This window comes from Azospirillum sp. FG154 (assembly GCF_057809575.1).
The window spans coordinates 55714-168712 of sequence record NZ_JBMDKF010000011.1; the positions used below are offsets into that span (position 1 = coordinate 55714).

A 112999-nucleotide genomic window follows, 5' to 3' on the forward strand; every position below is an offset into this window, starting at 1 on the left:
TGGCCCGCGCGTTGGCGGACGCGTTTTAGAAACCCATGCGCCGAGGCAGCCACAACGCCAGCTCCGGCCAGATCACCACGGCGATCGTCACCATCAGCATGGTGATGAGCGGCCAGATCACCCAGCGGACCGTGCTTTCCATCGTGCAGCCGGTCATCCGGCAGGCGACCATCAGATTGACCGCCATCGGCGGGGTGAATTGCCCCACCGCGATCATCAGCGTCAGGACCACGCCGAACCAGGTCAGATCCCAATGATAGGCGGTGGCGATGGGAATCAGCAGCGGCAGCAGGATGATGAAGATCGAAATGCCGTCCAGGAAGGTGCCGACGACGACCAGCATCAGGATCAGCAAAGCCATCACGCCGTTTTCGCCGATGCCCAGATTCAAAATGCCCTGGGTGATCGGGTCAATCACCGACAAGGTGCTGAGCGCCCAGCCGAAGACGCTGGCCAGGGCGATGACCGTCAGAATGATGGCGGAGATTTCCGCCGCGTCGACCAGCATGGTGTAGAGGTCGCGCAGCTTGATCGTCCGGTAGATCACCATGCCCAACAACAGGCCGTAAGCGACGGCGATCACCGCCGCCTCGGTCGGGGTGAAGATGCCGAAACGCAGGCCCCCCAGAATCAGCACCTTGGCGAACAGACCAAGCGCGGCGTCCCACAGGCTGCTCCAAAAAGGTGGGCGCGGCTCGTGCGACAGCTCCGCGCCCAGATTGTGCTTGCGGGCCAGCCACAGGGTGGGAACGATCAGGGCCAGACCGGCCAGCGTGCCGGGGATGATGCCCGCCGCGAACATCGAGGTGGTCGGCGCGGCGGGAACCAGCACGCTGTAGATGATGAGCGCCACCGACGGCGGAATCAGGATGTCGGTGGCCGAGGCGGCGGCGATGGTGCTGGCGATGAAGGGGCGGGGATAACCGGCGCGGATCATGCTGGGGGCCATCACGCCGCAGACCGCCGCCGCGATGGCTGGCCCGGAGCCGGAAATGCCGCCCATCATCATGGTGACGACCACGGCGATGACCGCCAGCGACCCCCGGCCGTTGCCGATGATCGAGGTGGCGAAGCGCACCAGCTTTTGCGCCACGCCGGATCGGTCGAAGATGGTTCCCGCCAGCACGAACATCGGGATGGTCAGCAGCGGGTATTTGGCGATGCCGGTGTAAACGCTGGTCGGCACCGAAATGATGCCGAGATGCGCGGTGGCGATGGTCGCCGTTCCCGCCAGCCCCAGGGCGGCGGCGATGGGAACGCCCAACAGCAGCATGACCAGGAAGGAGCCGAAAAGCAGTGCGGTAATCACGCCTCGCCCTCCAGCTTTTCAACGCCCCGGTGGATGCGGATGATCCGCCCGACGGCGCGGGCCAGCACGGCGACCGACAGAACCGGCAAACAGATCGTGTAGATCCATTGCGGCAGACCCAGGGCGGGGGACGTCACCTCGAACCGATAATCGTCCCAGGTGCTCCAGGCGCCGTAGACCACCAGCAATCCGTACATCACGACCATGCACAGCATGGCGAAGATTTCCGCCCGCCGCCGGTTGGTGGGCGACAGCTTGTCCGTCAGGAAGGTGATGCGGATGTGGCGGTCCTTCACCACCGCCGCCGACGCGCCGAGGAAGGTCAACACCACCATCAGGGCGATGGAGTATTCTTCCGTGAAGGCGAAAGAGATGTCGGTCAGATAGCGCATGACCACGTTGGCGAAGGTGATGAGCGCCACAAGCGCCATGGTCGCGGCGACCAGCGTCTCTTCGATGGTCAGAGGGACGCGCGGTTTTGGCGTCGGCCTTACGACGGTGGGGTCATGATCGCTCATCGTGCCAATTTCCTGCTGGTGAGGGCGGGATTATTCCCAGCGCCGCCGGTTTTTGGCAAGAAACTATCGGACCGACGAACGGTTCGGCGGCGGCGTTTCCGCGATGGCAGCCATGCCGCCGCCTTCGTCGGCGTCCTGGTCGGGTCCGTCGGTCGGCAGGGTCAGGGTGAAGCGGCTGCCGACGCCCAGTTGGCTGTCCACCTGGATGGTTCCGCCATGCAGGGTGGCGATGCGGCGCACCATGTTCAGTCCGACGCCGCTGCCCGCCGCGCCGCTGGCGTTGGGCGCGCGGAAAAAGCGGTCGAAGATGTGGGGCAGGGCGTCGGGTGGAACGCCGATCCCTTGATCGGTCACGGCCAGAACGGCCAGCGCGCGGCCATCCTCGGCCTGCTCGGTCCAGGCGCGCAGATCCACCCAACCACCGGGCGGAGAGTATTTCAGGGCGTTGCCCAAAAGATTGTGGACGCACAACTCCAACAAGGCCGCGTCGCCGACCAACCGCGCCGGGCAATCGGTCAGGTCCAGCGTGATCGGCTGGTCGCCCGCGTCGTCGTTGGGCGCGGCGTCGGCGACGGCGCGCAACAGAGCGGGCCAGTCAATCCGCTCCATGCGCAACGTCACAGTGGGGTGTGACAGCCGGTCGTCGGCCAGACAGCTTTCCAAAAGATTGACTTGGCGGCGGACCGCCTGGCGAATCCGGTCCAGTCGCGGCAGCATCGACGGCGCGTCGCGCTCCGCCTCCATCCGCAGAAGTTGCGCGGCGCTGTCGATGATGGCGAGCGGGGTTTTGAATTCGTGCGCCGCCATCGACAGATAGCTGTTCAACGCGTGCTTGGCCTCCTGCTCCGCCACGAATCGCGCTTCGGCTTCGGCGCGCGCGGAGTCCAGGCGTTGGACCGTCTCCTCCAGCCGGGCCTCAACCCGGCGGCGGTGGGTGACGTCGCGCAGCAGCAGCAGATGGCCGACCGACCGCTCCCCCCCGCTGGACAGGGCGACGCGCGTCGCCTCGAAGGCGCGGCGTCCAGCGCCCTGCCCCAGGCTGACGAGGCGGGCTTGCAAGCCATCGGGGGGAACGTTCCGTTCGGCCAGCGCCGGACCAAGTTCGGGCAGGTCGCTCAACCGCCGTCCGATCAGACCGTTGGGCGCGCTGGCCAGCGCCAAGGCCGCCGGATTGGCCTCCACCACCGTGCCGTCGGCGTCGAGCACCAGAACGGGGTCGGGCACCGCGTCGAGCAGAGCGTGCCGGGCCACCGGCAGCAGCGCGAACAGGCGCCGTCGGGTGATGAGCCAATAAAAGACCGATCCCATCAGCAGGAAGCTGAACGGCGTCGGATCGAAATCGAAGAGAAGGGCGCTGTCGGTGACATAGCCGATGTTCGCCATCCACGGCGCCGCCATCGCCAACAGGAATCCCAGATAATGGCTGCGATAGGCGGGCGCGGCGCGGTGAATGCCGCTGGCGGTGACGACGACGCTCAACACCATGAAGGCGTACAGATAGACCGTGGTGGCGAAGAACCAAAAGCCGTGGCTGTAATCCAACGCCGCGCCCGGTTGATCGCTGATTGGGATGGCGGAGACATACATCAGCCGGTGCAGGTCGTTGGTCATCGCCACGCCCCAGGTCAGCAGGCCCATGCCGATGGGAATCAAGCGCCAACGCGCGGACAACTCCCCATGGATGTAGGACCAGATGAACAGGGTCCAGAAGCTGGGGGCGCCGACGATGCCGATCCAGGCCATCTTGGCCCAGAACTGCTTGTCGTCCGGCGTGACGACCAGGATTTCCAAAGCGGCGGCGGTCGCCCACCAGGACGCCGACAGTTGCATCGCCACGAAATTCACCCGACCGGGGAAGGGCGGCAACCGTCCGCTGCGCCACGCCATCCACAGCGTGACCAGAACCGCGCCCAACAGCAGGGTGGCGGGCGCGCTCAGCATGGATGACAGGGGTGGGCGGACAAGGGACGCTTCCGAAGTGTGGCGTGGAGAAAGCTGCAAACCACCGATAGCATTTTTGACGCGACGGGGGAGCCGCCCCGCGCGCATCCGTCCTATGCGACGCCACACTTCAGAAGCGTCGGCAATCAGGCGTAGGCGTAAGGGCCGCCCCGATCCAGCGCGCGGCGGTAGGCCGGGCGGGCGTGGACGCGCTCCAGCCACGCCGTCAGGGCCGGTCGGCTGGCGTCCAGACCGGCGCGCGACGCGGCGGCTTCCAAGGGGAAGCTCATCTGAATGTCGGCGACGCTGAACTCAGGTCCGGCGAACCAGGAGGACGCGCTGAGATGAGCCTCCAGATAGTCCAAATGCTGGGTCAGGCGCGGACCGACCATGGCGGCGGTCACGGCTCCGGCGATTTTGCGGGCGACCGGGCGCAGGAAAAAGGGCATTGGCGGGCGGCTCATCCGGTCCAGAACCAGCTTCAGCAGCAACAGGGGCATCAAGGAGCCTTCGGCGTAATGCAGCCAGTAGGTACAGGCGCGTCGTTCCGCCGTGGCGGGCGGCGGGCGCAAGCGACCGTCGCCATAGGTCTCGACCAGATATTCCAGAATGGCGCCGGATTCGGCGATGGTCAGGTTGGTTCCGGCCCCGTCATCGTCGGTGATGACCGGCGATTTGCCCAGCGGGTGGATCGCGCGCAGGCTGGCCGGAGCGGCCATCGTCTGCGGATCGCGTTCGTAGCGGACGATGTCATAGGGGACTCGCAGCTCTTCCAGCAGCCAGAGGATTCGCTGGGAGCGCGAGTTGTTCAAATGATGGACGGTTATCATGACGAGGCCCCGACGTCTTGCGGTTGTTGGGCGCTGGCCGGATGGGCCACGCGCCGATTGCACCTATACGTCAAGAAGGCCGCGTCGGTTCACCGCCAAGGAAAATGGCGCCGGAAAACCGGCGCCATGGGGCGGGGACGCAGGGATGGAGAGAGGTCAGGCGCGGCGCAGAGAACCGACGAAATCGCCGACCTGGGCCTGCATCGCGTTGACGCGGCTTTGCAGGGTGTTCATGGCGTCGCGCAGGCGTCCAGTGGCGTCGCCGGTCTGTTCGGCGGCGGAGGTGGTGGCGTTGACGTCGCCCAACAGGGCGCGCACGCCCTGCGCCGCTTCGTTCACGCCGCGTCCGATTTCGCCGGTGGCGGCGTTCTGTTCCTCGACCGCCGCCGCGATGGACGCGCTGATTTCGCTGACGCTGCTGACGACCTTGGCGATTTCGGTGATTTCGCTCGCCGCCGCGCCGGTCGAATCCTGAATGGCGCGGATCTGGCTTTCGATCTCCTCGGTCGCCTTGGCGGTTTGATTGGCCAGGGCCTTGACCTCGCCCGCCACCACGGCGAAACCCTTGCCCGCTTCGCCCGCGCGCGCGGCTTCGATGGTGGCGTTCAGCGCCAACAGATTGGTTTGGCTGGCGATGGAGTTGATGAGCGTCACCACGGCGTTGACCTTGTCCGCCGCCTGGACCAGCCCGGCGACCCGCTCCTCCGCCCGATTGGCGCGCACCGACGCCTCCCCGGCGATCTGTTGGGAGCGCTGGGCCTGGCCGGAAATTTCACGGATCGACGCGGCGAGCTGTTCGACCGCCGCCGCCATGCTGTCCACGCTGCTGTTGACCGACGCGGCGTTTCCGGCGGCGCGCTGGCTGACTTCGCCGTTGCGTTCGGCGGCGGCGCTCAGTTGGCGGGTCGAGTCGCCCATCTGGTTGGCGGTGGCGCAGACCTCCGTCATCACCGAGCTGACCTGACGCTCGAAATTGTCGGCGACCCCGGCGATGGCGGCGCGACGGTCGGTTTCCGCCCGATGGCGCATCCGCTCCTGCTCAGCCTGGAGCTGCTGCTTTTCGATGCCTTGCTCCTTGAAGACCTGCACGGCGGCGGCCATTCGGCCAATCTCGTCGCTGCGCTCTTGCGAAGGCACGACGGTGGCGGTGTCGCCAGCGGCCAGTTGCGACATGGTGGCGGTCAACTGAACGATGGGCTTGGTGGCGCCGCGCACGATCCAGAACAGCACGCCGCAGACGGCGACCAGGGCGAGAAAACCGGCGATGGCCAGCATGGTCGCCCGCTCCAGCGCCTGTTTTTCGGCCCGCGCGGCGGACAGGCGCACCTCGACCGAGCCGAGAACCGCCGTCTTGCCGTCGGCCTTGCGGACCACGTCGGCCTTGCGCACCAGGATCAGCGAGCCGCTGGCCGCCGCGTCGCCGTGGCTGGCGAACACGGCGCCCTTGGGATCGACCACCTTGCTGCTGACATAGTCCGGATCATTGCCAAGCGCGGCGAGCTGCGACGTCGCCGATTCCTTGTCGACGTTCCACAGGGCTTCCGTCAGGCCGCCGGCGATGATGTTCGTGGTGACGTTGGCGCGGTCCTCCAGCGAGGTGCGACCGTCTTCCAGATTGATTTTCGCGGCGCTGACGACGGTGATGAGAGCCATCACGGTGACGATCAGGGCGATTGGCACGACCACGCGCATGGCCAGCGCCCGGGTTACAAACTTCAGCATCCTACTGGCTCCCCTTCTGGTCGGCGCCCCGATTCCCTGCAACCGGGGTGGCGTCATCCTGGCAACGGTGTCAACGGTGCGATCAAGAAAGAATTCCCGTCTGGACGCTGGAGGCAACCAATGCGAGAAATTTCCCCTACTCCCCAGATGGCGGCAATTTTGTGTGCTTTTTCTGTTTTAGTACAGCGTCAGGACTCTTAAACTTTCGTTACGCAAACGACAGTCTATAAGGCTTAACAAGGATTTGCATGCCCAAATTTCATCGGGGAAACCCTGAATGAGCCTTGGGATCGGCGGCGACCCGGTTCCGGGCCGCCGTGGAATTTTGACGGACGTTGCCTGAACGGCGCGGCGGATCTTGCGCAAGGCATGGCCCAGTCCTCACTATGCGCGGCGGGAGTCGCGGCGTGTGGATGTCGGCTTTGCGCAACCAAAGATCGGGATTCTCAGGGTGCGTGACTCAAACGGGTCCCGGCGGACGGCGCGCGGCGGGGCTGAGCCAACAAGCGCCGATGGGAGCCATCGCCGTGACGTCCTTCATCCTCAACCCCGCCGCGCCCAAATGGGCGAGCCTGCCCAGCCATCGGTCCTGGTTGCTGGGTCAAGCGAATGATTTGTTCGCCTTTTTTGAGCGGGCGAGCATCAACCCGCTGGGCGGCTTCCATGATTTGGACCGGCGGGGCCAGCCGACGCCGGTCGGCGCGCCGCCGGGCGGGCGGCCGGGCCGCGCCCTGCATGTGACCACCCGCATGGTCCATTGCTACTCCATCGCCCATCTGCTCGGGCGGCCCGGCGCCGACGCGCTGGTCGATCACGGCATGGCCTTTCTGTGGAACGGCCACCGCGACTCCGTCCATGGCGGGTATTTCTGGGGCGTCGGCTATGACGCGCCGACCGACGACAGCAAGCAGGCCTACGGCCACGCCTTCGTCCTGCTGGCGGCGTCGAGCGCCAAGCTGGCCGGGCATCCCGACGCCGACCGGCTGCTGACCGACGTCTCCACCATCCTCCATGACCGCTTTTGGGAGGAGGAGCACGGCGCGGTGGCGGAGGAGTTCAGCCGCGACTGGCGACCCCTGGACAATTATCGCGGCCAGAACTCCAACATGCATCTGACCGAAGCCCTGATGGCGGCGTTCGAGGCGACCGGGGACGGCAATTATCTGCGGATGGCCGAGCGGATCGCCGATTTGATCGTCCGCCGCCACGCCGCCCAAAACGCGTGGCGGCTGCCGGAGCATTTCACCGAGGATTGGACGCTCGACCGCGATTATTCGGGCAGCCCGATGTTCCGCCCCTACGGCACGACGCCCGGCCATTGGCTGGAATGGGCGCGGCTGCTGTTGCAACTGTGGGAGATGGGCGGACGGCGGATTGATTGGATGCCGGGGGCGGCGGCCAGCCTGTTCCGCCAAGCCGTGGCCGATGGCTGGGACGCGGCGACCGGCGGCTTTTACTACACGTTGGAATGGGACGGCTCGCCCCGCATCCGCGAACGCTACTGGTGGCCCTGCTGCGAGGGCGTCGGCGCGGCGGCCTTCCTCAACGCCATCGACGGCGATCCGTTTTATGAAGACTGGTATCGGCGCGTCTGGAACTTCAGCGCCACCCGCCTGATCGACCGCGAGCATGGCGGCTGGCATCCCCAGCTTGGCGAGGACATGCAACCCACGGTCAACCCGTTCTTCGGCAAGCCCGACCTGTACCACGCGCTGCAAGCCTGCCTGATTCCGCTGGTCCCGACCGCTGGCAGCATCGCCGGCGGGCTGGCGCAGGGCCGGATCAACCTTGGGTGAGGATGGCGCGGGCATGACGGGCGTGTTCAGCAGCGACGGCAAGGGCGGCTTCGTCGGCCCGTTCGGCGTCGGCCCCTTTGGCGGCGGTCTGGACGTGCTGCGCGGGCGCGCCATGCCGTCGCTGTTCGAGGCGCTGGACAAGCAGTCCGAAGGCACGGTGGCGGTGGACCGGAACGCCCGCGTCATCTGGATCAACGCCAAATACGCCAAGATGCTGGGGATCGCCGACCCGGCCCTGGCGATTGGCCGCGAGGTGGAGGAGATCATCCCCAACTCGCAGATGCGGCAGGTCATCACCAGCGGCCAGCCGATCCTCTTGGATCTGATGCTGTTCGGCGCGCAACGGCTGGTGGTGTCACGCTTTCCACTGACCGACGACGGCGGCGCGGTGATCGGCGCCGTCGGCTTCGTCCTCTATGACAGTTTGCACCGGCTGAAACCGCTGTTGGCCGAACTGTCGCGCCTGGAGGCCGAGTTGGCGGCGACCAAGCGGCGCTTGGACGAGCGGCGGCAACCGCGCTACACCCTGCAAAGCTACGTCGGCGACAGCCCGGCCTGTCTGGAGGTCAAGCGCAAGGCCCGTCTGGCCGCCCGCACCGACGCGCCGATCCTGCTGATGGGCGAAACCGGCACCGGCAAGGAGCTGATCGCCCAGGCGATTCATGGGTTGTCGGCGCGCACCGGGCGGCCCTTCGTCGGCGTCAACGTCGCGGCGATTCCCGACACGCTGCTGGAGGCCGAGTTTTTCGGCGCGGTGGCCGGGGCCTACACCGGGGTGGACCGGCGCGGGCGCGAGGGGCGCTTCAAAACCGCCGACGGCGGCACGCTGTTTCTCGATGAAATCGGCGACATGCCTTTGGGCTTGCAGGCCAAGCTTCTGCGCGCCTTGCAGGAGCAGGAGATCGAGCCGCTGGGGTCGGATCGCCCGATCAAGGTCGATGTCCGGGTGATCGCCGCCACCAACGTCGATCTGGAACAGCGGATCATCGACGGGCAGTTCCGCGCCGACCTCTATTACCGGCTGAACGTGCTGCCGATCCGCCTGCCGTCGCTGTCGGAACTGGGCAGCGGGCTGGAGGCCATCGCCGAGTCGGTGTTGCAGGAGATCGCCGCCCGCACCGGCCTGCCCGGACGCGGCCTGACGCCGGACGCGGTCGAGGCGCTGAGCCGCCATCCCTGGCCCGGCAACGTCCGCGAATTGCGCAACGTGCTGGAGCGCGCCTGCCTGTTGACCGACAATCGGCGGCTGACGGTGGAGGATCTGGCCGAAGCCCTGCCGACGGTGCGCCGCGCGGCCAGCGCCGCGCTTCCAGTCCCGGCGGCGGCCCCAATTCCCGCCCCGCCGCCCGAACCCGCCGCGCCGCTGCCCGATTACGACACGGCGTTCGACGCGTTCGAGCGCGACCTGTTGCGGCGGGCGCTGGCGCTGAGCGGCGGCAAGGCGGAGGTCGCCGCCCGTCGCCTGGGCGTGTCGCGCGCCGCCTTTTACAAGAAGATGGCGCGTTTGGGGCTGCGGGCGAAGGGGTGAGGTGGCCCTACATATCCATACAATATCGAATTGAATGGATAATATTGGATTGATTGCGTCCGAATGACGCATTCAATCGCCTTGATGTCTGCATTCAATCGGCGTACAAACAGACCAGACAGCGACGACGGTTTTGCGGTGCGCGCGCCGTCGCGCCAGCCCTTTGGCCCGCCCTGCGGGCGAGGGGGCGCCTGTTCGCCGCGCCGTTCCTCTTTCGACCGAGGCTGTCATGCCGAACCAACCGCCCCCCTCCGGCGGCGTCGCCACCGCTTTGCCGTTTCAGGCCGGGCCGACCACAAGCGATCCGGGGCCGATGTATGTCTCGCGCCGCCGCATCCACCCGAAAGCGGTCAAGGGGCGGTATCGCCGCATCAAGACCTGGTTGGGCGTGGTTCTGCTCGCCCTGTTCGTCCTGCTGCCTTGGCTGCGTTGGGATCGCGGGCCGGGGGCGGCCGATCAGGCGGTTCTGTTCGATTTGGGCGAACAACGCTTCTACATCTTCGCTTTGGAGCTTTGGCCCCAGCACATCTATTACATGACCGGGGTGATGATCCTGGCGGCGATTGGGCTGTTTCTCGCCACCACGGTGGCCGGTCGGGTGTGGTGCGGCTTCACCTGCCCGCAAACGGTCTGGACCGATCTGTATGTCTGGATCGAAAAGCTGACGGAGGGCGACCGGGGCGAGCGCGTCCGGCTCGACCGCCAAGGCTGGACGGCGGACAAGATCGCCCGGAAGCTGGTCAAGCACACGGCGTGGATGCTGGTGGCGCTGGTCACGGGGGCGTCCGGGATCTTCTATCTGGCCGACGCGCCGACCTTGACGGCGGCGCTGTTCCGTTTCGAGGCCCCGGAACTGGCGGTGTGGTCGATCCTGTTCATCGCGGCCAGCACCTACGCCATGGCCGGTTTCATGCGCGAACAGATGTGCCTGTATGTCTGCCCCTGGCCGCGCATCCAGGCGGCGATGATCGACGACGACAGCCGCGTCGTCACCTATCAGGCGTGGCGCGGCGAAGGGCGCGCGCCGCTGCGCAAAAGCCAGACCGAGACGGAGCGCAAGGCGGAGGGGCTGGGTGATTGCATTGATTGCGGCGCCTGCGTCCATGTCTGCCCGACCGGCATCGACATCCGCGACGGCCTGCAAATGGACTGCATCGGCTGCGGCCTGTGCGTGGACGCCTGCAACGACGTGATGATCCGCGTCGGACGGCCCGGCGACCTCATCCTGTTCGACACCGAATCGGCGCAGGCGTCCAAGGCGGTTGGCGCGGCCCCGGCGGCGGCGCGCTTCGTCCGGCCCCGCACCATCGTCTACACGCTGGTCATGGTCGTGGTGGTCGGGTTGATGGTCATCAGCGTGTTGCTGAAGCCCAGCGCCGACATCGCCATCCTGCGCGACCGCGCGCCGCTGTTCGTCCAATTGACCGATGGCCGGGTGCAGAACGCCTACACCGTCAAGATCTCCAACATGACGCGGGAGACGCGGCGTTACCGGCTGACGCTGCAAGGCTTGAGCGGCGCGGCGCTGGCCAGCGCCGGGGACACCGGCGAGCGCGACAGCCTGACCCTGACCGCCCAGCCCAGCAGCGTCGCCACCTACCGGGTGTACGCCCGCGTTCCCGCCGCCGCCCTGTCCGCCGCCTCGCTGCCGGTGACGTTCGATCTGCGGGTCGATGACGACGGCGCCAGCGGCAAAAGCGCGGAGCCGCGCGGCGGCGCCCGGCACGACAGCGTCTTTCTCAGCCCGTAACCCTTCGCAGGTGGAGCGCCTCCCATGACCGACCAATCGCACGCCGATCATCCGCATCCGGGTCTGACGCCGATGAATTGCGGCCTGCGGGGGCGCTGTCCCCGTTGCGGGCAAGGGCGTCTGTTCGACGGCTATCTCACCCTGGCCCCGCGCTGCACGGCCTGCGGGCTGGATTTTTCCTTCGCCGATCCGGCGGACGGCCCGGCCTTTTTCGTGATGTCGATCGTCAGCTTTCCGGTGGTCGGATTCGCCGGTTGGCTGGAGGTGGCGATGGAGCCGCCCTTGTGGGTCCATCTTCTGACCTCGCTGCCGCTGTTGCTGATCGGTTGTCTGGGGTTGTTGCGGCCCCTGAAAGGATGGATTGTCTGCGCGCAATACATCCATAAGGCGGCGGAAGCCGAATTGATCGTCCCGCCGCCGGTCGCCGTCGCGGTCGAGACTTGCGCCGCGCCCGCCGCCTCGGTCAAATGACCGTCATGCAGGTGGAACACGACAAGACGGAACCGACCGACGCGGCGGGCTGGACGCCCCGGCTGGCGCGGGCGGAGACCAACGGCGGGGGCAGGTCCGGCAAGGACAAGCCGGTCTACCTCGCCATCGCCGACGCCATCGCCGATGATGTGCGCGAGGGCCGTTTGTCGCCCGGCCAAAGGCTGCCGCCGCAACGGGCCTTGGCGGCGCGGATCGGCCTGGATTTCACCACCGTCAGCCGCGCCTATGGCGAGGCCCGCCGCCGGGGGCTGGTGGACGCCCATGTCGGGCAGGGAACCTTCGTGCGGGCCGCGTCCCCGCCGCCGCTCCCGGTCGCCGCGCCCGTGATGGAGCGCGGAACGGAACGCGGAACGGAGCGGCCCTTCATCGACATGACGATGAATCAGCCGCCGATTCCCGACCGACCCGCCTTACTCGACCAGTTGCGGCGCGGCGCGGCGGACGCGGTGATGGGGTTGGAGCCGCAAACGCTGCTGCGCTACCCGGACAACGCGGGCACCGACGGCGGCGCGGCGGACAAGGCGGCGGCCCTGCGCTGGCTGGCCCCCCGTCTGCCGGGGGTGACGGCGGAACGCTTGACCCTGTGCCCCGGCACCCAAGGGGCGCTGCTGGCCCTGTTGACCCTGCTGGCCCGCCCCGGCGACGTGGTGTGCGCCGAGGCGCTGACCTACCCCGGTTTCAAGGCGGTGGCCCGCCAGCTTGGCTTGACCGTGATTGGCGCGCCGATGGATGGCGACGGGCTGGACCCTTTGGCGCTGCGCGCGCTGTTCGAGCGCTGCCGCCCGACTCTGCTCTATTGCATGCCGACTCTGCACAACCCGACCACGGCGACCATGCCGTTGGAACGCCGTCTCGCCCTGGTGGCGTTGGCGCGGGAGTTTGGCGTCAGCATCATCGAAGACGACATTTACGGCCCGTTGATCCCCGACGGCCCGCCGCCGCTGGCGGCGCTGGCCCCCGATCGGGTGTTCCATGTCCATGGGTTGGCGAAATGCCTGTCGCCCGCCCTGCGCGTCGCCTATGTCGTCGCGCCCGACGCCCGCCAGGCGCTGCGCGTCACCGGGGCGCTGCGTGCCACCACCCTGATGGCCTCGCCGATCACCAGCGCCATCGCCACCCGCTGGATCGCCGACGGAACGGCGGACCGGCTGCTCGCCGCCCTGCGCGAGGAGGCGGAGGCGCGGCAGGCGCTCGCCGCGAGCCTGCTGCCGCCGGAACGCTTCGCCGCCTGCCCGCAAGGCTTTCATTTGTGGCTGAAGTTGCCGCCAAGCTGGACGCGCGGGGAGTTCGCCACCCATCTGCGCACGCGCGGAATCGCCGCCGTGGTCAGCGACACCTTCGCGGCGGGCGATGCGGCGGGCGGGGATTGGACGCCCGAGGCGTTGCGGATTTGTCTGGGGGCGGCGGCGGATCGCGCCGAATGCCGCTGGGTGCTGTCGGTCATCGCCGACGCGCTGGAGCAAATCCCGGCGTTGGCCGGGGTGATTGTATAAAGGTTATCGTGTGAGGTTCCCCCCCCGCCGCGTTTGGCCTACGGTCTTCATACATGTTGCGGAACGGCAAGATCCTGTTTGGAAAGGAAAAGCCCTTCTCCCCCTGCGGGAGAAGGGTTGGGATGAGGGGTGCGGACGGCTGAAAGCCGTTGGAAATCTGAGTTTCCACCCCCTCACCCCAACCCGCGAACCCATCGGATGCCTTTGGCGTCCTCCGGGATTCGCCCCGCGAGGGGAGAGGGGCTTTCTCATTCAGTCACAAATACCTGTCACGATTGCTAAATGTGTGAGTGTGGTTGCCGCGTTTGGCAGGGGGGAACGATCCTCAAACCGGGCTTGTCAAACAGCGGGTCACTGCGCCGTCCAGCCGCCATCCATCGTCAGGGCCGCGCCGCGCATGTTGCCCGCCGCCTCGGAGCAGAGGAACACCGCCAGCTCGCCCAACTGTTCGGGGGTGACGAAGGATTTGGACGGCTGCTTCTCGCTCAGCAACTCGCGACCGGCCTCCTCCACCGACACGCCCTTGGACTCGGCCAGCGCGTCGATCTGCTTTTGCACCAGCGGGGTCAGCACCCAGCCGGGGCAGATGGCGTTGCAGTTGATGGCGCTTTCCGCCATTTCCAGCGCCGTCACCTTGGTCAGGCCGATGACGCCGTGCTTGGCCGCGACATAGGCCGCCTTGTTGACCGAGGCGACCAGGCCATGGACCGAGGCGATGTTGATGATCCGGCCCCAGCCGCGCGTCTTCATGCCGGGCAGGGCGGCGCGGGTGCCGTGGAACACCGCCGACAGGTTGATGGCGATCACCGCGTCCCACCGTTCCACCGGGAAGGACTCCACCGGGGAGACATGCTGAATCCCGGCGTTGTTGACCAGGATGTCGAGACGCCCGAATTCGGCCTCGGTCGCGGCGACCATCGCCTCGATCTGCTCCGGCTTGGACATGTCGGCGCCGTTGTGATCGACGCGGACGCCGAACTCGTCGGACAGCGAACCGCACAGATCGGCGATGTAGGTGGCGTCGCCGAAGCCGTTCAGCATCAGATCGGCGCCCTGCGCCGCCAGCTTGCGGGCGACGCCCAAGCCGATTCCGCTGGTCGATCCGGTGACGAGGGCGGCTTTGCCGTGCAATTGGGTCATGGTGCTCACCCTTCCAGGGGCATGGGACGAAGGTCCGGCGATAGAATCAGTTCGCAACCCGTGTTGGCAAGCACCTGTTCCACCGTGACGCCCGGCGCCGTCTCTTTCAGCACCAGCCCGGCGTTGGTCGGCTCGATCACGGCCAGATCGGTGACGATCAAATCGACCCGCCGCACCGAGGTCAGCGGCAGGGAGCAGCGCTTGACGATTTTGGATTCGCCCTTGGCGCTGTGCTGCATGGCGACGATCACCCGGCGCGCGCCGGTGACGAGATCCATGGCGCCGCCCATGCCCGGCACCATCTTGCCCGGCACCATCCAGTTGGCCAGATGGCCTTCCTCGTCCACCTGCAAGCCGCCGAGCACGGTGACGTCCAGATGCCCGCCACGGATCAGGCCGAAGGACAGGGCGCTGTCGAAGGACGCCGCGCCCGGCAGGGCGGAAATCGGCGAGCCGCCAGCGTCGGTCAGATCGTGATTGTCGGCCCCGGCCACTGGGCCGGACATGCCGACGATGCCGTTTTCCGATTGGAAGAACACGTTGCGCCCGGCGGGCACATAGCGGGCGACCAGCGTCGGCAGGCCGATGCCCAGGTTGCACAGGTCGCCGTCCATCAGCTCCAGCGCGACGCGCTTGGCGATCAGGGTTTTCTCGTCCATGACTTGCCGTCTCCCTGTCTTCAGCGTTTCGCGTTGGTGACGATGTGATCGACCAGAACCGACGGGGTCATCACCGCGTCGGGCGGGATGCAGCCGACCGGGACGATGTCCTCGGCCTCGGCGATCACGACAGCCCCGGCCAACGCCATGATCGGGTTGAAGTTCCGCGCGGTCAGCGCGTAGGTCAAATTGCCGTAGAGATCGGCCTGTTTGGCGGCGACCAGGGCGAAATCGGCCTTGATCGGCAATTCCAGCAAATAGGTTTTGCCGTCAATCTCCACCGTGCGCTTGCCCTCTTCCACCGAGGTGCCGACGCCGGTCGGCGTCAGCACGCCGCCCAGGCCGACGCCGCCGGAGCGGATGCGTTCGACCAGCGTGCCTTGCGGGACGAGTTCCACCTGGATGTCCCCGGCGATCATCTGTTTCTGGGTTTCCGGGTTCAGGCCGATGTGGCTGGTGACGACCTTGGCCACCAGCTTTTCCACCACCAGCTTGCCCAGCCCGACATTGGGCCGCGCGGTGTCGTTGGCGATGATGGTCAGATTGGATTTGCGCTGGCGGATCAACTCGTCCACCAGCCGGTTGGGACCGCCGACGGCCATGAAGCCGCCGATCAGCAGGGACGCGCCGTCGGGAATGCGGGCGACCGCGTCTTCCAGGGAAATCAGTTTGCTCATGGTCAGACGATCCCGGTCAGGTAATAGACGGCGATGACGACGAACACCGCCAGGGTCTTGATGCAGGTGATGGCGAAGATGTCGCCGTACGATTGCCGGTGGGTCAAGCCGGTAACGCCCAGCAGGGTGATGACGGCCCCATTGTGCGGCAACGTGTCCATGCCGCCGCTGGCCATGGCGGCGACGCGGTGCAGGACTTCCATCGGAATGCCGGTGGCGTTGGCGGCGGCGATGAACTGGTCGGCCATGGCGGCCAGCGCGATGCTCATCCCGCCCGACGCCGATCCGGTGATCCCGGCCAGCGTGGTGACGGTGATGGCTTCATTGACCAGCGGGTTGGGGATGGATTTCAGCGCGTCGGCGATGACCAGGAAGCCGGGCAGGGCGGCGATGACCGCGCCAAAGCCATATTCCGACGCCGTGTTCATCGAGGCGAGCAACGATCCGCCGATGGCGGCCTTGGTGCCCTCGGCGAAGCGCTGGGAAACCGGCTTCCAGGCGAAGGCCAGCACGATCAGGATGCCCGACAGCAACGCGCCTTCCACCGCCCAGATGCCCGCGACCGATCCGACCGCCGTGACCAGCGGCTTGGCGCCCGGCGTCAGGGCCACCGAATGGCTCGTTCCATAAAGGCCGGGGATGGCCAGCGTGAAGATCTTGTTCAACACGCCGACCATGACCAGCGGCGACAGCGCGATCAGGGGATTGGGCAGGTTTTCGGCGGCGACGGCCTCCGGCTCGTTGGTGTGGCCCTCGCCATAACCTTCACCCTTGGCGGCGGCGGAGCGGACGCGCCATTCCAGATAAACAATGCCGACGATCAGGATGAAGATCGCGCCGATGGCGCCGAGCCAGGGAGCGGCGTAGGCGTCGGTCTTGAAGAAGGTGGTCGGGATGATGTTCTGGATCTGCGGGGTGCCGGGCAGGCTGTCCATCGTCACGGTGAAGGCGCCCAGCGCGATCACGCCGGGGATCAGGCGCTTGGGGATGTCGCTCTGGCGGAACATCTCGGCGGCGAAGGGGTAGACGGCGAAGACGACGACGAACAACGACACGCCGCCATAGGTCAGCAGCAGGCAGACCAGGACGATGGAGATCACCGCCCGCTCACGCCCGATCAGCGTGATGACCGCCGACACGATGGATTTGGAGAAGCCCGACAGCTCGATCACCTTGCCGAACACCGCGCCCAGCAGGAAGACCGGGAAATACAGCTTCACGAAGCCGACCATCTTGTCCATGAACAGGCCGGTGAAGACCGGCGGCACGGCGGACGGGTCGGTCAGCAGAACCGCGCCCAGCGCCGCGATCGGCGCGAAAAGGATGACGCTGAAGCCGCGATACGCGACCAGCATCAGGAACGCGAGCGCTCCCAAGCAGATCAAAAAACTCATTTGGCCGTTTCTCCCACGGATTTTGTTGTCGGTGTCGGGGCGGTGTTTGGTCGGCTTTAGCGAATCAACAAACGGCGCAGCCGTTCGACGCCGACCTCGTAGAGGTCGCGGACGAACTGTTCGGTTTTGCTTTCGCTGAGCGTGGTGGCCTGGAAATTGGCGGTCCAGGTCAGCACGGCGTTGCCGTCGCCGGTCGGGTGAACGCGGATCTGCGCCAGCAGGTCGGCCACCGGGTAGGGGCTGTCGAGAATGGTGTAGCTGTAGGCGTCGTCGATCTGGCTGACATGGTCGAGTCGCTGCGTCAGCCGGCTTCCGTCGGTCAACAACAGGCGCCGGTGGGCGCCTTTGTCATGTCCATCCACCGTCAGAGCCACCGCGCCGGGGTACCAGTCGCACAAACGGCCATCCCACCGCACCAGCGGCCACAGGCGGTGGGCCGGGTCGGGCAGCAGAATGTTGGTGGTGACGAACGGCATGGGCGGCGTCTTCGGCGGCGGGGGCGCCCCGGCGGGGCATGCCGCTGTTCATCGCAAGGGTCGTGCCAGCCCCGTCCAGCGATTTGATTCTACATATGATATTGATATCAATGATTTTTCCGCATCTGCGCTTTTCAGGAAAATCTCTTAATCAAGATTAATGACGGATTTTCCGTCTCTGTTTCGATATTAGTCTCTTAAAAGAGATTTGCGGATTCGCGGAAGCCGACGCGGTTCTGACGGGAAAACACCTGGATTAATCCCCGGGCAACGCCTATTTTTAACGTCAGAGCGGGTTGCGCCCGCCAAAGCGTCAGCGCTGGGCGTCGTGTCCGCCGGTTTCATCGCGATGAAACCGAGAAACTGTTGCACCTGTGTCATGGTTGCTGTTAAAGGGCGGCATGATATCGGTTGCTTCCAGCGCCGTCGTTGCCGTTCGGGGGGTGGGCTTCCGCTCGGCGCATCCAAGGAGATGGTCATAGCAAAGCTTTACGATCAGGATCCCGTTCGCGAAGGCCCGCGCCTGAATCGCGAGATCACGGCACGTCAGGTGCGCCTCATCAACGCGGAAGGCGAGATGGTGGGCATTGTCCCGCTTCATCAGGCTTTCACGGTGGCCGCCGACGCCGATCTCGACCTTGTCGAGATCGTCCCGAACGCTGATCCGCCCGTCTGCAAGGTGCTCGATTATGGCAAATTCCGCTTTGAAGAGCAGAAGAAAGCCAACGAGGCCCGTAAGAAGCAGAAGATCGTCGAGATCAAGGAGCTGAAGCTCCGTCCGAACATCGACGACAACGACTACGACGTGAAGATGCGCGCGGCGCGCCGCTTCCTGGAGGAAGGCGACAAGGTCAAGATGACCATGCGCTTCCGGGGCCGTGAAATGGCTCACCAGGACATCGGCATGAACGTGTTGATGCGCGTCCGCGACGAGTTGGAAGCGGCGGCCAAGGTCGAACAGATGCCCCGTCTCGAAGGGCGTCAGATGATTATGGTGCTCGCGCCGCGCTGACCTCAGCCTGGCGCGGACCCGGTCGTGACCGGCGTTGCGCAAAGAAAAAGGCCCATCCCCGTCCGGGGGTGGGCCTTTTCGTTTGAAGGTCGCCACGGCGCGGCCACTGTGTCGCAACCCGGCGTTGACAATTCGCAATGGCGGCGGCCCGAGGGCCTTATAGGCTTTCAACGTGGGCGCCGATGGGCCGGTCAGGCCGTCGCGGCGCGCGTTCCAGGGAGAGCCATCATGAATTTCGACATGCAGACCTACATCGCCCTGGTTGGGGCGGCGAGCGTCATCGTCGTCACCATCGGCGTCTTTGTGTTTTTGCTGACCCGTGGCGGGAAATAAGGCTTCGCCGCGTTTACTTGGTCAGAATCAGTTTGTTGGCCCGCGTCACGCGCAGGCGGTAGCTCTGCCCGGCGTGCTGGATGACGATTTCCCGCCCGCCCGCCATCAGGCCAGCGGATTCCACCACCGGCAGCGACAAGGCAGGACCGGCGGACGGGACGGCGACAGCGTTTTGCAGCATGGGAGCGCTCTCTGTTGGGTGGATAGGGTTGGGTGGACGCGGTGTGTGGGGAGCAGCCTACGAAAGAGCGCACGCGATTGCAAGTCATTCGCAATTGATGCGCGGCAATTGGCCTGCGGCGTCCGCGATCATGGACGCTGCCGGGGACGATCCCCTATCATCCCGCCGCATCATCACAACCCAAACGAGGCGGCGGCGCGATCATGACTTCGGGCAAGCGATACGCTTCGTCCACCGACGTGGCCCGGTTGGCCGGGGTGTCGCAGTCGGCTGTGTCGCGCAGCTTCACACCGGGGGCCAGCGTGTCGGCGGAGACCCGGCGCAAGGTGATGGCGGCGGCGGACGCCCTTGGCTTCCGGCCCAGCATCATTCCCCAGATCATGCTGACCAACCGCTCGGGTCTGGTCGCGGTCATCGTCGGCGGTTTGCGCAACGCCTTTTACGGGGCGGTGCTGGAGCGCTTCGCCACCCGCCTGCGCGACGCCGGGCATCAGGTGCTGCTGGTGCCGGTGGAAAGCGACTATTCGCTCGACACCGTGCTGGAGGAGTTGCGCAGCTACCGCGTGGACGCCATCGTCAGCGGCTTGGCGGTCCTGTCGCAGGAGGTGGCCGACGCGCTGTCGGCCTTCCGCATTCCCATCGTGTCCTGCAACACCAGCGTCACCAGCGATTGGGTGGCCTCGGTCGATTCCGACAACCGGGGGGCCGGGCGGGTCGCCGCCGAATGGCTGCGGCGCTGCGGCGGGACGCGCTTCGCCTTTCTCGCCGGGCCGGAGGAAAGCCCGGCCAGCCGCGACCGGCTCGACGGTTTTCGCGCCGGTCTGGCGGCGCTGGGGCTGGGCGAGCCGCGCGTGGTGATCGGCGACTACAGCTATGAGGGCGGGCGGGCGGCGGCGGCGCGGCTGTTCGCCGAGGCCCCAGCCGACGCGATTTTCTGCGCCAATGATCTGGTGGCGTTGGGGGCGATGGACGCGATCCGCAAGCGTCTGGGCTTGCGGGTTCCCGAAGACGTGATGGTCGTTGGCTATGACGACATCCCATCCGCCGCCTGGGACTCCTACAATTTGACCACCTTTGACCAGGATCCCGAGGGGCTGGTCGTCCAGGCGCTCGATCTTGTGCGGGAGATGGGCGAGAACGGCCCGGCGCGCGGGCGGGTCCGCGTGGTCGAGGCCCGCTTCATCCCGCGCGGCTCCACCCGCAACCCGGCCTCCTGATCGCGAAGCCTGTGCCGCGCCGTCGCGCATCCGGCGCAAGGCTGTTCTGCGCATTGCATAGCTATGCAACGACCCTGAGTTCGGGTTTCATGGTGTTACGCTGCGCCGCAGCATGGTTTGTTCCGTGCGACGCGCTTTCCCGCTCGTCCCATTCGCAAACCGACGTCAGGAGCTTGCCGCATGGTCCCGCTTCCCATCTTGGCCCTTGCCGCCGCGTCTTTCGGCATCGGCACCACGGAATTCGTCATCATGGGGCTGTTGCCCGATGTGGCGCGCAGTTTGGGCGTCACCGTGCCGCAGGCTGGCTATCTGGTGTCGGGCTACGCCATGGGCGTGGTGGTCGGCGCGCCCTTGATGGCGATGGCGACGGCGCGGCTGCCGCGCAAGACGGCGCTGATGGCGTTGATGGCGATCTTCCTGATTGGCAACATCGGTTGCGCGCTGGCCCCCAGCTATTGGCTGCTGATGGCGGCGCGGGTTCTGACCGCCTTCGCCCATGGCGCGTTTTTTGGAATCAGCGCCGTGGTCGCCAGCGATCTGGTGCCGCGCCACCAGCGCACGCAGGCGGTGTCCCTGGTCTTCGCCGGGCTGACCATCGCCAACATTCTGGGCGTGCCGTTGGGAACCGCGCTGGGGCAGGTGACGGGCTGGCGCTCCACCTTCGTGGCGGTGGTGGCCATCGGCGTGGTCGCCGGGTTGGCCATGATCCGCTTCCTGCCGTCGGGCTTGGCGGGATCGGCGGGCGGCTTGACGGCGGAATTCCGCGCGCTGCGTCGCTGGCCGGTGCTGTTGCCGATGCTCATCAGCGTGGTCTCGTCGATCAGCCTGTTCGGCACCTTCACCTACATCGCCCCGCTGCTGGAGCATGTCAGCGGCATGACCCCGCAAGCGGTGACGGGCGCGCTGTTCGTTTTCGGCATTGGCATCACGCTGGGCAATTTCGCCGGTGGCCGTCTGGCCGACAAAAGCGCGCTGGCGACCATCGCCGGAGCCTTCCTTGCCGTGACCGTGGTGATGGTGGCCTTCGCCTTCACCAGCGCGGCCCCGCTTCCGGCGGTTCTGACGGTGGGCGTCTGGGGGTTCGTGTCCTTCGCCGTCGGCGCGCCGCTTCAGCTTTGGGTGGTCGACGCGGCGACCGAGGCGCCGAATCTCGCCTCCACCCTCAACCAAGGGGCGTTCAACCTGGGCAACGCCCTGGGGGCTTGGATTGGCGGGGTCGCGATCAGCGCCGGGGTTGGCTACGCCGAACTGCCCTGGATCAGCGCGGCCATCGCCGTGGTGGCCTTGGGTCTGACGCTCAGCGCGCGGGGCGCCGCCGGGCGGAACCCCGTCCAAACCGACGACGATCTGGTTTGCGACACCCCGACCTGAGCGGCTCCGCTCAACCGGCGCGTCGCATCCCCTGTTCAGCGATGAAATCAAGAAAGCGCGGGTCGGCGGCGTAGGCGATGTTGATCCGCATCGCCAAACCGCCGCCGCCATCGCTCACCCGCTCCGGGAAAAACACCGAACCGGGAGCGAGGAAAATCCCCCGGTCGGCGGCGGCGCGAACCAGGGCGGCCTCCTCCAACCCCTCAGGCAATTGGCCCCAAATGTAGAATCCGCCGGTCGGCGCTGCCGGAACGGCGACGCCGACCCGTTCCAACGCCGCCAACGCCTCGGCGCTCGCCGTTTCGATCCGCGTCTTCAGGCGGCGCACATGGCGCAAATATTGTCCCCCGGCGATCAAGGCGTGGACCAGCCGTTCGACGTAATCGGACGTGCTGACGATGGTCAGCATTTTCAAATCGCACAGGCTGCGGGCCAGCGCGGGCGCGGCGGCGAGGTAGCCGACGCGCAGGCTGGCCGACAGGGTTTTGGAAAACGTCCCGACATAGATCACCCGCTCCAACTGGTCCAAGGCGGCCAGACGGGGCGCGCTGGCGGGCAGGACGTCGGCGAAGGGATCATCCTCGACGATGGTCACGCCATGCTGGGCGGCGATCTGCAACAGCTTGTGCGCCACGGCGATGCTGGTTGAGCCGCCGGTCGGGTTGTGGGCCAGGGATTGGGTGAAGAAGAGTTTGGGTTTCAGCGCGGCGATCTTGGCGGCGAACTCCTCCAGATCAGGGCCGTCCGCCCGCCGCCGCACCCCGGCGACCGTCACCTTGGCCAACGTCAGCTTGCCGAACAGCGGGTAATAGCCGGGGCTGTCCACCAGCGCGCGATCGCCCGGCTCCAGCAGATGGCGGCAAATCAGGTCCAGCGCGTGGTTGGCTCCCTGGGTCAGCAAAATCCGGTCGGGCGGGGCGATGATGGAGCGTTCGGCCAAGGTCAAGGCGATCCGCTCGCGCAAGGGGCCGTAGCCCCACGGGCTGCCATAACCATGGTCAAGCTCGCCGCCGCTTGGCCGCATCAGGCGGGCGTGGCTGCCGACCTCCAACCGCTCCATCCAGCTTGGCGGCGGGCGTCCGTCGCCGACGCGGACGCTGTAATGCCGCTCCAACTGCTCGCGCAGCAGCGAAACATGATCGACCGCGTCGGCCAGATGCGGCGGGCGCGGCTCCTGCCGGGGTTTGGCGGCGCGGGCGACGGTGTAGCCGGACCCTTGTTTGGCCTCCACCCGTCCCATGGCGACCAGCCGATCATAGGCGTCGGCCATGGTGTTCTTCGACACGCCATGCTCGCGCGCGCCTTCCCGAACGGAGCGCAGGCGGTCGCCGGTTTTCAACAGGCCCCGGTCGATCTGGTCGTTGATCTGATCGACGATGTCGCCGACGCGGCTCATGCCGATTGTCCTCACGCTGTCCCATCGCAAACACTGGGACAGTCTGGGGAAGAAACCGGCCAACTGTCCCTTGTGCCGTCCCTTCGTATCACGGACCATCGCGCCAACAAACAAACCTCATCATCCGCCGCCGCGATGGAGACACGCCGCTGTGACCACGACGAAAACCTCCCGCATTCCCGGCTTTCACCGCATGGCCCCGCGCGAACGGCTGGCGGCGGTCGCCGCCTTCGCCGGGTTGGACGCCGACGCCGTCGAACGGCTGGGCGACACCGGCAATCTGGACCCCGCCCTAGCCGACCGGCTGATTGAAAACGTCGTCGGCACGATGAACATCCCGTTGGGCGTCGCCACCAACATGCGGATCGACGGCGAGGACGTGTTGATTCCGATGGCGACGGAGGAATCCTCGGTCGTCGCGGCGGTCTGCAACGCCGGGCGGCAATGCTACGAGACCGGCGGCTTCGCCACCTCCCTGTCGGGCACGGTGATGATCGCCCAAATCCAGGCGGTGAACGTCGCCGACCCGCAGGCCGCCCGCCTGCGCATCCTGGACCAGCGCGCGGCGATCCAGGCGGCGTGCGACGCCTGCGACCCGGTCCTGGTGAGTTTGGGCGGCGGCTTCCGCGACGTCGAGGCGCGCGTGTTGGAGACGGCGGGCGGGGTGATGCTCATCACCCATCTGATCGTCGACACCCGCGACGCCATGGGGGCCAACGCCGTCAACAGCATGGCGGAAAAGCTGGCCCCGAGCATCGAGCGTTGGACCGGCGGGCGGGTCTATCTGCGCATCCTGTCCAATCTGGCGGACCGTCGTCTCGCCCGCGCCCGCGCCGTGTGGCGCTGCGCGGACATTGGCGGAGTCGCGGTGCGCGACGGGATCATCAGCGCCTATCACTTCGCGGCGGCCGACCCCTACCGCGCGGCCACCCACAACAAGGGCGTCATGAATGGGATAAGCGCCGTGGCGCTGGCCACCGGCAACGACACCCGCGCGGTGGAGGCGGGCGCGCACGCCTACGCCGCCCGCAGCGGCTCCTACAGCAGTTTGACGCGGTTCGAGGTGACGGCGGACGGCGATCTGTCCGGCTCCATCGAGTTGCCTATGGCGGTCGGTCTGGTCGGCGGGGCCACCCGGCTGCACCCGACGGCGCAAAGCTGCCTGAAGATTCTGGGCGTCACTTCGGCGGAGCGGCTGGCCCGCATCATCGCGGCGGTCGGTCTGGCGCAAAATTTCTCGGCGCTGAAGGCGCTGGCGACCACCGGCATCCAAAAGGGGCACATGGCCCTGCACGCGCAAAACATCGCGATGATGGCCGGCGCCTTGGGCGACGAGATCGAACGGGTCGCCGCCGCGCTGGTCGCGGGCGGCGTCGTGCGGATCGACGTCGCGCAATCGGTTCTGGCCGATCTGCGGAAAATCTGACCGTGGCGACGCCACGCCGACAACAACAAATGATGCGGAGGACACAATGGCCAAGCGTGGGTTCCTGGGCGGCGCGGCACTCTCTTTGGCGACTCGTTCCCTGATGGGGCTGTGCGCGGCGGGGGTGTTGGCCGGGGCCGCTCCAGCGGCGGCGGAGATCGCGGGCAACCGGATCAAGCTGGGCGTGCTGACCGACATGAGCGGCTTCGCCGCCGATTCCACCGGCACAGGCTCGCTGGTCGCCGCCCAATTGGCGGCGGAGGATTTCGCCAAGGAGCTTCCCGGCGTGACCATCGAGGTCGTGGTCGGCGATCACCAGAACAAGCCGGATCTGGGATCCTCCATCGCCCGCCAATGGCTGGACCAGGATCATGTGAACGTCATCCTCGACGTGCCCTTCTCCTCGGTGGCGCTGGCGGTCAACGAGGTGGCGCGGGGATCGAAGGCGATGATGGTCGCGTCCGGCCCCGGCACCACCGAACTGACCGGGCCGAAATGCTCGCCCAACACCGTCCAATGGACCTACGACACCTGGGCGCTCGCCAACGGCACCGCGCGGGCGGTGGTCGGGCAGGGCGGCAAGAACTGGTATTTCCTGACCGCTGATTACGCCTTTGGCCACGCGCTGGAGCGCGACGCGGGCGCGGTGGTGACAAGCGCCGGGGGAACCGTGCTGGGCAGCGTCCGCCACCCGCCCAACGCGGCGGATTTCTCCTCCTTCCTGTTGCAGGCGCAGGCGAGCCGGGCGCAGATCATCGGGTTGGCCAACGCCGTCGGCGACACCATCAATTCGGTCAAGCAGGCGGTCGAGTTCGGCGTGGTCGGCGGCGGTCAGCAAAAGCTGGCGGCGCTGCTGATGCAGTTGACCGACGTCAACGCCGTCGGCTTGCCCGCCGCGCAGGGGCTGTATCTGACCGAAGCCTTCTATTGGGATCTGACCGATGGCACGCGCGCCTTCGCCGACCGCTTCGCCGCCCGGATGAAGGGGCGCCGCCCGACCGGCAATCAGGCGGGCGTCTACAGCGGCGCGCTGCATTATCTGAAGGCGGTGAAGGCCGCCGGAACCACCGACGCAAGCGTGGTGGCCGGGGCGATGCGCGATTTGCCCATCGACGACGCGCTGTTCGGCAAGGGCGTGGTCCGCGTCGATGGCCGGGCGGTGCACGACATGCATTTCTTCCAGGTCAAAAGCCCGGCGGAGTCCAAGGGGGAGTGGGATTACTACACCCATCTGAAGACCATTCCGGCGGCGGAGGCGTTCCGCCCGCTGGATCAAGGCAACTGTCCGCTCGTCAAAAAATCCTGACGCGTTGAGCTTGAAGCCGACGCGATGGGCCGCGTCGGCTTCGGAGCGACCGCTGTTGACCATCGGGCGAGAGGCTGCGGGTTGCGTCTGGGGGCGCAGCTAACTATAAGGCAAATGGCAACCTTTCCTCGACGGCGCGATGATCGTTTCCTGTCCGAACTGCTCGACGCGCTACACCCTGTCCGAATCGTCGGTCGGGGCGAACGGGCGCAAGGTCAAATGCGCCAAATGCGGCCACATCTGGTGGCAGCGGGCGGTTGAAGACGATCTGTTCGCCGCCGACCTGTCCGACGCGCCGACGGAAATCCGCCCCTCCGTTCCGATGGGACGCGGCGGCAAGGGCGGCAAAAGCGGCGGCAAGGCGGCGGGCAAGAAGGCCAGCGCCCGGCCTGACAAACGCACCATCATCGGCCTGATCGTTCTGGCCGTCGTCGTCGCGGCGATTGGCGGCGGGGCCTATGTCGCCCGTGACGCGGTGGTTCGCTCTTGGCCGCCCGCCGCCCTGCTGTATGAAACCTTGGGTCTGATGGTGGAACCGCCGGGCGCCGGGCTGCAATTGCAGAATGTCCGTTCCGAACAAAAGGTCGAGGGCGGGACGACCAGCTTGATCGTTCAGGGTCAGATCGTGAATGTGTCGGACGTCGAGCGGATGGTGCCGCGTCTGCGCGCGGTGTCCTTGGGGGCCGATCACAAGCCTCTGCAAAGCTGGCTGATGGATCCCTCGGCGGAACGGTTGCAACCGGGCGATTTCGCCACCTTCCGTCACAGCCAGCCCGACCCCGGCCCCGTGACCGAGGTGACGATCACGCTGGACGGCGGATGACGGCGGCGGCGGTCACGCTGACAGACGACGCTCACACCGACAGGAACACCTTGTTCGACGGCAGGCGGTAAGGCCGCTCGGGTTCCGGTTTGGCCTCGCCGATGGCCTTGCCCGAGATGAGGACCGCGCCCGCCGCGACCATCTGGCGGCACACCACGCTGGCGTCGACGTTGGACGCCCACACGTCGAATCCGCCATTCGCCGCCGCCCGCACCGCCTCTTGCACCGCTTGCGCCATTCGTTCGCGGCGCAGGCCAGTGCTGTGCAGGATCGAAGCGTCGAGATGCAGGATGCTGACCCCCAGCGGCTTCAGCCCTGTCAGGCGCGGGTCGGTGACGTCGAGCGTGGTGGCGATCGGGCCGCCAAGCGGCGTCAGTTTGGCGATGATGTGGCGCAACAGGCCGGTGGGAACCTGATCGTCCAAATGCGTCAGCAGGAAACCGATCTGCCCCTTGTCCAGCAGGCGGGCCGCGTCTTCCAACTGGCGTTCCACCTTGTAGGCGCCAATTTCCTGAAACACCGGGATGGCGAGCGGAATCAGCACGGTTCCCAGCTTGCGCCCGATGTCCGGCGACGCGGCGGCGGTCATCACGTCGCGCACCGCCGTGTCAATCAGGTGGCATTGCAGGTCGCACATCATCGGATCGGTGACGCCCCGGATCAACGTCCGGTCTTCGGGAACAAAGACCCCGTCGATCTTGCGGCGCCAATGAATCCGGCTGCCCGTGACCGCTTGGCTGCGGGCGTCCCACAGGGGTTGATAGCTCACGCGGATCGAATCGGCGATGTCGGCGAAGGTTTCCGGCGGTGGCGCGCCGTTTTCGCCGGGGTTGCGCAGGGCGCTGGCGAACAGGCTTTTCAGGGTGCGGGACAATTCCGGGTCGGGGGGCGGATCGTCCGAGTCGGCAAGCCCTCCGGGCGCCGCCAATCCGTTTCCCGCCGCGTCTGCGTTGTCCGCGTTGCTCTTGCCCAGCGCGTGGGTCAGGCGCACCCGCAGCAAGCCGATCCGATCGGCGGCGTCGCCCCGGTCGGTGGTGGCCAACACCAGAAGGCGGGTTCCCGCCCCCAATTCGATCATGACGTCGGATGGGGTGATGGTTTCTTGCAGCACCCGGCCCAGAACGGCGGTGATCTTGTCGCGCGCTGACTTCGACAGGGTGAGGTAGTCGCGGTGAATGTCTTCCGGAGAAATCAGGAAGACGCGGCCCTTCAGCGACGGGGCGGCGATGTCGGCGATGCGTTCCAACGGAGTCGGCGGCGGCGGCTCGGTCACGCTGTCATCAATGTTGTTTTCGCGCTTCAGTCCCTTGAACAGGCGGATGAATTGTTTCTCTTTCAACTCCACCGTCTGTTTGGCGCGGGACAGCCGGGCGTCGATGGTCGCGACAAGAATGCGGTAATCCACCGGTTTGGTCAGGTAGTCATCGGCGCCGATCTCCCGCCCGGCGATCACGTCCTCCTTGTCGCTGAGCGCGGTCAGCAGGATGATCGGCATTTCGGCCAGGGCGGGGTGGTGCTCGCGGATCTCCGCCAACATCTGCAAGCCGTTCATCACCGGCATCGAAATGTCCGACAGCACCAAATCGGGGGGGGATTCTTCGATCCGCGACAACGCCTCCCGCCCGTTCCCGGCGGTCGAAACCTGATGTCCGGCGTGGGTCAGCACGATTTCGAGGTTGTCGCGCAGATCCACCTCATCCTCGACCAGCAGCACATGGGCCATGGCGTCCCCCTCTCTGGCGCTGGTCAGCGCGCCGCAATCTCGTGTGTCGCGCCGTTCAAGGGCAGATGCACGATGAACAGGCTGCCTCGGCCAACCGCGCTGCGCACCTCGATCCGCCCGCCGTGCATGCGGACGAACTGATCGGCCAAATACAAACCAATCCCGGTCCCGGCAATGCCGCTGGAGGTGGAGGCGCGAAAGAACTTGTCGAACAATCGCGGGATCTCGTCCGGTGGAACGCCGACGCCTTCGTCGGCGACGGTGATCTGAATCTCTTGTCCGGTGATCGCCGCTTGCAACAGCACGCGCTCGCGTCCGGGGGAGTATTTGACGGCGTTGCTCAACAGGTTGGTGACGATGTGGTCGAGCATGCGCGGATCGGCCTGAAAATCGGTCGGCAAGCGCCCCGTTTCGATCACGATCTGATGGCCGGTGGTGGCGCTTTGGAGCCGTTCGACAGCGGCGCGCAGCAGGGCGTCGAGATTGATCGGCTGCGGGCGCGCCTCAAGGCCCCCGGCTTCCAGCTTGGAGATGCTGAGCACGCTTTCCATCAACTCGGTCATTCGGCGCACCGAATCGCGGATCATGCCGATGCGTTTGCCGCGTTGCTGCTCGGTGATCTGGTAGGGACCGCCGAGGATTTCACAGGCGCTGTCGATGATCGCCAACGGCGTGCGGAATTCGTGGCTGACCATGGCGACGAACTCGCGCTGCTGCTTGGCGGCGGCGCGTTCCCGTTCCAACGCGTTGCGGGTGACGTCGGCTTGCCGGATCAACTCGCGCTCGGCCTGATGCAGACGATACTGCCGCAATCCGGCGTCCACCGCCTCGATCACGGTTTCCACCGGCGTCGGCTTGCTCAAAAAGCGAAAGACATGGCCCCGATTGACCGCCTGGATGGCGGTGTCCTGGTCGGCGTTGCCGGTCAGCATGATGCGGACGGCGGTCGTGTGGTGTTTTTCGCATTCGGCGAGAAATTGCACGCCGTTCATGCCGGGCATCCGCATGTCGGCGATGATGACGGCGACGCCAGGGTCGTTGGCCAAAATGGCCAAGGCTTCCTGTCCACTCAACGAGGTCAGCAGGGAATAACGGCGGCCCAGATGGCGGCGGTAGCCGGACAGAACGTTGGGGTCGTCATCGACCAGCAGGACTTTTTCGTTTTGCTCGGACATCCGGCCCGCTCTTTTCCCTGAAGTTGGGCAAGCTTTGCAGCTTTTGTGCCGTCTGACCACTGGTGAAAATCAAGGTGGAGCGGCCTGTCAGGGGGGCGATGGCCCGCCAGCGCAGGTTGGCCGTTGCAAAATGCAGCGCAAATTGACAGGGCGTTTCTGTTTGTCCATGGGCATGCTTTCCTCCTCCTTGGCGATCAGGCGATCAGGCGATCAGGCTGTTGGCGGCGGCGATCCATTCCGTCTGATGGGACGCCGCCAGAGGATGAAGCGCCAAACCCGGATCGACGCCGCGCAGCGGGTCGCTCGGGTCGGCCTCAACCAAGGCGTTGGCGATGTGGACGGCCAGCAGCGCGCCGTCGCAACCGATGGCCTGACCAATGTGGGCAAGCGGGGCGTGATGGTAGGCCACCGCCTCGACGATTTTGTCGGGCAGACCCCACAGCCCCAGCAGATAGGCGGCGAATTCCGCATGGGTGGCCCCGGCGCAGCGCCGTTCAATGTCGGCCCGTTCGGCGGCGGGCAAATCGCGCGGGGTTTTGGCGATGGCCTGATAGGCGACCGGACGATTCGCGGCGACAATCAACCAGCCCAAATCATGCAGCAATCCGGCGGTGAAGGCGGCGTCCCGGTCGATTGCGCCGCATCCATTGATCGTGGCGATCTTGCGGGCCAGCGCCGCCACCTGAAAGCTATGGGACCAGAGGGCGGCGCCGTCAAAGGCTGACGGCAAGCGCGCCGGATCGAATTGGGCGATGATCCCGCGTTCCAGCACGACGGCGCGAACAATGTCGTACCCCAGCGCCCGTACCGCCGCCAGCGTCCGCTGGATGGGCGCGCGCGGCGCGAAATAGGCGGAGTTGGCGACGTGCAGGAACTGCGCGGCCACGGGCGGGTCGGCGTCGATGATCGCCACGATGCGGGATTCCGACGGTTCGGCGCGGTCCATCTCGGCGTGCAAGGCCAGATAGGTCCGGGGAAGGGCCGGAAGATTCGGCAAACCGGAGACCAGGGCGCGGGCGTCGGCTGGATCAAGGAAACGGCGCAGCCCCACCGCGCGGGTGATGCGGCTGATGAGCAGATCGCCGGGGCAGGGTTTGCACAGCACGGCGTGGCTGGTGGCGACGATGGCCATCATGTCGTGGGGATCGGCCTCGGCGGTCAGGACGATGCGCAGAACAGCGGGGTGTCGCCGGGCAATTTCGCTCAGCAGGGATCGACCGCTCAGGCCGGGCATGTTGAGATCGGTGACGAGCACGTCGATGGTCTGGCGGTCCAGGATTTCCAACGCCGCTTCGCCGCTGAGCGCGACCGCCACGCGCCAATCAAGGCCGGCCGCGCGTATCAACCGTTGCAGACCGCGCAAGGTCTGCGGTTCGTCATCGACGAAGAGGATCGACAGGGGCATGGCCTAAGCCATCTCTTGAGGTTGACGCTCTGAACGGTCGTTGCCGGGGGCATCCGCGATGGGCAGTTGGACATGAAAGCAGGCGCCCTGCCCAACCGTGCTTTCCACGCCGATTCGCCCGCCGTGACGGCGCACGACGATGCTTTGGCAAATCGACAAGCCTTGTCCGGTTCCTCGACCGGGCGGTTTGGTCGTGAAGAACAGATCGAAGATTTTCTCGCGATTCTCTGGCGGGATGCCGCAGCCGGTGTCGCAAACGCTCAGGATCACGCAATCATCGGCCCGTTTCAGCCCCAGGGTGATGGTTCCCTTGACGCTGTTGTCGGCGCCGGACGCCCGGTTCTTGTCCTCGATCGCGTGGGCGGCGTTGACGATCAAATTCAAGATGACCTGATTGATGCCGCCCGCCTCGCAAAAGACGGCGGGCAGGTCGGGTTCAATGTCATAGACGACGTTGGCGACGTATTTCCACTGGTTGCGGGTCACGGTGGCGGTGGTTTCAAGCGCGCGGGCCAAATCGGTCCAAGCTTTGCGCCCGGTGTCGGGGTGGGAGAATTCTTTGATCGCGCTGACGATCTTGCACACCCGCTCGACCCCTTCCAACCCTTCGGTCAGGGCGGTGGGGATTTCATCGACCAGATACTGGGCGTCGTCGTCCAACCTTCCAACCGCCGCAACCAGACGGTCGCGGATCTCGGCGAAGGAATCCCGCACGAACTTCATGTTGTCGCCGATGTATTGCATCGGGGTGTTGATCTCATGCGCGATGCCGCCCGCCATGGTGCCCAGCGATTCCATCTTCTGGCCGTGCATCACCTCCATCTCAAGCTCACGGTTGCGGCGTTGCATGGTGACGAAGTCAGTCATGTCATGGGCTTCCAGCAACACATAAAGGACATCTCCCCCCGCAGAGCGCACCGGGCGGCACGTCACGGTGAAATGGTGAGAGACGTCGGCGATGTTGGCGAATTGCAAGTCGAGCGAGGTCGCTTCCCCCATGGCCGCCATTTCCACCGCGTCCCGGATGGCGATTCGGGCGGACTCTTCGGTCCCGAACCATAAGCCGTCCCACAGAGGTTCTCCCGTCACTTGCTCGCGCGCCACCCCACGAAAGCTGAGCGCGGCGTGATTGATTTCCACGACGGAACCATCAATCAGAAGAAGCATCACAAAGGTGCCGACGCTGTTGAAGATGGCCTTCACCCGGCGGTCGCTTTCCGCCTTGGCGCGTTCCAGAAGCTCGATGTATTGCAGCCGTTCTTGGGTGGCGGAGGTTTCCGATCCGATGCCGCGATACCCGGCGAACTGGCCGTCGTCGGTGAAGAATGGAACGCCGCTGATGGTGATGTTGCGGGACCGGCCATTCTCGTCCGTGAGATTGTAGGAAAAATCCCGAAACGGCTCACGGGCCTCCAGGATGGCGATATGCTCCGCCAAAGGCGCGCTCTTGGCGCCGCTCCGTCGAAAACCCAGGCAGTCGCGGCCAATCGCGGTTTCCGGACGCAGTCCGGTCGCTTGCGTGACCCCTTCGGTGAAGCGCGTGAAACGCAAATTGGCGTCGCACTCCCACGCCCAATGACGACCGGACGCGCCGATGGCTGCAACCAACAGATCGTACATGTCTGCGCAATCTGAAGCTTGGTCGGCGGTCATTGGAATCCTCCACAAGAAAAACCTGGCGACAGGATCAAAGATTTTACAGCAAGGATTGCAGTGATTGCTCCAGGGACCAAGAACAATTGTGCCGCCATCGTTGGGGGAGTTGCCAAGTTGGGGGCATCCCCAAGGGCGCGGCAGATCAGGATTTTTGTGCGACCTCGTTCCCATCGGGGTCTGTGGAGAAAGACAATTTCGGAGGTCTGGCGTGTTTTTCCAGCCGATCTGCAATAAACAAATCACGAAAAGCAATATTATTTCACGCAAAGAAAGATCTGGAAATTTTGAACGGCTTATTCATTATGCTGCGAACAAACTCAGCAAAGAGATCGCAGAAATGTAACATAAGTTTCACAAAACTGAAACACAGAAGATTCCTTGTTTTCTGATTTGGATTGTCTTTGGCGCGGGGAATGTCGCTATGAGAGTTAAGCTGTCGATCACGGCGCGGCTGATCGCTTTGCAGGCTTTGATGGCGGTTGGGCTGCTCGCGTTGCTGTTGGCCAATCAACTGGCCTTTCAACGAACCGAGCGGGATTTGCTGTCGGCGCGGCGCAGCCAGCAAGACGCGCGGTTGGCGCAAAGCGTTGGGCGGGGAATTCTGGCGCACAAGCAGGCGCTGGACCGTTACGTTCTGGTCCGCACCGCTGACTCTCAAGAGCGGCTCGACGCTCTGCGGAGCCGCGTCGCCGCCGATGTCGCCGCGCTGAACAACGCCGACCTCTCGCCTTCGGTCATGGCCTATCTGGCGACCACCGCGACGATTCGGGAGCGGGCCGAAACATTGGGCGTCACCGAAAATCATGGGCTGCAATTGCGCCTGCGCACCGCTGTGCGCACGGTGGAAAAGCGGTTTGACGAGATCCGGGCCGACTCCATTGGCACGCGGTTGGAGGTGGTCAACCAGATGATGGTGCTGCTGCTGCAAATGCGGCGGCACGAAAAGGATTACATGCTGCGCGGCGAACGCGCCCGTTACATGGGGCAGATCGCCGAACGCCGCAAAGAGATGCAGGAGATCCTGAAGACCGCCCCGCTTCTCGACCGCCTGAAAGAGGAGGTGACGGGGTTGCTGGGGGATTACGTCACCGCCGTCAACGCCTTCGCCGACGGCACGGACGCGTTGGCGGCGGCGCGGGCCGACAGCGACGCCAAGTTCGACGCCGCCGCGACGCGCGCCCTTGCGGCCGAAACCGCCGCCTTCGTCGCCGCCGACCGGGACCGTGACGCGGTGTTGGCGACGCAAGACGAGGTTCACACCCTGTTGATGGCGTCGGTGGTCGGGCTGTTGGCGGCGCTGTCGTTGGGCGGCTATCTGATTGGCCGGTCGATCACCGTTCCGGTGCGGCGTTTGACCACGCTGATGGGGGTGATGGCGCAGGGCGATTACGGCAGCCTCGTGCCCGATCAGGATCGGGGCGACGAGGTCGGGGCGATGGCCCGCGCCGTCGGCGTGTTCCGCGACAATGGTCTGGAAACCCTGCGTCTTCGCGCGTTTCAGGAGGAGGAGCAGGCCAAGGCCGAAGCCGCCAAATTGGCCGCGTTGGAAAGCATGGCGTCCACGGTCGAGGGGGAAAGCCGCACGGCGGTCAACCGGGTGGCCGAACAGACCCGCCGAATGGACGAAAGCGCGGCGGCGATGGCGGTTTCGGCGGCGCATGTCAGCGCCGATTCGCAAAGCGTCGCCGTGGCGGCGGAGCAGGCCCTGAGCAACGCGCAAACCGTCGCCGCCGCCACCGAGCAGTTGAGCGCGTCGATTCGCGAAATCTCGTCGCAGGTCGCCCAAGCCAGCGACGTGTCGCAACGCGCGGCGGAGCAGGGGCGGACGACGCAAGAATCGGTGCGCTCCCTGTCCGCCGCCGTCGAACAGATCGGCGAGGTCGCGGTGCTGATTCAGAGCATCGCCCAACAGACCAATCTGCTGGCGCTCAACGCCACCATCGAAGCCGCGCGGGCGGGGGAGGCGGGGAAGGGGTTCGCCGTGGTGGCGAGCGAGGTCAAAAACCTCGCCAACCAGACGGCGGGCGCCACCAAGGACATTGGCCGACGCATCGCCGAGATCCAGGCGGTGACGATCGGCACGGTGACGGCGGTGGACAACATCGGGCGTTCGATTTCCGAAATTGACCAGGTGTCCGCCGCCATCGCCGCCGCGATGGAGGAGCAATCCTCGGCCACCCAGGAAATCGCCCGCAACGTGCAGGAAACCTCCGTCGCCGTGCAGGAGGTGTCGCGCCGCATCGCCGAGGTTTCGACCGAGGCCGACGCCACCGGACGGCACGCGTCCACCGTTCGCGAGGTTGCGGCCAGCGTGTCGGGCAGCATCGACACGCTGCGCGGCACGTTGGTGCGGGTGGTGCGCACGGCGACCGAGGACGTGGACCGCCGCCGCCAGCCGCGTTTCGCCGTCCAGATCGCCGCCCGGATCGAGGGCGCCGGCGCTTCGCGTTCCGCCCATGCGCTGAATCTGTCGGAAGGCGGGGCCACGCTGAGGCTGGAGTCGACCGAAACGCCGTTGAGCGAAGGGGTGTTGCGTCTGGACGGCGTGCCGCTGGCGTTGCCCTTCGCGACGCTCAGCCAAAATGGGGAGGAGGCGCATGTGCGCTTCCAACTCAGCCCGACGGACGCCGACGCCTACCGCGAGGCGTTTCGCCGCCTGACCGCCGGTCTGTCCCCGATCCGTCGGGCGGCGTGATCGTCAAACGGCAAGGAGGATCAGAACCGCTTCAGCAGCCGGTCGATGTAGTCGCGTTCCGGCTGCGGGCGGCTGTATTGCCCGGAGCGGCGGCGCAACTCGTCGAGGATTTCGCGGGCGCGCTGAAGCTCTGACTGTTCGGGGATCTTGACGTCGTTGGCGTCCTGGGCGCCCATGCCGGATGGGCGACGGCCCAGCGGGTCGCGGCCCCGACCCGGTCGGGGCTGCGGCTGACCAGACTGGCCCGATTGACCCATCATGGCCGGGCCGCCCTGCCCCTGTCGGGCCATCTGGTTGGCCAATTGCTCCGCCATGCTTTGCAGGCCCTGTTGCAGCGCGTCCATGGCCTGGGTTTGCGAGGGCACGGCGGCGGCGGGGGAGCCTTGCTGCAACGCTTGGGCGGCGTCGCGCATGGCGCGTTCGGCGTTGCCCAGCGGGCGGGGGATCTCGCCGCCGGATTGCTCGCCCATCCGGCGCATCAGTTCGCCCAACTGACGGCGCAGCGCCTCCTGCTGTTCGGCCTGTTTTTGCAGCGTCGGGCTGCCGGTCATCTCGCCGGGCTTGCCGCCGGGGCTGTTGCGGCCCGGCTGTTGGCGTCCGCGCGGTCCTTGTTGGCCGGGCTGCTGCGGGGGCTGGTTCAAGGCGTCCTGCGACTGGCGAAAACTCTGGTCGAGAAGTTGTTGCTGCTGCTGGCTGAGGGCTTGCAGCTCCTGCATCATGCGCCAGGAGTCATTTTGGCCGTTCGGCTGGCCCTGCGGGGCCATCGCGCCCGATTGCATGCCTTCCAATATTTTTTGCAACTCCGACAGCATTTGCCGGGCGGCGTCGCGGGAGCCGGTCTGCGCCATCTCCCGCATGCGGTCCAGCATTTGCTGAAGATCGTTGCGGTCGGTCATGCGGTCGGCCAGTTCGGGGGGGATGGTCGGAATCGGCTCGCCGCGTTGCAGCGCTTCCATCATCCGCTGCTCCATGGCGTTCATGAACGCGTCAAGCGCGGCCTGCAACTCGTCCATCAACTGGTTGAGGTCGGCGTCGCTGGCTCCCTTGTCGAGCGCTTCGGACAGGCGACGTTCGGCCTCGCGCAGGTCGCGTTCCGCCAGGGACAGCCCGCCATCCTCGACCCGCAAAGCGGTTTCCCACAACAGCGCTTGCACGGCGGGAACGGCGGCGACGTCAACGCGGTCCAGCATCAACCGGGCGACGGCGGCGCGCAGGGCGAGAAAGGCGACCAGATCATGGGCGTATTGGCTGGGGCGCGCTGAAATCTCAGCCAGCGCGCGGGCGACCTCGGCGCGGGCCGCTTGCGGGCGACGGGTCAGGATCTTCCGCTGTTCGATGATCGCGCGGGCGACGGGATGATGGAAGTCCCGTTCGGGCAGAATGAGGGGCGACTCGTCCGACTGGCCGGTTTGCCCGGCGCCGTCGGTGGCGATCAACCGCACCGCCACCGGCAACCCAGCCCAGGGATGGGCGGTCAGATCGTGAAAGCCGCTGTTGCGCGCCTCTTTCGGATGCAGGCCGGGCAAGGGGAGCGGCAGGTCCAACGGCGCGCCGTCGGCGACGTCGCTGGTCTGGCCATCGGAAATCGGGCGGATGCGGGCCTTCACCTCGACCAGACCGTAATCGTCGCGGGCGGCGTAATCCAGGCGCAGCGCCCCGCGTTCGCCCGCCGTCGGGGGGGTGGCGTGGGCGATCTGCGGCGGCAGGTCGGGGACGACGCGCACCGTCCAGCTTCCCAAAGTCCGCCCGTTCTGAAGCACGGCGATGCGGGTTCCGCCGGTGATCGGGCGCTGAATCTGAAAGGCGGCGGCGTCCACGGTTTCAAAAGGCGTGGCGTGGTTGGCCAATTCCAGAACCGGCGGAGCGTCGCCGCCGCTGACGCGGGCCATCACCAGACTGCCGGTCGGGACCGGCAGGGGCTGTCCCGTCGTGGCGACGTCGCTGTTCCCCGCGCCGGTCTTCAAAAACACCGGCGGCAGGTTGGTGTAATCGGGCGGTGTGATCCAGAGGTCGAGCGCCGGGCCGACGCCGCCGTTTCCACCGTCAAAATGGGGCGACAAAGCGGCCGTCAAACGGGGGCGCCAGTCGCCCCAGCCGACGCCCCCGGCGACCACCAGCAGCAGAATGACCAGGGCGCGCAGGGCAAAGGGGTCGCGCGACGGCACGAGGGAGCGCGGCCACGACACCCGCAAGCGACCGAGAGCGGCGCGGACGCGCTCCTGGTGCAGCCGCCACAGGGCTATGGCCATGGGATCCTCCCCGGCGGGACGGTCGCGCAGGGTGGAGAGCGGGCGGTGCGGCAGGTCGCTGTCGCGCTCCAACCGGCGCAGCGCCTCGGCCTTGCTGGGCAGGGCAAGGCGGCGGAGGCCGCGCGCGGCGGTGACGATGACGGCGCCCAACAAAAGGACAAGCAGGAGCGCGTGCAGCCAGCCCGGCAGGCTGGGCAGCGGGTTGAACAGCGCCAACGCCAGAAAGCCGCCCACAAGGGTCAGCGGCGCCCACAGCGCCGGACCCAGCGCCTCCCACAGCAGGGCGGCCCCAGCTTGCCACAGACGCGCGCGCGGCTCGACCGGCGGGGAGGCGTCGCTGGGGGTGGTCTGGTCCGCCAAGGCGGTCGGCTGGTCGTTCTGCGTCATCCCGGCATTTCTCCAACCCGGCCCACGCGCCGCAATCCGTCGCCCAACGGGCGGCGGCGTGAGGGCGTCGCCAAGGCGATGCTACAGCACATCAGCCCGTCATGGCGACAGTGTGGCGCAAGGCGCGGCGAGGCTGGCGCCAATCACCGAAAAATCAGTCATCCGATCCCGCCGGGGGCGGGCGCGAGGGCGTGGCGTTGCGCCGGGTTTCGCGGTGCAGGATGTAGAGGCCGCTCATCATCACCACGGCGGCGCCCAGCCCCATGGCGGCGGTCGGCACGTCGCCCCACAGCAGCCAACCGAACAGAACGGCGATCAACAACGAGCTGTAGGTCAGCGGCGCGACCACGGCGGCGGGGGCCAGCGAATAGGCCCGCGTCATCAGCAGTTGCGCGCTGCCGCCCAACAGGCCCATGGCGGTCAGCATCGCCCATTCGGTCAGGCTGGGCGTCGTCCAGGAAAAGGGCAGGGCCAGACCCAGCAGAACCGTGGTCAGCAGGGTGAAGTAAAAGACGATGGTGTTGGACGCCTCGGTCTTGCTGAGCTGACGGATGGTAATCATCGCTGTGGCGTTGCAAAAGGCGCCGATCAACGCCACCAAAACGCCGATGTTGAGCAAATCGCCGCTGGGCTTGGCGATGATGAGCACGCCGGAAAATCCGACCAGAACGGCGCTCCAGCGGTGGATGCCGACCTTTTCGTTCAGCATCGGCACCGACAGCGCGGTCAAGAACAGCGGCGCGGCGAAGTTCAAGGCGATGGCGTCGCCCAGCGGCAGCAGATGAAAAGACCAGAACATGGCGATCATGGTCGTCAGCCCAATCAGCGAGCGGGTGAGATGCCCGATGGGGCGCGCCGTTCGCAGCGTGGTTCGGAACCCGCCGCTGAGCTGGATGGCGAGGCAGACCGGGACCAACGCGAACAGGCTGCGGAAGAACGTGACTTCGGTCACGGAGAAGCGGTCCATCAGGAGCTTCGCCAGCACGTTCATGATCGAAAACAGGAACACCGAGCCGAACATCGATGCGATGCCGAGCGGGGTGTTGTCCACCCGGACATGCGGGACGGACGTTGGGCCGGGGGGAGTCACGATCCATCGACCCTACCAAAGCAAAGCCGCCCGCGTCACGGTGTCGCGACGCGGGCGGGCATGTGCGGGCGGAATGGCGGCCCTGCGGCCTTATGGACTTGTGTTTGCTCAGCCTTTCAGAAGGCCGGTGATCTCGGCTTCGGCGCGCAGCCAATGGGCTTGCTCCTGTCCTTCGGGGCGGCCTTCGGCTTCCCAGATTTCATAGGCGCGTTCCTGAACGATCTTGTTCTGCTGACCGCGCAGCAGCCCTTCGGAGATGCTCATGTTGATGCGGGCGAGCGAGACCAGACGCCGCTCTTCAATCGCGCCTTCGGTCGCTTCCATCGTGGTGGAGACGACATACTGCGCCAGATTGCGCAGGTTGGCCTTCACGTCCGGCTCCAGCGTGCAGGCGTCGTTGACCAGAACCGTCTTGATGGCGATCCAGAGCTTCAGATTGTGGTCGAGCGCGGTGCTGACGTTTTCGGGGCCTTCGGCCTCCAACAGCAGGCTGGCGGCGTGGAGCAGGGCGATGCTGTCCTGTTCGACGACGGCGAAGTTGGTGCGCAGAACGACGTCCGCGCCGGTTTCAATCACGGTTTCGACGCCCGCGTTGGCGGGAACGCCGGAGTTGGCGAGAGCTTCGGCGACGGTGGCGGCGGGAGCGGAGGCGGCGGTCTTGCGCTTGGTGGCCATTGGTGTTTCCCCAGGAGCGTTCATTCCACGGTCAATAGAACGAACCATGATTAAGATGTGGTTAAGGAATATGTGCGGCTGACGGTTGCGCTCTGAATCGACTGCGGCATATTCGCCGGAGCGCCCCCTGTTCGGGTCTGTTCATGGTCCGCCGAAAGGCAAACGGTAATAAAAGCCGAACACATTGTTCGGCGCGGTGGCCGAATCGACAGCGTTGCCATCGGTGGCGATTCGGCTGTAGCCAAGACTGAAGCGCGACTTGTTGTCGAAGACGTAACCCAGTTCCAATTGCGAGCGGAACTCCGTCGTGGCGCCCGCGTCGCGTTGGGCGCGCGGCAGATTGGTCGGTCCAAGGCTGGCGCCGAAGCTGGGGGTGAAGATGAACGACCCAAGCGGCACGTCGATGAGAACGCCGCCCATCACCCCACCCGCGCCGCTGGAGCCAGGGCCGCCGCTGGTCAGCGCCCGTCCGCCGCCATCGCCGCCCAGCCCGATCCACGGGCGGATGACCGCATAGGCCTCAACGCCTGGCATCGGCGAGCCGCCAAGGCGCATCTTGTTGTTCAGGCTGGACAGGCGGCTGTCGCTCAGTTTGCGGTCATCGGACTGGGCGTCGAGGGGGGGCAGGCCGTAAGCCAAGTCGCCAAGCGTCCAATGCTCCAGGCGGTTGGACGGCGCGCCCGCCAAGTCCCGGCTGACCGGGGCGGCGCTGGCGGGGGCGAGCAGGACGCAAAACAGGGCCAAAACCATCGCCGCGCCGCCCAGGCAAGCCCAGGGAGGTTGTTTGTTTTGGAAGGCGGACGGACGGTTCACGGGCGGACCTTCCGACGAAGCGGCGCTGCAACCCAGAATGTCGTTGTCCGTCGCCACAATTCAAGCTCGAAAGTGGTAGGGACGAACGGACGGCGAAACTGCTAGTGTGAGCGTCATGGAAACGGACCACGCCGCGCCGCAGCCGCAGGAAGCGATCGCCTTTTTGAACGACTCGCGCAATCACGGCGGGGCCGTCGTGACGCGGGTGGACACCCACGCCGCCTTGGTCTTCCTGGTGGGCGGGCGCGCTTACAAGCTGAAGCGGGCCGTGCGTTATCCCTATTTGGATTACGCGACGGCGGAGAAGCGCCGGGTCGCCTGTCTGGCCGAACTGGCGATCAACCGCCGGGCCGCGCCGTCCCTGTATTTGGGGGTTCAAGCGATCGCGCGTGGGTTGGATGGCGGGTTGCGTCTGGCCCCGCTGTCGGACGGGCGGGAAACCGCGACGGACGCCGGGGGCGAGGCCGTCGATTGGGTGGTGACGATGCGGCGCTTCCCCGACGAGGCGCTGTTCGACCGGATGGCCGAACGACAGGCCTTGACGCCATCCCTCATGCGGGCCTTGGCCGAACGGATCGCCGCCTTTCACGCGGCGGCGGAGCCTCGGCGCGACGGCGGCGGTCTGGCGGGGATGCGCGCGGTGGTCGATGGCAACATCGACGCGCTGCGCAGCTTTCCCGCCTTGTTTCCCGCCGACCGGGTGGCGCGGTTGAGCGAAGGTTCGGCGGCGGCGCTCGACCGGTTGCGGGCTGTGTTGGAGGATCGGCGGCGCGACGGCTTCGTCCGGCATTGCCATGGCGATCTTCATTTGCGCAACATCGTGCTGCTGGACGACGCGCCGACCCTGTTCGACGCCATCGAGTTCGACGAATCGCTGGCCGTCACCGACGTCTTTTACGACCTCGCTTTTCTGCTGATGGATCTGGATCATCGCGGTCTGCGCCCGTTGGGCAACGCCGTTCTGAACCGTTACGTCGAGGAAACCGGCGACGTCGGCGGGGTGGCGACCTTGCCGCTGTTCCTGTCCGCCCGCGCGGCGATCCGGGCGAAGGTGCTGGCGGCGGCGGACGAACTGGCTCCCGACGCGGCGGTTCAAGCCGAAGCCCGCCGGTATCTGGATCACGCCATCGCCGCGTTGGAGCCGCCGCCGCCCCGGCTGGTGGCGGTCGGCGGGTTGTCGGGCAGCGGCAAGTCGCGGCTGGCCCGTGGGGTGGCCCCGGATTTGGGGGGCGCGCCGGGGGCGCTGGTTCTGCGCAGCGACGTTCTGCGCAAACGCCTGTGCGGGGTGGCCGAAACCAACCGTCTGCCGTCGGACGCCTACGGCCCGGATCTCACCGCGCGGGTGTATGGCGGGTTGGCGGAGCGGGCGCGGTTGGCTTTGTCCGCCGGGCAGGCGGTGGTGATCGACGCGGTGTGCGCCCGCCCCGACGAACGGGCGTTGTTCGAGACCGTGGCCGCAGCGGCGGGGGCGCGGTTCGATGGGTTGTGGCTTGACGCGCCGCTCGACCTGCGCGCCCAACGTGTGACCAATCGCCGCAACGACGCCTCCGACGCGACGGCGGATGTGGTGAAACGGCAGGAAAACTACGATTTGGGCGCTCTGCGCTGGACGCGTCTGGACACGGGCAGGGTTGCGTCGGATGTGCTTGCCGAGGCGCTGAAAAGGTTGGCGTAATTTCCCAGACGGGCGGCGCGCCGCTGGCCTTGGTCCTGCGGTCGGCCCAGTCGCCGGTCGTGTCGTCAGCCACGCGCGCGTGTCCGAAGAATGACGGTTGGGGCTGCGTTTGGCCGGTTCCCCGGCAAATCCAACCTCCGCCGTCCGAGAGGGCCGCTCGATCCGGCTTGGGAGGATGCTCATGACGTACAAAACCATTCTGGTTCCGCTTGGCGGCAACGACAACGACGCGGTGGCGATGAAGGCCGCCCTGTCGGTCGCCCGCGACTTCGACGCCCATGTCGTCGGCCTGTTCGTGACGCTCGACCCGCGCGACGCGGTGCCGATGCTGGGCGAAGGCATGTCGGGCGCCATGGTGGATGAAATCATGCGCGCGGCGGAGGGCGAGTCGAACACCCACCGCGCCGCCGCCCGCCGCGTCTTCGACGCCGCCGTGTCGGAGGCGGGCGTCGAACTGCGCGACGCCCCCAACGGGATCGAGGCGCCGTCCGCCGCTTGGCGCGACGTCGTTGGCCGGGTGGAAGACGTCGTGCCGCTGGAAGGCCGTCTGGCCGATCTGATCGTCTTCGCTCAAACCACGCTGGACGCCGACACCCAGGGTTACGCCACCATGGAAACCGCGCTGCTGAGCGCCGGGCGTCCGTTGCTGATCGTGCCGAAGACTCTGCCCGACGGCGTCGGGCGTCATGTGGCCGTCGCCTGGAACGGCAAGATTGAATCGGCGCGCGCCGTGTCCGCCGCCTTGCCCTTCCTGCGCAGCGCCGATCAGGTGATGGTGCTGACCGCTGAAACTTCGGCGACGGAGGCTGCGGCAGGGCGTCGCATTGCCGAATATCTAGCTTGGCAGGGGATCAATCCCGCGCTGACATTGTTGCAGCCCGGATCGAAACCCGTCGGAGAGGCGGTTGTTGAAAAAGCCGTGGAACTGAAAGCCGACCTTCTTGTCATGGGGGGGTACGGGCACAGTCGGATGCGGGAAATGATCCTGGGCGGCGTCACTCGTTACGTGCTCAATCACGCCGGGTTGCCGGTGCTGATGACCCACTGATCGGCGCGCGACGCTCCCGTCGCTTGTTTGGCGGGAGCGCCCTCCCCGACGGTCGATGGTTCCGACGCGACCGGCGTCCGACCGTTCTGGGAGGAACGCGCCATGTTGACGATCATAGACTGCATCGGCTTGAGCGACTTGACCGAGGCTGAGGTCGACGCCATCGCCGAACACGAGCATGTGCCGGAGATCATCGCGGCGGAAATGGGCTGTTGTCTGGCCCATAGCCCCGATGGGACCATGCGGATCGCCGAGATTCTGGCGGACGACATCGCCGACGCCCGCGCCCACGGACATGACCGCCACGCCGAGGAATTGGTGGTGGTTCTGCGCGACTTCGTCGTCGCGCACAGCCCGCAATGAGGTGGGCCGCAATGAGGTGGGACGGCTTCCTCGGTCAAAGGTGAAGACGGGGAAGCCGTCGCCGGTCGGGCCGTTCAGCGCGGGTTCAGGAAAGAGGTTCTAGGGTCCTGTTCCTGTCACGGCGGGGAGGTGATCCCGCCTTTCTGTTCTGATTGTTGGCGCGCGCCCAACGCGACGCGCCATCGCCCAACCTGGAGCCTTCCATGGCGACATCCTCCTACAGCCCGTCGCAAAAGGGGCTGCATTGGCTGATCTTTTTGCTGGTCATCGGTCTCTACGGCATCACCTTCGCCGAGGATCTCTACCCGCGCGGCACTCCAGAGCGCGCGATGGTCTGGTGGCTCCACATCTCCTTCGGGCTTCTGCTGGCTGGGGCCGTCGTGGCGCGCCTTGGCGTGCGCCTGACGCGCGGCGCGCCCAATCTGCCGTCGTCCATGACGGTGCATGAGCAGAGGCTGGCCCAACTCGCCCATCTTGGCCTGTACGCCTTGCTGATCGCCATTCCGGTCATCGGCGTCGTTCTGACATGGCTGCGCGGCGACACGCTGACCTTCTTCGGCCTGTTCACCATCCCGGCCCCCTTCGCGCCGGATCGCGAGCTTGGCCGCACGGTCAAGGAGTTGCACGAGCTTGCCGCCAACCTGATTCTGGCGCTGGCCGGTCTGCACGCGGCGGCGGCGCTGTGGCATCACTATGTACGCCGCGACGACGTGCTGACGCGGATGCTGCCGGGATCCAACGCCGACGCGTGATCCGAGGTTTCGTCCGCGACAACGGCGTGGGCATGATCGTGATGAGGGGCTTGCGGCTTGCGCGCAGGCCCCTTGCCGTGCCAGGAACGAGGCGACGCCCCTTGTCGCGAGGCCTGCCCGATGCCGCCCGTTTCTTCGCCCGCCAGCAAAAGCCCAGCCGCCAAACCCGCCGCCAAGTCATCCTGCGGGTCGCTCGCCGCCTTCTGCCCGTGGGCGGGGGAGGAGGGGGTGCGGGTCTATCTGCGCCCGGTTGGGCTGACGCCGCTGGCCGCTTGGGCCAAGGGCGCGGCGGTGCCGTTGGCGGGCGGGCGTTTTTCCTTCGCGACCGCTGAGTTGATCGTCCGACAGCTCGACCGCCCCGACGGCGCGGATCGGATCGAGCGCGCCTTCGCCCCCCTGTCGGAAATCCTCGCCTGGGGGTGGGAGCGGTCGCGGAGCGTGGCTGAAACGCTGGACCGCCAGCTTGGCGCGCTGACCCGCGCCCGTCCGGCCTTCGCCGGGGTCGATCTGAGCCGACCGCGCCTGATGGGCATCGTCAACGTCACGCCCGACAGCTTTTCCGACGGCGGCGACTTCCTCGACCCCGCCGCCGCCATCGCCCATGGCGAGGCGCTGGTGGCGGCGGGGGCCGACATCCTCGACATCGGCGGCGAATCCACCCGGCCCGGCGCGGCCCCCGTCCCCCCCGATGTGGAGGAGGCGCGCGTCCTGCCGGTGATCCGCCATTTCGCCGCCAAGGGCGTGGCCGTGTCGGTGGACACCCGCCACGCCCGCGTCATGGCGGCGTCCATCGGCGCGGGCGCGCGCCTCATCAACGACGTTGCGGGCCTCGCCGATCCGCTGGCCTTGCCGGTGGTGGCTAAATCGGCCACGCCGGTGGTGCTGATGCACATGCAGGGCGAACCCGGCACCATGCAAAGCGACCCGCAATACCGCGACGCCGCGCTCGACGTGTTCGATTGGCTGGAGGCGCGGGTGGCGGCCTGCGTCGCCGCCGGGGTGGCGCTGGACAAGATCGCGGTCGATCCCGGCATCGGTTTCGGCAAGACGGCGGCGCACAATGTCGATATTTTACGCCACGCCGCGCTGTACCACGCGCTGGGCTGCCCGCTGCTGATCGCGCTGTCGCGCAAGAGCTTCATCGGGCAACTGTCGCGCGGCGAGCCGCCACGGGCGCGGTTGGCCGGGTCGCTGGCCGCTGGTCTCGACTCGCTCAACCAGGGGGCGCAGATGCTGCGCGTCCACGACGTCGCCGAAACCGCGCAAGCCCGCGCCGTGTGGGAAGCCTTGCATCCGGTTTGAGGCGGATCGCCGCGATCCATAAGGGGTTGCCCTGACGCCTTTGTCACGAGGCTTGACCGCAGGGGCGGCGAAGGGCCAAGAAGCAGCGTCATCGCTCCGTCATCGCCGCTTGCGCGGGCTGGCAGGGCGAGGACGTCACGTTTCTTCGCGAGGTTTTTTCCATGACGCGACACCTGTTCGGCACCGATGGCATTCGCGGCACGGCCAACGTCGATCCGATGACCGCCGAAACGGCGTTGCGGGTGGCGATGGCGACGGCGTTGCAGTTCCGTCGGGGCAACCACCGCCACCGGGTGGTGATCGGCAAGGACACGCGCCTGTCCGGCTATATGCTGGAACCAGCCTTGACCGCCGGTTTCATCTCGATGGGCATGGACGTCGTGCTGGTCGGGCCGCTGCCGACCCCGGCGGTGGCCATGCTGACGCGGTCGTTGCGCGCCGACATGGGCGTGGTGATCTCGGCCTCGCACAACCCCTATCAGGACAACGGCATCAAGCTGTTCGGTCCCGACGGCTACAAACTGTCGGACGAGGTGGAGATCGCCATCGAAACCCGGATGGGCCAGCCCTTCGCCCCCGATCTGGCCGGATCGCCCGATTTGGGCCGCGCCAGCCGGATGGAGGACGCGACCGGGCGCTACATCGAATATGTGAAGAACACCTTCCCGCGCGGCCTGCGGTTGGACGGGCTGAAGATCGTCATCGACTGCGCCAACGGCGCCGCCTACCGCGTCGCGCCCAAGGTGCTGTACGAGTTGGGGGCGGAGGTCATTCCGATTGGCGTCAGTCCCGACGGCACCAACATCAACAAGGGCTGCGGCGCCACCGCCACGCAAAGCCTGCAAGAGCAGGTGATTTTCCACGCCGCCGATCTGGGCATCGCGCTCGACGGCGACGCCGACCGCCTGATTATGGTGGACGAGGCCGGGCGCCCGATTGACGGCGACCAGTTGATGACGCTGATCGCGTCGTCCTGGGCGGCGGCGCAGACGCTGCGCGGCGGCGGGGTGGTGGCGACGGTCATGTCGAATCTCGGCATGGAGCGGCACCTCACCGGCCTTGGCCTGCATCTGGCGCGCACGCCGGTCGGCGACCGTTACGTCGTCGAGATGATGCGGGAGCGTGGCTACAACGTCGGCGGCGAGCAATCGGGCCATGTCGTGCTGTCCGATTACTCGACGACCGGCGACGGGTTGATCGCCGCGCTTCAGGTGCTGGCGGTGCTGATCCAGTCGAACGGTCGCCCAGCCAGCGAGCTGTGCCGCGTCTTCGCCCCGGTGCCGCAGAAGCTGACCAACGTGCGCTTTTCCCCCGGCTCCAAGCCGCTGGACGACAAGACGGTGCAAGAGGCCATCCGCGACGGCGAAGCCCGTCTGGCCGACAGCGGGCGTCTGCTGATCCGCAAATCGGGCACTGAACCCTTGATCCGCGTGATGGCCGAGGGCGACGACGAGGCCTTGGTCCTTCAGGTGGTCGCCGACATCGCGGACTCCATCCGGGTCAGCGCCGAAACCTCCGCAGCGGGAGCCGCATGATGAAAGGTCGCGTTCTGATCGTCGCCGGATCGGATTCGGGCGGCGGCGCCGGCATCCAGGCGGACATCAAGACGGTCAGCGCGTTGGGGGCCTACGCCGCCACCGCCATCGCCGCGCTGACGGCGCAGAACACCAAGGGCGTTTTCGGCGTGCTGCCGATCGATCCGGCTTTCGTCGCGCTTCAGATGAAGGTGGTGTTGGAGGACATCGGCGCCGACGCGGTGAAGATCGGCATGTTGGCCAACGCCGCCGTGATCGAAGCGGTGGCGGCGGAGTATGAGGCGCAGGGCGGCAACGTGCCGCTGGTCGTCGATCCGGTGATGATCGCCAAGAGCGGTCATTTTCTGCTGGAGCCGGACGCGGTGTTGACCCTGCGCAAGCGGCTGTTGCCGCTGGCCGCCATCGTCACGCCCAACCTGCCGGAGGCGGAGGCGTTGACCGACGTGCCGATCCGCGATCTGGACGGGATGCGGCAAGCCGCCAAACTGATCCTGACCTTCGGCCCCCGCGCGGTGCTGTTGAAGGGCGGGCATCTGGAGGACGACCGGCTTTATGATCTGCTGTTGAGCGAGGACGGCGAAACGGTGTTCGAGGGCGCGCGGGTTCACACCCCCCACACCCACGGCACCGGCTGCACCCTGGCCTCGGCCATCGCCGCCGGTTTGGCGCAGGGCTTGAACACGCACGATGCGGTCGCCCGCGCCCGCGCCTATGTGGAAACCGCGATCCTGACCGCGCCGGGCTTGGGCCATGGCCACGGCCCGTTGAACCATCTGCACACGGTTCGCGACTTTCCCTGAACCCGACATCCTCTGAAACGCCCGGCGATCAAGACCGGGCGTCTTCAACGCTGTGTTCAGAAGGCGACGGCGGCGCTTGGCGTCGCCCCGATTGCTCCCTGCCGGTCCAGCGCGTCCAGAACGGCGATGACCTCCGCCGAAGCGCGCTCCACCGCCGTCACTTCGTTCAGGGCGCGCGCCATGTCGCCGTCGGCGTAGGCCTTGGCCGCCGCCTTGCCATGATCGTGCACGTCGCGGTGCGGTCCCTCCAAACGGGCGAAATCCGGGCTGTTTCGGTAGGGCAACGAGGCTGGGCCGTAATACCATTTGCCCAACCGGCAATTTTCATGGCTGGCCAATTCGTCGGCCCGCAGGGTTTCCAGCCCGACCAGCATGTCGGCCAGACGTTTTTTCCAAATGACGTGATCGACCTTGGCGATCTTGATGATCTTGCCGGGGATGTCCTGCTCGAACAGCATCTTCAACTGGTTGCCCAACAGGCTTTCGACGCCGCGCGTCGCCTCGACGCTGCGCAGGATCGACGCGCTGTTGGCCGCGCTGCTTTCGGCGATGCGGGCGGTTCCGGCGGCCACCTGGTTCGCGGCGGCGGATTGTTGGGTCAGCACGCTGGCGATGTCCGACATGCGCTGTTCGGTGCGGTCGATGTGATGGCCGATGTCGGCCATGCGCTCGCTGACCGCGCGGATCGCCTCCTGACCACCCTGGACGGCGCGGGTGCCATCCTCCATCGAGGTGATGATGGCGCTCATTTCGGTCTTCAAACCTTCGATGCGCAGGCGGATGTCCTCGGTCGCCCGCGCGGTCTGGTTGGACAGGTTTTTCACCTCGCTGGCGACGACGGCGAAGCCCTTGCCCGCCTCCCCCGCTCTGGCCGCCTCAATCGTGGCGTTCAGCGCCAGCAGGTTGGTCTGTTTGGCGATGGCCTCGATGGTGGAGACGATTTCGGCGATGCGTTCGGAGGCGACGGACAATTCGCCGACGCGCCGCGCGGCGCCCTGCACCGCGTCGGCGATCACCCCCATGCGGTCCACGGCGTCGTTGACGGTGCGCCCGCCGTCCGCCGTCACGCTTTGCGCCTCCGTCGCCAGCGTCGCCACCTCGCGGCTGCGCGCCCAGATTTCCTGAATGCCGGTGACGGTTTCCTCCGTCGCGGCGGCGATGGCCTGGGATTCCTGATCGACGGCGTGCAGTTGGCCGACCATGTGGGCGTTGGCGACGGCGGAATCATTGATGGCGATGGCGGCCTCGACCGTGCGGTCCATCAAGGCGGCGGCCACGCCGTCCATCGCCTTGCTGGTTTGCAGCGAGGTCTGCGATTGGGTGTAGACGGCCAAGGTGCGATCCAGGTCGAAGGACACCGCCCGGATGACCGCCGCCGCCGCCGCGTCCGCCGTGCGGGGGCGCCAGCGCAACGCCTTGCGCACGATGCCGACCAGATCGCTGAGCGCGATTCCGTAAGCGCCGATGTACCAGGAGGGTTCCAACCCGATGCGTTGATGGGCCAGACCGACGGCGTGGCAGCGCGCTTCATGCTCCGCCGATCCGACGTCGCGGAACAGGCGGCGCCAATGGTCGGCCTGGGTGGCCTTCAGACGGTTGAGGTCGCCATGAGCGTCCAGCAGCGTCTTCATGGTCGGCCAGCGCGTCAGATGCGCGTAGAACCGCTCCGACAGGGCGGGAAGCTGCGCGTCGATCAACCGTCCCATGGATTCCAGAAGTGTCCGTTCGTTTTCGGTCAGCCCGAAAAACGCCGCGTCGGCCCGTTGGCCGGTGGTCATGCCGCTCATGCTTCAATCCGCCTGATTTCACGGCGGTCTGCATCATCACTTTGGCGACCGTCGCGTTACAACGATGACATTGATACGACGTTTTCGTAAGCGCGCCAATGCGGGGAAATCGGTATGCAGACATGACGTTGATTGTGGAAGATACGCTCAGCGGCGCAGATCGTTTGTTTCCTTAATGCATAAAATGTTGTTTTTTAAAATGCGAAATACCGCGCCAAAACATCGCCGCAACCAAATTATGCTTCCGCATGCCCTCGAATCGCCTTGGCCAACAGGGGCGCGAGCGGCAGAGCGTTGCTTGGGTGCGGCACTCCGTCGCAAGACAATGGGCGACCGAAGCCTTCGGCTTGGAATCGGTTGGCGACGGTTTGACTGAACAGCGCGTGAACTCCGAACACCCGCAATGACGTCGTGCCCAGCGCGCGCGCCATCCGCCCACAGGAAAAGATGGTTTCGCCGGAACTGATGACGTCATCGACGATCACCGCCGGGCGCCCGGCCAGCGGCGCGTCGGTGGGCAGGGACACGGTGACGTCGCGGTCGCCCCGCCGCTCCTTGCGTCCGACAATCCCGGTCAGATTCAGCGGCCCGGCGATGGCCTCGACCAGCGGCGCGGATTCCTCATCCGGGCCGATGATGACGGCGTCGGCGGGGACGGCGTCCGCGCGCAACCGCTCGACAATCGGCCCGGCCCCGCTCAGCGCCGTCGCTGGACGCCCGACGAACACGGCGTCCAGCGAGGGCGTGCGGTGCAAATGCGGCTCGACGCAGACAAAGCGGTCGAAGCAACGGCCCAGCCAATCGCCGATCACCGTCTGGCTGACCGGCTCCCCCGGCTTGAACACCATGTCTTGGCGCATGTAGGCCATATAGGGGGCGACCAGACACAAATCCGTCGCGCCCTGGCGGCGCAGCACCGACGCGGCGAGCGTCAGCTCCACCAGCTTGTCGTTGGGCTGGTCGAGCGAGCGGTAGACGATGGCCCGCTCCATCGGTTCAGGCAGGCGGACCAGACTTTCCCCGTCGGGAAAACGGTGCAGTTCGGCGATGTGGCAGGGAACGCCCAGCGCCTGGGCCAACGCCTGGGCCTGGGCCGCTGATTCTGGAAACCCGTAAACAGCCGTGTGGGGCGCCATGGCCCGTCTCCCCAACCAATCCGCGTCAAAAGGGGAACAAGCTTGGCGCCGGAGGCGCGGGCGCGTCAATCACCGGGTGGAGGGGCCCAGGGCAATCGGGTGAAGGGTTATAAACCTGTATAGAGGATTTTCCGTCATCCCCGCGAAGGCGGGGATCCAGGCTTTTCGGTCAGATTCTCTCTGCGAACTCTGGATCCCCGCCTTCGCGGGGGTGACGAATTTCCTAATGAAGGAATTTCAAGCCTTCACCCGATTGCCCTGGGAGGGGCTTGGCTTTGCCCCCAAGAACATGATATTGAAAATAAGTCGCATTATTGGCGGGCGCCTTGATTTCCGCCAAAGCTCTGGGGAGCTTTGGGAAATTCCGAGCGTCGCCCACATGGCGGGATGCCGCGTTGCAAAAAAAACAGCGCGGGTCGGGCGATTAATAATGCGAATAAGACTCGTTCGCACTATAGAAGCGTGGGGCGTCGCCCTGACATGTGTGGGGATTTTGCGGCGCGCGGTTTCGGCGCGCGCTTTGGGGGAGTTCAACCGTCATGCCGACATCGCGTCATCGCCCTCGCGCCGCCGCTGCGGCCTTTGCCGGATGGGCCGTTCTGCTGACCGCCGGAGCGGGGGCGGCGCAGGACGGCGCGGCGGTTCCGCCGCCGTCGCCTGCCGCCACCGCCGCTTTGGCCACCTTGCCGCATGATCTGTCGCCGTGGGGCATGTTCCTGGGGGCCAGCCCGGTGGTGCAGGCGGTGATGGTTGGTTTGGCCTTGGCCTCCGTCGCCACCTGGACCATCGCCATCGCCAAAATCATTGAGTTGACTTCGGCCCGGCGCAAGGCGAACGCGGCGTTGGCGATGCTGGAAGACGCGCGCTCCCTGTCGCAGGCGGCGGAGCGGGTCGGCTTCAGCCAGGGGACGGCGGCGGTTCTAGTCCGCGCGGTTCTGGCGGAAACCCATCAATCGGCGGACGCGCCGTCGCGCGACGGGCTGATGGACCGCGCGGCCTCCCGTCTGGAACGGATCGAGGCGGCGGCCGGGCGACGGATGGCGCGCGGCACCGGCATTCTCGCCACCATCGGCTCGACCGGCCCCTTCATCGGGCTGTTCGGCACGGTGTGGGGCATCATGACCAGTTTCATCGGCATTTCCCGCGCCCAGACCACCAATCTGGCGGTCGTCGCGCCGGGCATCGCCGAAGCGCTGCTGGCCACCGCCATCGGGCTGGTGGCGGCGATCCCCGCCGTGGTCGTCTACAACGCGTGCAGCCGGGCGATTGGCGGTCACAAGGCGCAATTGACCGACGCGTCCGCCGCCGTGCTGCGCCTGTTGAGCCGCGACATCGACCGTCGCCTGTTGCCGCGCGGGGCGGCGCTTCCGGCCAACAATTCGGCTGCGGCGGAGTGATCGGCGATGGGCGCGCGTCTGGGATCCGGGGGCGACGACGATCTGGCGGAAACGCACGAGATCAACGTCACCCCCTTCATTGATGTCGTTCTGGTTCTTCTCATCATTTTCATGGTCGCGGCCCCCCTGGCCACGGTGGATGTGCCGGTCGATCTGCCCGCCTCCACCGCGACGCCGACGCCGCGCCCGGACAAACCGCTGTTCCTGTCGATCCAGGCCGACAAGAGTCTGTCCTTGGGCGAGGTCAAGACCACGCGCGAGGGGTTGGCCGCCGCGCTGGACGCGGCCTCTGGCGGCGACAAGGCGGCGCGGGTGTTCCTGCGCGCTGACAAGTCGGTCGATTACGGGGCGTTGACCGAGGTGATGAACAGTCTGCGCGGAGCCGGTTATCTGAAGGTCGGTCTGGTCGGCCTGGAAACGGCCCCCTCGCCATGACGGCGGCGTCTCAGCACAACGATTGGCGGTCCGGCGTTTGGAACGAATCGGTCGAGCGTCCGGTCATCGGCGCTGCCCGCTGGGGCGGCAGCCTCGCGTTGGCTTTGGGCGCGCATGCGGCGGCGGCGCTGGCCATGGTGGCGTGGCATGCGCCGCTGACGCCTTTGGCCGCCGATCCGCCAGCCGTGCTGTTGGAATTGGCGCCGCTTCCGGTCGCGCCGCCGGAATCGATTCCGGTGGCGGAGGTTCCCCCCGCGCCGCCGCCGCCCGAGCCGGTGGTGGAACCGCCGCCAGAGCCGCCGCCGCCCGACCCTGTCGTCGAACCGCCGCCTCCGCCGGACCCTGTCGTGGAGCCGCCCCCGCCGCCGGAACCGCCGCCGCCGGAACCACCGCCAATGGTCGAGCCGGAGGTGGTTTTGCCCAAACCGCCGCCCGATCCGCCCAAACCCAAGCCGGAACCGAAAAAAGAAAGGCCCAAACCCCAGCCGGACAAGCCAAAGCCAGAGAAACCCAAGCCGCCGCGCCCGGTGGCGGCGGCGCAGCCGACCCAGCCGACGGCTCCGCCGGTCGCCGCTCCGGCTCCCGTGGCGGCCGCTCCGGCGCCATCGACGGCGCCCTCGCGGGTTTCCCCATCCTGGCAAGGGCGGGTGTTGAGCCATTTGGAGCGGTACAAGCGTTACCCGCGCGCGGCGCAAGCCCGCCGTCAGGAAGGCGTGGCGCAGGTGCGCTTCACCATCGACCGCGAAGGGCGGGTTTTGGCCGTGAAGCTCGACCGCAGCGCCGGGCATGAGTTGCTGGACGAGGAGACGTTGGAGATGGTGCGCCGGGCCTCTCCCCTGCCGCCGCCGCCCGACGAAATGACGCAGGAGCGTATTGAACTGGTTGTTCCGGTTCAATTTTTCCTGAAATAGCCGGGATCGCGTCCTGATGGTGACGGCTTCAGCGCCCGCGTCGTGTCCGACGCGGGCGCCGTCTTTTTAAGCGAATAAGAATTATTCGCATTTATAACTTGCTTCGCAGTCGAAGTGATTTTAAGAAGCAATCGCATATGACCTTTTGCTTCGCTTGGGGGGATTTTCCGTGTCACCGTCCACCGCCGTTCTGATGTCCATGAGAGTGTCCCGGCCCATCGCCACGTCGCCAGCGCTGGGGGCGGCGCTTGGCTTGGCCTTGAGCTGCACCGCCTTGCAACCGGCTTCGGCCCAGACGGCGACTCCGTCGGCGGGCGAACAGCAACTGCCCGCCATCGCGGTGGAGGGCGCCAAGCCTCAGGGCGACTACAAGGCCGACCGCGCGTCGTCGCCGAAGCTGACCGAGCCGCTGCTCGACACCCCGCAATCGATCACGGTGATCCCGCGCGAGGTGATGGACGACCGGGGGGCGACCACGCTGCGCGACGTGTTGCGCACGGTGCCGGGCATCACCCTGTCGGCGGGCGAGGGCGGCGGGCCGCAGGGCGACAATCTGAAGATCCGGGGCTTCGCCGCCAACACCGATCTGTTCATCGACGGCATGCGCGACCAGGGCCAATACAGCCGCGACAACTTCAATCTGGAGCAGGTCGAGGTCATCAAGGGCGCGTCGGCCACCGCGTCGGGCCGGGGATCGACCGGCGGCGCCGTCAACCTCGTCACCAAGACGGCGGGCAAGGAGGCGATCACCGCCGGGTCGGTGTCGCTGGGAACCGACCGGACCAAGCGCGTCACCGCCGACGTCAACCGCTCCCTGACCGACTATGGCGTCGACGCGGCGGTGCGGTTGAACGTGATGGGGCACGCCTCGGGCGTCGCCGGACGGGATGTCGTGGAGAACAACCGCTGGGGCTTCGCCCCGTCGGTGACGTTTGGCCTGAGCGGCCCGACCAAGTTGACGCTGAGCTACATGCATCTGGTCGAGGACAACATCCCCGACTATGGCATTCCGGTTTTGAGCGGCACGTCGCTGCCCAACGTGAGGCGGGAAAACTATTACGGCTTCAAGGATCTGAACGCCGAAAACACCCGCACCGACATCGGCACGGCCCGGTTGGAGCATGAATTCAACGACGTCGTCAGCGTGCGCAACACCCTGCGCGCGTCGCAGACCAAGCGTTATTCCAACGTGTCGGTGCCGCGCAACGCCTCCACCCTCACCAACACGATGACCCGGACGCCGACGGCGCGCGACACGACGTTGAAAAGCCTGGACAACCAGACCGACGTCACCTTGAAATTCTCCACCGGCGGGCTGAAGCACTCGCTGGTGACGGGCGTCGAGTTGGCGGCGGAAAGCTACGACAACCAGCCCTACAGCTTCACCGCCGCGACGACCAGCCTGTCGGATCCCAACCCCTTCGCCATCTATCGCGGCACGCGCACGCTGGGCGCCAAGAGCGAGACCAAGAGCGCCACGGCGGCGCTCTACGTCATGGACACGGTGAAGATCGGCGAACAGTGGGAAATCGCGGGCGGCCTGCGTTATGACCGCTTCCACACCGACACCAAGATCGCCGCGACGGCGACCGCCGCCGCGCTGAACCCGACCCGCACCGACAATCTGCTGAGCTGGCGCGGGGCCATCGTCTACAAGCCGGTTCCCAACGCCAGCCTCTACGCCAGCGCGTCCACCGCCTACAACCCGTCGGCGGAGGGCTTGGCCCTGACGGCGGCGAACGGAACCACCCCGCCGGAAAAGAACCTGACCTACGAGGTCGGGGCCAAGTGGGACGTGTTGGGCGACGCGCTGTCGCTGACCGGCGCGGTGTTCCGCACCGAAAAGACCGACGCGCGCGAAACCCTGCCCGGCGGCACGGTTCAGGTGTTGAACGGCCTGCGCCGCGTCGATGGGTTCGAGTTGGGCGTCGCCGGTCATCTGACCAGCAAGTGGCAGGTCTTCGGCGGCTACACCTATCAGACCAGCGAGATCGTCGAGACCTTCACCGCCGCCAACAAGGGCAAGGAACTGGCCAGCACGCCCAAGCACACGGTCAGCCTGTGGTCCACCTATGAGCTGCCGTGGAATCTGAAGGTCGGCGGCGGCGTGCAGTATGTCGCCGACCGTTATTGGACCGACGCCAATCTGGGCAAGATCCCGAATTACGCGGTGTTCGACGCCATGGCCGCCTACGCGATCCGTCCGGGCGTGGAGTTGCAGGTCAACATCTACAACCTGACCGACAAATTCTACATCGAACGGGTGCACGCGGGCGGGGGGCACGCGGTCCCGGGCGCCGGGCGCACCGCGCTGCTCACCACCAACGTGAAGTTCTAAAGCCAAAAGTCTGTTCGGCGGCCTGGTGGGCCGAACTGCGACGTCGGGGCCGCTCTGCGGCAATGGAGCGGTCCCGGCGCTTTTTCCATCCGTTCCCGCGCCAAGGTCAGGAGACGCGCATGCTGCTGCACATTCCCAACGTTCTGACGGGCGATCAGGTCGCCGAGGCGCGCCGCGTCCTGGACGGGGCCGATTGGGTGGACGGCGCCGTCACCGCCGGTCATCAATCGGCCAAGACCAAAGACAACATGCAGATCCCGGAGCAGCATCCGGCGGCCCGCCAATTGGGGGACGTCATTCTGGCGGCGCTGGAACGCAACCCGCTGTTCATGGCGGCGGCTCTGCCGTTGAAGGTGTTTCCGCCGCTGTTCAACCGCTACGCCGGGGGGCAGAGCTTCGGCGTTCATGTGGACAACGCCATCCGTCAGATTCCCGGCACGCCGCATCGGGTGCGCACCGATTTGTCGGCCACCCTGTTTTTCACCGACCCCGACGAGTATGACGGCGGCGAACTGACCGTCGAGGACACCTACGGCGTCCACATGGTCAAGCTTCCGGCGGGCGACATGGTGCTCTACCCGTCCACCAGTCTGCATCAGGTGCGTCCGGTGACGCGGGGGGCGCGGGTCTGCTCCTTTTTCTGGATGCAGAGCATGGTACGCGACGACGGGCGGCGGACCATGCTGTTCGACCTCGACACCGCCATTCAAAAGATCAACGGCGATCTGCCCGACCATGCCGGGGTCGTGCAGTTGACCGGGCTTTACCACAATTTGCTCCGCCACTGGGCCGACACCTGAGCGTCGTCGTCTCCGCAGCCGTTTGAAAAAGGCAACGCATCATGGCCATCACCGCCGCCAAGCCGCAGCGTCAACGCCTGTGGTTCCGCACGCTTCAGAACATCCATCTGTGGACCGGGCTGATTTTGTGCCTGCCGCTCGTCATGCTGGGAATCACCGGCTCGATCCTGGTGCTGGAGGACGAGTTGCGGGATCTGACCGGCGACCGTCCAACCTATGTGTTGGAAGCGGGCGCGGCCAAGCCGATCTCGGCGATCCTGGCGGCGGCCAAAGGGGCGGCCCCCGCCGGAACGCAACCGGGATTCGTGACGCTGCCGGACGAGCCGGGCAAGCCCGTCACCGTCCGCCTGACCGCCGCCCGCCCGCCGGGGGGCGAGCGTGGCGCGCCGCAAGCCGCGCCGCAGGGGCCGATGGGCGCGCTGTTGATCGACCCGGCGTCGCTGGCGGTCGTCGGGTCGCAAACGCCGGGCGACGGCTTTTTGCGCACGGTCCACATGCTGCACGCCAATTTTCTCATCCGCGACCGCAGCGGGCGCGAGATCATCGGCTGGCTCGGCGTGGCGATGCTGGCGCTGGGCGTCAGCGGCCTCATCATCTGGTGGCCACGTCCGGGGCGCTGGAAGGCGGCGTTCACGGTCAAGGCGGGCGCGCGCGGCGTTCGGTTGCACCGCGATTTGCACGGCGCCGTCGGCGTCTGGTCGCTGGTCATTTTCATGGTTGTGAGCTTTTCGGGCGTCTATCTGGCCTTCCCGCAGACCCTGGGCGACGGGGTGTCGGCGATTTTCCCAGCCCGCGACCTGCGCGCCCAAGTGACGGTGGAGCCGGTCAAGGGAGCCAAACCGTTGGACGTCGATCAGGTCGTCGAACTGGCGGTCAACGCCTTGCCGGGCGCGACCCTGCGGTCGGTGTCGCCGCCCGCTCGGCCCAACCAGGCCTATCGGGTCGGTTTGGCCCCCGCCGGGCACAGCCACGGCGCGCCGATGGCCACCGTCTTCGTTGACCCCTGGGCCGCCCGCGTCGTCGAGATCCGCGATCCGGCCCGCTACAGCCTGGGCGAAACCATGCTGGCGTGGCAACGTCCGCTGCACGCGGGCGAGGGGCTGGGCGCGCTGTGGAAGTGGCTGGTCTTCCTGTCGGGCGTGCTGCCGCCGCTGTTCGCCGTCACCGGCACGGCGATGTGGTGGCTGAAGCGCAAGGCGCGCAAGGCCAAGGACGCCGAACGCGCGGCGGCGCTGGCGGGCGCGGCGGCGGCGGAGTGACGGACTCCGCCCTCAGTCCGGCAGGGCGAAGCTGGCGACCATCGGCGCGTGGTAGCTTTCCGGCGACCGGACGTTGACAGGATGAAACACCTCGTCGCTCAGCGCTTCGTTGTGGATGGCGACGTCGCGGAACCACCCGGCCAGCCGGGGCGACACCAGCAGATGGTCCAGCATCACTGGCGCCCCGGCGTGCAGCACGGAAAAGCGGCGGTCGGGCGGGATCACCCGTTCCAGCGGCGACAGGACGCGCCCGGCCAACGCCGGATTGCCGGTGGACTCCAGGTCGGCGCACAGGATGCGCAACGGGGTGTGCTCCATGCCCGCGTTGCAGTCGCCCGCCACCATCACCAGCGCGTTGGGGTCGGCGTCGAACAGCCGATCCACCGCCAGCCGGGTTTCCAGCGCCTGCCCCGCCCGTTTCAGGGCGGCCAGATAATAGCCCTCGGCCCAGCCCTCCGCCGTTTTCCAGACGAAGGCCCCGGCCTTTTGCCCGGGCACCGGAGCGGCCAGCGGCGCGCGCAGATGCAGGTTGAAAATGTGCAAGAGCGGTCCTCCGGGCAGCGCGATGGCGGTTTGAAGCGCCGGGCGGTCCCATGACGCCTCCACCGCGTCGGTCCTTGGCGGAACGGCGGTGGCGAGGCGGACGCGCGGCGGCGGAACCAGATCATGGCGCAGCAGGCGCGTCGCCGTGATCGGCCAGCGGCTGACCAGCACCGGGTTGTGCCGGTCGGCGGGCGACGACCCATCGCCCGCCGTGACGTGGAACCCGGCGTAGCGGGTGCCGTCGAGCAAACGGGACAGGGCGCGGAGGACGCGCGGCTCTTTCTTGATCGGGTGTTGGGCGTCAACCTCCTGCAAACACAGGATGTCGGCGGACAACCGTTCCAATTGGGGACGCAAAGCGGCGATGCGGGCGGCGAAGGGCGGATCGCTGACGTCGTCGTCCAGACTTTCCAGGTTGAAGGTGGCGATGCGGAACAGGGTCTCGGCCATGGCGCAACCTGGGTCAGAACAGTTTGGGTCAGAACAGTTCGACGTCCCCCTCGATCTTGGTGGTGCGCAACCGTTCGATGAACGAGGATTCGCTGCGGGCGATGTCGCCGAGCGTCTCGTCGCCGATCAAACGCCGTTGGGTCCGTCCAGTGGTCGGGAAGAAGCGGATGGCGCGCGGGCTGGACCCGCCGACGTCCCAGCTTACCGTCGGAATGCCTTCGGTGGCGAGATACTCCATGACGAATTCGACGTTGCGCTGGCCGATGTTGGACGTGCGCAGGGTGGCGACGTTGACGTTGGCCCCGCCGAAGACCTTGGCGCGCAACCGGTCGCGGCGCCCGGTGACGGCCAACAGCCGGTTGATGAGTTGCTCCATCGCCGCGCTGCCATAGCGCGACGAGAGCGACGTCGTGTCCAGGCCCGCGTCGGGCAACAGAAAATGATTCATCCCGCCAATCGCGGCCACCGGGTCATAGACGCAGGCGGCGACGCAGGATCCCAGCGTGGTCGTGATGATGACGTCCGGGCTGTCGCTGACCACGCAACCACCGACCACGATGTTGACCATCTCCGCGCCCAAACGCTGGTCGTGATAACGGTTGGCGGCGACGTCCTGCCGTTCCAGGGTGCGCTTCGATGGGGTGTGGAAGGATCGTGCCGTGCGCAGCGGATCGGGCGGCATCGCGTCGGAGGCTCCTCGGTCGGGGCGGTCGAAAACCTTAGATAGGTGTTTTTGTTATTTTTGGTAGTGTGCGTCGTGCTGAAATTTTTGCCAATTCAGTGTTTCCCCTAGAGGATTGACGGTCTCGCGCGGCCTGTCGTCCGCAGGCTGCGGTCAGAAACGCCCGATCCAATCGGTCAGAAGGTCGTTTTGCAGCGCGCGGGCGCGGACGGCCCAGGCGCGGGCTTCGGCGGGCGGTTCCGTCACCCGTCGGTCGAGCGCGGCGTCCAGCGCCCGGCGGCGTTCGGCGTCGGTGATGAACAGCGCGAAGCCCAAGGTCTGGCCGCTGGCCGTGCGCAGGGCGCCAGCCAAGCCCTTGACGAAGGACAAGGTGCCGGTTTTGGCGTGAACGCCGGGCGGCAGCGCCTTGCCGTCCTCTTCCCCCGGCAGCAAGCTCCACAGGGGTGGACCGCCCAGCCGCAGCAGGGCGGCCATCTGCCGGGGCGTCGCTTGCGAGCCGGTGCCAAGCCCGGAATGGTTGGCCAGCCGCAAGCCTCGCCAATCGGCGGGTTTGGCGTTCGCTCCCGCCTCCGCGTCGCTTTGCCGGGTGAGCAGGGTTTGCAGCAGCAACGCCGATTGGCCCAGCCGGTCGATGGTGGGGTCGATCCGGCGGGCGACCGCCAGCCCGATCATCTCAGCCGACAGATTGTTGGAATAGCGCAGCAACGCGCGCGCCAACGCGGTCAGCGGCTGGCTGTCCAGCGTGGCGACGACCCGCGCGCCACCCGCCGCTTTGTCCGGGGGAACGTGTCCCGGCTGTGGGGCGGGCAGGCTGACGCCCGCGTCGGCGGCCAGACGGCGGAACAGCGACGCGGCGGCCAGACCGGGCCGGGCCACCGGCAACCACAGCCGCCCATCGCCGTTCGGCTTTTGCGGCAGGAGCCAGCGGTCGGGACCGTTGGGCAGGGGTGGGATGGCGCCGTTGGGCGCAAGGCTGACCGTGGCGCTGTCCAGCGGCGCGCGTCCGCTGTCGGACACCGACCACAGTCCGGCCGTGACGACGCCGCTGGCCCCGCGCGTCCAGGCCAGTTGCGCGCGGTTGAAATTGACCGCCAACGTTCCGACCCCGGTGTTGTAAGGCGCGGCCCAGGGTTGGCCGGAGTCGATTTCCGACAATTCCGGTCCATGGCCAGCATCGTACAAGAAACGCCCCGTCACCCGGGTGATCGCCGACGCTTGCAGCCCGGCGACCAGTTGGGTCAGCCCCTCGCTGGACAGAGACGGGTCGCCGCCGCCCTCCAGAATCAGGTCGCCGCGCAGCACGCCGTTCTGAATCGGGCCGATGGCGTGCAGACGGGTGGTGAAACGGTGATCGGGGCCCAGCACGTTCAGGGCGGCGGCCACCGTCGGCAGTTTGGCGACCGAGGCCGGAATGAACGGGCGATCCGCCTGCCGTTCCTCGACCACCGCGCCGGTGTCGAGTCTGAACAACACGTAACCGACCGACCCGGTTTGGAAACCTTGGCGTGCAATGGCGTCGTCCGGCGCCGCTGCGGCGGCGCTTCCCAGACCGATCAGGACGATCAGGACGCTGACGATCCGTCGGACCACAGGGCGGGAGCGGGAGAACGACGTCGCGTCCATCAGGGTTTTCCATAGTTCGGGCGCAGGTGGACGGCAAGGCGTGTTGTTCCGTCGATTGCCATGTCATAGAGTTCTTTTGAAGAAAATGCGCTGGAGATCCCTGGCGTGGACGTAGCCGGACAAAGACCGGCTGGGGGGCGGGATGGCGATGTCGAATCGGCGCAATGTGCGCTTTGAGGTGGTGGTCGAGCAAGGGGGCAAACCCAACATCGACGGCGTTTTCGACGATGAAAAAGCGGCGACGGAACGCGCCGGCTATCTTCTGCGCCTTGCCAAATTTCCGGTGGTCCGCGTCGTCAAGGTGAACGGCGTTGGCAAGGAAGAAACGATCTTCCAAAAATCATCGGCGGGCGGCAGCAAGCTGACCACCATTTCAACCATCAACGAGGCCAACCTCTGCGTCGACGTTCTTCAGATTTTTTCCTTTGAAAGCCGGATGACGCTGCTGCGCTTGCTGCGTGGTTATTGGGACGATCAAGGGGTCATTCCGACGGAACAGCTTCATCGCTATTTCCCCTTGCGGTATTTCGAGCGTGAGGCGCTGCTGTTCAACCCGGCGATCACGCGGTTGGCGGCGCTCCAGGCGCCGATGCTGGGGATCAAACCCACCGAGCGTTACGACCAGATCATGCGGATGTTCACCGCGCTGAAGGAGTTGGCGCAGCAGTCCGACAGCTTGGCCCCTTACGATCAGGCGCTGGCGCGCGGCGGGATCAGCGGCTTGCTGGCGGCGTCCATCGACCGCCCGGTTGAGGAGCGTGACCGCATCATCACCCACGCTTTCGGATCCATGCTGGAGCCGCACCGCGAGTGGGGGGCGAAGCTTCAGGCGACGCTGCGTCTGCACCAGGAGGGCGACGCCGAAAACACCCGGCTGGTCGATGAGTTCCTGGCCGAAATCGTCGATGGGCGGGAACCGATCCGCGCCCTGATTGGCTATTCCCCGGATTTGGCCTCGGCGCTCATGGCGTTGCAGGCGACCTTGCGCGGCGATCTCGACGACCGTCTGCCCAACACCGACGCGTTGCTGGCCCTGTCCAACGCGGTTGGCGGCGGCGGGTTCCGCAATGTGCAAGAGGCGCTGCTGAACCGGCTGCGCGGGGGGATCGAGGGGTTGACGCCGTTGACCCGCACCGGGGCGGGCAGCGACGCCAAGGCGTTTCAGGCCATCGTCGACGGCATGATCGTCTTCGATGGTTTCATGGGCGGCCCCGCCATGGCGGAGGCGCTGACCAAACGCGGCAAGGTGGCCTTGGGGGTGGGCGGCATGGATTTGCCGTTCGAGGACACGGTGTTGCGGTTGAGCAGCCGTTTGGGCAGCGCGGCGGCCCGGTTGGGCTTTCTTTTGGATCTCGCCACCAGCGATTTCGGGCGGCGCAAGGTCAGTTTCCTGATTCAGCGGGTGGCCGAGGAGTTCAATCAGGTCAAGTCGGCGGCGGAATTGGCCGCCCCCGGCGTGCCGTTGTCGGAGGTGCGGGATGGGCTGGGCCGTCGGCTGCGCGCCGCCGGGATTCCGCGCGCGCTGGCCGATGGGTTGATCGCCAAGATCGCGACCATCCCCGACGAACAGCGGATGCTGACCATCACGCCGGAGCCGCGCCAGATGGAGACCATCGACGTTCGCGGCGCGCCCCGGGCCGCGCCTCGGATCATCGTGACCCATCAGGGCAAGGCGATCACGTTGCCCGATCAGGGGGCCGAGGTCGTCATCGGGCGGGCGGCGGAATGCGGGATCATCCTGGATCACGCGTCGGCCTCGCGCCGCCATGTGGCGATCCGTTTGCGGGATGGCGGGTGCGAGGTGGAGGATCTGAGCCGCAACGGCACCCGGCTGATGCTGGGCAACGGAGAAAGCCGCCTGCTGAAGCAGGGGGAAATCATCCCCCTGTCGGGGCGGGGGGAAATCATCATCGGCTCGCTCGATCTGGGCGAGCGTCCCGCCCGCATCGGGTGGGAGGTCAAGGCGGCGCGCTGAACAGCGAGTCGTCCACCATCTGGGTTTCCACGCTCCAACCAACGCCGCGCGCCGCGATCGCCGCGATGGTGTCGGGCAACACGCGGCGGTCGAACAGGGACCAGTCGTCGGGCGTTCCGGCGTCGGCGCGCAGCGTGTCGTCAATGGCCTGAACAGCGACCGGCAGGCCGGGCGTCACGGTGACGGCGAACTGGTCGAGCGGCATCGACAACCCAACGCCGGCGGCCTTGATGAAGGCCTCTTTCCGGGTCCAGCCCAGCAGGAAGCCTTCGTTGCGCTGCTCCGGCGGCAAGGCGTGCAGGGCGGCGCATTCGGTCGGGTGGAAAAAGCGGTCGGAAATCCCGTCGGCGCTTTCGATGTCGCGCAGCCGCTCGATGTCCACGCCGATTCGCCCCTCGGCGGCGACGGCGATGGCGACGGAATCCTCGCTGTCGGCCAGATTGAAGGCGGGGCCGCCGCCGACCAGCGACGGTTTGCCGTGCGATCCATAATCAAAGCGCAACGCGCCGGGAGCCTGCCCGGTGCAGCGGCCCAGCAAAACCCGCAACAGTCCGCGCCGCAGGATGAAGCGGTTGGTCAGCCGCTCCATGGTGAAGCGCTCGGCCCGGTCGATTTCATCGTGGGTCAGCAGGGCGCGCAGCTCGGGCAACCGCCCGCTCAAGGCCCGCAGATCGGCGAACCAGACCCGAATGACCCCCGCCGGTAAACCATAGCCATCGTCATGCATGCGAAGCGTTCCTCCCTTGGAAATTACCGCCATGGTTCCCGGCGCGGTTTGGGGTATCATGCCGCCCTCTTGTTTTGCCGGATTCGGAACACATGGTTGACACCGCCCTGCTCGCCCCGCACCTGACCAACGTCCTGAAGGACGCCTTCATCCCGGAGCTTCCCAATCATTACCGTGGGAAGGTGCGGGAAAACTACGATCTTTCCGATGGGCGACGGATTCTCATCACCACGGATCGGTTGTCGGCCTTCGACCGCATTCTGACGGCGCTGCCGTTCAAGGGCCAGGTGCTGACCCAGACCGCCCGTTTCTGGTTCGAGGCGACCAAGGACATCTGCGCCAACCACGTCCTGGAATACCCCGACCCCAACGTCGTGGTGGCGAAACGGTTGACCATCATGCCGGTGGAGATCGTCGTCCGCGACTATATGGCGGGAACCACCGGCACGTCGATCTGGTCGATGTACAAGAAGGGCCGTCGCGAGATGTACGGCCACCACTTCCCCGACGGGATGCGGGAAAACCAGCGTCTGGCCACGCCGATCATCACGCCGACGACCAAGGCCTTCGACGCGGGCCATGACGAGGAGCTGACGGCCGCCGAAATCGTCGGGCAAAAGCTGCTGACCCGCGCCCAATGGGACGAGGTGTCGGACAAGGCGCTGGCCCTGTTCGCGCGCGGTCGCGCCATGGCCGCCGAACGCGGCTTGATCCTGGTGGACACCAAATACGAGTTCGGCTTTGACGAGGCGGGCGACATCCTGCTGGCCGACGAAATCCACACGCCCGACAGCTCGCGCTATTGGTTCGCGGGCAGCTATCCGGAGCGATTCGCGGCGGGCGAACGCCCGGAAAGCTTCGACAAGGATTTCGTGCGCAGTTGGGTGACGGCGCGCTGCGACCCCTACACCCAGGACATCCCGGAGATCCCCGGCGACGTCGTGCTGCAAGCCGCGCGCGTCTACATTGAGGCGGGTGAGACCATCACCGGCCAGCCTTTCGTCGTTCCGGCCCAGGCGATTCCGGTGCTTGACCGCATCCGGGCCAATCTGGCGCCCTATTTCGGCAAGTAAGCGTCTTTCGTTCCGGCGCGGCGGCGGGGCGACCCGCCGCCGTTCGTCTTCACGCAACAGGGGTTGGTCCATGTCGTTGTCGGTCGCCATTCTCGACGATTACCAGTCCATCGCCCGCGATCTGGCCGATTGGTCGCGTTTGCCGCCGGGCAGCGCGTTGACGGTGTTCAACCAGCCCTTCGCCGATCTCGATTCGGCGGCGGCGGCGCTGGCGCCTTTCGACGTACTGGTCATCATGCGGGAACGCACGCCCTTCCCAGCGGCGCTGATCGACCGTTTGCCCGCCCTGAAGCTGCTGGTGACGACCGGCGCGCGCAACAACGCCATCGACCTGAACGCCTGCGCGGCGCGCGGGATTCCGGTGAGCGGCACCGGCATGGTCGGCACGCCGACCGCCGAACTGACCTGGGGGCTGATTCTGGCCCTGGCCAAGCGGATCACGGTGGAGGAGCGCGCCCTGCGCGCGGGCCAGTGGCAAACCGGGCTGACCGATGGTTTGGCCGGGCGGCGGCTGGGGCTGGTCGGGCTGGGCAAGCTTGGAACCCAGGTGGCGCGGGTCGGGCAGGCCTTCGGCATGGAGGTCGCCGCCTGGAGTCCCAATCTGACCGACGAGCGGGCGGCGGCGGCGGGCGTGGCCCGACTCGACAAGGCCGACCTCTTCGCCTCCTCCGACGTGGTCAGCGTCCATCTGGTGCTGAGCGAACGGACCCAAGGCGTGGTCGGCGCGGAGGAGTTCGCGGCGATGAAGCCGACCGGCCTGTTCGTCAACACCTCCCGCGCCGGGCTGGTGGACGAGGCGGCCTTGATGGCCGCGCTGCGCGAGGGGCGAATCGGCGGGGCGGGCATCGACGTCTTCCCGGTGGAGCCGCTGCCCGCCGACAGCCCATGGCGGGATCTTCCCAACACGGTCCTCACCCCCCATCTGGGCTATGTGACGCGGCAGAATTACGCGGTGTTCTACCGCGACGCCCTGGAGGACATCCTGGCGTGGCAGGCGGGGGCGCCGATCCGGCTTCTGTCCGCGCGCTGAAGCGAGACGGAGGAGGGCGGCTTTGAGGATCGGGGCAGGGACGGGCGCGCGGTTCTGCGGCCCGCCGGGGGTGCTGATTGGTTTGTCGGTGGTCGCCGGGCTGTTGGCCGCCTTTCTGATTTTGACCGGCGAAGTGCTGGAGGGCGACACGCTGGTCTTTGACCGAACCGTGCTGCTGGCCCTGCGCAGCGCCGCCGATCCCAACCAACCCGCCGGACCCTGGTGGGTGGAGCGTATGGCCCGCGACCTGACCGCGTTGGGCAGCGTGACGGTTCTGTCCCTGGCCAGTCTTGCGGCGTTGGGGGGCTTCGCGTTGACGCGTCGTTGGGCGGCGGCGATTCTGCTGCTGTTGTCGGCGGGCGGCGGGCTGGCGATGAGTTCGGCCTTAAAACATCTGATTGGCCGGGCGCGGCCTGATCTGGTGCCGCACGGCGACGTGGTGCTGACCGCCAGCTTTCCCAGCGGCCACGCCATGCTGTCGGCGGTGGTCGGTCTGACCTTGGGCGCGTTGGTGGCGCAAAGCGTCGAGGGAAAACGGCTGAAATTCTACATCATGACGGTGGTCGTGCTGCTCAGCCTGATGATCGGAGCGAGCCGGGTCTATCTGGGGGTGCATTGGCCAACCGATGTGTTGGCGGGCTGGTCGGTGGGGGCCGCTTGGGCGGCGTTGTGCTGGACGCTGGTCGAAGCGTTGCGGCGGCGGGGGGCGGCGTGCGCGTGACATGCCGGTTATGCGACGGCGTGGCGCAGAGTTGGGTTGAACCGGCGGCGGCGCTTGTCAATAGTGGCAGCCTTTCCGCAACCGACGCAGCCCATTGATGGCCGACCATTCCCTGGACCGCGACACTTTGGACGCCATCGGCGTGTTGGCCCGCGCGGTTGACCACGAGCGGATTCCCGGCGTGCCGGAATTCCGTCTGCTGTCGAACGCGCTGCGCCGCGCCATCGATTATCAGGCTGAAGAGGAGTTGGGCGAAGCCGCCCGTCTGTTTCAGGCGATGGACTCGGATTGCCGCGCCCGCATCGTTGAGCGGGCGACGATCGAGGCGCGGGCGCAGGCCAACCGATCCAACGCGGCAGCGATGGAGATTCCACCGCTGCCGGTGGCGACCGGACGCCCGATTCTCAGCGCGCCGCGTTCGGCGGGATCCAGCTTTCTGTCGGCCTTGAACGGCCTGCGGCCTGGCAAGCGGAAGGACAGCAGCCGCAGCGCGGCCAAGGATCGGCTGCGGGCGGCGGTGGACACGCAACGGGCGTTGCCGGACTCCGGTTTTGACGCCAGACCTGACCCGACCTGTGATACGGGTCTTCATCCGGGCGATCCGTTGCCGCGCTCGACCTGATCGTCTGGTTTGGACGCGGGCCTGTTTTTGTTGGGAGCCGTTTTTGGGAGACATCATGACCACTGCCGCCAGTTTCGCCGTCGGCGCCCGCGTCACCGTTCACAACAGCCAGTCCGGCCCGCAGAGCGTCGCGGTGGTGGAGCGCTTCACCCATGACAAACGGTGCATGGTGTTGTCGGACGGCACGGAATGGCGGGCCGACGGGCGGCGGCAATGGGGCTTTCGCGGCAGCTATTACAAGGGGCCGGTGGTCCTGCCGTTTGAGCCGGGTGACGACGTCTATGTCGGCAAGCGCCGCTCCATCGGAGCGTTGCGCAAATTCACCGATGGTCTGACGATGGAGTCAGAGATTTCCGGCGAGGCGCTGCGCCGCATTCTCGACGTGGTGGAGCGGGAGGTCGCGGCCCTGCCGAAGCCGACCGCGATTTCGTCGGACGCCAATCCGGATCAAGCCGAAGGGTAAATCACACTGTCACCGACACCAGACCGCCCGAATAAGAGCCGCCGCCGCCACCGCTGACCGCAGCCGGGGCGGTGGATGCTCCGACTCCGCTGTCGCCGCTTGGGCTGGAACCGGCGGCGGCGAAGGAGGAGGTCGCGCTGGATGTTCCGCTGGCTCCGAACGAGGCGAAGGACACGCCCAACGACGCGGGCGCGGTTCCGGCGTTCGTGGTCCCGGTGGTGGAGGGCGATCCGGCAGCCGCCGATTTGGCGGATGTGGCGCTGGCGTTCGTCGATCCTTCCCCGCTGGCCGCGTCGGTCGATCCACCCAGGCGGCTGGCCGTGCGGCGATACTCTTCAACCACGCGCCGCGAGGGGATTTGGTCCTCTGTGGCCCCGGTCTCGACGTTGCGGAACAGCAGAACGGCGACCCGCGCGCCCTGGTCGTAGTTGATGTAAGGGCTGATGTACCCACCGACCACAGCCGACGAGCTTTTCTTGTCGACCGTGGGCGTGCCTGCGGACGACTCGAGCGACGCACTGGCGGCGGCGCCAGCCTCGGGAATCGAAGAGACTGTCGGGCGATTCACCGCTGCGTTGGAAACAGAACGGATTTCCATCGGTGCCTCCCCGCCTTGCCGTCGTCGCTGGTTGACCGATTCCGCGCGCGGGCGATCCGGCCCGCGCGGCGTTCGGTCCGGGCGATCAGACGGAAATGTTCAAATTTTGCCCGCGAGTCGGCGTGGTGTTGCCGCTCGACGTGCTTTGCGCGCTGGCCTGCGCCGCTTGATCGCGGCGGGTCCGTTCGGCCTGGTCCTCTTGCGCGGTTTCCGCCGGAGCGGTGGACCGCTGCGCGGCGGTCGGCCCGCTGCTGAGCGGCGTGGTGTAGGGCTGCTGATAGCTGCCAAACCCGCCGATGCTGCTGACGCCCATGATTGGCTCCTCCGGTCGCTTGAGCGCGACCCTGACTTCCTTAGATAGGCAAATTTTGCCTCAAGGGGAGGGGAATAGCCACTGAAATCGACTCTCAGAACGCCGGTGGGATCTTTTGTCAATGAACAAATCATACAGGCTGCGGGAAATTACATGTCCTTTCCCGTGAATATTTCAGGACTGTTAACGATTGGGTCGCCGCCGCGCCACAACGCCGCCTCGACGGCCAGCGTCCAGAAGCTTTCCACCGCCTTGCTTTGTCGGGCGCGGGACCGGATCAGGCGGATTTGCAGCGGCACGCTCCAGGTCGAATCGCCCGCCGGAACCAGACTGGCCCGGTTCAGATCGTCGGCGATCACGCTCTCCGGCAACCAGGCGACGCCGCGCCCGTCGCGCGCCAGGCTGCGCAACACCGGGGTGGTCGGCGCCGTGAACACGGTGTCGAGCCACAGGGCTGTTGTGAAGGCGCTGCGGGTCGCCTCCAGAATGCGGCCAAGCCCCGACTCGCGGCTGTAGGATAGGCTGGGCGCCGGCGCCTCGGCGCGGCCCGGCAGGGGATGGCGCGGGCGTCCATCGCCATCCGGGGCGCAGACGGGCGCCAAACGGTCGGTTCCAACCAGAACGGATTGCACCGCGTCGTTGGTCAACCGAGGGCGGGGGGCGTTGGGATGGGCGTGGCACAGCAGGAAATGCGCCCGCCCGGCCAGCATCGCCTGTTCCCCGGCCTCCATCCCGTCCGACGACAGGGTGACGGGGCCAAGCCGGCCCTTTTGCTCCAGCGCCCGCAGCCAGGGCGGAAAAAAGGTCAAGGCCAAAGACGGGGTGGTGGCGAAGCGCAAGGTGGCGGCGTCGGCCTGGGCGGCGGCGCGGGTTTCTTCGCGGCCTTGCAACAGGCGGCGCAGCGCTTCCTCGGCCACTGGGCGGAATCGGCGTCCGGCGTCGGTCAGGACGGCGGGCGATCCGTCGCGGTCGAACAGCGGCGCGCCGACCCAATCCTCCAGCGCGCGCAGGCGGCGAGTCAGCACGGCGGGCGTGACGTCGCGGGCTTCCGCCGCGCGGGGCAGGCTGCCGCTGTCGATCACCGCCAGAAAATCATCAAGCCACGCGAGATCCATCACCACGCCAAGGTTGCCGCAACGCGGCGGCGACTCTGGCGCCGATGGGCGGCCCCGTCCATCCCCGCATGCGGGCCGCGCGTTTGGCTCATGCGAATTGCCAAACCAGAGCAAGGATGCTCAGTCCGGCGCCTTGGGCAACAGTCCCAGAACGGGAACGCTGGCGCGTTGACCGGCCAGCGCCAACCCCAGACCGTTGCGGCCAATCGATTCGATCACCCAGCCCTGAACCGTGTCGCCGACGGCCACCCGTCGCTCGGTTCCGGCCCCGGCGCGCAGCACCGCGACGGCGCGGCCCTGGCGGTCCACCGCCACGCCGATCAGCCGCGCGCCGCCCGTTGCGTCGGGAGCGGGGGCCGCCGTCTCGGGCTGGGCGGAGTCCGGTGGCGGCCCGGCCCGGCGGCTGGGGAAGAACAGGGGGCGTTGCACCGTCGCGCCGAAGCTTTCGCGCGGCGGCAACTCAAACGCTCTGGCCGGGGACGCGGCGGCCAACGCGATCAGGGAAATGGTCAGACAAGCGAACAAGCGGGTCATGACGCGCTTTCCAGAAAACCGATGACCGTGAAGGTCACGTCCATCTGATCGGTCCCAAAGGCCAGCGACCGCACGGCCAAGCCATCGACCAGCAAGCGGGGCCGCCCGCTTTCCACCGCGTGCAGCAGGTCGCGCAGCGCGCGCGGGTCGGCGGCGACGCGCACCTGGACGGCGATGCGGCGGAAACCATTGTCGTCCTCCCGCTCCTCCATCACCTGCGTGCTTTGCACCCGCGCGCCGCGCGCGGTCGCCAGATCGGTCATCTTGGATTGCAGATCCGCCCCCGCCAGCGCCGGGGTGGCGCCTTGCAGGAAATCGGGCGATCCGGCGGCCTTCAGGGCGTCGCGCTGCTGCTCCAGCGCCGGGCGACGTTCGAGCAAGCGTTGCTGGTGCTCCAACTGCCGTTCAGCCCGCTCGACGTCCTCGACCAGATCGGCGCGCAGGCCCAGCAGCGGAACCATCAACAGGGCGGTCGCCAGCGCCGCCAGCGTTCCAGCGGCGAGCCGGGAGGCCGGAGTTCCCGGCTGCGGAAGGGACCATTTACGGAGCGGCATGGGGCACCACGCGGGCGGACAGTTGAAAGCGGTCGCCCCCCGCCGCTTCGCGCACCACGGCGGAGCGAAACTGCACGTCGGCGAAATGGGGGGAGGCCGACAGCAGGGCGGGCAGCCGGTTCGCGTCCGCCGCCTGTCCCATCAGCAGCGCGGTTCCGGCGTCGAGGTGAAACTCGTTCAGCCACACGTCGTCGGGCAGCAGGCGGCTCAACGCCTCCAACACCACGGCGGCGCTCGGCGTCTCGGTCTTGCGGCGTTCGGCGTAGGCGGAGGCGGCCTTGCCGTCCTCCAGCGCGGCGGCGAGGCGGCGGACCTCGGCGGACGCGCGGCCCGACTCCTCCAGCGCGGCGGTCAGCGCCGCCCGCTCCAGCAGGGGCGGGGCGAACAGCGCGGCCAGCAACGCCAGCGGGAGCAGGGCGGGCAGCCAGCGCCGCGCCCGTCGGGCGGCGGACGGCGCGTCGTCCTCGTCGAGCGGAAGGGCGATCCAGCCGCCTTCGCCATCCTCGACCTCCAACGCGGTGGGCCGCAGATTCAGCGCCCGCACGGCGTCCAACGGCGCTTCCACGCTGGCGCGCGGGGCGACGGTCAGGCGGACGTCGATCAGCCGTTCATCCTCATTGGAGCCAAGGATGGTGGCGCCGAACCACACCTGATCGGCGGGCCAGGGGGTGCGGTGGTCGATCTGGTTGGCGATGATCGGGCGCAGATGCCCGGCGGCGGCGACGGGCAGGGAAAAGCGGCGGTGCAGCGCCTTCACGCCCGGACGCACCACGACGCGGCTGCCGCGCCGGGGCGCGCGATCCAGCGGCGCGCCGTCGCGCCGCAGCAGCCGGATGCGGCCATCCTCACGCACCGCCAACAAAGCGGGGTCGCCGTCGCGCCGCCACGCCGCCGGAATCCAGGTGGCGAGTTCCGCCGTCAGCCACGCGGCCAGCGGGCGAAAGACGGGCTGACGGGCGGCGACGCTCAGCGACGGTGCGGTCATGGCGCTGTTCCAACGGCAAAAGGGACTGGCTCGCGCCACTCCAGCACACGGTACGGAACCGGGTCGGGCGGGTCCAGAAGCAAGACGGTGGCCTCGGCTGTGGCGACGCCGCCGGACGCTCCGGTGGCGCGCGTCCGCACCGACACGACCCGGCCAACCGACGGGACGGTCGGTTCGGGCATCTCAAGGACGTTGTTTTGCGCGGGGCGGCGTTCGGGCAGGGCGGCGCGCACCAACGGTCCGGCGGCGGACGGAACCAGCCCAAGGATGGAGCCGTCCACCGTCAGCGCCTCCCCCAAGCGGCGGGCCAGATCGGGCGGCGCGCCGGGAACGCTGGACAGCTCGTCCACCGACAGGAAGGAGCGGCGAGGCAGGCCGTCGGGGCTGCTGGCGCCGCCGTCATCGTCGCCGCGCCATTGCACGACCGCTTGCGCCAGTTCCATCGGGTTGGCGACTCCCGCCACGCCGAACAGCGCGGCGAGCAGAGCGGCGGGCGCGCGGTTCAGATCGACGCGCCCAGCCTCTTCAAACACGCGGATCTCGACGCGCCCGGCGGCGAAGGGGATGACGCGCGGCGTTCCATCGGTCGGGACGCGGCGGCTGCGCTCCGGGTCGGTGGCTCCCAGCACCCCCAACGCCACCCCGGCGTCCAGCATCGCGCGCGCCTCCGCCGCCGCGCCGACGTTGGCGATGCGGCGAACCTCGTAACGCGCTGTGGTCGCCAGCCCGGTCGCCAGCGTCGCGGCGACGGCGACGACGCCCAGCACCAAAACCAGGGCGAAGCCGGATTGGCGGGAACGGGCGGCGGGCGTTGCGGGGGACATTGGCATGGCGGGCTGGATCATGGCGGAATTGGCGCGTCGCGGCACAGGAGCGGCGCGGCGCTGAGACAGCCCCGGTCGCCGTCGCTGTGCGGGCGGATGACGATGTCCGGCCACAGGGGTTTGCCGTCCAGACCGCGCAGGCTCAGGCGGACCAGATGGGGCAAATCCTGTTTGGCGCTCCAATGGTCGAGCCAGCGGGCGCCGTCGTGATAGCCCAGGGCCAGCCGATACGGCCCATCCAGCAGAGTGGCGGCGCGCAAGGGCGGCTCCAGCGCCTGAACGCCGGGGCGGGTCAACAGCCGATGTTCGCGGTAGACCAGCCGCGCGCCCGATGGCGAGTCTTCGACGCGGAACACGGCGAGATGCAGCCCGGCCCCCTCGCGCGCCGGATCGCCAAAGACCGGGGTGGAGAGTTGGGCGGCGTCGCCGGTGAAGACATAGGTCGCCTCGCGCGCCAGCCCGACCGCCAAAGGAAAGCCGCGTCCGATCTGGCGGCGCAACAGATCCTCAGCGACGGCGACGGCGGCGGTTTCGGCGAGCATCGCCGTTCCCCGCTCATGCGCCCGTCCGGCCAGTCGCACGCCGCCCGCCGCCGCGCCCAGCACCAGCGCCAACAGCGTCATGGCGACGAGCAGCTCAATCAGGGTGAAGCCCGCTTGCGGATGGCCGGGCGGGTTCTGAACGCCGATCATGCCGCTTTCCCCAGCTTCAGGCTGGACAGGGTGACGCTGCGGGCGCCGTCCCAGCGCACCGTGACCGTGACGGCGTAGGCGGCGACGCCGCGCGGCGGCACAAAGGGCAGAGCGCCGCCGGTCTGCGGACGCACGGCGAGGCTCCAGCGCATCCCGTCCATCCCCTCGCCGGACCAATCGCCGGGCCGCGCCGGTTCGCGCGCCATCGCCTCGGCCAAGGTCGCTTCCGCCAAGGCCACCGCGCGGGCGCGCTGCGCGGCGACGCGCGCGGCGTTCAGACTGACGTCGATAACCCGCCACGCGCCGCCCAACACCAGCGCCAACACCACCAGCGCGGCGAGAACCTCGATCAGGCTGAATCCGTCGGATCGGGTCATGCGGACGGCGCCAAACGTGTGGCCGTGACCGCGCCGGACAGCCAATCGACGCGCAAGGTGACGCCGCCCGCCGGGTTGCGCAGGGTGACGTCGCCGCCGTCCGACCCGCCGTTCGGGTAAAAACGAATCAACCCGCGCGAGGCCGACGCCGCGCCGCTGGCGGTCATGGCGACGCTCAGCCCCGCGTCCAGCGTGCCGTCCAACGCCTGTCCGGCCAAGCCGAAGCGCCGTTGATCGAGATCCAGCACGAAGGCGGATTCGGCGTTGCGCATGACGGCGTCGCTGCGGGCGAGCGCCAGCGCGGCGGCGAGGCTGCGCGCCGCCGCGCTCAAGCGCGCCTTGTCGCCGCCATGGCCCGACAGAGCCGGAACGATGGACAGCAGCAGACCGGCCAGCGTCAGCGTCACCAACAGCTCGATCAGGGTGAAGCCGCCCTGACGCCGCGCGTTTGCGGCCCGCCGTGAGGCCGTCGCGTCAGTTGCGGACGTCTTCATCCTCGCCCGTGCCGCCTTCGCGGCCATCGCGGCCCAGGCTGATGAGGTCGTAGGGACGGCCCTGGCCCGGCGCGCGGTAGGTGAAGGGGTTGTTCCACGGGTCGGCGGGAACCGCCCCGCCCTTGGCCAGATAGGGGCCGTGCCAGCCGTTGGTTCCCGCAGGCGCTTCGACCAGCGCCTTCAGCCCCTGCGCCGTGGTCGGGTAACGGCCCACGTCGAGCCGGTACAGGTCCAGCGCGGCGCTGAGCTGTTCGATTTGCAGCTTGGCCGACTTGGTCTTCGACCCGCCGACATAGCTCAACACCTGCGGCCCGACCAGACCGGCCAGCAATCCCAGGATGACCAGGACGACCAGCAGCTCGATCAGCGTGAAACCGGCCTCGCGCGAGGGCTTTTTCTTAGAAAGCGAGTTCATTGATCGACATCACCGCAGAAAGGATGGACACGACGATGCCGCCGACCAGCACGGCCAGCAGCAGGATGCAGGCCGGCTCGAACACCGCCAGCACGCGTTTCAGGGCCAGTTCGACCTTCGCGTCGAACAACCCGGCGAGGTGGTTCAGGATCTCCTCGATCCGTCCGCTTTCCTCGCCAACCTTCAAAAGCTGAACCGCCAGCGGCGGCATCGGCGAATCCGGCGGCAGCGACGCGGCCAGCCCGCGCCCCTCCGCCGCCCCGGCCCGCATGGCCAGCGCGGCGCGCGACAGGCTGCGCAAGCCCGCCACCTCCGACGCCAGACCCAGGGCGGTCGGCAGCGGCACGCCGCCTTTCAGCAGGGTGCCGAGCGTCCGGCACAGCCGCGCCGTGGCCGCCATGGCGACCAGATCGCCAATTCCCGGCGTCTTCAGGACGGTCCCCTCCCACCAGCCGGGCGGCAGACGGCGCAGGATCAACGGCGCGGCGACGACAAGAACCAACGCGCCGATCATCAGCGCCGTCCCATGGGCGAGCAGGGCGTCCGACGCGGCCAGCACCAAGCTGGTCGAGGCGGGCAGCGCCTTGCCCCCCTGTTTCAACATCGGCGCGAATTGCGGCACAACTTGGGTCAACAGCAGCAGCAGGGAGCCGACCGCCGCGATCAGCAGAACCATCGGGTACATCAGCGCCGACTGAATCTGTTCGCGCAGCTTCAGCGCCCGTTCCAGCAGATCGGCGAGGTTGGCCAGCGTCACATCCAGCGTGCCGCCCGCCTCGCCCGCCTTGACCATCGCCAGCACCAGGGGCGGAAAGCCGCCCGCCGCCGTCATCGCCTCGGCCAGACTGCCGCCGCCGCGCAGCCGCTCCAACACCTGTTCCAGACGCGGGCGCAGGCGGGGCGGCCCGGCCTCCATCGCCAACAGACGCAGGGCCTGCTCCACCGTTTGCCCGGCGCCGATCAACAGCACCATTTCGCGCATGGCGACGGCCAGATCGCGCGCCTCCGCCCCCGCGCCGGGCGACAGGCGGAAGCGGGAGCCGCTGGCGATCACCGGCTTCGCCTCCACCGGCAACAACCCTTGGGTTTCCAGATGGCGCAGCACGGCGCGGGCGTCGCGCGCCTCCATCCGGCCTTCGCGCAGTTCGCCCGCCGGGGTCAGGGCGCTGTAGGTGAAATGTGGCACCGGCGCTTCCCCTTACCAGACGTCGCACACGCGCTGGACTTCCTCCAGCGTGGTGACGCCGCGCAGCACCTTGACCAACCCGTCGCGGAACAGGGTGGCCATGCCGCCCGCCATCGCCGCCGCCTGGATGGCGTCGGCCCCGGCCCGTTGCAGGGTCAGCGCGCGCAGCGGCTCGTTCATCGTCATCAACTCGTAAATGCCGACGCGCCCGGCGTAGCCGGTGCCGCCGCAATCCGGGCAGCCGCCGGGGCGGTGAACGGTGACGGACGCCCCCGGCGCGATCAGACCGGCGTCGGTCAGCAGACGCCGGGTTTCCGGGTCGGCGGGTTCGGCGTGGCGGCAGGCGCGGCACAGCACGCGGACCAGCCGCTGGGCGATCACCGCGCGCACCGAGGAGGTGAGGAGAAACGGCTCCACCCCCATGTCGATCAACCGCGTCAACGCCCCCGCCGCCGAATTGGTGTGCAGGGTGGACAGCACCAGATGGCCGGTCAACGCGGCGTGAACGGCGATGTCGGCGGTTTCCGGGTCGCGGGTTTCGCCCACCATGATGACGTCGGGATCCTGACGGACCAGCGCGCGCAGCACAGTGGCGAAGGTCAGGCCGATGGCGGGCTTCACCTGCACCTGATTGACCCGCGCCATGTGGTATTCGACCGGATCCTCGACGGTCAGAACCTTGCGCTGCTTGGCGTCGATCAGGCCGAGCGCGGCGTAGAGCGTGGTCGATTTGCCGCTGCCGGTCGGCCCCGTCACCAGCACCATGCCGTTGGGGGCCTGGACCAGCCGGTGCAGCGCGGCCTCCTGGTCGGCGTCGAAACCCAGCGACGACAGGCTGCGCACCCCGGCGCCGGGATCAAGCAGGCGCGTCACCACGCTTTCGCCATGGACGGTCGGCAGGGTGGAGATGCGCAGATCCAACGCCCGGCCGTCGACGCGGTGGGCGATGCGGCCATCCTGCGGCAAACGCCGTTCGGCGATGTTCAAATTGGCGAGGATCTTGATGCGCGAGACCATCGCCCGCCCCAGCCGTTTGGGCACCGGCTCTTGATCGCGCATCACGCCGTCCACCCGAAAGCGCACGGCGATCTGGTCGGCGAAGGGTTCGATGTGGATGTCGCTGGCCCCCAGCCGAGCCGCCTCGCCGATCAGATGATTGACCAGCCGGACGACCGGAGCCTCGCTCGCCAGCGATTTCAACTGGTCGAGGTCGTCGTCCGGCGGGCCGCCGCCATCAAGATCGGCGACGATGCGGCCCATCGCCGACAGGCCGCCGCAAGCGCGATCAAGCGCCGCCTCGACGTCGCCCGGCGCGGCGACGCAGGCGTAAACCGGCAGGCCGCAGGCGATTTCCAGCGATTCCAGCGCCTCGGCGTTGTCGGGGTCGGCGATGGCGACCATCAAGGCGCCGTTGATCTCCGAAAAGGGAAAGGCGCGGGCCTGGCGCAGGAAATTCGCCGACACCCCGGCGGCGGCGGGAGCCAGCCCCTCCATCTCGTCGAGCGTGACGAAGGGCAGGGCGCGGCGGTCGGCCAACGCGCGGGCGCGCGCCTGCTCCGACCCGCCGCCGGTCGGGTCGCCGGATCGTTCGGCGTTGGCCATGGGGCTGGCGGCGGGTGACTCAGCCCGCATGATCGGCCCGCATGGGATGCGTGATTCGGTCGCCTGTCATGTAAGGCGTCGTCCTGGTGTGGCGTTTCCCTGGCGCATCCGGATTCTTGGCCGGAACCGATCCCGCAGCGCCGCTTTGGCAAGGCGTGTGGGCCGGATGATTGTCGCGATTGTGCGTTACAAAAGCCACCGTCCGCCATCCTTATTTTGCGCCTTTCCGCCCTGTTTTTTCATGGAGCGGCAAGGCTTTCCGGCAATCGCGCCGGAACCCCAACAATTCACTGGACGGAAGGGGGCGGAGCGCGGAAATGTGCCCTGCAACCAGACAAGCGGCGACAAGTCCGCATCCGGCGTTCAGGGGGATTGGGGTGGCGACATTGGGGGGAGGACGGCTGCGGACAGGCTGGATTTTGGCCTCTGCGGCGGCGTTGGCGCTTGGCGCCTGTCAAGGGACGAAGGGGGATCGGGCCGAACCGCCCTTGGCGGAAACGCTGGCCAAGCTGGGGCTTGACACCAGCGGGCGGCCCATCGACCCACAGAGCTTGACGCCGGGCGGGCGCGTTGGGGCCAGTTCGCCCGCGCCCGCCCAACCGATCATCGTGCACGGTCAGGAACCGCGCGTCGGAACCAACGCCCCGCTGCGCCCCTTGGCCGGTGGCGGCGCCATTGAACTGAATTTCGAGGACGCCGGAATCCCGACCGTCGCCAAGACGATTCTGGGCGATCTGCTGGGGCTGTCCTACACCGTCGATCCGCGCGTGCAGGGGCGGATGACGCTGTCCGCCGGTCGTCCGATGGCCCGCGCCGAAGCCTTGAGCGTGTTTGAAACCGCCTTGCGAATGAACGGCGCGGCGTTGCTGGTCAATGACGGCGTTTACAACGTCGTCCCGGCGTCCGAAGTGCGCCAGCCGGGGAATCCGGCGCGCTACGCCGACATTGGCGGCGCGGCGGGGGCGGTGGGCAGCGCCTTCAGCATTTACGCCCCGCGCCACGGGCAGGCGAGCAGCCTGAAAACGATTTTGGAGCCGCTTTATCCCATCCAGGGAATGATCCAGGCCGACCCGGAGCGCAATCTGTTGATCGTGTCGGGCACCGGCGAGGAACGCCGCGCGGTGATCGAGGCGGCGCAGGGATTCGATCAGGATTTTCTGGCCGGTCAATCGGTCGGCGTCTTCCCGCTGTCGCGCGCCACGCCCGCCGAGGTGATCGACGAGTTGGGGATGATCTACGCCATCAAGGGCAACGCGGACAGCTCCATCCGTTTTCTGCCGGTGGACCGGATGAAGGCGGTTCTGGTGGTGACGCGCCGCGCCGCGATGCTGGATCAGGCGGGGGTGTGGATTCGGCGGCTTGACCAGGGCGGCGACGGGGAGCGGACGATCAACGTCCACCCCTTGCAACACGCCAAGGCCGCCGATCTGGCGCGTGTTCTCTCCCGTCTGTTCGGCGGCGGGGGCGGCGACGGCGCCAGCGGGTCGCCCTTGGCCCCGAACGTTCAAGGCGCGCGGCTGTCGGTGGATTCCGCCAACAGCGCCGGGCCGGGCGGCGTCAGCCCTGGAAGCGGCGGCGCCACGTCGGGCGCGCTGTCCACCAGCGGCGGAACGGCGTCGGGCGCGTCCTTCCCTGGTTCGAGCGGCGGGCAAAATGGCGGCTTGTCGAGCGCGCGGACCAACCGCAACGCCTCAAGATTCGGGGCGGGTGACGTCGGCGGGGTGGAGTCCGGCGCGAGCGGCGGCGGCGGCAACGCGCCGCGCGTCGTCGCCCACTCCACCAGCAATTCCCTGGTCATCTTCGCCACCCCGGCGGAATACCGGCTGATCCAGGCGGCCATCGCCAAGCTCGACCTCGTCCCGCAACAGGTGATGATCGAGGCGACCATCGCCGAGGTGACGCTGAACGATTCCCTGCGCTATGGCGTGCAGTATTTCCTGAAGGGCAACGGCTTCGCCAACGTCAAGGGCAGTTCGCTGGGCTTCGACAGCAACAGCTCGGCGGGTTTGCAATCGCTGTTGCCCGGCTTCAACGCCGTGTTGGGCAACGTCACCGACCCGCGCGTGGTCATCAGCGCGCTCGACAGCATCACCAACGTGAAGGTCGTTTCCTCCCCGCAGGTGGTGGTGGAGGACAACCAGCAGGCCCTGTTGAAGGTCGGCGACAAGGTGCCGGTCATCACCCAGCAGGTGGTCTCCACCACCACCGCCAACGCCCCGCTGGTCAACGCCATCGAGTTCCGCGACACCGGCGTGATCCTGTCGGTGACGCCGCGCGTCAACGCCGACGGCACCGTCTCCATCGACGTGGTGCAGGAGGTCAGCGCCGTGTCGCGCAGCGCCGACACCGGCACCCTGACTCCGACCATTTCCCAACGCCGCATCGAAAGCGCGATCAGCGTGCGCAACGGCCAGACGGTGGCGCTGGGCGGCCTGATTTCCGAAGACGACCAGGGCGGGCGCAGCGGGATTCCGCTGCTGTCCGACGTGCCGGTCGTGGGCGAACTGTTCTCCTTCAACGACCGTTCGCGCAAACGCACGGAGCTGATCGTCTTCATCACCCCGCGCATCATCCGCGATTCCAACGACGCCCGCCGGGTGACGGAAGAGTTGATGGGCCGTTTGCGCTCGTTGCAAACGCCGACGGCGGCCTCGGCCAAAAACGGCAAGACCACCGGCGGGTGAGAGGTCAGGCCAGAACGGGGCGGGGTTTGGTCGGAATGGTCATGGCGGCGACGCCGACGATCACGCAGGCGAAGCCCGCCCAGGCGCTAGCGGTCAGACTCTCGCCGAGAAACAGAACGCCGATGGCGACCCCGATGGGCACGCGCAGATAGGCTTGCGCCGTCGTGCCGACCGATCCCAGAGTCCGGACCAAGCGGAAATAAATGGCGAAGGCCAGCGCGGTGGAGAACGCCGACAATGCCAGCAACGCGGCGACTGACTGTGACGACGGCGTCAGCGTCCATGGCGCGTCAACCAACAGGCTGAGCGGAATCAGGATCAAGGCCCCGCACAGCAACGACCCCGCCGCCGGGATCGTCGGATCCAAGCCGCTGAAGCGCTTGCCAAAAATGGCGGCCCCGGCGTAGCAGACGGTCGCCGCGACGATGGCGAGTTGCGGTCCCAACTCCCGCCCAAGCCCGCCGAACGCCTCCACCCCGATGATGAGGCAGGTTCCGGCGATTCCGGCGACGACGCCAATTGTTTTGCGCGCCGTCACCGCCTCGTGCCGGGTCAGACACACGGTCAGCAGGAAGGCGAAGATCGGCGTCGTCGAATTGAGGATCGCCGCCATGCCCGCGTCCACGTCGCGCTCCGCCCAGGCGATCAAGGTGAAGGGAACGACGCTGTTCAAACAGGCTTGAATCAGAAAACGGCCCCAGTTTTCCCGGTCGCGCGGCATCGCCAAACCGCGCGCGTGGATGACCAGCAGCAGAATGGTTCCGGCGATCACCGTGCGCGCGGCGATCAGCGTGATCGGCGGAATGGTCGCCACCCCCAGCTTGATGAAGCTGTAGGACGCGCCCCACAGGGTGGCGAGCAGCAGCAACAGCGCCAGTTCGGTTTTCAGAGTGGGGGATGCGGTGGTCATCGGCGGCCTCGGTCAAAGTCAGACGGACGCAACCATACTCGGCATGGCGGGCGGCGTCCCGCCCCCACGTTTTGGCGCGGGCCGAAACGTGGGGGCGGGATTTCGCCCGGCAAAGCCGCTATGCTGGCGGTCATGTCCAACATCGCTTCCGGCAACGCCATCGCGGCGGTCGCCGCCCTGATCGGCGACCCGACCCGCGCCAACATGCTCGCCGCCCTGATGGGCGGGCGGGCGTTGACCGCTGGGGAATTGGCGTGGCATGGCGGAATCAGCGCGCCGACGGCGAGCGGCCATCTGACGAAACTGGCCGAGGCCGGGTTGCTCGCGGTCGAAAAGCAGGGGCGTCACCGTTACTACCGCCTGTCCTCCGCCGACGTCGCCCAGGCGATGGAATCCTTGATGGCGCTCGCCGGGAGCGGGCCGAAACGACACCGTCCGGTTGGCCCGAAGGATGAGGCGCTGCGCGCCGCCCGCACCTGTTACGATCATCTCGCCGGTCGGTTGGGCATCGCCCTGGCCGACGCCTTGCGCGCGCGGGAGCATGTCCATCTGGCCGACGGCGTCGGCGCCGTCACGCCCGAAGGCGAGCGCTTTTTCCGGGAGTTCGGCGTCGATTTGACCAGCGGGAGCCTCGGCAAACGCCCGCTCTGCCGCGCCTGTTTGGATTGGAGCGAGCGCCGCCATCATTTGGCCGGGCGCTTGGGGGCCGGGTTGCTGGATCGCTCGCTGGCCTTGGGTTGGTTGGCGCGGATTCCCGACAGCCGGGCCGTCGCCGTCACCACGGAAGGGGAGCGGGGCTTCGCCGAAATTTTCGGACTGCCGGAAGGCTGGCGCGCATGAAAAAGCCGGTCGCCCTGGATGGAGCGACCGGCCTTTCAATGAGCTTTCAAACGCGGATCAGAAGGCGTAGCGCAGACCCAACGTCAGCTCGTGGGTGCGCACATTGGCGTTGCGGGCGTCCACCGTCGTGGTGACGCCAAGCCCGGTCAGGGTGACGCCGCTCTTGGCCTTGCCCGCGTCAACGTAGCGATAGCCGAGATCGACCGTGACGGCGTCGGTCACGGCGATGCCGGTTCCCGCCATCACCTGCCATGCGAAATTCGTCCGGGTGGAGCCGTTCAGCGTGTAGCGGTTAAAATTCGCCGGATTGGTCGCCAGCGCGCCGACCGTCGTGTCGGTGACGGTCAAATCCGCCAGCTTGTTGCGGGAAAAGCCAAGGCCGGCGCCCAGATAGGGCTTGAACACGCCCAACCCGTCGGTCAGCCCGGCGACGTCCAAATACAGGTTGGCGAAGCCGCGCAACGACGAGACTTTGCCGTCGTAGGTCAGGCTCTGCACGCTGTCGGTTCCGTTCCAGTTCTTGGGGAAACGGTAGGACAGCGTCAGATCCGTGCGCAGCGCGGGCGTGATTTGCCAGCCAACCCCGCCGCCGACGATGGCGGCGCTGGGCAGCTTGCGGGTGATGGTCTGGCCCATGTCGTCGGCGCGAAAGTCAAGGGAGCGGCCAAAGGACGCGCCGGTTTCCAACTTCACGTAGGGGCCGGTTTTGGCGGTCGTCTGGGCGGCGGCGGGCAGCGCCGCCGCCGTGGCCAACAACAGACCCGCCAGGGTGTTCGTGAACGTCTTCGTCATGATCGTGCCTTCTCCGGGCGGCGGGTTATTGCGGGATGACGACGGTGTTGTTCGACACCGAAATGGCGTTCGCCGCCGACGGCGCCGTCGCCATGTCCGGCAGGAAATTCTTGTAGTTGGCCGCCGTCAGCGCCGCCGTGCGCGGCGACACGGTGCGCATCACCTGGCTTTGCGGCAGGGCCGCGCCGGTGCGCAGGTTGGCCAGCATGGCGTCCAGACCACGGACGAAATAATGGTGGATCGGCAAATAGATCGGCGCCGCCGTCGGGCCAAACAGGCCGATCAGCGATTCAAAATGCTGGGTGTTGGGAACCTCAATGTAGCTCAGCTTGCTGGCCGACCCCTCGACGATCTTGTTCCAGCCGAAATAGGCGCGCCCGGCGTGGTTGGGGTGAATCACCTCGTCGTTGCGGGCCTGGATGATGAGCGACGGCAGGCCGCGCAGATTGGCGGTTCCGACCACCTCCTGCATGCCCTGGCGGACGCGGGTCGAGTTGATTTTGTCGCGCATGCTCATTTTCGTTCCCGGCGCCGCTTCGCCGGTCACGAGGCTGCGGTAGCACAGCGCCGCGTCCAGATTGAGATCGGCCAACCCGGTGGAGCGCGAGACCGCCATCACCTCGTTGATCGGGCCGTTGGCGGCGTTTTCGGCGATGACGTTGATTCCACCGGCGGGCGGAATGATGTTGCCCGCCGCGAACAGCAGGGCGGCGGTGGCGATGGGAAGCTGGATTGGCGCGCCCGCCGTGTTGGTGGCGGCGAAGGTCGTGCCGCACAAAACGTCATCGGCGTGGAAACGGCCATATTCGGCGACGTAGGTGTCGATGATCTGACGGTAGGCGTTGAGATTTTCCATCAACGGAATTTCCCAGTCGCCTTCGGTCAGATAGCCGTAATTGTGGATGATTTGCAGCGATTCCGCCGCCTGCGCCGCCAGCGTGGTGGAGGACAACAGCCCCTTGCCCTTCAACGCGGCGCAACGGTTGGCGCGCGACCCGCTGGGCGATCCGGCGGGATCGGCGTTCAACACCGCCCCGGTCAGCGAGGAATCCAGCGCGGCGCAGGGCGCGTAAATGGCGATCTGCGTGTAGTAATCGATGAAATGCTTGCCGGGCGCGGTCAACGTGTTGGCGCCATAGCGGATCGACAGGCCGGAGCGTTGGGGCGGAATCACGTTCGGAATGACGGCGACGACGCCGTCGATCAGGCCCTTGGCGTCTTTTTCCGCCGCCATCACCGCCGCGCCGCCGCCGTTCGACACGCCGCCGGAAATCACCGTGGTGTTGGCCGGGGTAAAGCGCGCCGCGCCCGCCGCCAAATATTGGTTCATGGCGTAAAAGCCGAACTCGATGGCCTGGAGCGTGTAGTCGCCCCATTTGCCGTCCACCAGCTTGCCGGAATGGGCCTGCTTGTAAGCCAGCCGGTTCGGGTAGGCCGCCGCGAAGGCGCCCTGGCTGGTGGTGAAGGACGCGGCGAAGTTCGTGGCCGAGCCGACCGAGCCGCGCGGCAGGAATTGGCCGAAGCGGTCGTACAGATAATCGCGCGTGACGTCGTGGAAGAAGTTTCCGGTGCCCTTGTCGGTGTAGACGGCGACGCAGCCGTTGCGGAACGCCCATTCGCCAGCGGTGCCGATGGCGCCATAGACGTTGCGCGAGCCGGACGACGGACCCGTGACCATGCAGGGTTGGGTCTGGTTCGCGTTGGCCGGGATCTGGACGATCATCGTCTGGTAATTCGACCCCGATCCGTCATCGGTCAGCGCGATGTATTCGCGACCCGCGACCTTCCCCTCGGTCCCGGTGTCGTTGTAATTGGCGTCCAGGTTCGGGCCGTACAGCACGCGCCAGCCGCCGCCGGTCGAGGTGTCGACCAGACCGCGATAGGCGTTGTGGATGGCCCGGCGGCGCAGTTCCGCCACGGTGGGGGACAACGGGTTGGCGACGGTCGGCGCGACGGCGGAGGACAGGCCGGTGACGCCCAGACCAGCGGTCAGCAGATCGTCCGACACGCCGTCGTAATCGGTGAAGCTCAACGTCTGCGGCAGCACGAAGCTGGGCAGAGCGTTCTGAGCCGACGCGGTTCCTGCCAGCAGGCCCGGCGCAAGCGCGGTCGAGGCCAGCAGACCAAAGGCGAGCGCCTTCGACCCAACACGCATACGAAGCATCCGTTTCCCCCTCATGTCTTCTTGTCGCGACGCGGTGTCGGGCGTCACGGGCGACAGCAGGATGCAACGTGTGTGCCGCAGTTGGGCAGACCGACCAAAGGCCGTCGACTGTTTGGCCGAACCTTTGCTGCGCATGGTTTTGAGCCGGGCAGGGCGATCCGTCGGCGCTGGGAACGCGGCGGCGGCGCTGTCCGCCGTTCCGACAGGTGTGTGGGGAGGCGGACAGTTTCCTGTCCGCATCACCTTTCAAAATGACGCGGCGCGCGTCCTCACATGTCCAAACCCAGATCGAGATTGGGCGCGCTGTGGGTCAGCCAGCCGCAGGAAATCATGTCCACCCCCGTTTCGGCGATGGCGCGCACGGTGGCCAGAGTCACGTTGCCCGACGCTTCGGCCAGCAGCCGACCGTCGATCATCCGCACCGCCCGGCGCAGCGTGTCGGGATCCATGTTGTCGAGCAACACCACGTCCACCGGCAGGCCCAGCAGCTCGTCCAACTGGTCGAGCGTGTCCACCTCGACCTCCACCTTCACCATGTGGCCGATGGCGGCGCGCACCCGCTCCACCGCCGCGCGGACGCCGCCCGCCACGGCGATGTGGTTGTCTTTGATGAGAACGGCGTCATCCAGGCCGAAGCGGTGGTTGAAACCGCCGCCCAGCTTCACCGCGTGTTTTTCCAACACGCGCAGGCCGGGGGTGGTCTTGCGGGTGCAGACGATGCGCGCCTTGGTCCCGTCCACTTCGCGGACCAGCGCGCGGGTGGCGGTGGCGATGCCGGACAGGCGGCCCATGACGTTCAAGGCCGTGCGCTCGGCGGTCAGCAGGGCGCGGGCCGATCCGCTCAGCGTGGCGATGGTCCCGCCGGGGCGCACGTCGCCGCCGTCCGCCACCGCGATCTCGACGGCGACGCCGGGGTCGAGCAGGCGGAAGGCGATCAGCGCGGCGTCCAAACCGGCGACGCGGCCATCCTTGCGCGCGGCGATGCGGGCGGTGGCGACCGCGTCGACGGGGATGATGCTGTCGGTGGTGATGTCGCCCGCCCGCCCCAGATCCTCGGCCAACGCGGCGCGGATGATCGGTTCGACGGTCAAAGGATGCAGCATGCGGCGTCTCCGGGCAGCGGGCCGGTGGGACCGGCCAAATCGGTGAGGGTGAGCGTGCGGTTTTCGGCGGTGCGGCCATAGGCCGGGTTGGGCAAGGGATGATCGGCGCGGCAATGCGCGCCCCGGCTTTCCTCGCGCGCCAAAGCGGCGTGAACGATCAAACGACCGACCAGCAGCCGGTTGCGCGCCTCGCCCCAGCGACGAACGGCGCCGGGGTTGATGGCGGCGTCCCCGTCGGCTTCCTCGCCGCGCAGGCTGTCGAGCGCGGCGGCGAGCCGTCCCAGCTTGCGCCGGGCGGCCAGCAGCCCCAACCCGTCGCGGACCAGCCCGGCCCCCTCATACAGCACGCGGCGGGATTCCGCCGTCAGCGCGTCGAGCAGCGCGCCGCCGACCTCCGCCGCGACGGCGGGCGGATTGGGCAGGGCGAAGGGCGGCAGCGGGGCCAGCGTCCGTTCGGCGACGTCGCGGGCGACCCGCGCGCCGAACACCAGCGCCTCCAACAGCGAGTTGCTGGCCAGCCGGTTCGCGCCATGCACGCCGGTGCAGGCGACCTCGCCACAGGCCCACAGCCCATCCAGGCTGGTCCGCCCGTCGGCGTCGGTGACGATGCCGCCCATGTGGTAATGCGCGGCGGGGGCGACCGGCATCGGCTCCCTGAAGGGATCCAGGCCATGGTCGGCGCAGATCGCCCGCACGGTGGGGAAGCCGTCGGGCTTGGCCGCCAGCGCCGGGCGCAGGTCGAGGAAGACGCGCTCCCCCGCCTTGATCCGCGCGCCGATGGCCCGCGCCACCACGTCGCGCGGGGCCAACTCGGCCAACGGATGTTCGTCAAGCATGAAGCGGCGCCCGGCGCGGTCGAGCAGGGTCGCGCCCGCCCCGCGCAGCGCCTCGGTCAGCAACGGGCGGGGATCGGCCTCGACGTCGAGCGCGGTCGGGTGGAACTGCACGAACTCCAGATCGGCCAGCCGCGCGCCCGCGCGGGCGGCCAGCGCCAGCCCGTCGCCGGTCGCTTCCGCCGGGTTGGTGGTGCGGGCGAAGGCGGCGCCCACCCCGCCGGTCGCCAGAATGACGCGCGGCGCGCGGTGAAACACCCACCCGTCGGGATGCATGGCCAGCAGGCCGCAAACGCGGGCGCCGCGCATCACCAGATCGACGGCGAAGGCCTCGGCCTCCACCCGCACCGACGGCGCGGCGCGCAGCCGTTCGGCCAGCGCCAGAACCAGGGTGCGCCCGGTGGCGTCGCCCCCGGCGTGGACGATGCGGGCGGTTCCATGCGCGGCCTCCCGCCCCAGCAACGGCGCGCCGTCGGCGTCGCGGTCGAAGGGCAGGCCGTCGGCCAGCATGGCGCGGATTTGGGCGGCCCCGTCGCGGGTCAGCAGCGCCGCCATGGCGGCGTCCACCAGCCCGGCTCCGGCGGCCAGCGTGTCGGCGGCGTGATCCTCCGGGCGGTCGCCGGGGCCGATGGCGGCGGCGACGCCGCCCTGGGCGTAGAGGCTCGACCCGCCCGGCAGATCGGCGGTTTTGGTCAGCAGCGTGACGGCGCGCGGGGCGAGCGCCAGCGCCGCCGTCATCCCGGCCAACCCGGATCCCACGACGATGACCTCGGCGTCACGAACCTGATACGGCGTGGTGGTCATGGTTTCCTCACCAGGGTTGGGCGGCCTCCTGCGATCTACCCCCTCTCCCCCCCGGGGAGAGGGGTTGGGGTGAGGGGGACGCACGGCGACAGGTTCACAAAGGGCGTTCGCATCAACGGGACGGCGGCGCCTGTTCCGCGATGGTTCGCGGCGCATCCCCCTCACCCCGTCCCTCTCCCGGGGGGAGAGGGGGATTCCCTCACTTCGGTTTGACGGCCAGCATCCGTTCGACCGAGCGGCGGGCGCGGTCGGCCAGATCGGGGGCGATCTCCACGCGCGGCTCCAGCGTTTGCAGGGAGTCGAGAATGCTCGCCAGCGTCACCGTCTTCATGTGCGGACACAGGTTGCAAGGCCGCACGAACTCCGTGTCGGGCGAGGCGGCGGCGACGTTGTCGCTCATCGAGCATTCCGTCACCATCAGCACGCGCGGCGGCTTCTCGTTGCCGACGAAGTCGATCATCCGGGCGGTGGAGCCGACGAAATCGGCCGCCGCCAGCACATCGGGCGGGCATTCCGGGTGGGCGATCACGGTCAACCGATCAAAGCGGTTGCGGAATTCGGTGATTTCCGCGCCGGTGAAGCGCTCATGCACCTCGCAATGGCCCTTCCAGGCGATGATCTCCACCTTGGTCTGGGTGGCGACGTATTTGGCCAGATACTCGTCGGGCAGGAACAGAACGCGGTCCACGCCCAGCGATTCCACCACCTCCACCGCGTTGCCCGACGTGCAGCAGATGTCCACCTCCGCCTTCACCTCGGCGGATGTGTTGACGTAGGCGATGACCGGCACGCCAGGGTGCGCCTCGCGCAGCAGGCGGACGTCGGCGGCGGTGATGGAGTCGGCCAGCGAGCAACCGGCGTTGCGGCTGGGGATCAGCACGGTCTTGGACGGGTTCAGCAGCTTCGCCGTCTCCGCCATGAAATGCACGCCCGCCACAATGATGACGTCGGCGTCGGTCTGCGTCGCCTTGGCGGCCAGCGCCAGGCTGTCGCCGACGATGTCGGCCACGCCGTGGAAGATCTCCGGCGTCTGGTAATTGTGCGCCAGAATGACGGCGTTGCGTTCGCGCTTCAGGGCGTTGATCGCGTGAATCAGCGGGGCGTGAAACGGCCATTCGATGGCGGGAACGACGCGTTTCATCCGTTCGTAGATCGGGGCCGTCGCCTCGGCGATCGCGGGCGTGAAGGCGAGGGCGGCGGCGGGGCCAGCGGCGTCGGGCATCGGGCGCTCCAAAATACTCGTTTCGAGCAAAACCATATTTGCTCGAAACGAGTATATCAAGCGGAAAACGATAGGCCGAACGGGCGATGACGAAACGCGGGGAGAAACGAGCGCGCGAAGCGGACGGAAACGGCGCGGATCAGGCGCCGTCGGACACCGGAATCCGTCCGGCGATGATGGCGCGGCGGGCCTCCTCCACCGCGTTCAGCATGGATGGCGTCAGAAGCTCGCGGTTGTTTTCATCGACCGCGTAATCGACGGCGCCGTCGGCCAACCCCAGCACGCGGTGGCCGGGCGTCCAGGTTCCGCGTTGACCGGCCTGGAATGCGGCGTCCACCGCCAGGTCGACGCGCTTGAGCATCGAGGTCAGGATGGTGCCGGGGTAGAGGTAGTTTTGGTTGCTGTCCACGCCGATGGCCAGCCGTCCGCCATCCTTGGCGGCGGCGAACACGCCGAAATTCGACACGCCCGCCCCGGCGAACACCACGTCGGCCCCGCGCTGGAACTGGCTGCGCGCCACCTCCGCCCCGGTGGTCGGGTCGTTGAAGGCGTCGGCGGTGGTTCCGACGAAATTGACCAGCACGGTGACGTCGCCGCGCGCGTGCCGCGCCCCTTGGGTGAATCCGGCGATGAATTTGCGCAGCAAAGGAATGTCGAGCGCGCCGACAAAGCCGACGGTCCCGGTCTTCGACGCCAGCGCCGCCAGCACGCCGACCAGGAAGGAGCCTTCCTGTTCCTTGAAGGTGATCGACCGGATGTTCGGCCCTTCGGCCACCGAATCCACAATGGTGAACCGCAAATCCGGATGGCGGGGGGCCAGCTTGGTCAGCGCGGTGGCGTAGTAAAAGCCGATGGTGACGATGTCGGTGGCCCCGCGCCGGACCAGCGCCGCGACCCCCTGGTCGAACTGCGCCGGGTTGTTCGGCATATATTCCAGATAGGACAGGCCGGTGGCGGTTTTAAAGCGCTCCGCCCCGGTGAAGGCGCCCTCGTTGAAGCTTTTGTCGAATTTCTGCCCGACGGCGTAGACAAGGCCGGGGACGAAATTGGTTGGCGCGGCGGCGAAAGCCGGGGCGGTCAGACCGGATGTCGCGGTGGCGGCGACGCTGGAAGCGCCCAGAACCAGAACCGAACGGCGGGACAGGGGCGTCATGGCGCGGCCTTTTGTCGGTGGCGGCAATCAGAAGACAAAGTTAGCCATGGAGCGCGCCGCGCATCCAGGGGAAAGGCGCGGCAAGAGCCTGGACTGGAGGAAAAACTCGGCAGAGCGTTCGATTAACGCCCGTCGTCTGTTCAATCGCCCTGCGGGCAGGGCTGCCATACCAAGACAGGGGGTTTCCGTGGCGCGTCCGCACGCTCACTGTTCGTGCTTGCTGTCTGACTTTTTCAGTCCCCCCGCGATCCCCACCTCTGGATGTCCGATGCTCGCGCGTTTTGCCGCCGTCCGCGCCCTGTCGCCCGCCAACAGCCCCTATTTCATGGCCGCGCTTGGCATTCTCACGTCCTTCGGGCCGATGGGGACCGACATGTATTTGCCGGGCATGCCCACCATCGGCGTCGATTTGCGGGCGAGCCAGGATCAGGTGCAATGGACGCTGTCGGCCTTTTTCCTGGGCTTTGGCGTCGGTCAATTGATCTGGGGCGCGTTGGGCGACCGTTTCGGGCGGCGGGGACCAATCGCCATCGGCATTTTGCTCTACGCCGTCGCCTGCGTCGGCTGTTCGCTGTCCAGCGACATCGCCCATCTGGCGGGCTGGCGCTTCATCCAAGGGGTGGGGGCCTGCGCCGGGCCGGTGCTGGTCCGCGCCATGATCCGCGACGTGTTCGAGCGCGACCGCGCCGCCCGCACCTTGTCGATGATGATGCTGGTGATGGGCGCGGCGCCGATCATCGCGCCGTTGATCGGCGGGCAGATTCTGGTGTGGGCCAACTGGCGTTGGATCTTTTGGGGACAGGGGATTTTCGGCGCCGTCGCCATGTTGGCGCTGTTCACCCTGCCGGAAACGCTGGCGCGCGACCGGCGCAGCAGCCTGCGCCCGATGACGCTGGCCCTGTCCTACCGCCAGTTGCTGACCAACCGTTCCTATTTGGGTTACGCCTTTGGCAGCGCCTGCATTTATGGCGGGATGTTCGCCTTCATTTCCGGCTCGCCCTTCGTCTACATCGACCTGTTTGGGGTGGCCCCGGAGAATTTCGGCTTTTTGTTCGGCATCAACATCGTCGGCATGATGGCGATGAGCACGGTCAACAGCCGCATCGTCATGCGCTTTGGCGCGGAGCGGATCCTGCGGGCCGGGACCATGCTGGCCGCCGCCGCCGGTCTTTTGGTGCTGGTGGTGGCGACGTTGGGGTTGGGCGGCTTGTGGGGCTTGGTTGGCGCGCTGCTGCTGTTCATGGCGATGATGGCGCTCATCAACGCCAACGCCATGGCCTGCGCCATGCAGTCCTTTCCGCACATGGCGGGCACCGCGTCGGCCTTGGCCGGGATGCTGCAATTCAGCGTCGGCAGCGTGGCGGGCTGGGTCGTCGGTTTGCTGGCGAACGGCACGGCGGCGCCGATGGGCGCGGTGATCTGCGGCGCGGCCCTGCTCAGCCTGCTGTTGAACGTGACTCTGGTGCGGCGGGCGCCCAGCCAAACAACTCCATAACGCCGTCGCGCCCGCGCAACTCCTTGGACGGCAGGGCGCGCCACCCCGCCCCCTGCGGCTGTCCCGCCCCGTCCAGCCCGCCTGCGGCGGCGAGCGCCGCCTTTGAGGCGATCAGCGGAACCCCTGCGGCTTTGGTTTCGTCCTGAAGCCGGGCGGCGACGTTCACCGTGTCGCCCAGCACCGTGTATTCCAGCCGAACGTCGTCGCCGACCGCGCCGCAAAAGACCGGCCCCCAATGGACGCCGACGCCGACGCGCACCGCATCCTCCCCCCGGTCGGCCCGCTCGGCGTTCCAGGCGGCGACCCGTTCCAACAGATCTTGCGCGCAGGCCAGCGCGTCCGCCGCCGCGCCGTCGCGCGGGTGGGGAACGCCGAACAGCAGCATGGCGGCGTCGCCGATGAATTTGTCGATCACCCCGCCATGGGCTATGGCGGACGCGGCGACGCAGGCGCGGAATTCGCCGACGAAACGACCCAGCGCCGCCGGGTCCAGGCTTTCCGCCCGCCGGGTGAAACCGCGAATGTCGGTGAAGAGAATCCCCACCTCCTGCCGCGCGCCCGCCCGCACGGTTTCCGGGCTGTTGTCGGCCAGCCATTCGCCAATCTTCGGATCCAGATAGCGCCCCAGATTGACCCGCCGTTCGCGTTCCAATTCCACCAAACGGCGGTCGGCCTCGACCCGCAGCAGCAGTTGCGCCCGCATCACCTCCATGGCGCGCAGCAACTTGCCGCTTTCGTCCCGGCGCAGACTGGTCACGGATTCGCTCAGATGCCCCCCGGCGATGGTTTCGGCCATGCGGACGGCGCGGTTGAGCGGATGGACGATGTTGCGGGTCAGCAGGGCGGCGACCAGCAACCCGATCAACACGACGGCGACGACGATCGCCAGAGTGGTCTGGCGGGTTTCGGCGGCTTGGGCGCGGGCGTTCTCGACGAAATAAAAGCCGTCCGACTTGGCGTTCTCCACCGCCAGATCGATGGTGTCGAGAATGCGGCGGCTGAGGTCATGGATCGCCGGGTCGTCCATCGCGGTCGAAACATCCGGCGGAATCAGGGCGTCCCATTGGACGATCAGGGCGCTGACCGCGTCCAACCGTTGGCGCAGCGCGTCGCTGGAGGCGCGGCGGCGGGCGACGGCGACGTCGTCGTCGAACTCGTCCCGCGCGGCGCGGTATTCGGCGCGCGCGTTCTCCGCCATGTGCGGCTCGCCAAGCGAAGCGACGCGTTGGGCCGTCACCATCGCCCGCACATGAAGCTGGGCGGACCGGCTGAAATCGATGGATTGCAACGGTTTGTCGTACAGAGTCACGACCAGCCGCCCGACCTCCGTCACCGCCGACACGCCGAACCAGCCGCCGACCGCCGTGATCGCCAGGATCAGCGCGAAGGCCAGCGTCAGCTTGTAACGGATCGGGATGTGATCGAGCATCAGGCGGTCGCGCCGCTCACTTCACGGTGACGGTCAGATGCATGCGCGGGTGGATTTGGCATTCCACCTCAAAGGTTCCGGCCTTGGTCAGTTTGATGCTTTTCGTTTCGCCCGGACTTTGGCCGCCCAAATTGAACTCGTGGCCCAGCGTGCCGGAAAACATGTTGTGGGTGTAAAGGTCGCCGTTGGTGAAGGTCAGCGTGTCGCCCACCTGCGCGGACGCCGAGGGGGGCGTGAAGGCCTTGTTCTGCTGCTCCACGACAACGTCGGCGGCCCAGGCCGTTCCGACCATCACGGCCAGCGCGACCGCGCCGCCAAACGCAACTTTCCCCACCATGGCGTGTTCCTTCCCGGCTTTGTCGTTGGCGGAAGGATACGCGCCGAACCCGCCGCCGTTCAATGCCAAGCGGAAGCGCGGAAGGTTCTGTAACAACAAAATAAAGTCGTTCAATGTGCATCCATAAATCGCTGAAAAGGTGAATTGTCTTCCGCCAATTCACACCGTACCCTGTCGGCGGGATCACAGGGGGATTTTTGAAAATGCCGATGAACCGCCGCGCCCTGCTGGCGTCCGCCGCCGCTCTGGCCGGAAGCGTCGCGCTGCCGCGCCTGTCCGCCGCCGCCACGACCTTGCGGGTCGGCTACATCCCGATCATTCCGATGACCCAGCTTTACGTGCTGTCGGGGGAAGGCTGGGCGAAAGAGGCGGGGTTGGAGTTAACGCTGACCAGCTTCCAATCGGGTCCGGCGATGATCCAGGCCTTGGCGTCGGGCACGCTGGACGTCGCCTATGTCGGCATCGGCCCGGTGATGATCGCGCGCTCCAAGGGGGTGGCGGTGAAGGTGGTCGCGGCGAACGTCATCGATCAGGTCGCCTTGATCGGGCGCGGCCCGTTCGCCGCCGTCGCCAGCGCGTCCAGCCCGGCGGAGGGCTTCGCCGCCTTCCGCGCCGCGCAGGGCCGCCCGGCCAAGATCGCCAGCCTGCCCGCCGGATCGGTGCCGGACACTGTGCTGCGCTATTGGGCGCAAGAGGTGGCGAAGATCCCCGCCAGCGACCTTCAGATCGTCGGCATGGGCGACGAGCAGGTGCAGCAGGCGCTGCTGTCGGGCGCGGTTGACGGCGCGTCAATCCTGGAGCCGACCTTGACGCTGGTGCAGACCCGCCTGCCCGACGCGCGCATCGTCGCCAAGGCGGGCAGCCTGTTCCCGCAACAGCCCGGCGCGATTCTGGCGGTGACGGAGGCGGCGATCAAACGCGACCCTGCGGCGGTCGCCGCGCTGGTCAAGCTGCACATCCGCGCCACCGCTTTCGCCAACGCCAACCCCGACCGCACGGCGGTCATCGTCACCGAAGCGATTGGCAAGGGCTTGATCGAACCGGCGGTGATGCGGGCGGCGCTGACCTCCGGCGCCACCAACTTCGTCGACGACCCGCGCCGCATCGTCGAATCCACCAAACGGATGCAGGCGTTTCAGCAAAGCCTGGGGCAAATCACCGATCCGGTGGACATCGACACGCTGTTCGACCATTCCTTTTACGACGCGGCCAAGGCGGGCTGAGACAAAGGCGGGCTGAAGCATGGAACAGGCGCTGTTGCGGTTGGTCATCCACGCGCCGACGGCGGGCGCGTTGGAACGGGGGCGGCGCAACGCCGCCAATTTGCGGAAACTGCGGCCCGACGCGGAAATTCGCATCGTCGCCAACGCCGGTGCGGTCGCGGCGGCGCTGGATCAACCCGATCCGGCGACCGATTCTTTGCTGCGGCTCTGCGGCAACAGCCTGAAGGCGCTGGGCCGCGAGGCGGGCGGGCTGACGGTGGTTCCGGCGGCGGTTCTCGACATCGCCGAGGCGCAGGCCGAAGGTTGGAGCTACCTGCGCGCCTGACAGCAATTCTGACAAAAGAAAAATGGAGCGGGGGGCGTATCGACCCGCCCCCCGCTCCAGGTCACGCCGCCTTGGCCGCCTTGTAAGCGTCCAGAAGCTGGCGTCCAGCGTTCAAAATTCCGTCGCGGTCGCCGCGCTTGACCAGCGATTCATCGACCAGCTTGCCGCCCGCGCCGACGCAGGCGACGCCCGCCGCGACGTAAGCGGCGACGTTGCCCGCGTCGATGCCGCCGGTGGGGACGAAGCGCACGCCGTGGAACACCGATTTCAGCGCCTTGATGTGCGCCGGGCCGACGGTGGAGGCCGGGAAGATCTTGATGGCGTCGGCCCCGGCCAGAATGGCGGCGTGCACCTCCGTCGGGGTCAGCGCGCCCATCAGGCAGGCCACGCCATGGGCGCGGCAGGCGGCGGCCACCTCCGGCACGACGCAAGGGGAAACGACGTAGCGGGCGCCCGCCGCGACCACCTCGGCGACGCCGGCGGCGGTCAGCACGGTTCCGGCCCCGATCAGGGCGCCGCCCTGCGCGCTCAGTTCGGCGATCAGGCCGACGGCGCCGGGGGTGGTCATGGTGACTTCAAAGGTGCTGTAACCCGCCTCGCGCAGCCACGCCACGGCGGTGCGGGCCAGATCGGCGGAGCTGTTGCGGATCACCGGCACCACGCCATAGGCGGCGAGCTGGTCGAGAATCGCGGCGGGGGTGTCGGTCATGGCGCGTCCTTCGCGGGCAAGAGATTGGCGGGCGGTTGGGCGGCTGGCGAAACGACCGCCAGCCGGTGGCGACCGCGCAGCGCGGCCTTGATGCGGGCAAGCCGCTGGTTGGTTTCGGGCGGCGACAGCAGGCCGACCGCGACGGTCAGCGCGTCCACCAGCGCCAATTGCGCCAGGCGCGAGGCCATCGGCGTGTGAACGGCGGTGTCCTCGTCCACCTCCACCGCCAGCAGCAGATCGGCCAGCGCGGCCAGCGGCGCGCGGGAACTGGTGATGGCGATGACGCAGGCGCCGCCGTCGCGCGCGATGGTCGCGGCGTCGAGGATCTCAGCGCTGGTGCCGGTCTTGGAAATCGTCAACAGAACGTCGTTGGAGCCGAGCGTCGCCGCCGCCATGGTTTGCAAATGCGCGTCCGACGACGCGGCGACCGAGGGCAACAGGCGGAACAGCTTGTGATGGGCGTCGATGGCGACGGATCCCGACGCGCCGACGCCGATGATCTCCACCCGGCCCGCCTGCGTCAGCCGCCGCGCGGCGCGTTCCAGCGCCGTGGCGTCCAGCGTGTCGCGCAGACGGACCAGCGCGTCGATGGCGCGGTTCATCACCTTGTCCGCCGCGCTCGACACGCTGTCGTCGGGCGACAGATCGCGCACCAGAGCCAACGCGCCGTCCGCGACCTGCGCCCGCGCGGCGCTGGCCGCCAGATGCTGGGCGAGGCGCAGTTTGAAATCCTGGAATCCGGCGAACCCCACCGCCCGGCAGAAGCGGACCACCGTCGGCTCGCTGACCTCCGCCTTGGCGGCAAGCTGGGCGATGCTGTCGCCCACCACCGCGTCCGGCGCCGCCAACACGACCTGAGCCACCGCCAATTCGGCGCGGCGCAGATGCGGCAGGGAGGCGTGCAGGCTGGCGAGCATGGGGAGTCCGCAGGTTGATTTTGTAGCTGTACTACAGAAATTATCCTGCGTCGAGGATCATATGAAATCAGGCTACACACTGTTCGCTGACGACTCTGTTTGTGGGGCGTTGGATTCCCGCTTGACTGATATACTAGTATATCCTATTGCTGCCTCCAGACACCGGCGCTCGCCAGCGCTCCGCCAGCAGGACGGCTTGACCGGACGAAGCGCCGCTTTCCAGCGCGCCCTTTTCCCGTCGGCCCCCAGGGAGACAGCATGACCATCGATCTTCGTTACGCGCCGCATCCCGACGACGCCAAGGGCTACGACACCGCCGCGCTGCGCCGTCATTTCCTGATGGAAAACCTGTTCCAGCCGAACGCGATCACCCTGACCTACAGCACGGTGGACCGGGTGGTGGTGGGTGGGGTTTTGCCGACGACGGACTCGGTCGCGTTGACCGCGCCGAAGGAAATCGGCTCCCCCACCTTCCTGGCGCGGCGCGAGATGGGCGTGTTCAACGTCGGCGCGCCGGGCCGCGTGGTGGTGGACGGAACGACCTATGAGATGGGCAAGCGCGACGCGCTCTACATCGGCAAGGAGAGCGTGGACGTCCGCTTTGAAAGCGTCGATCCGACCGACCCGGCCAAATTCTATCTGATGAGCACGCCCGCCCACGCCCGCTTTGAAACCCGCCTCATCCGCCAGGATCAGGCCAAGACGATGGCGGTCGGCGACGGCGCGACCTCCAACAAGCGGGTGATTTACCAATACATCCTGCCGGGCGTCTGCGAGACCAGCCAATTGGTGATGGGGCTGACGCAGTTGGAGCCGGGCAACATGTGGAACACCATGCCCGCCCACAGCCATGGCCGCCGTTGCGAGGTGTATTTCTACTTCGACCTCGCCGAAAACGCCCGCATCTTCCACCTGATGGGCGAGCCGACGGAAACCCGCCACATCGTGGTGAAGAACGACGAGTTGGTGATCTCGCCAAGCTGGTCGATCCATTCCGGCGTCGGCACCAGCAACTACGCCTTCATCTGGGGCATGGGCGGCGACAACGTCGATTACACCGACATGGATTGGATCCCGATGGAGACTCTGCGATGAGCCGCTCCCCCTTTGATCTGACCGGCAAAACGGCGCTGGTGACGGGGGCGAACACCGGCTTGGGCCAAGCCGTCGCCGTGGCGTTGGCCGAGGCCGGGGCCGGGATCATCGCCGTGGGCCGCTCCGCCATGGACGAAACGGCGGGGCTGGTCGCGGCGGCGGGCGTTCCCTTTCAGGAAATCCGCGCCGATCTGTCGAGCGTCGCCGCCGTCGCCCCGGTGATGGAACAGGCGCAGGCGACCGGCGCGCGGGTGGACATTCTGGTCAACAACGCGGGCATCATCCGCCGCGCCGACGCGGTGGACTTCACCGAGGCCGATTGGGACGACGTGATGAACGTCAACCTGAAAACCACCTTCTTCCTGACCCAGGCGGTGGGCCGGGCGATGATCGGCGACGGGCGCGGCGGCAAGATCATCAACATCGCCTCGCTGTTGTCCTTTCAGGGCGGCATCCGCATCCCGTCCTACACCGCCAGCAAAAGCGGTCTGGCCGGGCTGACCCGGCTGCTGGCCTGCGAATGGGCGGGCAAGGGGATCAACGTGAACGCCATCGCGCCGGGCTATTTCGACACCAACAACACCGAAGCCCTGCGCAACGACCCCAAACGCAACGCCGACATCCTGGCCCGTATCCCCGCCGGTCACTGGGGCCAGCCGAAGGAGCTGGGCGGCGCCGCCGTGTTCCTGGCCTCCGCCGCGTCGGATTACGTGCATGGCGTGGTGCTGCCGGTCGATGGCGGGTGGATGGCGCGGTGAGTTGTTTCGCCATTGCCCCCTCCCTAACCCTCCCCCGCCGTTGGCGGGAGAGGGGATGGCGTGCCCCTGTTCACAAGGCCCCCTCTCCCGCGTGAGCGGGGGAGGGTTGGGGAGGGGGCAAACGCCATGACGGTCTTTTTCCCCACAATCACCAAAGACCCGACGCCAAGCCGGGCTGACACCGGGAGGACGCCTTGTGAAATACACGTTCGACTTCGCCAGCCTGCAAGAATACTGGCCGGAGTTTCTGCGCGGCGCGTTGATGACGTTGGAAATGACGATCATCGCCTGCGTCTTTGGTCTGGTCATCGGCGTTTTGTGCGCCATCGGGCGGCGGGGAAAGCGCCAATGGCTGGCGGCGCTGTGCGGCGCCTATGTCGAGGTGGTGCGCAACACGCCCTATCTGATCCAGATCTTTTTCATCTTCTTCGGACTGTCGTCGGCGGGCTTGAAGCTGCCGATCTTCGCCGCCGCCGTGCTGACCATGGTCTTCAACGTCGGCGCCTACACCGCCGAAATCGTCCGGGCGGGCATGGACACCATCCATCCCGGCCAGATCGAAGCGGCGGAGGCGCTGGGCCTGTCCGTTCCACAGATTTACTGGGACGTCATCCTGCGCCCGTCGCTGGAGCGGGTTTACCCGTCGCTGACCGGGCAATTCGTGCTGATGATGCTGTCCTCCTCCGTCACCTCGCAGATTTCGGCGGAGGAGTTGACCGGCGTGGCGAACTCGGTCCAGTCGGAAAGCTTCCGCTCCTTTGAAACCTTCATCGTCGTCGCCGGGCTGTATTTCGTGATGGCGATGCTGCTGAAGCTGGCCTTTCACCTGTTCGGGCAGGCGATTTTTCCGCGCCGCCGCCGTCTCGGCACGCCGTTGTAAGGCCGGAGGGAACCATCATGGGCGGAAGCTTCACCATCAACCATCTGGTCTATCTGCTTCAGGGCATGATGTGGACGGTCGTGCTGTCGGCGTTGGCCTTCCTGTTGGGCAGCGTCGCCGGGTTCGGCGTCATGCTGATGCGCATCGCGCGCACGCGCCTTCTGCGGCAAATCTCCTTCGTCTATGTCCAGGTGATCCAAGGCACGCCGCTGTTGATCGTGCTGTTCGTCGTCTATTTCGGTCTGGGCGTCGTCGGGATCGAGCTGCCGCCGCTGCTCGCCGCCGGTGTGTCGCTGATGGTCTATTGCAGCGCCTTTCTCGGCGAGATCTGGCGCGGCTGCGTGGAATCGGTGCCGCGCACCCAGTGGGAGGCGGCGGAAGGGCTGGCGCTGACCCGATGGCAAACGCTGGTTGACGTCATCCTGCCGCAAGCCGCGCGCATCGCCACGCCGCCGACCGTTGGTTTTCTGGTCCAGGTTCTGAAAAGCACCTCGCTCGCCTCGGTTGTCGGCTTTGTCGAGCTGACCCGCGCGGCGCAGGTCGTCAACAACTCGCTGTTCACGCCGTTCCTCGTCTTCGGGATCGCGGGCGTTCTGTATTTCGCCCTGTGCTACCCGCTGTCGCGCTGGAGCCGTTCGCTTGAGAGGAAGCTCAATGTCGGCCGTCGTCAAGCTGCATGACATCCACAAATCCTTCGGCAGCGTCGCGGTGCTGAAGGGCGTGTCGTTCGAGATCGACAAGGGCGAGGTGGTCGCCATCATCGGGCGCAGCGGGTCGGGCAAAAGCACGGCGCTGCGCTGCATCAACCGGCTGGAAACCATCCAATCCGGCACGCTGGAGGTGTGCGGCCACCGCATCGACCACGCCGACCTTGATCTGCGCGCGCTGCGCCAGGACGTCGGCATGGTGTTCCAAAGCTACAACCTCTTCCCCCATCTGACGGTGGAGGAAAACATCACGCTGGCCCCGCGCCGGGTGAAGAAGCTGCCGACCCGCGACGCCCGCGCGTTGGCGTTGTCGTCGCTGGAACGGGTCGGGCTGGCCGAAAAGATCGACGCCTACCCTGAACAACTGTCCGGCGGTCAACAGCAGCGCGTCGCCATCGCCCGTTCGCTGGCGATGCAGCCGAAGGTGATGCTGTTCGACGAAGTGACCTCGGCGCTCGACCCGCAACTGACCGGGGAGGTGCTGCGCGTCATGGAGCTTCTGGCCCAGGGCGGCATGACAATGGCGGTGGTCACGCACGAAATGGCCTTCGCCCGCCGCGTCGCCGACCGGGTGATCTTCATGCATCAGGGCCGCGTCTGGGAAACCGGCCCCGGCGAGATGCTGGACGACCCGCAAACGTCTGAGCTGCGCGCCTTTCTGGCCAACGGCCTGTGACGCCTGTCTTTTTCAAAAAACAAAACTGGAGGAAACCGACGATGCGCATCCGCAAACTTCTCGCCGCCACTGTGACCGCCGTCGCCGCCCTGTGGCTGGCCGCCGCGCCGGTGGCGCACGCCGACCAGTTGGACGACATTCTGAAGGCCAAAAAGATCCGCATCGCCGTGGCGATGGGCATTCCGCTCTTCGCCTTTGTCGACAAGAACGTCAAGGCCACCGGCTCCGACGTCGAAACCGCCCGGCTGCTGGCCCACGACATGGGCGTCGAGTTGGAACTGGTGGAGATCACCAACGCCGCCCGCGTGCCGACCATCCAAACCCGCAAGGCCGATCTGCTGGTCGCCACGCTGGCGATCACGCCGGAACGCAAGAAGGTCATCGATTTCAGCACGCCCTACGCGACGCTCGACATCATCGTCGCCGCCCCGCCGGACGTCGCGATCAAGGGCTATGACGATCTGGTCGGCAAGAAAATCGGCCTGACCCGCGCGACGGTGAACGACAGCTTGGTGACGAAGAACGCCAAGGGCGCGGAAATCCTGCGCTTTGAGGATGACGCGACGCTCATCACCGCCGTGGTGTCGGGGCAGGTGGACATCGTGTCCAGCCAGACCACCGCCATCGCCGCGATCAACGAACGGCGCACGCAAAATCCGGTGAAGGTGAAATTCACCCAGCAGGAGCTGAATCTCGGCATCGCCATGCCCCAGGGCGAGGACCGGCTGAAGGCGTGGGTCAACGCTTGGATCAAGACCAATTTCGAGAACGGCAAGATGAACGCCATCTTCTCGTCCTTCCACGACCGCGATTTGCCGATGGATTTGCTGACGCGTCAGTGATCCATTGCATGCCCTTCATCCCCTCTCCCGCACGCGGGAGAGGGTGGCCCGCAGGGCCGGGTGAGGGGTTTGCAAGACTCAGGCGCTTTGCTCCGACGAACCCCTCACCCTCCCCACGCTTGCGCGTGTGGCCCCTCCCTCTCCCAAAGGGAGAGGGCGTTTTGGATCAGCAGGACCAACCATGCCCGGACGACTTCACGGCAAAACCGCCATCATCACCGCCGCCGCGCAAGGCATTGGCCGGGCGACGGTGGAGGCCTTCGCGCGGGAGGGCGCGCGGGTCTGGGCGCTCGACATCAACGACGCGCGCTTGGCCGACCTCGCCGCCCTTCCCGGCGTGACCACCCGGCGGCTGGACGTGCGCGACGCCGCCGCCATCGCCGCGACAATCGCCGACATCGGGCCGGTGGACGCGCTGTTCAACTGCGCGGGCTTCGTCCACAGCGGCACGATTCTGGACTGCGACGACGACGCCTTCGATGTCAGCGTCGATCTGAACGTCAAATCCATGCACCGGATGATCCGCGCCGTTCTGCCCGGCATGCTGGAGACGGGCGGCGGCTCCATCGTCAACATGGCGTCGGTGGCGTCGAGCGTGAAGGCGGTGCCGAACCGTTACGTTTACAGCCTGACCAAGGCGGCGGTCATCGGACTGACCAAGGCGGTCGCCGCCGATTTCATCGGGCGCGGAATCCGCTGCAACGTCGTTTGCCCCGGCACCGTCGAATCCCCGTCGTTGGAGGAGCGCTTGCGCGCGCAGGGCGATTATGCGACCACCCGCGCCGCCTTCGTCGCCCGCCAGCCCATCGGACGGTTGGGAAAGCCGGAGGAAATCGCCGAACTGGTGGTCTATCTTTCTTCCGACGCGGCGGGCTACACCACCGGGGCGGTCCATGTGATCGACGGCGGTTGGGCGGCTTGACACTGTTTCACATGCACGGGGAACACCGATGAAACTGCTTCGTTACGGCCCGGTCGGCCAGGAAAAACCCGGTCTGCTCGATTCCGAGGGCCGCATCCGCGACCTGTCCGCCCAGATCCCCGACATCGCGGGCGCGGTTCTGTCGCCCGAGGGGCTGGACGCGCTGCGCGCGCTGGATCCGGCGTCGCTGCCGTTGGTGGCGGGCGATCCGCGTCTGGGGCCGTGCGTCGCCGGAACCGGAAAGTTCATCTGCATCGGCCTGAACTACTCCGACCACGCGGCGGAAACCGGGGCGACGGTGCCGCCGGAGCCGATCATCTTCATGAAGGCGACCAGCGCCATCACCGGCCCGAACGACGTCATCGAAATCCCGCGCGGCTCGCTCAAGACCGATTGGGAGGTCGAGTTGGGCGTCGTCATCGGCAAGACGGCGAAATACGTGTCCGAAGAGGACGCGATGGAGCATGTCGCCGGTTACTGCGTCATCAACGACGTGTCGGAACGCGCCTTCCAGACCGAACATCACGGCCAATGGACCAAGGGCAAATCGGCGGACAGCTTCGGCCCGACCGGCCCCTGGCTGGTGACGCGCGACGAGGTCGCCGACCCGCAGGCCCTGCCGATGTGGTTGGAGGTCAACGGCCACCGTTACCAGAACGGCAGCACGGCGACGATGGTCTATGGCGTGCGTTTCCTGGTGTCCTATCTGTCGCGCTTCATGTCGCTGCGCCCCGGCGACATCATTTCGACCGGCACGCCGCCGGGCGTCGGCATGGGGCAAAAGCCGCCGACCTACCTGAAGGCGGGCGACGTGGTGACGCTGGGCATCGACGGGCTGGGCAGCCAGCGCCAGATCACCGTGCAGGGCTGACCCGGCGATGAGCCAAACCGGAATCGACATTCTGCTCACCGCGCCCATGCCCCCCGGCGTGGCCGAGGATCTGGCGGAACGCTTCATCGTCCATGGGCCGGAGGTGGTCGGGTCCCCCGGCTTCGCCGAACTGGCGCCGCGCATCCGGGGTTTGGCGGCGCGTCCGCCGGTTCCGGTGACGGCGGCGCTGCTGGCGGCGCTGCCCAATCTGGAGATTCTGTCCTCCTACAGCGCCGGGTTGGACTATGTCGATCTGGGGGAGGCGCGGCGGCGCGGGCTGGTTATCGCCAACACGTCGGCGGCGCTGACCGACGACGTCGCCGACACGGCCATCGCGCTGATTCTGGCGACGGTGCGCCGCTTCTCGGCGGCGGAACGCTTCGTCCGGGCCGGGGCCTGGGCGGAGGGGGCCTTTCCGCTGTCGCGCAGTTTGGCCGGGCGGCGGTTGGGAATCATTGGGCTGGGGCACATCGGGGCGGCCATCGCCACGCGGGCGGCGGCGTTCGGCCTGTCGGTCGCCTATCACGGGCCACGGGAAAAGGCGGCCTTTCCCTATCCCTTCCACCCGACGGCGGAGGGGTTGGCGGCGGCGTCCGACCTTCTGGCGGTCTGTTGTCCGGGCGGGCCGGAGACTCGCCATCTGGTGAACGCGGCGGTTTTGCGCGTGTTGGGGCCGGGGGGCGTCGTCGTGAATGTGGCGCGCGGCAGCGTGGTGGACGAGGACGCGCTGTTGGCGGCGCTGGCCGACGGGACCATCGCCGGGGCCGGGCTGGACGTGTGCGAGCATGAACCGACGCCGCGCCCGGAATTGATCGGTCATCCCGACATCGTGCTGTTGCCCCATGTCGGTTCGGCGACGGAAGAGACGCGGGCGCGCATGGCGCGGATGATGCGCGACGCGCTGGCGACTCATTTTGCAGGCAAGGAAAGCGTTTGAAAATGACGAGCATCGCGGCCATCGGTGAGTGCATGGTGGAGATCCGGCGGACCGGCGACGGAACCGCCCGCTTCGGCTTCGGCGGCGACACGCTGAATTGCGCGCTGTATCTGGCCCGGTTGGGCGTGGCGGTCGATTACGTGACGCTGCTGGGCGACGATCCCTACAGCGCCGACATGCTGGCGGCCTGGGCGGCGGAGGGCGTCGGCACGGGCCGCGTCGCCCGTCTGCCGGGGCGGATGCCCGGCCTGTACGTCATCGAAACCGACGCGAAGGGCGAACGCTCCTTCTTCTATTGGCGCGACCGCGCCCCGGCGCGCGAGCTGTTCACCCACCCCGACGCGGCGCCCCTGGTGGACGCCTTGCCCGGTTACAGCCTGCTGATGCTGTCCGGCATTTCCCTGTCGCTGTACGGCGAGGAGGGGCGGGCGCGTCTGCACGCGGCGCTGGACCGCGCGCGCGCCGCCGGGGCCAAGGTGGCGTTCGACACCAACCTGCGCCCGCGCGGTTGGCCCAGCCTGGACGCCGCCCGCGACGCCTACGCCGCGCTCGCCGGGCGGGTGGACATCGTGCTGTCGGGGGTGGAGGACGAGGCTCTCCTGTTCGGCGCCGAAGCGCTCACGGCCATCATCGACCGCTGGCGCGCGGCGGGCGCCAGCGAAATCATCGTGAAGAACGGCGGCGACGGCTGTCTGGTGTGGGAGCAGGGCGGCGCGGTTGACGAGGTTCCGGCGACGCGGGTGGCGCGGGTGGTGGACACGACGGCGGCGGGCGACAGCTTTTGCGCGGGCTATCTGGCGGCGCGGCAGGCGGGCCGAAGCATCGCCGAAGCGGCGCGATTGGGCCATCGGCTGGCCGGAATCGTCATCGGCCATCCCGGCGCCATCGTTCCGGCGGAGGCGACGGCGGCGGTCGTCGCGGAACTGCGGGGGGCGGCATGACGGCGGCGGATGACGCCTCCGCCTCCGGCCCGGCTCTGAACGGGCCGCGCCGCCGCGCGCCCAAACCGGCGGCGGCGGCCCGCGAGCGTGGCTTGACCGCAGCCCAGCAGGTCTACCAGCAGCTCCGCGCCGAAATTCTGGGTTTGCACCGCAAGCCGGGCGAACCGATCAGCGAAAAGGACCTGGCCCAGGCCCATGGCGTCAGCCGCACCCCGGTGCGCGAGGCTGTGCTGAAGCTGGCCTCGGAACGCTTGATCGAGGTGTTTCCGCAATCCGGCACCTTCGTCGCCCGCATCCCGCTGTCCGATCTGCCGGAAACCATCGTCATCCGCTCCGCGTTGGAAGAGGCCAGCGTGCGTCACGCCGCCGAACGGGCGACGGCGGATCAGGTCGCGCGCCTGTCGGCGATCATCGACCGGCAACGCGCCATGGCGGCGGCGGGCGACCGCGAGGGCTTCCATCTGGCCGACGAGGATTTCCACGCGGCCTTGTCCGAGGCCGCCGGGCTGCCCGGCGTCTGGACGTTGATCCAACAGGTCAAGGTGCAGATCGACCGTTACCGCCGTCTGACCCTGCCCGAACCGGGCCGCATGGAACGGGTGATCGGCGAGCACGCGGCGGTGGTCGCCGCCATCGCCGCCCATGACGGCGACGGCGCGGCCCGCGCGATCAAGCATCATCTGGAAAAGCTGCGCGAGGGCATCGACGCTTTCCGCATCGAGGAGCCGGACTGTTTCATCGACGACCGTCCGCCGCGCGGGCCGACCTGAATCCTTCACTGCGACGGAGCGTTTTTAAAACGAAAAGGCGGTTTCTTTTCAGGGGTTGGATCGCATGCGGGCTGGCGTCGCGGGGCGCCGGTCTTGTCCGTGTTGGCCAATACCCCCAATTGCGGCGTTCCTATAGGTCAACTTGTCTGCTAACATGATCTGTAGGATGGTCGCGGGCAGGTGTTGGGAATGGCGAAGATGGCCGGTTTGACGTTGCAGCCCAAGCGCAAGGAGCGGCTGGGCGATCAGCTTTATGGGCAAATCCTGGAGCAGATCGTGTCCGGCGCGCTGAAAGAGGGCGACAAGCTGCCGTCGGAAAAAGAACTGTGCCTGATGTTCGAGGTTTCGCGCCCCGTGGTGCGCGAGGCGATGATGCTGTTGCAGGCCGATGGTCTGGTCGTCGCCCGCCAGGGATCGGGCACCTATGTGCAGCGCCGCCCGCCGCAGGGCTTGATCGCCATCGCCGGGGCGTCCGACATCGCCGGAATCCTGCGCTGTTATGAGTTGCGCGTGCCGTTGGAAGGGGAGGCGGCGGCGCTCGCCGCCAAACGCCGCTCGTCGGAACAGCTTGGCCAGATCAAGGCGGCGCTCGACGATCTGGGCCGGGTGGTCGAGGCCCGCGCGTCGGCCAGCGCCGCCGACTTCGCTTTTCACCGGGCGGTGGCGGAGGCCAGTTGCAACGAGATGTTCGTCTCGATCCTGGAATCTCTGCACGCCGCCATTGAAAACTCCATGGCGGTGGCGCTGAACATCACGCGCGAAGGCTCCGACCAGCGCATCCGCCGCGTTCTGGACGAGCACAGCCGGATTTACGAGGCCATCGCCATGGGCGACGCCGACGCCGCCAACCTCGCCATGCGCTACCACATCAACCGCGCCCGCCAGCGCATCACCGACCAACACCAGGATGTGTGAGCGGCGGCGCGCATCGCCGCCGCCACGACATCACGCCGACCGGACCTGACGCAGGAAGCGGTCGATCTGCTGCAACAACCGCGACGTTTCGTTCGACACCTGTCCGGCGACCGACAGCACGGCCTGCGCCGATTGGCCGGTCTGTCCGGCGGCGGTGCGGACTTGCCCGATGTTTTCCGACGCCTGCGCCGTGCCGCCCGCCGCCTGTTGCACGTTGCGGGCGATTTCCGCCGTGGCGGCTCCCTGCTCCTCGACTGCGGCGGCGATGCCGGTGGCGATGTCGTTCAGCCGGGCGATGGTGGCGCCAATCGTGCGGATGGCGCCGACCGCTTCGTTGGTGGCGGTCTGCATCGCGCCGACTTGCCCGGCGATTTGGTCGGTCGCCTTGGCGGTCTGGCTGGCGAGTTGTTTGACCTCTGACGCCACGACGGCGAAGCCCTTGCCCGCTTCCCCGGCGCGGGCCGCCTCAATGGTGGCGTTGAGCGCCAACAGGTTGGTTTGTCCGGCGATGTCGGTGATGAGATCCAGCACGGCGCCAATCCGGGTGGCGGCGTCGTTCAGGCTGCGCATGGTGGCGTCGGTGCGTTGGGCGTCCTGCGCCGCCTGCCCGGTGATCGTCGCCGATTCCGTCACCTGCCGGGAAATCTCGCTGATGGACAACGACAGTTGATGCGCCGCCGAGGCCGCGCTGTCCACGTTGCTGGACGCCTGTTGCGCCGCCGCCGCCGCGCTGCCTGCCTGACGCGACGTGTCTTCGGCGGTCTCCACCATGGTGGAGGCGGTTTCGTGCATTTGGGTGGCGGCGGCGGACACGGTTTCCACCACGATCTTGACGCCGCTTTCAAATTGATCGGCGATGGTCAGCATGGCTTGCCGTCGTTCGCCCGCCGCCCGCGTCCGCTCGCTTTCAGCTTCGGCACGGGTGTGTTCGACCTCGCGCGCGGTGTCGCGGAAGATTCGCAGGGCCGCGCCCATTTCGGCGATCTCGTCGCGTCCGTCCAGCGCGATGTCGGTGTCGAGATCGCCCGCCGCGATGCGCCGCATCCCGCTTTTCAGCGTCATCAAACGACGGACCACGCTGCGCCCGACATACAGCCAGACGACGAGAATCGACACGATGACGCTGAGCACGCTGACGGCGATCTGGGTCAAACGGCTGTTGTCGAGCATCCGTCCGGTGGCGCCGCTGGCCGCCGTGATGCCGCTTTCCTGATTCTGCACCATGGTGGCGATGCTGTTGGCCATCCGTTCGGTCAGGGCGTGGTTGCTGTCCAGCAGGGCCAAGGACTGGCTTTGGATCGCCAACTCCTTGCGGCGCGAATCAATCAGCGCGTTGTCGCCAATGGCTATGGCTTGCAACGCTTTGGCTTGGGCGTTGATGGCGGCGGCCAGCTTTTCCGGCAGCAGGGCGGCGGCGCTGTCGAGATTGGCGAAGACCAGCCCCAACCGGGTTTCAATGATGCTCAGGCGTTGTTCGTCGTTGGTTCCTGCGGATTCCAGCAGCATGTTGCGGGCGCTGGTCGCCTCCTCGATCACGCCCATCAGCGGTTTGGCCCGCTTGCTGACGTCGATCAAGGTGTCAGCGGCGCGGCGCAACTCGTCCGTGGAGGAATCGGCGTCGGCCAACGTCTCGCGCGCTTGATCCTCCTCGTTGGCCATCACGGTCCGCCAGGGGGCGGTGAATTTCTGGATCTGGTTGTCGGCCTCCAGCATTTTGGGCAGCAGAGCGGTCCGCTGCCCGGCGTAACGCACCCGTTCGGCGGCGGCGGAGTCAAGTTGGACCAGATTGCTCAACAGGGCCTTTGACGCCTCTTCGATGGCGGCGAGCTGTTCGCCGCCCGCTCCGCCGGCGCGCAGACGGTCCAGACGGTTGGCGAATTCCTGACGGGCTTGCTGAATGCGGGCGGAGACCTCTTCGCGCGTCTTGACGTCGCTGGCCGACGACAGGGCGGGGGCCAACGCGACCAGCCGTTCGGCTTGCTGGGCGACGGACATGCCCTCTTTCATGGCGGGAACCGCCTGTCCGACGATGACGTCAATGGTCGTCCGCACGTTGGCGTAACCGGCCAACGCCACCGCCGCCGCGATCAGCGTGCCCGACAGCACCACGCCGATGGCGATCATCAACTTGCCCCGCAGCCCGGAATACCACGGGCCATGGTTCTCGTCGGTGGGCGTGGGGGTGGGGTTTCCCGGAGTCGCAATCGTCTGAGCCACAGCCATCGTCGCCTTGTTTGACATCTCGTTCGCCCCATCGTCAGCGTGCCGCCATACGGTCCCTGAATCGTTCAGTCGCCGCACAAAGTCATCTTACCACTTGACCACTTGCGCGCAACGCGGCTAGAGTGGTTTTTAGCGGGATCAATCAATGGCGGGCCAAACAAATCATAAGCGGAATCAACGAAAGGCAACGCTGCGAACGCAGAGGTTGCCAGGCCGATCCGCATCAATCGGGCGCCAAGGAACAGGTATAATCCCGTCGACGTTATGAATGCGTAAATTGTCGCAAGAATGAAATAAGGAGAATCCACAAGCGATCCCGACGAGAGGCAGGAATCGGTGGTGGTTGTCTAAAATTTCCAGGTCAGTTGTCTGACAGAACCCGCATACGGTTCTGAACGGATTACGGGTTTTCCCCAATTCATTCGATTTTGTTGATGGACAGAGCATCGGCGCGCAGGCGGCGCCGCGCCGCGTCCCAGCCTTATCCAAAACCCACACACCAAACGCGAACGCGGCCTTGCCGCCGCGCGCGAACAACAACGGAGGAGACGTTGATGTCCGGGTTGCTTCGTTCACTGGCCGTCGCGGCGGCGCTCACCTTTGGCGCGACGGTCGCCCTGACCGCGCCCATGTCCGCTCAGGCGCGCGATTTCCGCTCCGCCGACGTTCACCCCGCCGACTATCCGACCGTTGAGGCGGTCAAGCACATGGGGCGCGAACTCGCCGAAAAAACCAACGGCAAGATGAACATCCGGGTGTTCCCCTCGGGCGCTTTGGGCTCGGAAAAGGACACCATCGAGCAGTTGAAGCTTGGCGGCCTCGACATGATGCGGATCAACGCCGGCGCCTTGAACAGCGTTGTGCCGGAAACCATCGTCACCGTGCTGCCCTTCATCTTCCGCGACACCGCCCACATGCGCAGCGTGCTGGACGGCCCCATCGGCGACGACATTCTGAAGGCGATGGAAGCGCAGGGGCTGATTGGGCTGGCCTTTTACGACAGCGGATCGCGGTCCTTCTACACCGCCAAAAAGCCGATCACCTCGCTGGCCGATTTCAAGGGTTTGAAAATCCGCGTGCAGCCTTCGGAACTCTTCGTCGGCATGATTAACGCGTTGGGGGCCAACCCGACGCCGATGCCCTATGGCGAGGTCTACACCGCGCTGAAGACCGGCATCGTCGATGGCGCCGAAAACAACTGGCCGAGCTATGAATCCTCGCGCCACTTCGAGGCGGCCCGCTATTACAGCCTGACCGAACATTCGCTGGCCCCGGAAGTGCTCGTCTTCTCCAAGGTCATCTGGGACAAGCTGTCCAAGGACGATCAAGCGCTGATCCGCAAGGCGGCCAAGGACTCCGTTCCCTTCATGCGCAAGCTGTGGGACGACCGCGAAATCAGTTCCCGCAAGATGGTGGAGGCGGGCGGCGCCCAGATCACCACCATCGCCAACAAGCAGGAACTGATCGACGCGATGAAGCCGGTCTACGAGAAGTTCGCCAACACCCCGGCCCTGCAAAGCCTCGTCACCCGCATTCAACAGAGCAAGTAACGTTTAAGGCCGCTTCGGACGGCGGGCGTTCCGCAACGCCCGCCGTCCGCCCCGGCTCCTGGGAGCAACCATGATGCAAGATTGCTTGGTGGACGACGGCGCGCGCGCGCAGCCCCGGCGGCTTCTGACATCGGTGAACATAGTGTTGGCGCGGATCAGCACCGTGATCGCGGTCACGGGGTTGATGAGCATCGTCGGCATCGTTTTTTATGAAGTTGTCGGACGTTACGTCTTCAATCAGACGCCGACCTGGGCGGAAAGTCTGGCTCTGGTTCTGGTGCTGTACGTGACGATGCTGGGCGCGGCGGTGGCCGTGCGCGACGCCGGGCACATCGGCATGGATTCGGTGGTCGTGCTGCTGCCGCCGCACGTCCAGCGCTGGTTCGAGATCGTCATCCATATCCTGGTCGCCGGGTTCGGCGCCGCGATGGCCTACAACGGCGGGATCCTCGGCATGTCGGTGTCGTCCTATTTGATCCCCAATCTGGGCCTGCCGGAAATCACGCGCTACATCCCGCTCAGCCTGTCCGGTTGCCTGATCGTTCTGTTCTCCGTCGAGCATATGCTCGCCCTGCTGCTCCATGAAGAGGTCGAGCCGACATGGAACTGATCGTTCTTTCCGCCACATTCTTCGGTCTGCTGATTCTGGGCGTTCCCGTCGCCTTCGCCATCGGCCTCTCGTCGCTCTTCACGATTATGTACGAAGGCCTGCCCAGCGCCGTCATCTTCCAACAGATGACCTCGGGCATGAACATCTTCTCCTTCCTGGCCATTCCCTTCTTCGTCTTCTCCGGCGAGTTGATGCTGCATGGCGGCATCGCCGACAAGATCGTGACGCTGGCCCGCAACATGGTCGGCCACATCCGGGGCGGGCTGGGCATGGCGAACGTCGTCGCCTGCACGCTGTTTGGCGGCGTGTCGGGTTCGCCGGTGGCCGACGTGTCGGCGATGGGGTCGGTGATGATCCCGATGATGAAGCGCGAGGGGTATCACGCCGATTACGCCGTCAACGTGACGACGCACGCCGCGTTGGTCGGGGCGCTGATGCCGACCAGCCACAACATGATCCTTTATTCGCTGGCGGCGGGCGGCAAGGTGTCGATCGGCTCGTTGATCGCCGCCGGGCTGATGCCGGTGGTGGTGATGACCGTCTGCATGCTGGCGGCGGCCTATTTCGTGGCGGTGAAGCGCGGCTATCCGGCGGGAAGCTTTCCTGGTTGGCCAGCGGTGTTCCAATCCTTCCTGCACGCCCTGCCGGGCCTGTTCGTCGTGGCGATCATCCTGGGCGGCATTCTGCTGGGCATCTTCACGGCGACCGAAGGCGCGTCGGTGGCGGTGGTCTATTCGCTGGGCCTGACCGTCTTCGCCTACAAGACGCTGACCTGGCCGAAATTCGTCATGGCGACGATGAAGGCGGTGAAGACCACCGGCGTGGTGCTGCTGTTGATCGGCGTCTCCACCATGTTTCAGTATCTGATGGCGCTGTACGAGGTGGCCGATCTGACCGGCGAGATGATGGCGGGCATTTCGTCCAACCCCTGGGTCATCTTCCTGCTCATCAACGTCATCCTGTTCGTGCTGGGCACCTTCATGGACATGGCGAGCACGATCCTGATCTGCACGCCGATCTTCCTGCCCATCGCCCAGCAATACGGCATGGATCCGGTCCAGTTCGGGATGGTGATGCTCATCAACTGCGCGCTGGGTCTGAACACCCCGCCGGTTGGCACCACGCAATTCGTCGGCTGCGCCATTGGCGGAATATCGGTGGGCGAGGTGATGAAAACCATCATGCCCTTCTACGCGGCGCTGATCCTGGCGCTGGGGCTTGTCACCTACATGCCGGCCTTTTCCATGTGGCTGCCGCGCTTGTTGCTCCATTGAGGCTGTTGGTTCTCTGAGCGTGCGTTCCTTCCACTCACGGCCCGGCGCATGTGTTGTCATGCGGCGGGCCTTCTTTCATCGGATCTTTCACAAGGGCATGAATTGATGAAGATTTTGGCCGATGCGGCGCATGAGACGCCAATCATCACGCCCGAAGGCGCCGAGCGCCGCGTGTTGAGCCATGGCGCCGGCTTGATGCTGGTCGAATTCACCTTCAAGGCGGGCATCGTCGCGCCGATGCACAGCCACCCGCATGAGCAGGTTGGTTACGTGGTGTCGGGCGCGTTGGAACTG

At 67.1% G+C, this 112999-nt stretch carries 104 protein-coding genes (2 of these 104 running past the window's edge); 53 read left to right on the forward strand and 51 right to left on the reverse strand.

Annotated elements, in window-relative coordinates; genetic code table 11:
• Positions 1-29: the final stretch of a DUF1488 family protein gene (locus tag ACODS4_RS14510; protein WP_488864790.1), read on the forward strand. Its footprint begins 265 nt before the window's first position; the window shows 29 of its 294 coding nt (coding positions 266-294); its start codon lies off the left edge, out of view; it ends in the stop codon at positions 27-29.
• Here the strand turns inward: ACODS4_RS14510 and ACODS4_RS14515 are convergent.
• From ACODS4_RS14515 to ACODS4_RS14535, 5 genes are all read right to left on the reverse strand, one after another.
• Complete coding sequence (locus ACODS4_RS14515) at positions 26-1309, reverse strand: TRAP transporter large permease (RefSeq protein ID WP_488864791.1); 1284 nt, start codon at positions 1307-1309, stop codon at positions 26-28. The two genes, ACODS4_RS14510 and ACODS4_RS14515, sit on opposite strands and share 4 nt — an antisense overlap.
• A complete protein-coding gene (locus ACODS4_RS14520; RefSeq protein ID WP_488864793.1) occupies positions 1306-1827 on the reverse strand; it encodes a TRAP transporter small permease in 522 nt (173 codons plus the stop codon). The genes ACODS4_RS14515 and ACODS4_RS14520 overlap by 4 nt, the downstream gene beginning before the upstream one ends.
• Before the next feature lie 63 nt (positions 1828-1890).
• Positions 1891-3768 carry a sensor histidine kinase gene (locus ACODS4_RS14525; protein WP_488864795.1) on the reverse strand — a complete coding sequence of 626 codons (1878 nt, stop codon included), beginning with the start codon at positions 3766-3768 and terminating at the stop codon, positions 1891-1893.
• Positions 3769-3914: 146 nt separating this feature from the next.
• Positions 3915-4598 carry a glutathione S-transferase family protein gene (locus ACODS4_RS14530; RefSeq protein WP_488864797.1) on the reverse strand — a complete coding sequence of 228 codons (684 nt, stop codon included), beginning with the start codon at positions 4596-4598 and terminating at the stop codon, positions 3915-3917.
• A 156-nt stretch (positions 4599-4754) separates the two neighbouring features.
• Positions 4755-6320, reverse strand: coding sequence for a methyl-accepting chemotaxis protein (locus ACODS4_RS14535; RefSeq protein WP_488864799.1), 1566 nt, complete (start codon positions 6318-6320; stop codon positions 4755-4757).
• Positions 6321-6775: 455 nt separating this feature from the next.
• Between ACODS4_RS14535 and ACODS4_RS14540 the strand changes: the two genes are divergently transcribed.
• The 5 genes from ACODS4_RS14540 (at position 6776) to ACODS4_RS14560 (ending at position 13379) form a co-directional block, all read left to right on the forward strand.
• Positions 6776-8116 (forward strand): AGE family epimerase/isomerase, encoded by a 1341-nt coding sequence (locus ACODS4_RS14540; RefSeq protein WP_488864801.1) that lies wholly within the window; start codon positions 6776-6778, stop codon positions 8114-8116.
• A gap of 13 nt (positions 8117-8129) precedes the next feature.
• Positions 8130-9644 (forward strand): sigma-54 interaction domain-containing protein, encoded by a 1515-nt coding sequence (locus ACODS4_RS14545; protein WP_488864803.1) that lies wholly within the window; start codon positions 8130-8132, stop codon positions 9642-9644.
• Between the two features lie 229 nt (positions 9645-9873).
• Positions 9874-11394 (forward strand): cytochrome c oxidase accessory protein CcoG, encoded by a 1521-nt coding sequence (ccoG, locus tag ACODS4_RS14550; protein WP_488864805.1) that lies wholly within the window; start codon positions 9874-9876, stop codon positions 11392-11394.
• Positions 11395-11418: 24 nt separating this feature from the next.
• Positions 11419-11865 (forward strand): DUF983 domain-containing protein, encoded by a 447-nt coding sequence (locus ACODS4_RS14555; RefSeq protein ID WP_488864807.1) that lies wholly within the window; start codon positions 11419-11421, stop codon positions 11863-11865.
• Positions 11866-11870: 5 nt separating this feature from the next.
• Complete coding sequence (locus ACODS4_RS14560; RefSeq protein ID WP_488864809.1) at positions 11871-13379, forward strand: aminotransferase-like domain-containing protein; 1509 nt, start codon at positions 11871-11873, stop codon at positions 13377-13379.
• 351 nt (positions 13380-13730) lie between these two features.
• On the opposite strand, the gene ACODS4_RS14565 is transcribed toward ACODS4_RS14560, so the two are convergent.
• From ACODS4_RS14565 to ACODS4_RS14585, 5 genes are read right to left on the reverse strand one after another with little or no spacing between them, the layout of a single operon-like run.
• Positions 13731-14519 (reverse strand): 3-hydroxybutyrate dehydrogenase, encoded by a 789-nt coding sequence (locus ACODS4_RS14565; protein WP_488864811.1) that lies wholly within the window; start codon positions 14517-14519, stop codon positions 13731-13733.
• Between the two features lie 5 nt (positions 14520-14524).
• Positions 14525-15178, reverse strand: coding sequence for a 3-oxoacid CoA-transferase subunit B (locus ACODS4_RS14570; protein WP_488864813.1), 654 nt, complete (start codon positions 15176-15178; stop codon positions 14525-14527).
• Between the two features lie 20 nt (positions 15179-15198).
• Positions 15199-15855, reverse strand: a complete 657-nt coding sequence (locus ACODS4_RS14575; RefSeq protein ID WP_488864815.1) for a CoA transferase subunit A — start codon at positions 15853-15855, stop codon at positions 15199-15201.
• A 2-nt stretch (positions 15856-15857) separates the two neighbouring features.
• Positions 15858-17249: a GntP family permease gene (locus ACODS4_RS14580; RefSeq protein WP_488864817.1), complete on the reverse strand. Its 1392-nt coding sequence runs from the start codon at positions 17247-17249 to the stop codon at positions 15858-15860.
• A gap of 56 nt (positions 17250-17305) precedes the next feature.
• Positions 17306-17725 carry an SRPBCC family protein gene (locus tag ACODS4_RS14585; RefSeq protein WP_488864819.1) on the reverse strand — a complete coding sequence of 140 codons (420 nt, stop codon included), beginning with the start codon at positions 17723-17725 and terminating at the stop codon, positions 17306-17308.
• Positions 17726-18197: 472 nt separating this feature from the next.
• On the opposite strand from ACODS4_RS14585, the gene infC reads away from it, so the two are divergent.
• Positions 18198-18737 carry a translation initiation factor IF-3 gene (infC, locus tag ACODS4_RS14590; RefSeq protein ID WP_488864992.1) on the forward strand — a complete coding sequence of 180 codons (540 nt, stop codon included), beginning with the start codon at positions 18198-18200 and terminating at the stop codon, positions 18735-18737.
• 346 nt (positions 18738-19083) lie between these two features.
• Here infC and hemP read toward each other — a convergent pair whose 3' ends face one another.
• Entirely contained in the window at positions 19084-19251 is a 168-nt protein-coding gene (gene hemP, locus ACODS4_RS14595) for a hemin uptake protein HemP (protein ID WP_119832833.1), read from the reverse strand.
• Between the two features lie 203 nt (positions 19252-19454).
• Between hemP and ACODS4_RS14600 the strand changes: the two genes are divergently transcribed.
• Both ACODS4_RS14600 and ACODS4_RS14605 read left to right on the forward strand, forming a co-directional pair.
• On the forward strand, positions 19455-20468 hold the full coding sequence (locus tag ACODS4_RS14600) for a LacI family DNA-binding transcriptional regulator (RefSeq protein WP_488864821.1): 1014 nt from the start codon (positions 19455-19457) through the stop codon (positions 20466-20468).
• A gap of 180 nt (positions 20469-20648) precedes the next feature.
• Entirely contained in the window at positions 20649-21839 is a 1191-nt protein-coding gene (locus ACODS4_RS14605) for an MFS transporter (RefSeq protein ID WP_488864823.1), read from the forward strand.
• Between the two features lie 10 nt (positions 21840-21849).
• Here the strand turns inward: ACODS4_RS14605 and ACODS4_RS14610 are convergent, their stop codons facing one another.
• Positions 21850-23235: an aminotransferase-like domain-containing protein gene (locus tag ACODS4_RS14610; RefSeq protein WP_488864825.1), complete on the reverse strand. Its 1386-nt coding sequence runs from the start codon at positions 23233-23235 to the stop codon at positions 21850-21852.
• 151 nt (positions 23236-23386) lie between these two features.
• On the opposite strand from ACODS4_RS14610, the gene ACODS4_RS14615 reads away from it, so the two are divergent.
• From ACODS4_RS14615 to ACODS4_RS14625, 3 genes are all read left to right on the forward strand, one after another.
• Positions 23387-24661, forward strand: coding sequence for a hydroxymethylglutaryl-CoA reductase, degradative (locus ACODS4_RS14615; RefSeq protein WP_488864827.1), 1275 nt, complete (start codon positions 23387-23389; stop codon positions 24659-24661).
• A gap of 46 nt (positions 24662-24707) precedes the next feature.
• Positions 24708-25967, forward strand: coding sequence for an ABC transporter substrate-binding protein (locus tag ACODS4_RS14620; RefSeq protein ID WP_488864829.1), 1260 nt, complete (start codon positions 24708-24710; stop codon positions 25965-25967).
• A 139-nt stretch (positions 25968-26106) separates the two neighbouring features.
• Entirely contained in the window at positions 26107-26790 is a 684-nt protein-coding gene (locus ACODS4_RS14625) for an MJ0042-type zinc finger domain-containing protein (protein ID WP_488864831.1), read from the forward strand.
• 31 nt (positions 26791-26821) lie between these two features.
• Here the strand turns inward: ACODS4_RS14625 and ACODS4_RS14630 are convergent, their stop codons facing one another.
• The 4 genes from ACODS4_RS14630 to ACODS4_RS14645 all read right to left on the reverse strand — a co-directional run bounded on the left by ACODS4_RS14630 (position 26822) and on the right by ACODS4_RS14645 (position 32713).
• Positions 26822-28513 carry a response regulator transcription factor gene (locus tag ACODS4_RS14630; protein WP_488864833.1) on the reverse strand — a complete coding sequence of 564 codons (1692 nt, stop codon included), beginning with the start codon at positions 28511-28513 and terminating at the stop codon, positions 26822-26824.
• Positions 28514-28536: 23 nt separating this feature from the next.
• Positions 28537-29688, reverse strand: a complete 1152-nt coding sequence (locus ACODS4_RS14635) for an ATP-binding protein (protein ID WP_488864835.1) — start codon at positions 29686-29688, stop codon at positions 28537-28539.
• A gap of 202 nt (positions 29689-29890) precedes the next feature.
• Positions 29891-31093, reverse strand: coding sequence for an HDOD domain-containing protein (locus tag ACODS4_RS14640; protein ID WP_488864837.1), 1203 nt, complete (start codon positions 31091-31093; stop codon positions 29891-29893).
• Between the two features lie 3 nt (positions 31094-31096).
• Complete coding sequence (locus ACODS4_RS14645; RefSeq protein WP_488864838.1) at positions 31097-32713, reverse strand: PAS domain-containing sensor histidine kinase; 1617 nt, start codon at positions 32711-32713, stop codon at positions 31097-31099.
• Positions 32714-33170: 457 nt separating this feature from the next.
• On the opposite strand from ACODS4_RS14645, the gene ACODS4_RS14650 reads away from it, so the two are divergent.
• Positions 33171-35444 carry a methyl-accepting chemotaxis protein gene (locus ACODS4_RS14650; protein WP_488864840.1) on the forward strand — a complete coding sequence of 758 codons (2274 nt, stop codon included), beginning with the start codon at positions 33171-33173 and terminating at the stop codon, positions 35442-35444.
• 20 nt (positions 35445-35464) lie between these two features.
• On the opposite strand, the gene ACODS4_RS14655 is transcribed toward ACODS4_RS14650, so the two are convergent.
• The 4 genes from ACODS4_RS14655 to ACODS4_RS14670 all read right to left on the reverse strand — a co-directional run bounded on the left by ACODS4_RS14655 (position 35465) and on the right by ACODS4_RS14670 (position 40658).
• Positions 35465-38080 carry a TIGR02302 family protein gene (locus tag ACODS4_RS14655; protein WP_488864841.1) on the reverse strand — a complete coding sequence of 872 codons (2616 nt, stop codon included), beginning with the start codon at positions 38078-38080 and terminating at the stop codon, positions 35465-35467.
• Between the two features lie 154 nt (positions 38081-38234).
• Positions 38235-39170 (reverse strand): DMT family transporter, encoded by a 936-nt coding sequence (locus ACODS4_RS14660; protein WP_488864843.1) that lies wholly within the window; start codon positions 39168-39170, stop codon positions 38235-38237.
• Between the two features lie 108 nt (positions 39171-39278).
• Positions 39279-39845, reverse strand: a complete 567-nt coding sequence (locus ACODS4_RS14665; protein WP_488864845.1) for a DUF2934 domain-containing protein — start codon at positions 39843-39845, stop codon at positions 39279-39281.
• A 141-nt stretch (positions 39846-39986) separates the two neighbouring features.
• Positions 39987-40658: a hypothetical protein gene (locus ACODS4_RS14670; RefSeq protein WP_488864847.1), complete on the reverse strand. Its 672-nt coding sequence runs from the start codon at positions 40656-40658 to the stop codon at positions 39987-39989.
• Positions 40659-40773: 115 nt separating this feature from the next.
• Here ACODS4_RS14670 and ACODS4_RS14675 point away from each other — a divergent pair, with 115 nt between their 5' ends.
• The 7 genes from ACODS4_RS14675 to thiD all read left to right on the forward strand — a co-directional run bounded on the left by ACODS4_RS14675 (position 40774) and on the right by thiD (position 48133).
• The gene (locus ACODS4_RS14675) at positions 40774-42333 is read left to right on the forward strand and encodes a bifunctional aminoglycoside phosphotransferase/ATP-binding protein (RefSeq protein WP_488864849.1); all 1560 of its coding nucleotides are present in this window, start codon (positions 40774-40776) and stop codon (positions 42331-42333) included.
• Positions 42334-42514: 181 nt separating this feature from the next.
• Complete coding sequence (locus ACODS4_RS14680) at positions 42515-43381, forward strand: universal stress protein (protein WP_488864851.1); 867 nt, start codon at positions 42515-42517, stop codon at positions 43379-43381.
• 102 nt (positions 43382-43483) lie between these two features.
• Complete coding sequence (locus ACODS4_RS14685; RefSeq protein ID WP_488864853.1) at positions 43484-43744, forward strand: hypothetical protein; 261 nt, start codon at positions 43484-43486, stop codon at positions 43742-43744.
• 203 nt (positions 43745-43947) lie between these two features.
• The gene (locus ACODS4_RS14690) at positions 43948-44496 is read left to right on the forward strand and encodes a cytochrome b (protein ID WP_488864855.1); all 549 of its coding nucleotides are present in this window, start codon (positions 43948-43950) and stop codon (positions 44494-44496) included.
• A gap of 120 nt (positions 44497-44616) precedes the next feature.
• A complete protein-coding gene (gene folP, locus ACODS4_RS14695; protein ID WP_488864857.1) occupies positions 44617-45798 on the forward strand; it encodes a dihydropteroate synthase in 1182 nt (393 codons plus the stop codon).
• A 161-nt stretch (positions 45799-45959) separates the two neighbouring features.
• Entirely contained in the window at positions 45960-47333 is a 1374-nt protein-coding gene (glmM, locus tag ACODS4_RS14700; protein WP_488864859.1) for a phosphoglucosamine mutase, read from the forward strand.
• Positions 47333-48133, forward strand: coding sequence for a bifunctional hydroxymethylpyrimidine kinase/phosphomethylpyrimidine kinase (thiD, locus tag ACODS4_RS14705; protein ID WP_488864994.1), 801 nt, complete (start codon positions 47333-47335; stop codon positions 48131-48133). The genes glmM and thiD overlap by 1 nt, the downstream gene beginning before the upstream one ends.
• A 56-nt stretch (positions 48134-48189) precedes the next feature.
• Here the strand turns inward: thiD and ACODS4_RS14710 are convergent, their stop codons facing one another.
• Positions 48190-49920 carry a methyl-accepting chemotaxis protein gene (locus ACODS4_RS14710; protein ID WP_488864861.1) on the reverse strand — a complete coding sequence of 577 codons (1731 nt, stop codon included), beginning with the start codon at positions 49918-49920 and terminating at the stop codon, positions 48190-48192.
• Between the two features lie 236 nt (positions 49921-50156).
• Entirely contained in the window at positions 50157-51056 is a 900-nt protein-coding gene (gene prs, locus ACODS4_RS14715) for a ribose-phosphate diphosphokinase (RefSeq protein WP_488864863.1), read from the reverse strand.
• A gap of 539 nt (positions 51057-51595) precedes the next feature.
• Between prs and exbB the strand changes: the two genes are divergently transcribed.
• From exbB to ACODS4_RS14745, 6 genes are all read left to right on the forward strand, one after another.
• Positions 51596-52453 (forward strand): tonB-system energizer ExbB, encoded by an 858-nt coding sequence (gene exbB / locus ACODS4_RS14720; protein ID WP_488864865.1) that lies wholly within the window; start codon positions 51596-51598, stop codon positions 52451-52453.
• A 6-nt stretch (positions 52454-52459) separates the two neighbouring features.
• Complete coding sequence (exbD, locus tag ACODS4_RS14725) at positions 52460-52888, forward strand: TonB system transport protein ExbD (protein WP_488864867.1); 429 nt, start codon at positions 52460-52462, stop codon at positions 52886-52888.
• Positions 52885-53799, forward strand: a complete 915-nt coding sequence (locus tag ACODS4_RS14730) for an energy transducer TonB family protein (RefSeq protein WP_488864869.1) — start codon at positions 52885-52887, stop codon at positions 53797-53799. Before exbD ends, ACODS4_RS14730 begins: the two co-directional genes overlap by 4 nt.
• 199 nt (positions 53800-53998) lie before the next feature.
• Positions 53999-56137, forward strand: a complete 2139-nt coding sequence (locus ACODS4_RS14735; RefSeq protein ID WP_488864871.1) for a TonB-dependent receptor — start codon at positions 53999-54001, stop codon at positions 56135-56137.
• Positions 56138-56256: 119 nt separating this feature from the next.
• Complete coding sequence (locus tag ACODS4_RS14740) at positions 56257-56937, forward strand: Fe2+-dependent dioxygenase (protein WP_488864873.1); 681 nt, start codon at positions 56257-56259, stop codon at positions 56935-56937.
• A 41-nt stretch (positions 56938-56978) separates the two neighbouring features.
• Positions 56979-58196, forward strand: coding sequence for a PepSY-associated TM helix domain-containing protein (locus ACODS4_RS14745; RefSeq protein ID WP_488864875.1), 1218 nt, complete (start codon positions 56979-56981; stop codon positions 58194-58196).
• Between the two features lie 12 nt (positions 58197-58208).
• Here the strand turns inward: ACODS4_RS14745 and ACODS4_RS14750 are convergent, their stop codons facing one another.
• From ACODS4_RS14750 to ACODS4_RS14760, 3 genes are all read right to left on the reverse strand, one after another.
• Positions 58209-59189, reverse strand: coding sequence for an endonuclease/exonuclease/phosphatase family protein (locus tag ACODS4_RS14750; protein ID WP_488864877.1), 981 nt, complete (start codon positions 59187-59189; stop codon positions 58209-58211).
• Between the two features lie 28 nt (positions 59190-59217).
• The gene (locus ACODS4_RS14755) at positions 59218-59871 is read right to left on the reverse strand and encodes a chemotaxis protein (protein ID WP_488864879.1); all 654 of its coding nucleotides are present in this window, start codon (positions 59869-59871) and stop codon (positions 59218-59220) included.
• 153 nt (positions 59872-60024) lie between these two features.
• The gene (locus ACODS4_RS14760; protein ID WP_488864881.1) at positions 60025-61494 is read right to left on the reverse strand and encodes a D-alanyl-D-alanine carboxypeptidase/D-alanyl-D-alanine-endopeptidase; all 1470 of its coding nucleotides are present in this window, start codon (positions 61492-61494) and stop codon (positions 60025-60027) included.
• A 142-nt stretch (positions 61495-61636) separates the two neighbouring features.
• On the opposite strand from ACODS4_RS14760, the gene ACODS4_RS14765 reads away from it, so the two are divergent.
• Positions 61637-63469: an FHA domain-containing protein gene (locus tag ACODS4_RS14765; protein WP_488864883.1), complete on the forward strand. Its 1833-nt coding sequence runs from the start codon at positions 61637-61639 to the stop codon at positions 63467-63469.
• On the opposite strand, the gene ACODS4_RS14770 is transcribed toward ACODS4_RS14765, so the two are convergent.
• A complete protein-coding gene (locus tag ACODS4_RS14770; RefSeq protein WP_488864885.1) occupies positions 63453-64196 on the reverse strand; it encodes a 4'-phosphopantetheinyl transferase family protein in 744 nt (247 codons plus the stop codon). The two genes, ACODS4_RS14765 and ACODS4_RS14770, sit on opposite strands and share 17 nt — an antisense overlap.
• Positions 64197-64288: 92 nt before the next feature.
• Here ACODS4_RS14770 and ACODS4_RS14775 point away from each other — a divergent pair, with 92 nt between their 5' ends.
• The 5 genes from ACODS4_RS14775 to ACODS4_RS14795 all read left to right on the forward strand — a co-directional run bounded on the left by ACODS4_RS14775 (position 64289) and on the right by ACODS4_RS14795 (position 68105).
• The gene (locus ACODS4_RS14775; protein ID WP_488864887.1) at positions 64289-65269 is read left to right on the forward strand and encodes a phosphoribosylaminoimidazolesuccinocarboxamide synthase; all 981 of its coding nucleotides are present in this window, start codon (positions 64289-64291) and stop codon (positions 65267-65269) included.
• 70 nt (positions 65270-65339) lie between these two features.
• On the forward strand, positions 65340-66299 hold the full coding sequence (locus ACODS4_RS14780) for a D-2-hydroxyacid dehydrogenase family protein (RefSeq protein ID WP_488864889.1): 960 nt from the start codon (positions 65340-65342) through the stop codon (positions 66297-66299).
• Between the two features lie 22 nt (positions 66300-66321).
• The gene (locus ACODS4_RS14785; protein WP_488864891.1) at positions 66322-67020 is read left to right on the forward strand and encodes a phosphatase PAP2 family protein; all 699 of its coding nucleotides are present in this window, start codon (positions 66322-66324) and stop codon (positions 67018-67020) included.
• Between the two features lie 97 nt (positions 67021-67117).
• Positions 67118-67642 carry a hypothetical protein gene (locus ACODS4_RS14790; RefSeq protein ID WP_488864893.1) on the forward strand — a complete coding sequence of 175 codons (525 nt, stop codon included), beginning with the start codon at positions 67118-67120 and terminating at the stop codon, positions 67640-67642.
• A gap of 55 nt (positions 67643-67697) precedes the next feature.
• Positions 67698-68105 carry a hypothetical protein gene (locus tag ACODS4_RS14795; protein ID WP_488864895.1) on the forward strand — a complete coding sequence of 136 codons (408 nt, stop codon included), beginning with the start codon at positions 67698-67700 and terminating at the stop codon, positions 68103-68105.
• A 1-nt stretch (position 68106) separates the two neighbouring features.
• Here ACODS4_RS14795 and ACODS4_RS14800 read toward each other — a convergent pair whose 3' ends face one another.
• The 13 genes from ACODS4_RS14800 to ACODS4_RS14860 all read right to left on the reverse strand — a co-directional run bounded on the left by ACODS4_RS14800 (position 68107) and on the right by ACODS4_RS14860 (position 77824).
• A complete protein-coding gene (locus tag ACODS4_RS14800; protein WP_488864897.1) occupies positions 68107-68703 on the reverse strand; it encodes a hypothetical protein in 597 nt (198 codons plus the stop codon).
• Between the two features lie 85 nt (positions 68704-68788).
• Entirely contained in the window at positions 68789-69016 is a 228-nt protein-coding gene (locus ACODS4_RS14805; RefSeq protein WP_488864899.1) for a hypothetical protein, read from the reverse strand.
• 149 nt (positions 69017-69165) lie between these two features.
• Positions 69166-70131 (reverse strand): LysR family transcriptional regulator, encoded by a 966-nt coding sequence (locus tag ACODS4_RS14810; RefSeq protein ID WP_488864996.1) that lies wholly within the window; start codon positions 70129-70131, stop codon positions 69166-69168.
• Positions 70132-70251: 120 nt separating this feature from the next.
• Positions 70252-70665 carry a hypothetical protein gene (locus ACODS4_RS14815; RefSeq protein WP_488864901.1) on the reverse strand — a complete coding sequence of 138 codons (414 nt, stop codon included), beginning with the start codon at positions 70663-70665 and terminating at the stop codon, positions 70252-70254.
• Positions 70662-71219 (reverse strand): type II secretion system protein GspM, encoded by a 558-nt coding sequence (gspM, locus tag ACODS4_RS14820; protein ID WP_488864903.1) that lies wholly within the window; start codon positions 71217-71219, stop codon positions 70662-70664. The genes ACODS4_RS14815 and gspM overlap by 4 nt, the downstream gene beginning before the upstream one ends.
• On the reverse strand, positions 71206-72204 hold the full coding sequence (locus ACODS4_RS14825) for a PilN domain-containing protein (protein ID WP_488864905.1): 999 nt from the start codon (positions 72202-72204) through the stop codon (positions 71206-71208). Before ACODS4_RS14825 ends, gspM begins: the two co-directional genes overlap by 14 nt.
• Positions 72201-73034 carry a hypothetical protein gene (locus ACODS4_RS14830; protein WP_488864907.1) on the reverse strand — a complete coding sequence of 278 codons (834 nt, stop codon included), beginning with the start codon at positions 73032-73034 and terminating at the stop codon, positions 72201-72203. The genes ACODS4_RS14825 and ACODS4_RS14830 overlap by 4 nt, the downstream gene beginning before the upstream one ends.
• 11 nt (positions 73035-73045) lie before the next feature.
• Positions 73046-73720 (reverse strand): prepilin-type N-terminal cleavage/methylation domain-containing protein, encoded by a 675-nt coding sequence (locus ACODS4_RS14835; RefSeq protein WP_488864909.1) that lies wholly within the window; start codon positions 73718-73720, stop codon positions 73046-73048.
• Positions 73717-74097, reverse strand: coding sequence for a prepilin-type N-terminal cleavage/methylation domain-containing protein (locus ACODS4_RS14840; protein WP_488864911.1), 381 nt, complete (start codon positions 74095-74097; stop codon positions 73717-73719). The genes ACODS4_RS14835 and ACODS4_RS14840 overlap by 4 nt, the downstream gene beginning before the upstream one ends.
• On the reverse strand, positions 74094-74591 hold the full coding sequence (locus ACODS4_RS14845) for a GspH/FimT family pseudopilin (protein ID WP_488864913.1): 498 nt from the start codon (positions 74589-74591) through the stop codon (positions 74094-74096). The genes ACODS4_RS14840 and ACODS4_RS14845 overlap by 4 nt, the downstream gene beginning before the upstream one ends.
• The gene (gene gspG / locus ACODS4_RS14850; protein WP_488864915.1) at positions 74572-75006 is read right to left on the reverse strand and encodes a type II secretion system major pseudopilin GspG; all 435 of its coding nucleotides are present in this window, start codon (positions 75004-75006) and stop codon (positions 74572-74574) included. The genes ACODS4_RS14845 and gspG overlap by 20 nt, the downstream gene beginning before the upstream one ends.
• The gene (locus tag ACODS4_RS14855) at positions 74990-76192 is read right to left on the reverse strand and encodes a type II secretion system F family protein (protein WP_488864917.1); all 1203 of its coding nucleotides are present in this window, start codon (positions 76190-76192) and stop codon (positions 74990-74992) included. Before ACODS4_RS14855 ends, gspG begins: the two co-directional genes overlap by 17 nt.
• A gap of 12 nt (positions 76193-76204) precedes the next feature.
• Positions 76205-77824 (reverse strand): GspE/PulE family protein, encoded by a 1620-nt coding sequence (locus tag ACODS4_RS14860; protein ID WP_488864919.1) that lies wholly within the window; start codon positions 77822-77824, stop codon positions 76205-76207.
• Positions 77825-78171: 347 nt separating this feature from the next.
• On the opposite strand from ACODS4_RS14860, the gene gspD reads away from it, so the two are divergent.
• Positions 78172-80478: a type II secretion system secretin GspD gene (gene gspD / locus ACODS4_RS14865; protein WP_488864921.1), complete on the forward strand. Its 2307-nt coding sequence runs from the start codon at positions 78172-78174 to the stop codon at positions 80476-80478.
• Positions 80479-80482: 4 nt separating this feature from the next.
• On the opposite strand, the gene ACODS4_RS14870 is transcribed toward gspD, so the two are convergent.
• A complete protein-coding gene (locus ACODS4_RS14870; RefSeq protein WP_488864923.1) occupies positions 80483-81388 on the reverse strand; it encodes a DMT family transporter in 906 nt (301 codons plus the stop codon).
• A gap of 132 nt (positions 81389-81520) precedes the next feature.
• Between ACODS4_RS14870 and ACODS4_RS14875 the strand changes: the two genes are divergently transcribed.
• Entirely contained in the window at positions 81521-82228 is a 708-nt protein-coding gene (locus ACODS4_RS14875) for an ArsR/SmtB family transcription factor (protein ID WP_488864925.1), read from the forward strand.
• A gap of 57 nt (positions 82229-82285) precedes the next feature.
• Here ACODS4_RS14875 and ACODS4_RS14880 read toward each other — a convergent pair whose 3' ends face one another.
• The 6 genes from ACODS4_RS14880 to ACODS4_RS14905 all read right to left on the reverse strand — a co-directional run bounded on the left by ACODS4_RS14880 (position 82286) and on the right by ACODS4_RS14905 (position 90299).
• Positions 82286-83020 (reverse strand): outer membrane protein, encoded by a 735-nt coding sequence (locus ACODS4_RS14880; RefSeq protein WP_488864927.1) that lies wholly within the window; start codon positions 83018-83020, stop codon positions 82286-82288.
• Positions 83021-83045: 25 nt separating this feature from the next.
• Positions 83046-85184 (reverse strand): 3-hydroxybutyrate oligomer hydrolase family protein, encoded by a 2139-nt coding sequence (locus ACODS4_RS14885; RefSeq protein WP_488864929.1) that lies wholly within the window; start codon positions 85182-85184, stop codon positions 83046-83048.
• Positions 85185-85453: 269 nt separating this feature from the next.
• On the reverse strand, positions 85454-86287 hold the full coding sequence (gene nadC / locus ACODS4_RS14890) for a carboxylating nicotinate-nucleotide diphosphorylase (protein WP_488864931.1): 834 nt from the start codon (positions 86285-86287) through the stop codon (positions 85454-85456).
• Positions 86272-87924: an L-aspartate oxidase gene (locus ACODS4_RS14895; RefSeq protein WP_488864933.1), complete on the reverse strand. Its 1653-nt coding sequence runs from the start codon at positions 87922-87924 to the stop codon at positions 86272-86274. The genes nadC and ACODS4_RS14895 overlap by 16 nt, the downstream gene beginning before the upstream one ends.
• A gap of 199 nt (positions 87925-88123) precedes the next feature.
• Complete coding sequence (nadA, locus tag ACODS4_RS14900; RefSeq protein ID WP_488864935.1) at positions 88124-89146, reverse strand: quinolinate synthase NadA; 1023 nt, start codon at positions 89144-89146, stop codon at positions 88124-88126.
• Between the two features lie 139 nt (positions 89147-89285).
• The gene (locus ACODS4_RS14905; RefSeq protein ID WP_488864937.1) at positions 89286-90299 is read right to left on the reverse strand and encodes a BMP family lipoprotein; all 1014 of its coding nucleotides are present in this window, start codon (positions 90297-90299) and stop codon (positions 89286-89288) included.
• Positions 90300-90567: 268 nt separating this feature from the next.
• On the opposite strand from ACODS4_RS14905, the gene ACODS4_RS14910 reads away from it, so the two are divergent.
• Positions 90568-91794, forward strand: a complete 1227-nt coding sequence (locus tag ACODS4_RS14910; RefSeq protein ID WP_488864938.1) for a Bcr/CflA family multidrug efflux MFS transporter — start codon at positions 90568-90570, stop codon at positions 91792-91794.
• Here ACODS4_RS14910 and ACODS4_RS14915 read toward each other — a convergent pair.
• A complete protein-coding gene (locus ACODS4_RS14915) occupies positions 91736-93223 on the reverse strand; it encodes an adenylate/guanylate cyclase domain-containing protein (RefSeq protein ID WP_488864940.1) in 1488 nt (495 codons plus the stop codon). The genes ACODS4_RS14910 and ACODS4_RS14915 overlap by 59 nt on opposite strands.
• A 16-nt stretch (positions 93224-93239) precedes the next feature.
• A complete protein-coding gene (locus ACODS4_RS14920) occupies positions 93240-93560 on the reverse strand; it encodes a cupredoxin domain-containing protein (protein ID WP_488864942.1) in 321 nt (106 codons plus the stop codon).
• Between the two features lie 203 nt (positions 93561-93763).
• On the opposite strand from ACODS4_RS14920, the gene ACODS4_RS14925 reads away from it, so the two are divergent.
• Complete coding sequence (locus ACODS4_RS14925; protein WP_488864944.1) at positions 93764-94783, forward strand: ABC transporter substrate-binding protein; 1020 nt, start codon at positions 93764-93766, stop codon at positions 94781-94783.
• Positions 94784-94802: 19 nt separating this feature from the next.
• Complete coding sequence (locus ACODS4_RS14930; RefSeq protein ID WP_488864945.1) at positions 94803-95108, forward strand: DsrE family protein; 306 nt, start codon at positions 94803-94805, stop codon at positions 95106-95108.
• A gap of 61 nt (positions 95109-95169) precedes the next feature.
• Here the strand turns inward: ACODS4_RS14930 and ACODS4_RS14935 are convergent, their stop codons facing one another.
• On the reverse strand, positions 95170-95817 hold the full coding sequence (locus ACODS4_RS14935) for a bifunctional 4-hydroxy-2-oxoglutarate aldolase/2-dehydro-3-deoxy-phosphogluconate aldolase (RefSeq protein WP_488864946.1): 648 nt from the start codon (positions 95815-95817) through the stop codon (positions 95170-95172).
• Positions 95814-96734 (reverse strand): SIS domain-containing protein, encoded by a 921-nt coding sequence (locus ACODS4_RS14940; RefSeq protein WP_488864948.1) that lies wholly within the window; start codon positions 96732-96734, stop codon positions 95814-95816. Before ACODS4_RS14940 ends, ACODS4_RS14935 begins: the two co-directional genes overlap by 4 nt.
• Before the next feature lie 258 nt (positions 96735-96992).
• Between ACODS4_RS14940 and kduI the strand changes: the two genes are divergently transcribed.
• The 12 genes from kduI (at position 96993) to ACODS4_RS15000 (ending at position 107048) form a co-directional block, all read left to right on the forward strand.
• Positions 96993-97829 carry a 5-dehydro-4-deoxy-D-glucuronate isomerase gene (kduI, locus tag ACODS4_RS14945; RefSeq protein ID WP_488864950.1) on the forward strand — a complete coding sequence of 279 codons (837 nt, stop codon included), beginning with the start codon at positions 96993-96995 and terminating at the stop codon, positions 97827-97829.
• On the forward strand, positions 97826-98587 hold the full coding sequence (kduD, locus tag ACODS4_RS14950) for a 2-dehydro-3-deoxy-D-gluconate 5-dehydrogenase KduD (RefSeq protein WP_488864951.1): 762 nt from the start codon (positions 97826-97828) through the stop codon (positions 98585-98587). The genes kduI and kduD overlap by 4 nt, the downstream gene beginning before the upstream one ends.
• Positions 98588-98783: 196 nt before the next feature.
• On the forward strand, positions 98784-99467 hold the full coding sequence (locus tag ACODS4_RS14955) for an amino acid ABC transporter permease (RefSeq protein ID WP_488864952.1): 684 nt from the start codon (positions 98784-98786) through the stop codon (positions 99465-99467).
• A 17-nt stretch (positions 99468-99484) separates the two neighbouring features.
• On the forward strand, positions 99485-100147 hold the full coding sequence (locus ACODS4_RS14960) for an amino acid ABC transporter permease (protein ID WP_488864954.1): 663 nt from the start codon (positions 99485-99487) through the stop codon (positions 100145-100147).
• Entirely contained in the window at positions 100122-100850 is a 729-nt protein-coding gene (locus tag ACODS4_RS14965; protein ID WP_488864956.1) for an amino acid ABC transporter ATP-binding protein, read from the forward strand. Before ACODS4_RS14960 ends, ACODS4_RS14965 begins: the two co-directional genes overlap by 26 nt.
• A 41-nt stretch (positions 100851-100891) precedes the next feature.
• A complete protein-coding gene (locus tag ACODS4_RS14970) occupies positions 100892-101692 on the forward strand; it encodes a transporter substrate-binding domain-containing protein (protein ID WP_488864957.1) in 801 nt (266 codons plus the stop codon).
• A 181-nt stretch (positions 101693-101873) separates the two neighbouring features.
• Positions 101874-102614: an SDR family oxidoreductase gene (locus tag ACODS4_RS14975; protein WP_488864959.1), complete on the forward strand. Its 741-nt coding sequence runs from the start codon at positions 101874-101876 to the stop codon at positions 102612-102614.
• 28 nt (positions 102615-102642) lie between these two features.
• Positions 102643-103485, forward strand: a complete 843-nt coding sequence (locus ACODS4_RS14980) for a fumarylacetoacetate hydrolase family protein (protein WP_488864961.1) — start codon at positions 102643-102645, stop codon at positions 103483-103485.
• A 7-nt stretch (positions 103486-103492) separates the two neighbouring features.
• A complete protein-coding gene (locus ACODS4_RS14985) occupies positions 103493-104422 on the forward strand; it encodes a 2-hydroxyacid dehydrogenase (RefSeq protein WP_488864963.1) in 930 nt (309 codons plus the stop codon).
• Positions 104423-104424: 2 nt separating this feature from the next.
• A complete protein-coding gene (locus ACODS4_RS14990) occupies positions 104425-105363 on the forward strand; it encodes a sugar kinase (RefSeq protein ID WP_488864964.1) in 939 nt (312 codons plus the stop codon).
• A complete protein-coding gene (locus tag ACODS4_RS14995) occupies positions 105360-106133 on the forward strand; it encodes a GntR family transcriptional regulator (protein ID WP_488864966.1) in 774 nt (257 codons plus the stop codon). The genes ACODS4_RS14990 and ACODS4_RS14995 overlap by 4 nt, the downstream gene beginning before the upstream one ends.
• Before the next feature lie 189 nt (positions 106134-106322).
• Positions 106323-107048 (forward strand): FadR/GntR family transcriptional regulator, encoded by a 726-nt coding sequence (locus ACODS4_RS15000; protein WP_488864968.1) that lies wholly within the window; start codon positions 106323-106325, stop codon positions 107046-107048.
• A 30-nt stretch (positions 107049-107078) separates the two neighbouring features.
• Here ACODS4_RS15000 and ACODS4_RS15005 read toward each other — a convergent pair whose 3' ends face one another.
• Positions 107079-109271 carry a methyl-accepting chemotaxis protein gene (locus ACODS4_RS15005; RefSeq protein WP_488864998.1) on the reverse strand — a complete coding sequence of 731 codons (2193 nt, stop codon included), beginning with the start codon at positions 109269-109271 and terminating at the stop codon, positions 107079-107081.
• Positions 109272-109825: 554 nt separating this feature from the next.
• Between ACODS4_RS15005 and ACODS4_RS15010 the strand changes: the two genes are divergently transcribed.
• From ACODS4_RS15010 to ACODS4_RS15025, 4 genes are all read left to right on the forward strand, one after another.
• Complete coding sequence (locus tag ACODS4_RS15010; RefSeq protein ID WP_488864970.1) at positions 109826-110821, forward strand: TRAP transporter substrate-binding protein; 996 nt, start codon at positions 109826-109828, stop codon at positions 110819-110821.
• A gap of 70 nt (positions 110822-110891) precedes the next feature.
• A complete protein-coding gene (locus tag ACODS4_RS15015) occupies positions 110892-111431 on the forward strand; it encodes a TRAP transporter small permease (protein WP_488864972.1) in 540 nt (179 codons plus the stop codon).
• Positions 111422-112705, forward strand: coding sequence for a TRAP transporter large permease (locus tag ACODS4_RS15020; RefSeq protein WP_488864974.1), 1284 nt, complete (start codon positions 111422-111424; stop codon positions 112703-112705). The genes ACODS4_RS15015 and ACODS4_RS15020 overlap by 10 nt, the downstream gene beginning before the upstream one ends.
• A gap of 105 nt (positions 112706-112810) precedes the next feature.
• A protein-coding gene (locus tag ACODS4_RS15025; protein ID WP_488864976.1) for a cupin domain-containing protein crosses the window boundary here: on the forward strand, positions 112811-112999 show its 5' portion. It continues 144 nt past the right edge of the window; 189 of the gene's 333 nt are visible here — the first part of the coding sequence; it begins with the start codon at positions 112811-112813; its stop codon lies off the right edge, out of view.

Bases quoted from the DNA above. Each gene is read 5' to 3' on its own strand.
- ACODS4_RS14520 (WP_488864793.1), bottom strand. From the start codon at position 1,827: ATGAGCGATCATGACCCCACCGTCGTAAGGCCGACGCCAAAACCGCGC.
- ACODS4_RS14525 (WP_488864795.1), bottom strand. From the start codon at position 3,768: ATGCTGAGCGCGCCCGCCACCCTGCTGTTGGGCGCGGTTCTGGTCACG.
- ACODS4_RS14530 (WP_488864797.1), bottom strand. From the start codon at position 4,598: ATGATAACCGTCCATCATTTGAACAACTCGCGCTCCCAGCGAATCCTC.
- ACODS4_RS14535 (WP_488864799.1), bottom strand. From the start codon at position 6,320: ATGCTGAAGTTTGTAACCCGGGCGCTGGCCATGCGCGTGGTCGTGCCA.
- ACODS4_RS14545 (WP_488864803.1), top strand. From the start codon at position 8,130: ATGACGGGCGTGTTCAGCAGCGACGGCAAGGGCGGCTTCGTCGGCCCG.
- ccoG (WP_488864805.1), top strand. From the start codon at position 9,874: ATGCCGAACCAACCGCCCCCCTCCGGCGGCGTCGCCACCGCTTTGCCG.
- ACODS4_RS14555 (WP_488864807.1), top strand. From the start codon at position 11,419: ATGACCGACCAATCGCACGCCGATCATCCGCATCCGGGTCTGACGCCG.
- ACODS4_RS14560 (WP_488864809.1), top strand. From the start codon at position 11,871: ATGCAGGTGGAACACGACAAGACGGAACCGACCGACGCGGCGGGCTGG.
- ACODS4_RS14565 (WP_488864811.1), bottom strand. From the start codon at position 14,519: ATGACCCAATTGCACGGCAAAGCCGCCCTCGTCACCGGATCGACCAGC.
- ACODS4_RS14570 (WP_488864813.1), bottom strand. From the start codon at position 15,178: ATGGACGAGAAAACCCTGATCGCCAAGCGCGTCGCGCTGGAGCTGATG.
- ACODS4_RS14575 (WP_488864815.1), bottom strand. From the start codon at position 15,855: ATGAGCAAACTGATTTCCCTGGAAGACGCGGTCGCCCGCATTCCCGAC.
- ACODS4_RS14580 (WP_488864817.1), bottom strand. From the start codon at position 17,249: ATGAGTTTTTTGATCTGCTTGGGAGCGCTCGCGTTCCTGATGCTGGTC.
- ACODS4_RS14585 (WP_488864819.1), bottom strand. From the start codon at position 17,725: ATGCCGTTCGTCACCACCAACATTCTGCTGCCCGACCCGGCCCACCGC.
- infC (WP_488864992.1), top strand. From the start codon at position 18,198: ATGGTCATAGCAAAGCTTTACGATCAGGATCCCGTTCGCGAAGGCCCG.
- hemP (WP_119832833.1), bottom strand. From the start codon at position 19,251: ATGCTGCAAAACGCTGTCGCCGTCCCGTCCGCCGGTCCTGCCTTGTCG.
- ACODS4_RS14600 (WP_488864821.1), top strand. From the start codon at position 19,455: ATGACTTCGGGCAAGCGATACGCTTCGTCCACCGACGTGGCCCGGTTG.
- ACODS4_RS14605 (WP_488864823.1), top strand. From the start codon at position 20,649: ATGGTCCCGCTTCCCATCTTGGCCCTTGCCGCCGCGTCTTTCGGCATC.
- ACODS4_RS14610 (WP_488864825.1), bottom strand. From the start codon at position 23,235: ATGAGCCGCGTCGGCGACATCGTCGATCAGATCAACGACCAGATCGAC.
- ACODS4_RS14620 (WP_488864829.1), top strand. From the start codon at position 24,708: ATGGCCAAGCGTGGGTTCCTGGGCGGCGCGGCACTCTCTTTGGCGACT.
- ACODS4_RS14625 (WP_488864831.1), top strand. From the start codon at position 26,107: ATGATCGTTTCCTGTCCGAACTGCTCGACGCGCTACACCCTGTCCGAA.
- ACODS4_RS14630 (WP_488864833.1), bottom strand. From the start codon at position 28,513: ATGGCCCATGTGCTGCTGGTCGAGGATGAGGTGGATCTGCGCGACAAC.
- ACODS4_RS14635 (WP_488864835.1), bottom strand. From the start codon at position 29,688: ATGTCCGAGCAAAACGAAAAAGTCCTGCTGGTCGATGACGACCCCAAC.
- ACODS4_RS14640 (WP_488864837.1), bottom strand. From the start codon at position 31,093: ATGCCCCTGTCGATCCTCTTCGTCGATGACGAACCGCAGACCTTGCGC.
- ACODS4_RS14645 (WP_488864838.1), bottom strand. From the start codon at position 32,713: ATGTACGATCTGTTGGTTGCAGCCATCGGCGCGTCCGGTCGTCATTGG.
- ACODS4_RS14650 (WP_488864840.1), top strand. From the start codon at position 33,171: ATGAGAGTTAAGCTGTCGATCACGGCGCGGCTGATCGCTTTGCAGGCT.
- ACODS4_RS14655 (WP_488864841.1), bottom strand. From the start codon at position 38,080: ATGACGCAGAACGACCAGCCGACCGCCTTGGCGGACCAGACCACCCCC.
- ACODS4_RS14665 (WP_488864845.1), bottom strand. From the start codon at position 39,845: ATGGCCACCAAGCGCAAGACCGCCGCCTCCGCTCCCGCCGCCACCGTC.
- ACODS4_RS14675 (WP_488864849.1), top strand. From the start codon at position 40,774: ATGGAAACGGACCACGCCGCGCCGCAGCCGCAGGAAGCGATCGCCTTT.
- ACODS4_RS14680 (WP_488864851.1), top strand. From the start codon at position 42,515: ATGACGTACAAAACCATTCTGGTTCCGCTTGGCGGCAACGACAACGAC.
- ACODS4_RS14685 (WP_488864853.1), top strand. From the start codon at position 43,484: ATGTTGACGATCATAGACTGCATCGGCTTGAGCGACTTGACCGAGGCT.
- ACODS4_RS14690 (WP_488864855.1), top strand. From the start codon at position 43,948: ATGGCGACATCCTCCTACAGCCCGTCGCAAAAGGGGCTGCATTGGCTG.
- folP (WP_488864857.1), top strand. From the start codon at position 44,617: ATGCCGCCCGTTTCTTCGCCCGCCAGCAAAAGCCCAGCCGCCAAACCC.
- glmM (WP_488864859.1), top strand. From the start codon at position 45,960: ATGACGCGACACCTGTTCGGCACCGATGGCATTCGCGGCACGGCCAAC.
- thiD (WP_488864994.1), top strand. From the start codon at position 47,333: ATGAAAGGTCGCGTTCTGATCGTCGCCGGATCGGATTCGGGCGGCGGC.
- ACODS4_RS14710 (WP_488864861.1), bottom strand. From the start codon at position 49,920: ATGAGCGGCATGACCACCGGCCAACGGGCCGACGCGGCGTTTTTCGGG.
- prs (WP_488864863.1), bottom strand. From the start codon at position 51,056: ATGGCGCCCCACACGGCTGTTTACGGGTTTCCAGAATCAGCGGCCCAG.
- exbB (WP_488864865.1), top strand. From the start codon at position 51,596: ATGCCGACATCGCGTCATCGCCCTCGCGCCGCCGCTGCGGCCTTTGCC.
- exbD (WP_488864867.1), top strand. From the start codon at position 52,460: ATGGGCGCGCGTCTGGGATCCGGGGGCGACGACGATCTGGCGGAAACG.
- ACODS4_RS14730 (WP_488864869.1), top strand. From the start codon at position 52,885: ATGACGGCGGCGTCTCAGCACAACGATTGGCGGTCCGGCGTTTGGAAC.
- ACODS4_RS14735 (WP_488864871.1), top strand. From the start codon at position 53,999: ATGAGAGTGTCCCGGCCCATCGCCACGTCGCCAGCGCTGGGGGCGGCG.
- ACODS4_RS14740 (WP_488864873.1), top strand. From the start codon at position 56,257: ATGCTGCTGCACATTCCCAACGTTCTGACGGGCGATCAGGTCGCCGAG.
- ACODS4_RS14745 (WP_488864875.1), top strand. From the start codon at position 56,979: ATGGCCATCACCGCCGCCAAGCCGCAGCGTCAACGCCTGTGGTTCCGC.
- ACODS4_RS14750 (WP_488864877.1), bottom strand. From the start codon at position 59,189: ATGGCCGAGACCCTGTTCCGCATCGCCACCTTCAACCTGGAAAGTCTG.
- ACODS4_RS14755 (WP_488864879.1), bottom strand. From the start codon at position 59,871: ATGCCGCCCGATCCGCTGCGCACGGCACGATCCTTCCACACCCCATCG.
- ACODS4_RS14760 (WP_488864881.1), bottom strand. From the start codon at position 61,494: ATGGACGCGACGTCGTTCTCCCGCTCCCGCCCTGTGGTCCGACGGATC.
- ACODS4_RS14765 (WP_488864883.1), top strand. From the start codon at position 61,637: ATGGCGATGTCGAATCGGCGCAATGTGCGCTTTGAGGTGGTGGTCGAG.
- ACODS4_RS14770 (WP_488864885.1), bottom strand. From the start codon at position 64,196: ATGCATGACGATGGCTATGGTTTACCGGCGGGGGTCATTCGGGTCTGG.
- ACODS4_RS14775 (WP_488864887.1), top strand. From the start codon at position 64,289: ATGGTTGACACCGCCCTGCTCGCCCCGCACCTGACCAACGTCCTGAAG.
- ACODS4_RS14780 (WP_488864889.1), top strand. From the start codon at position 65,340: ATGTCGTTGTCGGTCGCCATTCTCGACGATTACCAGTCCATCGCCCGC.
- ACODS4_RS14790 (WP_488864893.1), top strand. From the start codon at position 67,118: ATGGCCGACCATTCCCTGGACCGCGACACTTTGGACGCCATCGGCGTG.
- ACODS4_RS14795 (WP_488864895.1), top strand. From the start codon at position 67,698: ATGACCACTGCCGCCAGTTTCGCCGTCGGCGCCCGCGTCACCGTTCAC.
- ACODS4_RS14800 (WP_488864897.1), bottom strand. From the start codon at position 68,703: ATGGAAATCCGTTCTGTTTCCAACGCAGCGGTGAATCGCCCGACAGTC.
- ACODS4_RS14805 (WP_488864899.1), bottom strand. From the start codon at position 69,016: ATGGGCGTCAGCAGCATCGGCGGGTTTGGCAGCTATCAGCAGCCCTAC.
- ACODS4_RS14810 (WP_488864996.1), bottom strand. From the start codon at position 70,131: ATGGATCTCGCGTGGCTTGATGATTTTCTGGCGGTGATCGACAGCGGC.
- ACODS4_RS14815 (WP_488864901.1), bottom strand. From the start codon at position 70,665: ATGACCCGCTTGTTCGCTTGTCTGACCATTTCCCTGATCGCGTTGGCC.
- gspM (WP_488864903.1), bottom strand. From the start codon at position 71,219: ATGCCGCTCCGTAAATGGTCCCTTCCGCAGCCGGGAACTCCGGCCTCC.
- ACODS4_RS14825 (WP_488864905.1), bottom strand. From the start codon at position 72,204: ATGACCGCACCGTCGCTGAGCGTCGCCGCCCGTCAGCCCGTCTTTCGC.
- ACODS4_RS14830 (WP_488864907.1), bottom strand. From the start codon at position 73,034: ATGCCAATGTCCCCCGCAACGCCCGCCGCCCGTTCCCGCCAATCCGGC.
- ACODS4_RS14835 (WP_488864909.1), bottom strand. From the start codon at position 73,720: ATGATCGGCGTTCAGAACCCGCCCGGCCATCCGCAAGCGGGCTTCACC.
- ACODS4_RS14840 (WP_488864911.1), bottom strand. From the start codon at position 74,097: ATGACCCGATCCGACGGATTCAGCCTGATCGAGGTTCTCGCCGCGCTG.
- ACODS4_RS14845 (WP_488864913.1), bottom strand. From the start codon at position 74,591: ATGAAGACGTCCGCAACTGACGCGACGGCCTCACGGCGGGCCGCAAAC.
- gspG (WP_488864915.1), bottom strand. From the start codon at position 75,006: ATGAACTCGCTTTCTAAGAAAAAGCCCTCGCGCGAGGCCGGTTTCACG.
- ACODS4_RS14860 (WP_488864919.1), bottom strand. From the start codon at position 77,824: ATGCGGGCTGAGTCACCCGCCGCCAGCCCCATGGCCAACGCCGAACGA.
- ACODS4_RS14870 (WP_488864923.1), bottom strand. From the start codon at position 81,388: ATGACCACCGCATCCCCCACTCTGAAAACCGAACTGGCGCTGTTGCTG.
- ACODS4_RS14875 (WP_488864925.1), top strand. From the start codon at position 81,521: ATGTCCAACATCGCTTCCGGCAACGCCATCGCGGCGGTCGCCGCCCTG.
- ACODS4_RS14880 (WP_488864927.1), bottom strand. From the start codon at position 83,020: ATGACGAAGACGTTCACGAACACCCTGGCGGGTCTGTTGTTGGCCACG.
- ACODS4_RS14885 (WP_488864929.1), bottom strand. From the start codon at position 85,184: ATGCTTCGTATGCGTGTTGGGTCGAAGGCGCTCGCCTTTGGTCTGCTG.
- nadC (WP_488864931.1), bottom strand. From the start codon at position 86,287: ATGCTGCATCCTTTGACCGTCGAACCGATCATCCGCGCCGCGTTGGCC.
- ACODS4_RS14895 (WP_488864933.1), bottom strand. From the start codon at position 87,924: ATGACCACCACGCCGTATCAGGTTCGTGACGCCGAGGTCATCGTCGTG.
- nadA (WP_488864935.1), bottom strand. From the start codon at position 89,146: ATGCCCGACGCCGCTGGCCCCGCCGCCGCCCTCGCCTTCACGCCCGCG.
- ACODS4_RS14905 (WP_488864937.1), bottom strand. From the start codon at position 90,299: ATGACGCCCCTGTCCCGCCGTTCGGTTCTGGTTCTGGGCGCTTCCAGC.
- ACODS4_RS14910 (WP_488864938.1), top strand. From the start codon at position 90,568: ATGCTCGCGCGTTTTGCCGCCGTCCGCGCCCTGTCGCCCGCCAACAGC.
- ACODS4_RS14915 (WP_488864940.1), bottom strand. From the start codon at position 93,223: ATGCTCGATCACATCCCGATCCGTTACAAGCTGACGCTGGCCTTCGCG.
- ACODS4_RS14920 (WP_488864942.1), bottom strand. From the start codon at position 93,560: ATGGTGGGGAAAGTTGCGTTTGGCGGCGCGGTCGCGCTGGCCGTGATG.
- ACODS4_RS14925 (WP_488864944.1), top strand. From the start codon at position 93,764: ATGCCGATGAACCGCCGCGCCCTGCTGGCGTCCGCCGCCGCTCTGGCC.
- ACODS4_RS14930 (WP_488864945.1), top strand. From the start codon at position 94,803: ATGGAACAGGCGCTGTTGCGGTTGGTCATCCACGCGCCGACGGCGGGC.
- ACODS4_RS14935 (WP_488864946.1), bottom strand. From the start codon at position 95,817: ATGACCGACACCCCCGCCGCGATTCTCGACCAGCTCGCCGCCTATGGC.
- ACODS4_RS14940 (WP_488864948.1), bottom strand. From the start codon at position 96,734: ATGCTCGCCAGCCTGCACGCCTCCCTGCCGCATCTGCGCCGCGCCGAA.
- kduI (WP_488864950.1), top strand. From the start codon at position 96,993: ATGACCATCGATCTTCGTTACGCGCCGCATCCCGACGACGCCAAGGGC.
- kduD (WP_488864951.1), top strand. From the start codon at position 97,826: ATGAGCCGCTCCCCCTTTGATCTGACCGGCAAAACGGCGCTGGTGACG.
- ACODS4_RS14960 (WP_488864954.1), top strand. From the start codon at position 99,485: ATGGGCGGAAGCTTCACCATCAACCATCTGGTCTATCTGCTTCAGGGC.
- ACODS4_RS14965 (WP_488864956.1), top strand. From the start codon at position 100,122: ATGTCGGCCGTCGTCAAGCTGCATGACATCCACAAATCCTTCGGCAGC.
- ACODS4_RS14970 (WP_488864957.1), top strand. From the start codon at position 100,892: ATGCGCATCCGCAAACTTCTCGCCGCCACTGTGACCGCCGTCGCCGCC.
- ACODS4_RS14975 (WP_488864959.1), top strand. From the start codon at position 101,874: ATGCCCGGACGACTTCACGGCAAAACCGCCATCATCACCGCCGCCGCG.
- ACODS4_RS14980 (WP_488864961.1), top strand. From the start codon at position 102,643: ATGAAACTGCTTCGTTACGGCCCGGTCGGCCAGGAAAAACCCGGTCTG.
- ACODS4_RS14985 (WP_488864963.1), top strand. From the start codon at position 103,493: ATGAGCCAAACCGGAATCGACATTCTGCTCACCGCGCCCATGCCCCCC.
- ACODS4_RS14990 (WP_488864964.1), top strand. From the start codon at position 104,425: ATGACGAGCATCGCGGCCATCGGTGAGTGCATGGTGGAGATCCGGCGG.
- ACODS4_RS14995 (WP_488864966.1), top strand. From the start codon at position 105,360: ATGACGGCGGCGGATGACGCCTCCGCCTCCGGCCCGGCTCTGAACGGG.
- ACODS4_RS15000 (WP_488864968.1), top strand. From the start codon at position 106,323: ATGGCGAAGATGGCCGGTTTGACGTTGCAGCCCAAGCGCAAGGAGCGG.
- ACODS4_RS15005 (WP_488864998.1), bottom strand. From the start codon at position 109,271: ATGGCTGTGGCTCAGACGATTGCGACTCCGGGAAACCCCACCCCCACG.
- ACODS4_RS15010 (WP_488864970.1), top strand. From the start codon at position 109,826: ATGTCCGGGTTGCTTCGTTCACTGGCCGTCGCGGCGGCGCTCACCTTT.
- ACODS4_RS15015 (WP_488864972.1), top strand. From the start codon at position 110,892: ATGATGCAAGATTGCTTGGTGGACGACGGCGCGCGCGCGCAGCCCCGG.
- ACODS4_RS15020 (WP_488864974.1), top strand. From the start codon at position 111,422: ATGGAACTGATCGTTCTTTCCGCCACATTCTTCGGTCTGCTGATTCTG.